The 115,343-nt window shown below is 40.0% G+C and carries 104 protein-coding genes, 2 tRNA genes, 1 other RNA gene and 1 riboswitch (1 of these 108 running past the window's edge); of the genes, 61 read left to right on the forward strand and 46 right to left on the reverse strand.

Annotated features, from left to right (window positions below; all coding sequences use genetic code 11):
- Positions 1 to 134, forward strand: the 3' portion of a protein-coding gene (locus GPM24_RS16775) for a histone deacetylase family protein (RefSeq protein ID WP_158828260.1). Its footprint begins 769 nt before the window's first position; 134 of the gene's 903 nt are visible here — the last part of the coding sequence; its start codon lies off the left edge, out of view; the stop codon is at positions 132 to 134.
- On the opposite strand, the gene GPM24_RS16780 is transcribed toward GPM24_RS16775, so the two are convergent.
- The 3 genes from GPM24_RS16780 to GPM24_RS16790 are packed head-to-tail and all read right to left on the reverse strand — an operon-like array spanning position 131 to position 2,633.
- Complete coding sequence (locus tag GPM24_RS16780; protein ID WP_158828261.1) at positions 131 to 1,495, reverse strand: MATE family efflux transporter; 1,365 nt, start codon at positions 1,493 to 1,495, stop codon at positions 131 to 133. The two genes, GPM24_RS16775 and GPM24_RS16780, sit on opposite strands and share 4 nt — an antisense overlap.
- Before the next feature lie 53 nt (positions 1,496 to 1,548).
- Positions 1,549 to 2,181: an AlbA family DNA-binding domain-containing protein gene (locus GPM24_RS16785; RefSeq protein WP_233268885.1), complete on the reverse strand. Its 633-nt coding sequence runs from the start codon at positions 2,179 to 2,181 to the stop codon at positions 1,549 to 1,551.
- Positions 2,178 to 2,633, reverse strand: coding sequence for a GNAT family N-acetyltransferase (locus tag GPM24_RS16790; protein ID WP_158828263.1), 456 nt, complete (start codon positions 2,631 to 2,633; stop codon positions 2,178 to 2,180). The genes GPM24_RS16785 and GPM24_RS16790 overlap by 4 nt, the downstream gene beginning before the upstream one ends.
- Before the next feature lie 231 nt (positions 2,634 to 2,864).
- Here GPM24_RS16790 and GPM24_RS16795 point away from each other — a divergent pair, with 231 nt between their 5' ends.
- The gene (locus GPM24_RS16795; RefSeq protein ID WP_158828264.1) at positions 2,865 to 3,071 is read left to right on the forward strand and encodes a hypothetical protein; all 207 of its coding nucleotides are present in this window, start codon (positions 2,865 to 2,867) and stop codon (positions 3,069 to 3,071) included.
- A gap of 43 nt (positions 3,072 to 3,114) precedes the next feature.
- Here the strand turns inward: GPM24_RS16795 and GPM24_RS16800 are convergent, their stop codons facing one another.
- The 5 genes from GPM24_RS16800 to GPM24_RS16820 all read right to left on the reverse strand — a co-directional run bounded on the left by GPM24_RS16800 (position 3,115) and on the right by GPM24_RS16820 (position 7,448).
- Positions 3,115 to 4,716, reverse strand: a complete 1,602-nt coding sequence (locus GPM24_RS16800) for an ArnT family glycosyltransferase (RefSeq protein WP_158828265.1) — start codon at positions 4,714 to 4,716, stop codon at positions 3,115 to 3,117.
- A gap of 19 nt (positions 4,717 to 4,735) precedes the next feature.
- Positions 4,736 to 5,701 carry a glycosyltransferase family 2 protein gene (locus GPM24_RS16805; RefSeq protein ID WP_158828266.1) on the reverse strand — a complete coding sequence of 322 codons (966 nt, stop codon included), beginning with the start codon at positions 5,699 to 5,701 and terminating at the stop codon, positions 4,736 to 4,738.
- Positions 5,702 to 5,751: 50 nt separating this feature from the next.
- Complete coding sequence (locus GPM24_RS16810) at positions 5,752 to 6,546, reverse strand: SDR family NAD(P)-dependent oxidoreductase (RefSeq protein ID WP_158828267.1); 795 nt, start codon at positions 6,544 to 6,546, stop codon at positions 5,752 to 5,754.
- 5 nt (positions 6,547 to 6,551) lie between these two features.
- Positions 6,552 to 6,893 carry a DUF4174 domain-containing protein gene (locus tag GPM24_RS16815; RefSeq protein ID WP_158828268.1) on the reverse strand — a complete coding sequence of 114 codons (342 nt, stop codon included), beginning with the start codon at positions 6,891 to 6,893 and terminating at the stop codon, positions 6,552 to 6,554.
- Between the two features lie 93 nt (positions 6,894 to 6,986).
- Positions 6,987 to 7,448: a DUF4268 domain-containing protein gene (locus GPM24_RS16820; protein ID WP_158828269.1), complete on the reverse strand. Its 462-nt coding sequence runs from the start codon at positions 7,446 to 7,448 to the stop codon at positions 6,987 to 6,989.
- Between the two features lie 73 nt (positions 7,449 to 7,521).
- Here GPM24_RS16820 and GPM24_RS16825 point away from each other — a divergent pair, with 73 nt between their 5' ends.
- Positions 7,522 to 8,490 (forward strand): SMP-30/gluconolactonase/LRE family protein, encoded by a 969-nt coding sequence (locus GPM24_RS16825; protein ID WP_158828270.1) that lies wholly within the window; start codon positions 7,522 to 7,524, stop codon positions 8,488 to 8,490.
- A 185-nt stretch (positions 8,491 to 8,675) separates the two neighbouring features.
- Here GPM24_RS16825 and GPM24_RS16830 read toward each other — a convergent pair whose 3' ends face one another.
- Together GPM24_RS16830 and GPM24_RS16835 are read right to left on the reverse strand one after the other, a co-directional pair.
- Positions 8,676 to 11,111 (reverse strand): S9 family peptidase, encoded by a 2,436-nt coding sequence (locus tag GPM24_RS16830; RefSeq protein ID WP_158828271.1) that lies wholly within the window; start codon positions 11,109 to 11,111, stop codon positions 8,676 to 8,678.
- A 117-nt stretch (positions 11,112 to 11,228) separates the two neighbouring features.
- On the reverse strand, positions 11,229 to 11,921 hold the full coding sequence (locus tag GPM24_RS16835) for a class I SAM-dependent methyltransferase (RefSeq protein ID WP_158828272.1): 693 nt from the start codon (positions 11,919 to 11,921) through the stop codon (positions 11,229 to 11,231).
- A gap of 79 nt (positions 11,922 to 12,000) precedes the next feature.
- Here GPM24_RS16835 and GPM24_RS16840 point away from each other — a divergent pair, with 79 nt between their 5' ends.
- The 6 genes from GPM24_RS16840 (at position 12,001) to GPM24_RS16865 (ending at position 18,096) form a co-directional block, all read left to right on the forward strand.
- The gene (locus tag GPM24_RS16840) at positions 12,001 to 12,714 is read left to right on the forward strand and encodes a DUF92 domain-containing protein (protein WP_158828273.1); all 714 of its coding nucleotides are present in this window, start codon (positions 12,001 to 12,003) and stop codon (positions 12,712 to 12,714) included.
- Between the two features lie 65 nt (positions 12,715 to 12,779).
- Positions 12,780 to 13,412: a hypothetical protein gene (locus GPM24_RS16845; protein ID WP_158828274.1), complete on the forward strand. Its 633-nt coding sequence runs from the start codon at positions 12,780 to 12,782 to the stop codon at positions 13,410 to 13,412.
- Positions 13,396 to 13,698: a winged helix-turn-helix domain-containing protein gene (locus GPM24_RS16850; protein WP_158828275.1), complete on the forward strand. Its 303-nt coding sequence runs from the start codon at positions 13,396 to 13,398 to the stop codon at positions 13,696 to 13,698. Before GPM24_RS16845 ends, GPM24_RS16850 begins: the two co-directional genes overlap by 17 nt.
- Positions 13,699 to 13,743: 45 nt before the next feature.
- Complete coding sequence (locus GPM24_RS16855; protein ID WP_158828276.1) at positions 13,744 to 16,257, forward strand: XrtN-dependent VIT domain-containing protein; 2,514 nt, start codon at positions 13,744 to 13,746, stop codon at positions 16,255 to 16,257.
- Positions 16,244 to 17,587, forward strand: a complete 1,344-nt coding sequence (xrtN, locus tag GPM24_RS16860; protein WP_158828277.1) for an exosortase N — start codon at positions 16,244 to 16,246, stop codon at positions 17,585 to 17,587. Before GPM24_RS16855 ends, xrtN begins: the two co-directional genes overlap by 14 nt.
- Positions 17,588 to 17,595: 8 nt before the next feature.
- The gene (locus tag GPM24_RS16865; RefSeq protein WP_158828278.1) at positions 17,596 to 18,096 is read left to right on the forward strand and encodes a hypothetical protein; all 501 of its coding nucleotides are present in this window, start codon (positions 17,596 to 17,598) and stop codon (positions 18,094 to 18,096) included.
- Between the two features lie 10 nt (positions 18,097 to 18,106).
- Here GPM24_RS16865 and GPM24_RS16870 read toward each other — a convergent pair whose 3' ends face one another.
- The 8 genes from GPM24_RS16870 to GPM24_RS16905 form a co-directional block, all read right to left on the reverse strand.
- The gene (locus tag GPM24_RS16870) at positions 18,107 to 20,098 is read right to left on the reverse strand and encodes a GAF domain-containing sensor histidine kinase (protein WP_158828279.1); all 1,992 of its coding nucleotides are present in this window, start codon (positions 20,096 to 20,098) and stop codon (positions 18,107 to 18,109) included.
- A 47-nt stretch (positions 20,099 to 20,145) separates the two neighbouring features.
- Positions 20,146 to 20,976, reverse strand: coding sequence for an extracellular catalytic domain type 1 short-chain-length polyhydroxyalkanoate depolymerase (locus GPM24_RS16875; RefSeq protein WP_158828280.1), 831 nt, complete (start codon positions 20,974 to 20,976; stop codon positions 20,146 to 20,148).
- 158 nt (positions 20,977 to 21,134) lie between these two features.
- A tRNA-Ser gene (locus GPM24_RS16880) sits at positions 21,135 to 21,222 on the reverse strand.
- Positions 21,223 to 21,326: 104 nt separating this feature from the next.
- Positions 21,327 to 22,304, reverse strand: coding sequence for a YihY/virulence factor BrkB family protein (locus GPM24_RS16885; RefSeq protein WP_158828281.1), 978 nt, complete (start codon positions 22,302 to 22,304; stop codon positions 21,327 to 21,329).
- Between the two features lie 9 nt (positions 22,305 to 22,313).
- A complete protein-coding gene (locus GPM24_RS16890) occupies positions 22,314 to 22,721 on the reverse strand; it encodes an acyl-CoA thioesterase (protein WP_158828282.1) in 408 nt (135 codons plus the stop codon).
- Positions 22,721 to 23,776 carry an endolytic transglycosylase MltG gene (mltG, locus tag GPM24_RS16895; RefSeq protein WP_158828283.1) on the reverse strand — a complete coding sequence of 352 codons (1,056 nt, stop codon included), beginning with the start codon at positions 23,774 to 23,776 and terminating at the stop codon, positions 22,721 to 22,723. The genes GPM24_RS16890 and mltG overlap by 1 nt, the downstream gene beginning before the upstream one ends.
- Before the next feature lie 17 nt (positions 23,777 to 23,793).
- Positions 23,794 to 24,120 carry a rhodanese-like domain-containing protein gene (locus tag GPM24_RS16900; protein WP_158828284.1) on the reverse strand — a complete coding sequence of 109 codons (327 nt, stop codon included), beginning with the start codon at positions 24,118 to 24,120 and terminating at the stop codon, positions 23,794 to 23,796.
- Positions 24,089 to 24,892, reverse strand: a complete 804-nt coding sequence (locus GPM24_RS16905; RefSeq protein ID WP_158828285.1) for a PASTA domain-containing protein — start codon at positions 24,890 to 24,892, stop codon at positions 24,089 to 24,091. Before GPM24_RS16905 ends, GPM24_RS16900 begins: the two co-directional genes overlap by 32 nt.
- A 229-nt stretch (positions 24,893 to 25,121) precedes the next feature.
- Between GPM24_RS16905 and GPM24_RS16910 the strand changes: the two genes are divergently transcribed.
- Positions 25,122 to 27,014, forward strand: coding sequence for a RecQ family ATP-dependent DNA helicase (locus GPM24_RS16910; RefSeq protein WP_158828286.1), 1,893 nt, complete (start codon positions 25,122 to 25,124; stop codon positions 27,012 to 27,014).
- On the opposite strand, the gene GPM24_RS16915 is transcribed toward GPM24_RS16910, so the two are convergent.
- The 4 genes from GPM24_RS16915 to GPM24_RS16930 are packed head-to-tail and all read right to left on the reverse strand — an operon-like array spanning position 27,015 to position 30,383.
- On the reverse strand, positions 27,015 to 27,782 hold the full coding sequence (locus GPM24_RS16915; RefSeq protein WP_158828287.1) for an SDR family NAD(P)-dependent oxidoreductase: 768 nt from the start codon (positions 27,780 to 27,782) through the stop codon (positions 27,015 to 27,017).
- An 11-nt stretch (positions 27,783 to 27,793) separates the two neighbouring features.
- Entirely contained in the window at positions 27,794 to 28,786 is a 993-nt protein-coding gene (locus GPM24_RS16920; protein WP_158828288.1) for an MlaD family protein, read from the reverse strand.
- Positions 28,787 to 28,789: 3 nt separating this feature from the next.
- Complete coding sequence (locus tag GPM24_RS16925) at positions 28,790 to 29,563, reverse strand: ABC transporter ATP-binding protein (protein WP_158828289.1); 774 nt, start codon at positions 29,561 to 29,563, stop codon at positions 28,790 to 28,792.
- 10 nt (positions 29,564 to 29,573) lie between these two features.
- Positions 29,574 to 30,383 carry an MlaE family ABC transporter permease gene (locus GPM24_RS16930; RefSeq protein ID WP_158828290.1) on the reverse strand — a complete coding sequence of 270 codons (810 nt, stop codon included), beginning with the start codon at positions 30,381 to 30,383 and terminating at the stop codon, positions 29,574 to 29,576.
- Positions 30,384 to 30,644: 261 nt separating this feature from the next.
- On the opposite strand from GPM24_RS16930, the gene GPM24_RS16935 reads away from it, so the two are divergent.
- Together GPM24_RS16935 and GPM24_RS16940 are read left to right on the forward strand one after the other, a co-directional pair.
- Positions 30,645 to 31,823, forward strand: coding sequence for an aldose epimerase family protein (locus GPM24_RS16935; RefSeq protein ID WP_233268886.1), 1,179 nt, complete (start codon positions 30,645 to 30,647; stop codon positions 31,821 to 31,823).
- A 166-nt stretch (positions 31,824 to 31,989) separates the two neighbouring features.
- The gene (locus GPM24_RS16940) at positions 31,990 to 32,262 is read left to right on the forward strand and encodes a hypothetical protein (protein ID WP_158828291.1); all 273 of its coding nucleotides are present in this window, start codon (positions 31,990 to 31,992) and stop codon (positions 32,260 to 32,262) included.
- A gap of 5 nt (positions 32,263 to 32,267) precedes the next feature.
- On the opposite strand, the gene GPM24_RS16945 is transcribed toward GPM24_RS16940, so the two are convergent.
- The 3 genes from GPM24_RS16945 to GPM24_RS16955 are packed head-to-tail and all read right to left on the reverse strand — an operon-like array spanning position 32,268 to position 36,590.
- Positions 32,268 to 33,419, reverse strand: a complete 1,152-nt coding sequence (locus tag GPM24_RS16945; protein WP_158828292.1) for an MFS transporter — start codon at positions 33,417 to 33,419, stop codon at positions 32,268 to 32,270.
- Between the two features lie 26 nt (positions 33,420 to 33,445).
- Complete coding sequence (locus GPM24_RS16950) at positions 33,446 to 34,261, reverse strand: DUF4249 domain-containing protein (RefSeq protein WP_158828293.1); 816 nt, start codon at positions 34,259 to 34,261, stop codon at positions 33,446 to 33,448.
- 4 nt (positions 34,262 to 34,265) lie between these two features.
- Positions 34,266 to 36,590: a TonB-dependent receptor gene (locus tag GPM24_RS16955; protein ID WP_158828294.1), complete on the reverse strand. Its 2,325-nt coding sequence runs from the start codon at positions 36,588 to 36,590 to the stop codon at positions 34,266 to 34,268.
- Between the two features lie 159 nt (positions 36,591 to 36,749).
- Here GPM24_RS16955 and GPM24_RS16960 point away from each other — a divergent pair, with 159 nt between their 5' ends.
- The 6 genes from GPM24_RS16960 to GPM24_RS16985 all read left to right on the forward strand — a co-directional run bounded on the left by GPM24_RS16960 (position 36,750) and on the right by GPM24_RS16985 (position 42,283).
- A complete protein-coding gene (locus GPM24_RS16960; RefSeq protein WP_158828295.1) occupies positions 36,750 to 37,604 on the forward strand; it encodes a pirin family protein in 855 nt (284 codons plus the stop codon).
- 221 nt (positions 37,605 to 37,825) lie between these two features.
- Complete coding sequence (locus GPM24_RS16965; protein WP_199269777.1) at positions 37,826 to 39,259, forward strand: aldehyde dehydrogenase family protein; 1,434 nt, start codon at positions 37,826 to 37,828, stop codon at positions 39,257 to 39,259.
- A 144-nt stretch (positions 39,260 to 39,403) separates the two neighbouring features.
- Positions 39,404 to 40,399 (forward strand): SDR family oxidoreductase, encoded by a 996-nt coding sequence (locus tag GPM24_RS16970; RefSeq protein WP_158828297.1) that lies wholly within the window; start codon positions 39,404 to 39,406, stop codon positions 40,397 to 40,399.
- A gap of 99 nt (positions 40,400 to 40,498) precedes the next feature.
- A complete protein-coding gene (locus tag GPM24_RS16975) occupies positions 40,499 to 41,305 on the forward strand; it encodes an alpha/beta hydrolase (protein WP_158828298.1) in 807 nt (268 codons plus the stop codon).
- Between the two features lie 253 nt (positions 41,306 to 41,558).
- Positions 41,559 to 41,756, forward strand: coding sequence for a hypothetical protein (locus GPM24_RS16980; RefSeq protein ID WP_158828299.1), 198 nt, complete (start codon positions 41,559 to 41,561; stop codon positions 41,754 to 41,756).
- A gap of 23 nt (positions 41,757 to 41,779) precedes the next feature.
- Positions 41,780 to 42,283 carry a GIN domain-containing protein gene (locus GPM24_RS16985; RefSeq protein WP_158828300.1) on the forward strand — a complete coding sequence of 168 codons (504 nt, stop codon included), beginning with the start codon at positions 41,780 to 41,782 and terminating at the stop codon, positions 42,281 to 42,283.
- A gap of 9 nt (positions 42,284 to 42,292) precedes the next feature.
- Here the strand turns inward: GPM24_RS16985 and GPM24_RS16990 are convergent, their stop codons facing one another.
- On the reverse strand, positions 42,293 to 42,538 hold the full coding sequence (locus tag GPM24_RS16990; protein WP_158828301.1) for a hypothetical protein: 246 nt from the start codon (positions 42,536 to 42,538) through the stop codon (positions 42,293 to 42,295).
- A 218-nt stretch (positions 42,539 to 42,756) separates the two neighbouring features.
- On the opposite strand from GPM24_RS16990, the gene tig reads away from it, so the two are divergent.
- The 6 genes from tig to aroC all read left to right on the forward strand — a co-directional run bounded on the left by tig (position 42,757) and on the right by aroC (position 50,495).
- Positions 42,757 to 44,109 (forward strand): trigger factor, encoded by a 1,353-nt coding sequence (tig, locus tag GPM24_RS16995; RefSeq protein ID WP_158828302.1) that lies wholly within the window; start codon positions 42,757 to 42,759, stop codon positions 44,107 to 44,109.
- A gap of 241 nt (positions 44,110 to 44,350) precedes the next feature.
- Positions 44,351 to 45,070, forward strand: a complete 720-nt coding sequence (gene clpP / locus GPM24_RS17000; RefSeq protein ID WP_158828303.1) for an ATP-dependent Clp endopeptidase proteolytic subunit ClpP — start codon at positions 44,351 to 44,353, stop codon at positions 45,068 to 45,070.
- A gap of 98 nt (positions 45,071 to 45,168) precedes the next feature.
- On the forward strand, positions 45,169 to 46,407 hold the full coding sequence (clpX, locus tag GPM24_RS17005) for an ATP-dependent Clp protease ATP-binding subunit ClpX (RefSeq protein WP_158828304.1): 1,239 nt from the start codon (positions 45,169 to 45,171) through the stop codon (positions 46,405 to 46,407).
- 262 nt (positions 46,408 to 46,669) lie between these two features.
- The gene (locus GPM24_RS17010; protein WP_158828645.1) at positions 46,670 to 47,533 is read left to right on the forward strand and encodes an AMP nucleosidase; all 864 of its coding nucleotides are present in this window, start codon (positions 46,670 to 46,672) and stop codon (positions 47,531 to 47,533) included.
- 364 nt (positions 47,534 to 47,897) lie between these two features.
- Entirely contained in the window at positions 47,898 to 49,259 is a 1,362-nt protein-coding gene (locus tag GPM24_RS17015) for a pyridoxal-phosphate dependent enzyme (RefSeq protein ID WP_158828305.1), read from the forward strand.
- A 138-nt stretch (positions 49,260 to 49,397) separates the two neighbouring features.
- Positions 49,398 to 50,495 (forward strand): chorismate synthase, encoded by a 1,098-nt coding sequence (gene aroC, locus GPM24_RS17020; RefSeq protein ID WP_158828306.1) that lies wholly within the window; start codon positions 49,398 to 49,400, stop codon positions 50,493 to 50,495.
- Positions 50,496 to 50,605: 110 nt separating this feature from the next.
- On the opposite strand, the gene GPM24_RS17025 is transcribed toward aroC, so the two are convergent.
- Both GPM24_RS17025 and GPM24_RS17030 read right to left on the reverse strand, forming a co-directional pair.
- Positions 50,606 to 51,352, reverse strand: coding sequence for a heavy-metal-associated domain-containing protein (locus GPM24_RS17025; RefSeq protein WP_158828307.1), 747 nt, complete (start codon positions 51,350 to 51,352; stop codon positions 50,606 to 50,608).
- 78 nt (positions 51,353 to 51,430) lie between these two features.
- A complete protein-coding gene (locus GPM24_RS17030) occupies positions 51,431 to 51,991 on the reverse strand; it encodes a helix-turn-helix domain-containing protein (protein WP_158828308.1) in 561 nt (186 codons plus the stop codon).
- A gap of 56 nt (positions 51,992 to 52,047) precedes the next feature.
- On the opposite strand from GPM24_RS17030, the gene GPM24_RS17035 reads away from it, so the two are divergent.
- Together GPM24_RS17035 and GPM24_RS17040 are read left to right on the forward strand one after the other, a co-directional pair.
- Positions 52,048 to 53,604, forward strand: coding sequence for an ArnT family glycosyltransferase (locus GPM24_RS17035; RefSeq protein WP_158828309.1), 1,557 nt, complete (start codon positions 52,048 to 52,050; stop codon positions 53,602 to 53,604).
- 9 nt (positions 53,605 to 53,613) lie between these two features.
- Complete coding sequence (locus GPM24_RS17040; RefSeq protein WP_158828310.1) at positions 53,614 to 54,090, forward strand: SRPBCC family protein; 477 nt, start codon at positions 53,614 to 53,616, stop codon at positions 54,088 to 54,090.
- Positions 54,091 to 54,141: 51 nt separating this feature from the next.
- Here the strand turns inward: GPM24_RS17040 and aroA are convergent, their stop codons facing one another.
- The 5 genes from aroA to GPM24_RS17065 all read right to left on the reverse strand — a co-directional run bounded on the left by aroA (position 54,142) and on the right by GPM24_RS17065 (position 59,059).
- Positions 54,142 to 55,443 (reverse strand): 3-phosphoshikimate 1-carboxyvinyltransferase, encoded by a 1,302-nt coding sequence (gene aroA, locus GPM24_RS17045; RefSeq protein WP_158828311.1) that lies wholly within the window; start codon positions 55,441 to 55,443, stop codon positions 54,142 to 54,144.
- A gap of 8 nt (positions 55,444 to 55,451) precedes the next feature.
- Positions 55,452 to 56,582 carry a chorismate mutase gene (locus GPM24_RS17050; RefSeq protein WP_158828312.1) on the reverse strand — a complete coding sequence of 377 codons (1,131 nt, stop codon included), beginning with the start codon at positions 56,580 to 56,582 and terminating at the stop codon, positions 55,452 to 55,454.
- A 58-nt stretch (positions 56,583 to 56,640) separates the two neighbouring features.
- On the reverse strand, positions 56,641 to 57,477 hold the full coding sequence (locus GPM24_RS17055; RefSeq protein WP_158828313.1) for a prephenate dehydratase: 837 nt from the start codon (positions 57,475 to 57,477) through the stop codon (positions 56,641 to 56,643).
- A gap of 286 nt (positions 57,478 to 57,763) precedes the next feature.
- A complete protein-coding gene (aroB, locus tag GPM24_RS17060) occupies positions 57,764 to 58,849 on the reverse strand; it encodes a 3-dehydroquinate synthase (RefSeq protein WP_158828314.1) in 1,086 nt (361 codons plus the stop codon).
- 3 nt (positions 58,850 to 58,852) lie between these two features.
- A complete protein-coding gene (locus tag GPM24_RS17065; protein ID WP_158828315.1) occupies positions 58,853 to 59,059 on the reverse strand; it encodes an RNA-binding S4 domain-containing protein in 207 nt (68 codons plus the stop codon).
- Between the two features lie 68 nt (positions 59,060 to 59,127).
- Between GPM24_RS17065 and GPM24_RS17070 the strand changes: the two genes are divergently transcribed.
- The 3 genes from GPM24_RS17070 (at position 59,128) to GPM24_RS17080 (ending at position 61,596) form a co-directional block, all read left to right on the forward strand.
- On the forward strand, positions 59,128 to 60,333 hold the full coding sequence (locus tag GPM24_RS17070) for a proline dehydrogenase family protein (RefSeq protein WP_158828316.1): 1,206 nt from the start codon (positions 59,128 to 59,130) through the stop codon (positions 60,331 to 60,333).
- Positions 60,334 to 60,577: 244 nt separating this feature from the next.
- Positions 60,578 to 60,976 (forward strand): hypothetical protein, encoded by a 399-nt coding sequence (locus GPM24_RS17075; RefSeq protein WP_158828317.1) that lies wholly within the window; start codon positions 60,578 to 60,580, stop codon positions 60,974 to 60,976.
- Positions 60,977 to 61,158: 182 nt separating this feature from the next.
- Positions 61,159 to 61,596: a MarR family winged helix-turn-helix transcriptional regulator gene (locus GPM24_RS17080; RefSeq protein ID WP_158828318.1), complete on the forward strand. Its 438-nt coding sequence runs from the start codon at positions 61,159 to 61,161 to the stop codon at positions 61,594 to 61,596.
- A 100-nt stretch (positions 61,597 to 61,696) separates the two neighbouring features.
- Here GPM24_RS17080 and GPM24_RS17085 read toward each other — a convergent pair whose 3' ends face one another.
- Both GPM24_RS17085 and GPM24_RS17090 read right to left on the reverse strand, forming a co-directional pair.
- Entirely contained in the window at positions 61,697 to 62,224 is a 528-nt protein-coding gene (locus GPM24_RS17085) for a 2'-5' RNA ligase family protein (RefSeq protein ID WP_158828319.1), read from the reverse strand.
- Positions 62,225 to 62,317: 93 nt separating this feature from the next.
- A complete protein-coding gene (locus GPM24_RS17090; protein ID WP_158828320.1) occupies positions 62,318 to 63,304 on the reverse strand; it encodes a LuxE/PaaK family acyltransferase in 987 nt (328 codons plus the stop codon).
- A gap of 162 nt (positions 63,305 to 63,466) precedes the next feature.
- Here GPM24_RS17090 and GPM24_RS17095 point away from each other — a divergent pair, with 162 nt between their 5' ends.
- On the forward strand, positions 63,467 to 64,141 hold the full coding sequence (locus GPM24_RS17095; RefSeq protein WP_158828321.1) for a lipid-binding SYLF domain-containing protein: 675 nt from the start codon (positions 63,467 to 63,469) through the stop codon (positions 64,139 to 64,141).
- Positions 64,142 to 64,185: 44 nt separating this feature from the next.
- Here GPM24_RS17095 and GPM24_RS17100 read toward each other — a convergent pair whose 3' ends face one another.
- Complete coding sequence (locus GPM24_RS17100; protein WP_158828322.1) at positions 64,186 to 64,542, reverse strand: hypothetical protein; 357 nt, start codon at positions 64,540 to 64,542, stop codon at positions 64,186 to 64,188.
- A 3-nt stretch (positions 64,543 to 64,545) separates the two neighbouring features.
- Positions 64,546 to 66,987 (reverse strand): penicillin acylase family protein, encoded by a 2,442-nt coding sequence (locus GPM24_RS17105; protein ID WP_158828323.1) that lies wholly within the window; start codon positions 66,985 to 66,987, stop codon positions 64,546 to 64,548.
- Between the two features lie 187 nt (positions 66,988 to 67,174).
- Here GPM24_RS17105 and GPM24_RS17110 point away from each other — a divergent pair, with 187 nt between their 5' ends.
- From GPM24_RS17110 to glgB, 3 genes are all read left to right on the forward strand, one after another.
- Positions 67,175 to 68,893, forward strand: a complete 1,719-nt coding sequence (locus tag GPM24_RS17110) for an alpha-amylase family glycosyl hydrolase (RefSeq protein WP_158828324.1) — start codon at positions 67,175 to 67,177, stop codon at positions 68,891 to 68,893.
- A gap of 313 nt (positions 68,894 to 69,206) precedes the next feature.
- Entirely contained in the window at positions 69,207 to 71,684 is a 2,478-nt protein-coding gene (locus GPM24_RS17115; RefSeq protein ID WP_158828325.1) for a glycoside hydrolase family 31 protein, read from the forward strand.
- A gap of 210 nt (positions 71,685 to 71,894) precedes the next feature.
- Complete coding sequence (glgB, locus tag GPM24_RS17120; protein WP_158828326.1) at positions 71,895 to 74,210, forward strand: 1,4-alpha-glucan branching protein GlgB; 2,316 nt, start codon at positions 71,895 to 71,897, stop codon at positions 74,208 to 74,210.
- A gap of 88 nt (positions 74,211 to 74,298) precedes the next feature.
- Here the strand turns inward: glgB and GPM24_RS17125 are convergent, their stop codons facing one another.
- From GPM24_RS17125 to GPM24_RS17135, 3 genes are all read right to left on the reverse strand, one after another.
- Positions 74,299 to 74,781, reverse strand: coding sequence for a tetratricopeptide repeat protein (locus GPM24_RS17125; RefSeq protein WP_158828327.1), 483 nt, complete (start codon positions 74,779 to 74,781; stop codon positions 74,299 to 74,301).
- Positions 74,782 to 74,917: 136 nt separating this feature from the next.
- Positions 74,918 to 75,913: a type I glyceraldehyde-3-phosphate dehydrogenase gene (gene gap, locus GPM24_RS17130; protein WP_158828328.1), complete on the reverse strand. Its 996-nt coding sequence runs from the start codon at positions 75,911 to 75,913 to the stop codon at positions 74,918 to 74,920.
- A 7-nt stretch (positions 75,914 to 75,920) separates the two neighbouring features.
- Complete coding sequence (locus GPM24_RS17135) at positions 75,921 to 76,769, reverse strand: hypothetical protein (protein WP_158828329.1); 849 nt, start codon at positions 76,767 to 76,769, stop codon at positions 75,921 to 75,923.
- 279 nt (positions 76,770 to 77,048) lie between these two features.
- Between GPM24_RS17135 and GPM24_RS17140 the strand changes: the two genes are divergently transcribed.
- On the forward strand, positions 77,049 to 77,729 hold the full coding sequence (locus GPM24_RS17140) for an NUDIX hydrolase (RefSeq protein ID WP_199269778.1): 681 nt from the start codon (positions 77,049 to 77,051) through the stop codon (positions 77,727 to 77,729).
- 67 nt (positions 77,730 to 77,796) lie between these two features.
- On the opposite strand, the gene GPM24_RS17145 is transcribed toward GPM24_RS17140, so the two are convergent.
- The gene (locus GPM24_RS17145; protein WP_158828331.1) at positions 77,797 to 78,657 is read right to left on the reverse strand and encodes an N-acetylglucosamine kinase; all 861 of its coding nucleotides are present in this window, start codon (positions 78,655 to 78,657) and stop codon (positions 77,797 to 77,799) included.
- Positions 78,658 to 79,874: 1,217 nt separating this feature from the next.
- Here GPM24_RS17145 and GPM24_RS17150 point away from each other — a divergent pair.
- From GPM24_RS17150 to rplT, 23 genes are all read left to right on the forward strand, one after another.
- Entirely contained in the window at positions 79,875 to 82,334 is a 2,460-nt protein-coding gene (locus GPM24_RS17150) for an SLBB domain-containing protein (RefSeq protein ID WP_158828332.1), read from the forward strand.
- Positions 82,335 to 83,402, forward strand: coding sequence for a Wzz/FepE/Etk N-terminal domain-containing protein (locus GPM24_RS17155; RefSeq protein WP_158828333.1), 1,068 nt, complete (start codon positions 82,335 to 82,337; stop codon positions 83,400 to 83,402).
- Positions 83,403 to 83,558: 156 nt separating this feature from the next.
- Complete coding sequence (locus tag GPM24_RS17160) at positions 83,559 to 85,019, forward strand: flippase (RefSeq protein WP_158828334.1); 1,461 nt, start codon at positions 83,559 to 83,561, stop codon at positions 85,017 to 85,019.
- Positions 85,020 to 85,105: 86 nt separating this feature from the next.
- Positions 85,106 to 86,011 (forward strand): glycosyltransferase, encoded by a 906-nt coding sequence (locus GPM24_RS17165; RefSeq protein WP_158828335.1) that lies wholly within the window; start codon positions 85,106 to 85,108, stop codon positions 86,009 to 86,011.
- A gap of 15 nt (positions 86,012 to 86,026) precedes the next feature.
- Entirely contained in the window at positions 86,027 to 86,953 is a 927-nt protein-coding gene (locus GPM24_RS17170) for a hypothetical protein (RefSeq protein WP_158828336.1), read from the forward strand.
- A 52-nt stretch (positions 86,954 to 87,005) separates the two neighbouring features.
- Positions 87,006 to 88,466, forward strand: a complete 1,461-nt coding sequence (locus tag GPM24_RS17175) for a glycosyltransferase (RefSeq protein WP_158828337.1) — start codon at positions 87,006 to 87,008, stop codon at positions 88,464 to 88,466.
- Positions 88,467 to 88,493: 27 nt separating this feature from the next.
- Positions 88,494 to 89,603 (forward strand): UDP-galactopyranose mutase, encoded by a 1,110-nt coding sequence (glf, locus tag GPM24_RS17180; protein WP_158828338.1) that lies wholly within the window; start codon positions 88,494 to 88,496, stop codon positions 89,601 to 89,603.
- Positions 89,603 to 90,466, forward strand: a complete 864-nt coding sequence (locus GPM24_RS17185; protein WP_158828339.1) for a glycosyltransferase family 2 protein — start codon at positions 89,603 to 89,605, stop codon at positions 90,464 to 90,466. The genes glf (GPM24_RS17180) and GPM24_RS17185 overlap by 1 nt, the downstream gene beginning before the upstream one ends.
- A 24-nt stretch (positions 90,467 to 90,490) precedes the next feature.
- On the forward strand, positions 90,491 to 91,603 hold the full coding sequence (glf, locus tag GPM24_RS17190) for a UDP-galactopyranose mutase (RefSeq protein WP_158828340.1): 1,113 nt from the start codon (positions 90,491 to 90,493) through the stop codon (positions 91,601 to 91,603).
- A gap of 15 nt (positions 91,604 to 91,618) precedes the next feature.
- Entirely contained in the window at positions 91,619 to 92,662 is a 1,044-nt protein-coding gene (locus GPM24_RS17195; protein WP_158828341.1) for a glycosyltransferase, read from the forward strand.
- 114 nt (positions 92,663 to 92,776) lie between these two features.
- Positions 92,777 to 93,967 carry a glycosyltransferase family 4 protein gene (locus GPM24_RS17200; RefSeq protein WP_158828342.1) on the forward strand — a complete coding sequence of 397 codons (1,191 nt, stop codon included), beginning with the start codon at positions 92,777 to 92,779 and terminating at the stop codon, positions 93,965 to 93,967.
- A gap of 17 nt (positions 93,968 to 93,984) precedes the next feature.
- Positions 93,985 to 95,355 carry an oligosaccharide repeat unit polymerase gene (locus GPM24_RS17205; protein ID WP_158828343.1) on the forward strand — a complete coding sequence of 457 codons (1,371 nt, stop codon included), beginning with the start codon at positions 93,985 to 93,987 and terminating at the stop codon, positions 95,353 to 95,355.
- A gap of 68 nt (positions 95,356 to 95,423) precedes the next feature.
- Positions 95,424 to 96,524 carry a glycosyltransferase family 4 protein gene (locus GPM24_RS17210; RefSeq protein WP_199269779.1) on the forward strand — a complete coding sequence of 367 codons (1,101 nt, stop codon included), beginning with the start codon at positions 95,424 to 95,426 and terminating at the stop codon, positions 96,522 to 96,524.
- 27 nt (positions 96,525 to 96,551) lie between these two features.
- Positions 96,552 to 97,664 (forward strand): glycosyltransferase family 4 protein, encoded by a 1,113-nt coding sequence (locus GPM24_RS17215; protein WP_158828344.1) that lies wholly within the window; start codon positions 96,552 to 96,554, stop codon positions 97,662 to 97,664.
- 103 nt (positions 97,665 to 97,767) lie between these two features.
- Complete coding sequence (locus GPM24_RS17220) at positions 97,768 to 99,114, forward strand: sugar transferase (RefSeq protein WP_158828345.1); 1,347 nt, start codon at positions 97,768 to 97,770, stop codon at positions 99,112 to 99,114.
- 188 nt (positions 99,115 to 99,302) lie between these two features.
- Positions 99,303 to 100,703 carry an undecaprenyl-phosphate glucose phosphotransferase gene (locus GPM24_RS17225; RefSeq protein WP_158828346.1) on the forward strand — a complete coding sequence of 467 codons (1,401 nt, stop codon included), beginning with the start codon at positions 99,303 to 99,305 and terminating at the stop codon, positions 100,701 to 100,703.
- A 110-nt stretch (positions 100,704 to 100,813) separates the two neighbouring features.
- Positions 100,814 to 100,895 (forward strand) — tRNA-Leu (locus GPM24_RS17230).
- Between the two features lie 131 nt (positions 100,896 to 101,026).
- On the forward strand, positions 101,027 to 102,349 hold the full coding sequence (locus GPM24_RS17235; protein ID WP_158828347.1) for an MFS transporter: 1,323 nt from the start codon (positions 101,027 to 101,029) through the stop codon (positions 102,347 to 102,349).
- 16 nt (positions 102,350 to 102,365) lie between these two features.
- The gene (locus tag GPM24_RS17240) at positions 102,366 to 103,094 is read left to right on the forward strand and encodes a (Fe-S)-binding protein (RefSeq protein WP_158828348.1); all 729 of its coding nucleotides are present in this window, start codon (positions 102,366 to 102,368) and stop codon (positions 103,092 to 103,094) included.
- Positions 103,095 to 103,521: 427 nt separating this feature from the next.
- The gene (thrS, locus tag GPM24_RS17245; RefSeq protein WP_158828349.1) at positions 103,522 to 105,447 is read left to right on the forward strand and encodes a threonine--tRNA ligase; all 1,926 of its coding nucleotides are present in this window, start codon (positions 103,522 to 103,524) and stop codon (positions 105,445 to 105,447) included.
- Between the two features lies 1 nt (position 105,448).
- The gene (gene infC, locus GPM24_RS17250; RefSeq protein ID WP_158828350.1) at positions 105,449 to 106,018 is read left to right on the forward strand and encodes a translation initiation factor IF-3; all 570 of its coding nucleotides are present in this window, start codon (positions 105,449 to 105,451) and stop codon (positions 106,016 to 106,018) included.
- A gap of 74 nt (positions 106,019 to 106,092) precedes the next feature.
- Entirely contained in the window at positions 106,093 to 106,293 is a 201-nt protein-coding gene (rpmI, locus tag GPM24_RS17255; RefSeq protein ID WP_095704381.1) for a 50S ribosomal protein L35, read from the forward strand.
- A gap of 81 nt (positions 106,294 to 106,374) precedes the next feature.
- Positions 106,375 to 106,719 (forward strand): 50S ribosomal protein L20, encoded by a 345-nt coding sequence (gene rplT, locus GPM24_RS17260; RefSeq protein WP_158828351.1) that lies wholly within the window; start codon positions 106,375 to 106,377, stop codon positions 106,717 to 106,719.
- 144 nt (positions 106,720 to 106,863) lie between these two features.
- Here the strand turns inward: rplT and GPM24_RS17265 are convergent, their stop codons facing one another.
- Positions 106,864 to 107,622 (reverse strand): SRPBCC family protein, encoded by a 759-nt coding sequence (locus GPM24_RS17265; protein ID WP_158828352.1) that lies wholly within the window; start codon positions 107,620 to 107,622, stop codon positions 106,864 to 106,866.
- 144 nt (positions 107,623 to 107,766) lie between these two features.
- A riboswitch (cobalamin riboswitch) is annotated at positions 107,767 to 108,030 on the forward strand.
- Positions 108,031 to 108,141: 111 nt separating this feature from the next.
- Between GPM24_RS17265 and GPM24_RS17270 the strand changes: the two genes are divergently transcribed.
- Positions 108,142 to 110,052, forward strand: coding sequence for a TonB-dependent receptor plug domain-containing protein (locus GPM24_RS17270; protein ID WP_158828353.1), 1,911 nt, complete (start codon positions 108,142 to 108,144; stop codon positions 110,050 to 110,052).
- A gap of 37 nt (positions 110,053 to 110,089) precedes the next feature.
- Positions 110,090 to 110,677 (forward strand): DUF6580 family putative transport protein, encoded by a 588-nt coding sequence (locus GPM24_RS17275; RefSeq protein WP_158828354.1) that lies wholly within the window; start codon positions 110,090 to 110,092, stop codon positions 110,675 to 110,677.
- 56 nt (positions 110,678 to 110,733) lie between these two features.
- On the opposite strand, the gene GPM24_RS17280 is transcribed toward GPM24_RS17275, so the two are convergent.
- From GPM24_RS17280 to GPM24_RS17295, 4 genes are all read right to left on the reverse strand, one after another.
- Positions 110,734 to 111,699: a YpdA family putative bacillithiol disulfide reductase gene (locus tag GPM24_RS17280; protein ID WP_158828355.1), complete on the reverse strand. Its 966-nt coding sequence runs from the start codon at positions 111,697 to 111,699 to the stop codon at positions 110,734 to 110,736.
- A 14-nt stretch (positions 111,700 to 111,713) separates the two neighbouring features.
- Positions 111,714 to 111,995: a GNAT family N-acetyltransferase gene (locus GPM24_RS17285; RefSeq protein ID WP_158828356.1), complete on the reverse strand. Its 282-nt coding sequence runs from the start codon at positions 111,993 to 111,995 to the stop codon at positions 111,714 to 111,716.
- Between the two features lie 171 nt (positions 111,996 to 112,166).
- Positions 112,167 to 112,265, reverse strand: an RNA gene (gene ffs / locus GPM24_RS17290) — signal recognition particle sRNA small type.
- A 120-nt stretch (positions 112,266 to 112,385) separates the two neighbouring features.
- Positions 112,386 to 112,928, reverse strand: a complete 543-nt coding sequence (locus GPM24_RS17295; RefSeq protein ID WP_158828357.1) for a 2'-5' RNA ligase family protein — start codon at positions 112,926 to 112,928, stop codon at positions 112,386 to 112,388.
- A 77-nt stretch (positions 112,929 to 113,005) separates the two neighbouring features.
- Here GPM24_RS17295 and dinB point away from each other — a divergent pair, with 77 nt between their 5' ends.
- Together dinB and GPM24_RS17305 are read left to right on the forward strand one after the other, a co-directional pair.
- Entirely contained in the window at positions 113,006 to 114,187 is a 1,182-nt protein-coding gene (gene dinB / locus GPM24_RS17300) for a DNA polymerase IV (RefSeq protein WP_158828358.1), read from the forward strand.
- A 225-nt stretch (positions 114,188 to 114,412) separates the two neighbouring features.
- Positions 114,413 to 115,294, forward strand: a complete 882-nt coding sequence (locus tag GPM24_RS17305; RefSeq protein ID WP_158828359.1) for a manganese catalase family protein — start codon at positions 114,413 to 114,415, stop codon at positions 115,292 to 115,294.
- Positions 115,295 to 115,343: the final 49 nt, after the last annotated feature.

The raw sequence follows: 115,343 nt of genomic DNA on the forward strand, positions 1-115,343 counted from the left end.
TTGTGCTGGAGCAGTGTAAGCAAGCCAGGATACCGGTGCAGGTGAGCATGGGAGGCGGTTACTCGCCACATATTCGTGATATTGTGGAAGCGCATTGCAATACATACCGGGTGGCTAACGATTTATATTTCTAGTCAGTTAAAGCTTTTTGGTGCCGCTCAGTAATCTTTCTAAAACGAAGGTAAAGTAGTACAGATGCTGCTGCCAAACCTGCCACTAAACCAAACCAAACGCCCTTAGCGCCCATTTGCAAATGTATGCCCAGTAAATAACCTATAGGTAAACCTACCACCCAATAAGCTAAAAAAGTAATCAAGGTAGGTACGTTGACATCGCCAATGCCACGCAGTACACCCAAGCCAATAACTTGCGTACCGTCAAATAATTGAAACACGGCAGCTATGATGAGCAGTTGTGATGCTACTGTTATTACTTGCCTATCCGATGTAACAATCCATGGCAACCAGGGGCTGCCCACCACAAACACCAAGGCTGTAAACATCATAAATAAGATAACAATATGATAGCTGGCTAGTGCCGAATGTTTTAGATCAGTATAGCTTTTTGCACCAAAATAATTGCCTGATTTGATGGCCGCTGCTGCCGAGATACCGCTGGCCATCATATACGTAAGCGACGCCATATTAATAGCTACCTGGTGGGCAGCCTGCGGAACTGGTCCGAATGTGCCGATTAATACCGCGGCAGCGCTAAAAGCACCCACTTCAAAAATGTATTGCAGCGCCACCGGCGTACCAATTCGCAGTATTTGCACGCAACGTTTTACGTCTATGGCGAATAAAGAAAAGCCGTGCAGGTATTGTTTAAAATTTTTAGAGCGGAACACATAGAAACCCATCACCATGGCCATCAACATGCGATCTATAAGTGTGGCATACCCAACGCCCCGAATACCCATTGGTGCAATACCAAATAAGCCTTTTACAAAAATAACTCCCAAACATACATTAAGCACATTACCCCATATCGAAATCATCATGGCCTGTTTGGTGAAACCTAATCCCTCGGTAAATTGCTTAAAAGTGTTAAACAGCAACATAGGAATGATGGAAAGGGACAGTAGTAGCATAAAAGGCTTAGCTTCTGCAACTACAGCTGGCGATTGATCCAAATGCCCTAAAAGTAAGGTGAGGCCAAAGTAGATTACCACAAAGAGCAAAACGCTGTTCAGTATATTGATGATTAAACTATTAGAAAGCAGCTTACCGCATTCCTGATAATTGTGTTGTCCGTTATATTGAGCTATCAAAGGCGTTATGCCATAGCTAATACCCAATCCAAACAGCATAGCCACTACAAAAATGCTATTTACCAATGACACCGCTGCCAGTGAAACCGTACCGGCAAAGTGGCCTACAATAATACTGTCGGATAACTGAACCAAGGTGTGTCCCAGCTGAGAAATAACAACCGGTATGGCCAGTGTTAAGTTGGCCCGGTAATATGGTTTAAACTTTTGATATAGCTGGTGCATAGTAATCCCTTTTGTAAAAAGGGAGCAAAGGTAACTTATTTGTGACGAATTAACTAGCTAGCAGTATAAAACTCCTCTTTCTCGGTGGTGTGTACTCTTATTACGCCCGATAATACGAGGTTTACCAGTATGCGTTGCGCGCGTCGTCGGCTCATGTTTAACAGATCGCAATACTGTTTCACGGTAATACGTTCGTGCTGATCCAAGTATTCCAAAAGTGCTTTTTCCTTTGATGAATATTCAATGAGCACGCCTTCATTTTTGTCAGAACGTTTCAGAACATCAACCACAATTTTACTGGCCAGCACGCTTTTATCCTGTACGCGTATATACACCCACCATTTGCCGTCGTCGCCTAAAGCATAGTGCGGCTTTGTATCGCTTTCTTCTATCTCGGCTACCAGCACCAGCTTATCATCTATATATATTTCTTCAAAAGCGGGTTCTAATGCCGGGCGTGCAAAAAAATGCGCCGCACGGGTAACCATGTAGCGTTCTTCATCTTCCGATTTAACGCCTTTTATAGTGCCATCGTCGGCCACACCAATTAATAACCGGCCACCTTTGTTATTGGCAAAGGATACCATGGTTTTAGCTATTTTTTCGCAGCTGGTAATGCGATTTTTAAAATCAAGCGAAACACCTTCACCCTCTAAAATAAGCTTTTTAATATTGCTTCTGTTCAAGTAGTTTCTGTTGTTTTGGCGTAAGGGGTGAAAATTTCCATCCATCTCTCGGGTTTGCTAAGTGTTGTAAATCCAAACTGCTGGTATAAACCATGTGCATCTGCTGTGGCTAACGACCAACGCCTTAATCCATTTAACTCCGGATATTCTCGAATAGTTTGTATTAACCATTTAGATAATCCTGCGCCACGATAAGGCACCAGTACAAAAACGTCACAAATGTAGGCAAACGTAGCTTTGTCTGTCACCACTCGTGCAAAGCCACATTGTGTGTTATTCTTATAAATGCCGAAACATAACGAGTTGTTTATCGCCTTACAAAATGTTTCATAAGGCAATCCGTTAGACCAATACGATTCATTGATTAGAAAATTGTATATCGTATCCAGGTCAAGCAGTTGGTTGTTTGTTGATATATAGAAGCCTTTATCTAAAAAAGCTTTGTCGTTCATTATTGTTCTCAAGTCCGTAAAGTTTAAGGCCAGGATGCTAATATAAGTTTATAGCGTATAAAATGCCTGTCAATCTAAACTTCACCTATTTAACGAAGCGCAAAGCCATAAGGTATAATTAAAATCTTATAAATTTACGGGTGATACAACATAGTTACATTTTGTAAAATAGCAATGCGAACAAAATCAATGAGTTGAATGTTATACCCAAAACAATTAAAATCAGATACCATGAAAAAGACCATTTTAAGCGTTGCATTTGCAACGGCAATCATAGCAACAATTGCTACTGGCTGCAGCACATCAGAAAAAGCGGCTGGTAACAGCGACAGCACGGCCGTGACCGATTCATCGTCTACCACACCGGCCAGAGTTGATTCAACTACCAGAACAGACACTGCCAGCAGGGACACCACAAGAACTAACCCGCCAATGTAGTAATAGTAAAAAGGGCTTAACCAATTGGTTAAGCCCTTTTTACTTATGGTTTGTAACGAAGCACATAATTGGTATGTGCTTCAAAAATATCTTTATAAGCACCTCTCACGCTAAACGGCAAGCTATCAAGTTCGTGAAGATATTTTTCGCGCGTTACTATTTGTGCTTTGGGGTGTGCATTTAAGTATTGTATCAGGCTGTCTGGAGATTCAATGCGTACCACTGGCTGGTTAAGTTGAAAATTGAATGCCGCATTGTACATTCGGTATGATACCAATTGTTGGGGCCTTTGCTGTAATTGCAAAATTCTATTTACAGGATTTTGGTTGTATACTTTAGGATAGGCATAGGCATGCAATATCCAGCCGGTTACTATAAACGATGCAAGTACCAAAAATATGCTTGCGCGTGTTTTATACCTCTTTGCAGTAAGCTGGTAATATAATGCCACAACGATGCCCAAAGGCAAAAGCAAAAAAGGAATCCAAAGCGTGGGGAGCGTTTTCAATGTTGGGTCCGTTTTTGTAAGTATAAATAACGCTACAGGTACTGCCAGGCCAATTACTAAAATAACTATTGTTTGCCATTTGATAGCCTGATTAGCATTGATGATTTGTTGTAGGTAATAACCTAGCAGAATACTCAAAAACGGATAACAGGGCATTGGATAGTTCGGTAGCTTAGTTCTGGACACCACGAAGAATACGGCAATGACCAACACGCTGATTGACAAAAAGCGTATGAATGTATTCGTTTTTGCTTTGTGATAAATCTGCCGGCATGCCTGAACGATAAAAACCGACGTTGGCAGCATTCCAATTAAAACGAACAGTAAAGGAACAAAGAAAAAACCTCCGTGCCCTTCTTTGGGGTGTACAAACCGACGTAGGTTCTGGGTAAAAAAGAATTCGCGAGTCCACTCGCCATGTGTTTGTTGATGCACAAGAAAATACCAGGGTAAGCTTATTGCGGCTATTATTAATAACCCATAACCAAATTTAAATTGAGCAAACGTCTTAATGTTAAGCTGCTTTTGTGCCGCTAAAAATATTAGGATAATTAATAAGGGCAGCAGTATGGCTACGGGCCCTTTACTGAGCATCCCCAGTCCTAGGCAAATGTAAAAGATAATAATGCGGCTGGTTTTGGTGTACGATGAATTATAAAAGTCATACGCCTTGTAAAGCGCCAGCATCATTAATAAGATAAGATAGGGGTCGGGTACGGCCATGCGCATTTCCAAGCCGGTTTGCCATGAACCCAGCAGTATGAGTGCGCTTATGAAACCAACTTGCTTATTGATATGTTTAGCCGCAAAACGGTAGGTGAGCACAACGATTAACAAACCACATATTGCCGAAAAAAAGCGGGCCGCAAATGGATTTACACCAAATATTGTGTAAGCCGCCGACATAAAGAAGTAATGCAACGGCGGTTTATCGGTCCGTAATGTTTGATTAAAAGTAGGAACCACCCAATTATGCTTTTGCAGCATTTCGCGTGCACATTGGGCATTCTTAGCTTCATCAAGAATGTAAATGGGTGCCTTGCCTAGATTTAAAAAGAAGGTGATGGCGCACAGTACAATTACAATGAGCAACCGACGATCAGCCGCCACAAACAGTTTAGGTAAGTAATTGCCCATGAAGCTATCTAAACACTAATCAACTATTAATGTTTTCGGGTTTAACCACCAACTTGCCTGCATATAATTTTCTTACCTGATACGTTTTTTTGTTTTGCGACTCAAAATAAGTACGCACGTTAACCTCAGCTAATATGCCTAAAGTAATAAGCTGTATACCGCCTAATAAAAAGATTAATCCCAAGATTAACAATGGTTTACCGCCAATATCATGACCTAACACTTTAAGTATAAGTAAGTAAAAGTTAATTAGTATACCCAAAAAGAAAGCCACAAAGCCTACACTACCAAATAAGTGCATTGGCTTTTGAATATACTTTCTGAAAAACACCATCAAAATCAAATCACTGATTACCTTGAAAGTACGATTGATGCCATATTTTGATTTACCGAATTTACGTGCATGGTGGGTCACATCTACTTGTGTAATGCGGGCACCTTGCAACTTTGCCAATACCGGAATAAAGCGGTGAAGTTCGCCATACAAACCTAAGTTCTCGGCAATCTCCCGGCGAAAAATTTTGAGGGTACAGCCATAATCTTTAATGTATACGCCTGTCATGCGGCGGATAAGTGCATTGGCAATTTTGCTTGGTATTTTGCGTAAAAATACACCATCCTGACGATTTTTACGGTTACCTGCAACTACATCCCAGTCTTCATCCTTCAATTTTTGAAGCATAGACGGAATATCATTTGGGTCGTTTTGCAGGTCGCCGTCAAGCAGCGCTATATATTCACCGGTAGTGTGGTCAATTCCAGCAGTCATGGCTGTACTTTGGCCGTAATTTTTGCGGAGTTCAACCAGCTTAATGCGATCGTCGGCATTGCGGATGATTTCCTGTTGCGTACCATCGTCCGAGCCGTCGTCTACAAATACTACTTCGTAATCAATGAGTGATAGTGCCTTCCTGATCTCTGCGATTAAAGGCTGAATGTTATCTTTTTCGTTCAGTACAGTTATAACAACTGATAATTCGGGCATATCTTTTTCTAATTACGAAGCAGCAAAGATAGATATTTTAACGATTTTTACTAAAAGGCACTTTTAACCAAGCCACCGTCAACTCGTATAGCCGAGCCATTGGTTGCAGCCGCCAAAGGACTGGACAGGTAAGTAACCATATTTGCAATTTCATCAGGTGTAATAAATCGTTGCAATACAGAGGTTGGGCGCATGTGCTGAAAAAATTCTTTTTCCATAGCTTCAGTGCTCATATTGCGTTCGGTGGCCAGGCTTTCTACAAAAGTGCCAACACCTTCCGAAAAGGTGGGACCAGGTAAAACTGTATTTACGGTAACAGCAGTACCCTTTGTTAATTCTGCCAACCCACGAGCTACCGCCACCTGAGCAGTTTTGGTCATACCGTAATGAATCATCTCTTCCGGTATTTGTAAAGCCGACTCGCTCGAAATAAAAATAATGCGTCCCCAATTTTGCTTTAACATCTTATCGAAATAAGCACGCGCCAAGCGTACGCCGCTCATTACGTTTACTTCGTAAAACTTAAACCAGTCTGCATCGCTGATCTCAGCAAAGGCTTTTGGTTCAAATATGCCAACATTATTTATTAAAATATCCAGTTCAGGTATTTGGTTAATTAAGTGTTGAACTTGTTCGGCGTTGGCAAAATCAGCTGCATAGCCAAAAACGTTATCGTTGCCGGTTTCAGCCTTTAGTTTGGTAATTGCCTCATTTACCCGTTCTGGTGTGCGGCCGTTTACAAATACGTTTGCGCCTTCCATTGCCAAATTTTTAGCAATAGCATATCCAATGCCCGCTGTAGAACCGGTAATCAGCGCTTTTTTGTTTTTCAATTGCAAATCCATAAAAGTTATTCAGTTTTGGGTTGATGTTTCATTTCTTGTTGCCGCATAGGCATTGCATCAATGGTTGCGTACAGCTTTTTAACAGTAAAAGGCTGAGTGCTTCTTAATTTTTCGCCGCCATCTTTTCCTATCAATACTACAGTAAACTTTGTTTTAATCTTGTGTATGCGAAACCTGTCGGCGTTTTTATCCGCGTAATAGATATGTACGTCAATATCCCGTTCCTTTAAACCTGTCACGTCAGCATTCAATATTTGCTGCTGCCTTATTAGCTGCGCGTTATCGACAGAGTCGGCAAAAATCAGCAACATACGTTTTTCTTGTCGAGTTGGAAATATCGTAAACATTAACATAAGTATTAAGCCGGGCAACTTTAACATATTCATATAACAGTTGGCCGAGTAACTTGTTGCAATGTATATGCTTATGACGGTGTGGTGTTACTTAAGCGCATCAAAGCTGTATTTAGCCGTGCTCCAGAATTCGTCAAGTGCAATAATGCGGGGCTTAAAAAAAGAAACTAGTTTTGGCCAGTCATCCCGGTTAAAAATGCTAGCTTGAGGCAGATCTTTATAAATGCGGCTAATTGTTTTGCCATATTCGTCCGTGCCATGCAGCTCCCATTCCCACTCTTCCTGCAAGGTGTCATGCAGCACGGCTTTAAGTTCTTTAAACTGTTCGTAGAATAACTCCTGTATACCCAAGTCGGGATGCGAAATTTCGATGGCTATTGATGCCGAGCGATTTGCAGCCTGCATACGAAAACTAACATGCTTGATTCCGGTTTTATAATTAACCCAATTAATCTTTAAACCATCGGCCGATAGCTGAGGGGCAATGTACTGGCCAAAGGCTGTCCAAAAAGCCTGTCTAATTTGTGAAGCTTGATCTTTTGAATACATTACACTACAAAAGCGAATTAAGCTATTGCTTGTTTCAAGCAAATTATGTTCACTTTTGCGCAAAACTAAAAACATGTTACCTATAAACAAATTCCTTGTTGCCGCATTGTTAATTCCGCTCGGTGCTATTTCATTTTCAGAACGCGAATTGGTAGTTGCTAAAAGCAATAGAACACAACTGCTAAGCGTTGCCGACACCACTTACGGCCCTGCTGCGTTATTTGCTTCGGGTACACAACCACAACTCGTCAGCAAGCAATTTGATTTTACCGAAGGGCCGGCACCAGATAAAAACGGCAATGTGTATTTTACCGATCAGCCAAACGACGCAATATGGAAGTATGATACTAACGGCAAGCTGTCTTCATTTGGCAAGCACATGGGCCGATCAAACGGAATGTTTTTTGACCAGAAAGGAAATTTAATTACTTGTGCTGATGACAAGGGAGAGTTGTGGTCTATTAGTCCAGATAAAAAAATTCAAGTGCTCGTGAAAAATTTTGAAGGTCACCGTTTTAACGGACCCAATGATTTGTGGATTGATGCAAAAGGCGGCATTTACTTTACCGATCCGCTTTACGAGCGCGATTATTGGAAAGGTGCCAAACCCGATATAAGCGGAGAAAAGGTTTATTTTTTGCCAGCAGGAAAAAGTAGAGCTGTAGTGGTAGCCCAAGATGTAAAAAAGCCAAATGGCATTATTGGTACACCCGATGGTAAACATTTATTAATAGCCGACATCGGCGCGGGTAAAACTTATAAATATGATATTGGTAAAGATGGTATGTTGAGTAATCAGCAGTTTTTTACCGGTAATGGATCGGATGGCATGACGCTGGATAGCCAAGGCAATGTATACCTGACAGGTGGAAAGGGTGTTTATATTTACAACTTTAAAGGACAGCAGATAGGCCTTGTAGCAATTCCTGAGCCATGGACGGGCAACGTCTGCTTCGGAGGGAAGAATAAAGACGTTTTGTTCATCACTGCATCAAAAGCCATTTATACTTTTCAGATGAAAGTTAAAGGCGCACAGAAGTAAACTCTTTAAACCTCTTAACGAATGAACGGCTTTTAAGTTAAGTAATCTTAAAATCAAATGTCATTTCGACGAAGGAGAAATCTTTTGAAAGCGATAGGATTAACCGTTTACTTTTAAAAGATCTCTCACTATCGTTCGAGATGACATCATTTTTTATTAGACGCCTTTATAAGGGTCTGGATTTTCTAGTTAGCTTGGGCCGTTTGTTGTGGCTTGGCGTTTTTCACATATTTTTCAAGCCATTGGTTTTGTTCCCAAAGTTTGTGCAACAGGTTTTCTTTGCCCCGATAACCATGTGCTTCATATGGCAAGTACACAAAACGAATGGTGCCACCTAAACCTTTTACTGCTGCAAATAAGCGCTCGCTATTGATAGGGTAGGTGCCTGTGTTATCATCAGCATCACCGTGCGTTAACAATAATGGCGTTTTAATTTTGTCAGCATAGCTAAACGGGCTCATTTCATAATAAAGCTTTGGGGCTTCCCAGTAAGTGCGCTCTTCGTTCTGAAAACCGAAAGGGGTGAGTGTACGGTTATAAGCACCGCTTTCAGCCAAACCAGCTTTAAACAGGTTGGTATGTGCCAATAAGTTTACAGTCATAAAAGCGCCATAGCTGTGTCCGCCAACAGCTACACGGTTACGGTCACCTACACCTAAGTCAGCCAGCTTATCAATGGCGGCTTTGGCGTTCATTTCTAATTGCTCTACAAACGTATCGTTAGGTTTTTTGCCATCTCTGGCTACAATCGGCATCGATGCATTATCTAACACAGCATAACCTTGGGTCACAAAAAATACTGGTCCACCGGGATTAATGGTAATAAATCGATCTTTAGAACCGCGAATTTGCGCCGCATCATCAGCAGAGTTAAACTCAGCAGGATAAGCCCAAATTAATACCGGTAGCGGGCCGTCTTTGTCTTTATTGTAACCTTTGGGCAGATACAGATCGCCGGTCATATCTACACCATCCGAGCGTTTGTATTGTATTTTAGTTTTGGTAACGCCTTCCATTTGAGGATAGGGATTTTTGAAGTCAGTCAGCTGTATGTCGGCCATTCTGGCTATTAAATTCTTCAGGTAATAATTTGGTACCTGTGTTTGCGTTTCGCGGCGGGTTACCAAAACAAGTCTGGACGGATTTAAAACATCGGTGACATATTCATACTGTCCCGGTTGGCAGCGCCATATGATGTCGCTCTTTTTAGTGTTTAAATCAAACTTCGCCAAAAAAGGCAAGTCGCCTTGTGGAGACGAACCTATAACGTTGTTCATCAATAGCTTACTACCGTTATCTACTGTTAAAATTACGTTGCGGCCATACTGGTTGCGTTCAGTAACAGGTTCGCCTAAATTACCATACACATCGGTTTGATTTCGCTCCCAAAGTTTTTCTAGTTTCCCGGTAGATGGAGAATAGCGGCTTACCTTAGTTGTTTGTTTAGAACGCAGGCCTTCGCTTACCAAAGCTAAATCAGCATTGCCCCATTGTACATTACGAAAACGGGTTTCTGTTTTAAACAATTCTTTAGGCTGTCCGGTAAATGGTGCGCTTAGGGCGTAAACCGCATCATGGAACTCTACTTTTTTACGAATCAATCCACTGTCTAGCGGCACGGCGTAAGTAACGGTAGCTGCTTCGTCATCGCGCCAGTCAAAGCCGCGGGGTACGTTTTGCAAGTTATCATAGCCAGACGGTTTTACTTCGCCCGAAGGCAGGCTAGCCAGCGTTTTAACAGTTTTACCGGTTAAGTCGGTGATGGTTACGGTTGACGGAAAGCTCTGAGCAGGCACTAGGTAAGAAAACGGTTTATGCAGCGTACGCACCAGCATGTATTTTTTATCGGGAGATAATTGCGCAGATGCATAAATAGCCGGTTTGCCTATAGGCGTTTCTACACCGTTTTTGTTCATCACTAATTGGGCAGTAGCATAAAATTCATACAGCTTTTCGTCATACGGCGTTTTAATCATATCCTGATAAGTAACGCTGGGTGCCGATTTGCCTAAGTTTTGCTGAACTACCGGGCCGGTAGGTGTTAATGGTTTAACCGGAGCTAGATTTGCCGGTTTAGCAATTACTTTATATAACAAGGTGCTATTATCAACCCACGTAATACCACCACTCATTACGTTATTTAGGGGTAGTTTGTTGGTTTTAACAGCTTTTTGAGTGAGCACATTGATAACATACAAATCAACGCTTTTAGCATTTGTTTGGGTAAAAGCTATCTTAGTTTGATCGGGGCTCCAGCTGATACCAGTGGCATTAACGGATGCCGGTAAGCCGGTAACTGGATAAGATTTTCCGGTTTTAATATTTTTTAAAGTAAAGCCGCTAAACGTTAGCACCTGACGGCTGGGCCCAAAATTGTTGGGATTAATCCGCATACCGGCAATTCGCATTTCCGGCCGGGCCAGTTCTTCTACAGACGGCAGTGTATTGCGTTCGCTCAGCAGCATCCAGTCGCCTTTAGCGTCAATATTTACGGTTGGGGTAGGTTTCGCCAAGAGCAAATCGGCCATGGTTTTGGGCGGCATTTGATAGCCTACGGCATCTTGCGCCTTAACCCAAACGTTGGTGGCCAGTAGCAGGGCGCACAGTAAGGTTCTTTTCATACACAAAAGAAATTAGTTATAGAATTGTGTACGGAAAGTTAATTAAAAATCAGGCAAAGGCACTATTTAGCTGCAATTGCCATAGCTTTTTTACAATAAATGTTCAGACTAATCTTGTTAGGCAAAAGTTAAACGTGTCAGGTATTGTCCATGCTCATCCTCCAACAGTACCTCCATTGCCCAGCCTTCATTTTGGGCAATCGCTGCTAATTTTTGCTCGTCAATGTACAGCCACTTAAACCATTCAGTTTTCAGACCTTTATATTCATACTGATAGCTAATTTCTCCGTAATAGGACAATTCACCTTCAGAAACTTTTCCTTCGTACAGATAAGCTACATCCGACGAATCAAATAATAACTGCCCGCCTGGAGCCAATAAGGTTTTAAGATGACGTAACAGGTTAATTAAACCGTCAATGGTTCCAGCTAAGCCAATGCCGTTCATCAGTAAAAGAATTGTATCAAACGGCTCACCTGTAAAGCCAAATATATCTGCCTGAACAGCATTCTTTACACCGCGCGTTTTCATCACTTCAACAGATTTATGTGAAATATCCAAAGCCGTAACATCAAATCCGCGTTCTTGCAAAAGCAGCGCATGACTGCCAGCACCTGCGCCCACGTCCAACACACGGCCACGGCACTCATTTAGTGCCAGCCATTCATGGTCGGGCATGTCGTCTTCTTCTCTAAAATATGCTTCAACAGGCATCTCCTCTTTTGGGCCATAGGTATTATGAATCCAAAGTTTACCCGGTTGGTTATTAAATTGAAAATCGTCCACGGCTTCGCCCAAAATATCTTTCATGCTGCAAAGCTAATAATCCGAAATGTATCACCCTCGTATTTTTACGTTTACGAGTATCTTTGCAAAGCAAATATTTTATATGTCGGTTAACGATTACCTGATTACGTTTACATTGATAATTGGTGCTGTACTGAGCGTTTGGCTTAAAAAGTTGACTGTTCCTGCTGCGGTTACCGGCGCGTTATGCGGCTGGTTGGTTTATGCCGGTGCTGGCAATAGCGGGATTTTAATAATGGCGGTATTTTTTGTGCTCGGTACCGTCGCAACGTCATGGAATTTGAAAGTTAAACAGCAGCTAAAAGTGGCAGAATACAACAGTGGTCGCCGCAAAGCCAGCCAGGTACTTGCAAATGCTGGTGTGGCAGCGCTAGCAGGATTATTAATAATATTAATTCCTAGCATCAAACCTGGTTTACAATTACTTATTGCAGCTAGTTTCACATCGGCAACTGCCGATACGTTGTCATCTGAACTGGGAACGGTATACGGGCGCAACTTTTATAATGTACTAACGCTACGCAAAGACACGCGCGGATTAGATGGCGTAGTAAGTTTAGAAGGTACCTTGATTGGTAATGCCGGTAGTGCGTTTATAGCATCTATCTACAGTTTAAGTTATGGATGGGGGTGGTTTGGATGGCTTACGCTTTGCGGAACCTTAGGCAACTTAGCCGATTCATTACTGGGCGCAGCTTTAGAGCGCCGTAATATACTTAAAAATGATATGGTGAATTTTTTAAATACACTAATTGCTGGTTTACTGGCTTATGCCATTTATGCAGTTATAAATTAAGTAAAATAAAAAATTTTTTGGCGGCGTGATTTAAATTGCGTTACTTTGAATAACAAAGTACTTTTATGAAAGAGCACGACATTTATGCCGATATCAGTTCCATAAAAAATATGATGGAACGTTCTACCAGGTTTATATCGCTCAGCGGATTATCGGGCGTTATGGCTGGCATATATGCATTGGTAGGGGCGGGGTTAGGCTATAAATTGCTTTATTTAAATACCGACTATAGCGAGTATACAAGTTACCGGACGTACAATAAATATCTGTCAGTCGAAATATTGGCCATTGCGGTAGGAGTACTTATATTATCTATAACCACTGGTTTAATTTTAACTATACGCAAGGCACGTCGCCGTGGCCAAACCGTGTGGAACCCCAGCAGCAGAGCTATGCTGGTAAGTGGTGGCTTGCCGTTGCTTACCGGGGGGGCTTTTGGCTTGATTTTACTACAGCAAGGACATTATGGCGTTATAGCTTCTATTTGCCTAATTTTTTATGGTTTGGCGGTAGCCGCAGCAAGTCAGCATACTTTTAGTGATGTAAAATGGTTGGGCGTGTGCGAAATTGTGTTAGGTTTGATGGCCGCTGCGATGCCAGGCTACGGTTTAGTTTTTTGGGCTTTAGGTTTTGGTGTGCTGCATATTATTTACGGCGCGGTGATGCATTTTAAATACGATCGTGAAAATAACGCTTAATAATTTTGATAAGGCTTTTGAAAACCGCATACGCCTGCAAATTATGAGTGTGCTGGTAGCTAACGAAAGTTATGATTTTAACTCGCTTAAAGACTTACTAGAAGTGACCGACGGTAACCTGGCGTCACATTTAAAAGCACTGGAAAAAGAAGAATACATTACCATAAGCAAAACCTTTTTAGGCCGCAAACCTAATACGCGATATTTGGCATCGGCCAAAGGGGTTTCTGCGTTCAAAAAGCACTTAGAAGCACTCGAAAATTTAATCAAACAGCAAAAGCTGTAAATTTTTTTGCTTTTAAACTTTGAAATACAAAGTACTTTTAAAAATATGAAAACTTTACTTAACAACATTTTTCAAGACAAGCTTACGGGAGCAGGGCTTGTCTTGTCTATCATCTCGGGTGGCGTATTTGCTGTATCCTTATATGCCGGAAGGCAAGCTGCAACAGGAATATTTTTTATAAATTATATTTTGTCTGTCGGGTACTTGCTCGCTGTATTAATAGAAACCTTTTCCCATCACAAATGGAAGTTATCTCATGGTAAACTACAGCATACAGCCTTCTTACTTACATTATGGTTAATAAGTGCTTATGCACTTAACAGGGATATGAATGTGTTTGAAAATTCAGTCAGCTGGTTATGTGTATGGATCGTTACATCAGCGGTAATATTTGTTTTGGCAGTATATTATCAAATATTACCGAATTGGATTAGGCCGATTATCTTCTTTTTGCTGGGTGCCGCTTTCTTGCTCTTTATCTATTATTCCTTTTACCTATTTCCGCTTTATATTATCAGCGTTATCGGCCTCATTGCCATTGGTATTTCTATGCACAGTTATATACCCTTGTTTATGGCCATATTTACCTTTACGATTTTAATAAAGGCGGGTCGCAACAACAAAAAATTATATTATGCTTTTGTTGCCGGAATAATACTTCCATTAATTGTGCTCTCGGTTTATTTGTTTAAGTGGAATAGCAACAGCAAGAAAATTGATTTGTTGCTTAACCAAACAACCTTGAACCAAGGTAAGTTGCCCGATTGGATAGCCGTTAGTCAGGGTATTGAGCATGCAGGTTTAGCCGAAGATATGATGAAAGCTGGCCTGGTTTACCAGGCTGCTGATTTATCCGGAAATATATTGTTTGGTGACATGCCCAGCCGCAATTTTGATGAGCCTCGCCGTCATGATCCGTTAATAGTGATGGCTACCCTGCTTTTTGGCAAGCCAAACCTCGATGAACGCGACAGGATCAATATACTTAAATCCATGTATGATGCACGGCATCATGCGCAAGAACGACTTTGGGATGGCGATCATTTAAAAACTGCTACGGTGGTTAGCAACGTAAAGCTTTATCCCGAATACCGAATGGCTTATACAGAAAAAACTTTAACGGTACACAACACCATGAACAGCAGTTGGAGTAGGCAAGAAGCCATCTACACTTTTCATTTACCTGAAGGATCGGTAGTAAGTTCATTGTCTTTATGGATAAACGGTCAGGAAGAAAAATCAAGGTTAACTACCAAAGCCAAGGCCGATTCTGCTTATAAAACCATCGTTGGTGTAGAACAGCATGATCCATCTGTGGTGCACTGGCAGGAAGGTAATTTAGTAAGCGTTCGGATATTTCCATGCACACCAGATGAAAACCGAAAGTTTCGTATAGGTGTAACCAGTCCGCTGCATATACAAGGCGACCAATTGATTTATGAAAATATATACTTTGAAGGGCCCGAAGCAACGCAGGCACTGGAAACAGTACAGGTAACTTTTTCCGGTGATAAACCATCTGCCTTGCAGCTACCCGCGGAAATGAAGCAGGTAAGCATTGGCGTATACCAAGCCAATCATTCATACGTGCCTTACTGGGAAATTTCTTGTAAAGCCCCACAATTAGCCACTGCCGGATTTTTATTTGGTGATACCACCTATCAGGTTAAAGACTATAAGCCTAATGTAACTACTTTCAATCCGCAACGTGTGTACCTTGATATTAACAGTGCCTGGACGCAAAGCGAATTTAATCAGGTAGTACACCAATTAAAAGACAAGTCTGTATACGCATATGCTGGTAAGTTAGTAAAGCTTACTGATACAAATTCTGACGAAGTGTTTGAACTCACCCACAAACAAAATTTCAGTTTGTTCCCGGTGTTTGAAATTAATCATCCCGATAGTTCTTTAGTTATAACCAAAAGCAACGGTATTTCGCCAGGCTTACAGGATTTGGAAGGATCCGAATTTGCTAAAACCTTAACAATCTATTTAACGCAACCCAAACAGATAAGAATATTCAATCTAAGCAGCCAAACTACACCCTATATAAAAGCATTAAAAGAGTTGCGTGTGTTCAATTATCAGGAAGGAAGTATAACAGATTTATCTAAAATGTTGCAAAAGCACCAGTTTGCTGGTGTGCAGGAAAATGATTCGACTGTAGTGATTGAGCACGCTGGTTTAGTTATTCAGACAGCGGCAAACGTACCGGTTAAAAGTGCACCCGACCATCTGCTGCGTTTATTTGCGTACAATGATATCATGAAAAAGGCAGGTGCTAATTATTTTAATAAAGCTTATATCCGCCCTGATCTGATAGCAGAAGCTGAAAAAGGATATATCGTTTCACCAGTATCGAGCATGATTGTGTTGGAAACGCAAAAAGATTACGAGCGTTTTGGTATCGATGAAAATAAAAACAGCTTAAAAAATGCTTCCTTGAATTCATCCGGTGCGGTGCCTGAGCCCAAAGAATGGCTGCTGATTATTTTGACATTGGCGGTGATAACTTATACCATTTTCAAGCCTACAGTAAAGTATGATAAGCTATAATGTGGTTACTGTTAAACGCTACAAGCAGTATCAAAACTTGTGGCCTATAGGGCTTATAGCAATAGCCTATTTAAGCATAGGGCTTTGGCTTATTCCACAATATATGAATTGGGATGCTAATGCTTGTATGGGACTGCTGATGGCACCCTTTATAGGTAATATTAAAAAAGGACAATACTCGTTACGTTATTTTGCGCCGGCGCTCATTGCAGTAGCATTAGCCCTAATACTGCCTATAAGAACAGCATTGTTTGCAGCCATACTATTTGCCATAGTATTACTTTTTGAGAATTGCATTGGTAAACTTGACTTTGTATTTGTGCTGATATTGCTGCTGATCTCTCCGGTTTTTAAACATATCACCCGTTTGGTAGAACTACCCTTGCGGCTGTGGCTGAGTGAGGATGTAGCCGGTGTTCTAAGCTTTATAGGTTTGCAAGCATCGTCAGCCGGGAATCAAATTGCAATAGGAAAATATGAATTTTCAGTCGACCCAGCTTGTGCCGGATTAAATATGCTAATTACATCGCTGCTTATTTGCTTGTTTATAGTGGCCGCTAGCCAGCAAAAACTACAGAAACGTTTGCCTTTAAAATATCTATTGGCTTTGCTGGTAGGTGCCCTTGGCTTAAATATCGCTTGCAACTTTTTTCGTATCCTAACGCTGGTACTATTCAAATTCATGCCTGGCACCGTAATGCATGATTTTATCGGGTTGGTATGCTTGGCGCTTTATGTAATCATTCCTGTGTTGAAACTTGCTCCGCTTATAGTTGATAAATTAGGCATTCAACATCAATCTATACATGCGCCATCGCTAAATATTGGGTTGAGGCATTCTATATTGCATGTGTTAATATTGGTAGCTGTTTTACTATCCAGTTACAGGCGCATAAATTTGGATACCATTTACCAACCATCTAAAAAAGACATTAAGCTACCTGGCTACCGCCAAACCAATTTAACAGGTGGCATCATAAAATTACAAAGTGAAACAACACTTATTTATATAAAACCAACAGCCTACTATGCTCCTGAACATGATCCAACCGTTTGCTGGACAGGTAGCGGTTATCAGTTTGCTAAGGTCGGTAAGCAGACAATTAATGGCATACAGCTTTACACCGGCGTTCTAAAAAAAGGCAAAGACAAATTATATACCGCTTGGTGGTTTGACAACGGCCGGGAGCGGAGCATAAATCAGGTTGAATGGCGCTGGCACGCATTGAGAACTGAACAGCAATTTTATTTAGTTAATGTGAGTGCCAGCAACGCCGCCGATTTAAACCGGGCTTTAGGTCATCTTTTATCTCACAACATTCTTCAATAAAATTAAAAATGAACATTCAATATAACCGTCAGGTACTATATCGCATTCGCATTTACATTTGGATAATCATAATTGGTTTAGCGCTTAGCGGCATCACTGCTTTTCCAATTGAAACTGAGTTAAGTTATTGGTTGCCACATCTATCAAATAGTAAAGGCTTTTTGACTGAATGGGTTAATAGGGTGTATGTAGCCGTTCATCGTACGAACTTGCAATACCCATTTTTGAGTTATGGTACCGACTGGTTGGCGTTTGCACATTTAATGCTTGCCATTCTGTTTGTCGGACCGTTACGTGATCCGGTTAAAAACATATGGGTAATACAGTTTGGTATGATTGCCAGTGTGCTTATCATTCCGCTTGCTTTTATTGCCGGTCCAATCAGGCACATTCCGTTTTTCTGGCAGTTGATAGATTGCTCTTTCGGCGTAATATGTATGATACCGCTATATCTTAGTTATAAGGATATAAAAATATTGACGAAAAATTTGCAAAGAACCAATATTTAGTGTGCCTATACTAGTTGAATAGATTCTCATTTGCGCGAACAACCGGCAAACTGAACCAAAACGTGCTACCTTGACCTACCGTACTATTTACGCCAATTTTACCCTGATGTTGTTCAATAATTTCGGCGCATAGGTATAACCCAATGCCAAAGCCGGCAATTGTTTCAGTTTGCTTGTTTTCAACTCTATAAAAACGTTCAAACAATTTAGGAATATCCTTTGACTTAATACCTATACCTTCATCTATTACACTTACTTGCGCAGTATCATCCGTTGATGTACATCTTAAAATAATCTGTTTTCCTTTGGGTGAGTATTTTACAGCATTATTTAAAAAGTTGCTAAGTACTTGCCCAATTTTGTCTTTATCTGCGTTTACCCATGTAGGGTTGCTGTGTTCAAATATAATGTCGTGAGATTGTACTATGAGTTTCGCTTCGTCTATAACATCGGTAATAAGTTGATCTAACTGAAAATCCTGACGGTTAAGCTGAATTTTTCCAGACTCAAGTTTAGCGACATCCAAAAAACCTTTAATCAAACCCTGCATTTTATTTACTTGCAGCTCAACTTTTTTAAATGCTTCGCCAGTAAAATTATCACCTGCTTTATTCGCTTTTCCGCCGAGCATTTGTATATAGGCTTTTATTGATGTTAACGGCGTTTTCAATTCATGACTGGCCATTGAAATGAAATCGTTTTTGCGCTGTTCGCTCCGTTTACGTTCAGTAATATCTGCGAAAATCACTACCACCTGATTTGATGCTTTACCTACCGACGCCGCATAAACATTATACCAGCCATCAGTTGATTTATTATAATCTTCAAAATGCATTGGATTACCACTTTGCGCCACACTATGATATGCGTTAATCCAGTACTGTTCAACGTCTGGTAATATTTGTCGAACGGTTTTACCAAGGGTTGATTTAAGTCCGGTTTGTCGTTCAAAAGCCGGGTTCATATCAATCATGCGGTAGTCAACTGGCTTGCCTTCACTGTCATAAATTAACTCAATCAGCATAAAAGCCTGTTCTATTGAGTTGAATAATGTGCGATATCTTTCTTCAGACGCTCGAAGTGCAGCTTCTGCGTGTGCACGGCCAACTGCAGACCAAGTGCGTTCAGCCACTTCAGCAATCAATTCTACTTCTTCAGGCACCCACTTTCTTGGATTACGATCATGAATATAAAACGCAGCTACAAACCTGCCTTCTTTGATAAGACTTATAGTAACTGCAGATCTAAACTGTAATGCAGCGAAAGCTGCCTGCATATCGGGATGAGCCGTACGCGGATCATTCAGCATATCGTTGACAACCAGTTTTTCGCCCTTTTTAAAGGTTGTCATAATGCCGGGACCAAACGCTTCCAAATCATGCACGCCGTGGTATTGAGGCACGGTGCCATCTGTCCAATTGTGTTCTGTTCTAAACCAGCGCTGTTCAGTTACTTCGCCATATCCAACGCGCGATACACCAAGGTGTTCACCAATAATGCGCGCAGCTTCTGTTTGTATAATGGCCGCATCTGCCAATGGTCGTATATTATCACTTAATTTAAGTAAAAATGCCTGTCGTGCTTCATTGTGATGTATCGCCTTTGTTTGGTAAACACGTTCAGTGACATCAGTAGCCGAATGCAAAATGCAATAGGTTGAGCCGTCAGCGTTTTTAATAGCTCTATAAATAAAATCAAAATAATAGATATTTGATTCTTTGTTAACTGTCAATTGTGCTGGGCGCTCTTTAGCCGCGTATGTAACGCCGGTGCGCCAAACATTCTTAAGAATCTCAATAAATTCCTGACCCTTTAATTCAGGAACTGCTTCTTCTAAGGGCTTTCCAATTACACTACGGTCTTTACCCCAAAAAGCAATCATGGCATCATTAGCCATTTCAATAATAATGTTTTCGGTGGTGTAGATAGCAGTAGCGTCTGTAGATAATGCTAAAATACCAAGCACTTCGGCATCACTAAAATTTCTGAAATTTTGAATCATTTATAATTGAAAAGGAAATGTAAAAGTAAGATTTTTGCCTAAATCCACTATTTGGAATATGCTTTAAAGAAATCCCAAATTACCTGGCATGCATCCAAGTTTTGTGAAACCTGCCCCACAAAGTTTACCGGTGCATACTGCGGGCCACTTGGCCACGTATGGCCACCGTTAACTATAGTATATCCAATAACATTATTACCATTCACCGGATCGCTGAAAACTGTTCTAGTCACATGTGTGCCATCAGCGATCTCATCAGGCAAGGTTTCTACAACAGTATTATGAGTGCATTGGTTGACGTCTACCCAAAGGCTTAAAACTTCTTCGTGTCCATAAACATTGCCTCCTGCTGCTTTGGTTGGTCCTCCCACATACGGCACTATCCTGTCTTTGGTGCCATGTATGTACATTACGGGCATGGGTACTGTAGGACGTAGGGAGGATGCTTTATCCAGCGTAGCCGCTACAGCCGCTATTGCCGTTATACGGTCGGGAATTTCGCAAGCCAGGCGTGAAGCCATAAACCCACCATTAGACATGCCGGTTATATAAACTCTTTTGAAATCGATAGGGTAGTTGGCTAGCAGGTGTGTAATTAATTCATCTAAAAACTTAACGTCATCCACGCCGGCTTTATTGGCTTTTGTTGCACGGCCATCATTCCAGGTTTGGGTAATGCCTTCAGGGCAAACGATGATGAATTTCTCAGCGTCTGCCAACGGCCGGAAATCGGCAAAGTTCATCATTTGCTCGGCGCTACCCAAGGTGCCGTGTAAAGAAATAACAACTGGCAAAAGCTCTGATTGGGTATAATCTGAATGGTAAACGAGAAACTCACGATCCACGTGATCAACCGTTATTTGCTTCCGGTATAACATTGAGTGCAAAAGTACTGTACATGTGCTAACAAAGGTTCAGCAGCGCATGTTTAAATCATTAGAATAAAAATTGCCAACTGCACTTTATTAAGCTAGAATTTGCTGGAAAGAGATAAAACAAAAAAGCCTTCGAACATTAAGTTTGAAGGCTTTTTGCTTGGCGGAGAGTTAGGGATTCGAACCCCAGGACCTGTTACAGTCAACAGTTTTCAAGACTGCCGCAATCGACCACTCTGCCAACTCTCCGGGGACAAAAGTACAAATCCGAACCGAATTGGCAAATTGAAATTATAATTTTTTTAATGAGTTGGTGTAGTTGTTGTAATTCCCTGAAAGACAGCTATATATTTTTAATAATGCTGTCGTTTATGGGCCGTACGGAAGGTGTTTACGCGTGGTTTTACAATTTTGATACTCCTTTTAGACAAGTCTACACTCGCATTTAGCTCAAATCCGATCAATATAATAAGCGAGTTTAGATATAGCCAAATCATCATTACAATTAAAGTGCCTATCGAGCCATAAATTTTATTGTACGACGAAAAGTTGTTTATATAGTAAGAAAATCCCAACGAAGTAAGCACTGCCAGGGTTGTGGCCAACATGGATCCGGGACTGATAAATTTCCAGCGGCGCTTGTGCGCCGGGCCATAGCGGTATAAGGTAGATACCACCACAAAAAATATCAGCACCACGATGATCCACCTGGAAAAGGCCAACAGGTAAAGCCAGAAGTGCCAGGTAGAAAGCATATGTTTTTGCAGGAAATTTATAACAGCCTGGCCAGCAATTAAAACCCCTATAGCTAACAGCAAAGAAAAGCTGATAACGATAGTTAAGGTAACTGATATCAAACGCCGCTTAATCCAACTGCGACTTTCCATCATCAACGATGATTTATTAAAGGCCTGCATCAGATTATAAACACCATTTGAGGCAAAGTATAGCGCAGAAGCAAAACCTACAGACAATAACTTGCCATTTTGATTTTTGACAATATCTACCATAGTGCCTTTTAACGCAGTAAACGCAGTATGAGGAAGTATAACGGCAAGTAATTCCAGCAGTCTATCCTGAAAATTTGAGATAGGCACAAACGGAATAAGCGTAAAAAGGAAGATCGTTGCCGGGAACAGCGCCAGCATAAAGTTATAAGCCAAAGACGATGCTCTGTTTACCAGTGAGCTTTTTTTTAGTTCACCAAAAAAGAAAGCGGCCACGGTATATAAGGGCAGTGGCCTGAAGCCTGGTAGTATCACCGACTTAGTCCACTCAATAAACTCCCTGTAAAATCCAAACTTCAGCAGTAGCCGGTGCAGCCATTCCATCCACCAAATTTACTCAAAATACGGCTTCAGTTTATCTAAAAATTCTTGCGGTGGCAAACTAGGGCGGTTATTTTTCATATTGATGAAAGCCAGCAGCGTTTCACCAACATGTATCAGTTCGCTTTTCTCGTTAAATAATTCGTACTTGAAATGAATTTTTACACCTGGCATCTTTTCCATCGATACCTGTATGCTTATTTCTTCATCATACAATGCCGGCTTCAGGTACTTACACTTCATCTCCAAAACCGGCATCATAATACCGGTTTCTTCCATCCAGCGATAGGTAAGGCCAAGGCTGCGCAGCATTTCTACACGGCCCACCTCGAAAAACTCGGCATAGTTGCCGTAATACATGTAGCCCATCTGGTCGGTTTCGCCGTAGCGCACACGTAGTTTGGTAGTATGTGTAAACATTATCTTTTAATACCCCTTTCGTCCAGTGCTTGCTGGAAACGACGTGCATTAGCCTGATGCTCGGCAACATTGCTCGCAAAGTTGTGATAGCCCGAAAAATCTTCTTTAGCGCACATATAAATATAATTGTGGCTTTTTGGATTCAGCACGGCATCGATAGCGTTAACAGACGGCATCATAATAGGGCCCGGCGGCAGGCCGGTTACCTGGTAAGTGTTATAGGGCGACGGTGTACTCAGGTATTTGCGTAACACGCGTTTAATGGTAAAATCTCCAGTAGCGTAAATGACGGTTGGATCGGCTTCCAGTTTGATGCCGCGTTTTAGTCGGTTAAGATACAAGCCGGCAATCATAGGCATTTCATCATCATGCAAAGCTTCTGCATCTACAATGGAGGCTAATATTGAAATTTGAATAGGCGTTAAATTCAGAGCTGACGCTTTTTGTTTTCTATCTGCATTCCAAAACTTGGTATACTCATCATGCATGCGGTTGATGAATTTAACACCGGTAGTGTTCCAATACATTTGATAGGTGTTTGGAATGAACATAGCATATACGTTCTCAGTATTAAATCCGTATTGCTCAACAAACTTGGATGAATCAAGCAAGCCGATAATTACCACAGAATCGGGTTCCAACTGCTTAGACACAAAGGCTGCAAACTGAGATTTTAACCGCAGATTATGAAATTTTAGTTCAACAGGTTCTTGCGTGCCTGACTTCAACATATTAATCAGAGCACGGTTACTCATGCCCGATTTTAATTTGTATTTACCCGGCTTTACACGGTTAACATAGTTCATGTTATGCGCGGCCCAGTTAAATGTCGTGGTATCTTTAACCATGCCATCATGCCGAATAGTTGCATATACATCAGCATAAGTAGCGTCTGTATGTATGTAAAGATATTCTTGCTTGTCCGTTACGTTCGGACCGAAATAGCGTAAATAATACAAAACTCCGGTGATACCCAGTGCCAGTATAATGATGGCAACCAGTGCAATGATAAACTTTTTAAGCGTACCACCAGATGATTGAGTTTGTTGATTCATGACAGGTAAATGTATATTTAATCTCTTATTCTACGTAAGGCCAGCAAGCCGCCGTTTAAATTTCTTACATTCTCATAACCATTTTGCTGCAAAATAGATTGCGCAGTTTCGCTTCGTAATCCAGCCTGGCAAATTACTATGATCTCTTTATTCTGGGGCCAGGGTAAACTGTCCAACTTTGCGGCTAGCTGCGACACTGGTAAATTTACGCCGCCAATATTATGGGTATGGAACTCTATAGGTTCACGTACGTCCAATATTGCTAACTCCTCCTGACTTTGTAGCCGTTTGAGCAGTTCACCGGCATTAATATCAGGGCTGCTGTTCGGGCTGTGGCTGTTCATCTAATTTTTTGCCTTGCGATACGGTTAAATTTATACGCGTGCCGATGCTGGTTTTACTGGTAGAGTCGGTAAGCATAGGCGATTGTGCAACCACAACTACGTTGCTTGAATCGGTAATTGCACCTTGGTACGTTACTGTACCAATGGTTAAACCAGCCCCGCGAATTGCAAATCTTGCAGCATCCAAATCCTGATTAATCAGGTCTGGTATATCTACTTCATTAGCGCCGGCCCCATCGCCAAGTACTAAATCCACTTTAGAACCTTTGGGCAACTTATAACCACTTTTAATCACCTGTCCGCCAAAGCTTACTTCCAAAATTCGATCGCGTGCAATGTCCGAACGATAGGTGGTGTCACCAACTTTTAATCCGCTGTTTGACAGTATAGCTGCCGCTTCGCGATAGGTGCTTTGTTCCAAATCGGGCAGCGCTACTTCGGGAGCCAGGGTAGTAACCATGGTTAAATATATGGTACGGCCTTCTTTTACGTTGGTGCCGGCGTCTGGGTCTTGTTCAATGATGGTACCTGGTGCCTTGTCCTGCACAAATACAGAATCGACTTGGTAACGGAAACCTTGTTGATCGAGTATCGACCTGGCCTGGTCTATTGAAAGTCCTTTTAATTTAGGAACGGGTATGCCCGAGCCATGTCGGGTGTAATAGCCTAAACTCAGGTAAGCAATCAATACTACGGCCAGTACCGTGCCAATAGCTGCTAAAAAGTTATTACGAAAATCTTTGGTTTTTAAATAAGTCCAGAATTTGCTCATTTATGCGGGCTATCAAAAGTTAATGGCTTAATCCGTTATCAAACATAAATTATAATTCCGACATAATTAAACGTCGGTTAATTAATAAAATATATAATAACAGCCGGCAAAAGTAACAAATACCAGCAACAATTGACAAGGGTATTGCAACAGGTTTAATGCTATTTGGTTACACCATCATGGCAGTCATCGCCATAAACTGCAAAATCCGTATAATTGCTATTGATATATGACTATTCAGCAAATCCTTAAACACTACTGGAAGCACGAGACCTTTCGTCCGCTACAGCAAGAGATTATTGAATCGGTGCTGGAGGGGCGCGATACGTTAGCCTTGCTGCCAACCGGAGGTGGAAAGTCTGTTTGTTACCAAGTACCAGCTTTGGCTAAAGAGGGAATTTGCTTGGTTATATCGCCGCTGATAGCCTTAATGAAAGATCAGGTTGATAATCTGAAAAGCAAAGGCATCGATGCGATGTCCATAGTATCGGGCATGGGCAAGCGGGAGGTAGATATAGCTTTGGATAACTGCATTTACGGACCTGTGAAATTTTTATATCTATCGCCAGAAAGATTACAATCTGAATTGGTGCGCGAACGAATTAAGTACATGAAGGTGAACCTAATTGCAGTTGATGAGGCGCATTGTATATCTCAATGGGGTTATGATTTTCGTCCGCCATACCTGCATATTGCCGATTTGCGCGAACTGCATCCCAAGGTTCCTGTACTGGCGCTTACCGCTACGGCCACCGTTGACGTAAAAGGAGACATTCAGCAAAAGCTTCAATTCAAAACGCCTAACATATTTCAGCAAAGCTTCGAGCGGCGCAATATCAGTTATTTGGTTCAGCACGAAGAAAATAAGCTACGCAAGATGCTCGATATTGTACGTGGCGTAAAAGGTACCGGAATTGTATACGTACGCAGCCGCAAAGAAACAGTGGAGCTCGCCCGATATTTTACCGATCATGGCATGACAGCCGATTATTACCATGCCGGTTTAACAGGAGATTTGCGTTCGGCTAAGCAAGAACAGTGGAAAAGTAACCATACCCGCGTTATGGTAGCCACTAATGCATTTGGAATGGGCATTGATAAGGCCGACGTACGTTTCGTAATTCATAAAGATATTCCCGAAAGCCTCGAAGCTTATTACCAAGAGGCTGGCCGTAGCGGACGAGACGAACAAAAGGCCTATGCAGTACTGCTGTATAATGAAGCAGACCGTATTAAGCAAGAAAAAAAGTTTGAAGCGAGCTTTCCAAGTCTGGACGAAATTAAGCAGGTATACCATTACCTGGCAAATTACTATCAGCTGGCTTACGGAGCAGGTGAGGGGTTGAGCTTCGATTTAGATTTAGCCGACTTTTGTAGCCGCTTTAAGTTAGATGCACTGAAAACCTTAAATGCCCTTAAATTTTTAGAACAAGGTGAATATTTAAGTTTCAACGAAAGTGTGTTTCTGCCGTCCCGCTTTCGGTTTGAGGTTTACAATGATGAGTTATACAATTTTCAGATACAAAATGCCGCTTGGGACCCTTTTATTAAAACCCTATTACGGTCGTACGGCGGCGCATTTGATAACTATGTAAGGCTGCGTGAATTTGACTTGGCTCGGCGTACGAACTTGAGCGTACAGCAGGTAACCGATGCTTTATTACAACTCCATCAAGCAGCTATACTCAGCTATCATCCTCAAACTGACAAGCCGCAGGTCACTTATTTAAAGGAACGGCTTACGGCTGGCCATTTGCTGTTAGATAAACAGTATTTTGACCAGCGGAAAGCGGTCTATCAACAAAAAATGGAAGCCATGCTTGCCTATGCCAGTCAGCAGCAGTGCCGCAGCCAACAGTTGCTGGCTTACTTTGGCGAAATCAACGCGCCTAAGTGTGGTGTGTGTGATGTTTGTTTACAAGAGAAACGTCAAAAGAACGCCGTACAATTAAATGAAATGATTACCGAAGAAATAATAGAATTATTGAACGCTGCCCCCTTGAATTTGGAACAACTCATTACATCGCTTAAGCACGGTCAAAAACCGGAACGTCTCAAAGTAGTAAGAATGCTGTTGGATAGCGGCAGGATAAAAACTAGTGGCGAAAAGTTTTATGTCTGATTAACTTCTTAGATAGGAGGCACCATTTAAGTCAATAATGCCGCCCGTGGTAAACTCAAATCCCTGCGAGGCGTACATAACGGCCAAGCGGGAAATCTCTTCTGGCTTAGCCACTCGATTAAATGGACTTTGCGCTTTAATGGCCTGACCAGCTGCACTATTTAATAAATCCGCCGTCATATCCGTCCCTACAAAACCAGGAGCAATAATATGCACGCTAATATTGTGCGGAGCTAAAGCGATGGCTAGTGACTGGCTCATGGCATTTAATCCAGCCTTGCTGGCACCATAAGCCGGATGATCAGGTTCTCCGCGGAATGCGCCTCTTGATGAGATGTTAATGATTTTGCCACCGCCTTGCTTAATCATTTGCCTGGAGGCGAAATAGCAAAGATTGGCCACTCCGGTTAAATTGGTGTTCAGTGTTTCAGTCCAGCTTTGCTGCCATTCGTTATAATTTACTTCGGCAACTTTGTGTTCCAGGTAAACCCCCGCGTTGTTAACCAGCACATCCAGATGGCCATACTGTTGCATCAGTTCGGTAAATAAATGCTCAATGGCTTTCGGTTTCGATTGATCTGATTGAAATGCTGCATGCTTTTGCTGCGGATTAAGCAGGGCAAGCGTGCGTTCGGCTTCAGCTAGGTTGCTCTTGTATGTTATAATTACGTTTGCATTTAACTCAGCAAAAAGCAATGCGCATGCCTTGCCTATGCCACGCGAGCCGCCGGTAATCAAGACATTTTTGCCGGTGAAATCAATCAGCATAATTATATTAATTACTGCTTTGGTGCCTGCTGAGCTTTTTGCTGTTCTTTTTCGCGCTTTTTGAAAAAACCGCGTAACAAAAAGTTATGCTGTGCCGCCTCCAAATCATCATTCAATTTAATTGAACTTTGATTTAAGTAATCTAAAGTGCTTTTTAGTTGCGTAGCGGTAGGTTGGTCATTTAGCAACACGCCAATCGCATTGTCGGTTGTATTTAACTTGCTACTGGCGCGGTTCAAGTTATCTGTTAAAGTACTTGCTTTAGCGGTAGCGTCTTGCAATTGATTGGCCGACTGTTGCAATTTTGCAAATACGGCAGTATCAGTCAGCATTTTATCAGCCAAACCACCTTTGGTATTCATTTTACGACCAAAGCGATTCAGTTCAATAGCCATTTGATTGGTGCTGGATGTGGTGGTTTGCAAGTTTGCCACTACTGCTCTAAAGCGCATAGCCAAGCTAGAGTCAGATAATAATGCACCGGCTAAACCTTTGCCCTGCACCATATCTTTGCTTAAGGTTTTAAAATCACTAGTGATAGACAGCAGATTTTCATTGTTTTTCTGTAAAGTCTTCATGATATCATCGGTAGATAACATGCCCTTCGAATTCAGCATCGTGCCATCCTTAATGACAGGTGCGTCTGGTGTACCTCCTTCAATATTGATGGTTTTGTTGCCTATGAAACCTTCGGAACCAATAGTAGCTAAGGCATTTTGGTGAATGAACTGTTGAACATTCGGGTCAACGTTAAATTCTACATCAACCTGGTTTATGCCGGTAAAAGCAATATTTTTTACTGTTCCTACCTTAACGCCAGAAAACCAAACATTGTTGCCTTTAATTAAACCAGAAACATTGCTGAAACGGGCTTTCAAATGCAGTCCTTTCACGAAGCTTTTTTGCTGATTGCCCAAAGTGAAAATGGCTATAATTAAGATGACCACACCTATGCTGATGAAAAGGCCTACCCATACTGCACGTTTATTTTCTCCTGAATCCATTATTTAATGTATAAAGTTGTAGTTGTAAAATTGTTTAACCCGTTCGTCATCGGTATCAAATACTTCATCAAAGGTGCCTTGACGTTGAAACTGCCCGTCAAGTAGCATCGCAACACGGTTACCGGTTGTTTTAGCACAGGTTAAATCGTGTGTAATAATGATAGATGACGTGTTAAAGTTTTCCTGAACACGGTTAATCAAATTGTTTATTTCAATAGATGTTATAGGGTCCAAGCCTGCTGTCGGCTCATCGTATAACATAATTTCCGGCCTCAATATAAGTGTGCGGGCTATACCAATACGTTTACGTTGTCCGCCAGATAATTCGGCAGGCATTTGATTGATAGTTTGCTTTAAACCAACAGCATCTAACACCCGTTCTACCAGCTCGTTAATCTCTTTTCGGCGCAAATTTTTGCGGTTACGAACCAATGGAAATTCCAGGTTTTTGCGAACCGTCATACTATCATATAGCGCACTGTTTTGGAAAGAGAAACCGATCCGGCGGCGTAATTCCTGCAATTCAAGCGGCGTAATATTAATTACATCTTGTCCAAGTACGTTAACCTGACCAGCATCCGCGTTAAGTAAACCCGATATAATTTTAATTAATACAGATTTACCAGTGCCTGAACGGCCAAGTACTACCAGGTTTTCTCCTTTATATAGATCTAGATCAATGCCGCGAAGTACGTGATAATCGCCAAAAGACTTTTGCAGGCCTTGTATGCTAATTACCTTCGTGTTATAATCTATTTCGTGTTTTTTTTGCTCCATAATCAGTTAACTAGCGGAACCAGCCGGTGATCTGCACGATAATTACTTCTTCTATAAATACCAAAAACATGGCCGTTACCACAGCAGAGTTAGCTGCTTTACCAACACCGGCTGTACCACTTGAAGAGTTCCAGCCTTTGTAAGTACCCACAATACCTATCGTAAATCCAAACACCATAGATTTTATGATAGACGATTCAAAATCTATAAATGCCAGCGGTTGAAAAAATTGCTGAACATATGTACTAAAACTGGTTCCTTCATTCACGGCAACATTTAAGTAACCGCCCAGCATAGATACCAAACCGTTGAAGATGGCCAGAACCGGAATAGCTATAGTAGTAGCCAATACGCGAATACATACGAGATACTTAAAAGGTTTAGTGCCCGATACTTCCATCGCATCAATCTGCTCGGTTACCCGCATAGAGCCCAGTTCCGCACCAATGCTTGAACCGACGCGTCCGGCGCTGATGAGCGCTGTAACCAACGGTGCCAATGCACGCATAATAGCGATAGATACCAGCGACGGAATCCATGAGGTAGCCCCAAACTGCAACAATGACGGGCGCGATTGCTTAGTAAAAATCAAACCCACAATAAAACCGGTAACGCTTATCAGTAGCAATGAGCGAACGCCAACTTCATAACACTGCTTTAAGAGTTCCTGAAATTCGTATGGTGGAACGAATGCTTCTTTGAAGAAACGGACAATGAAGCGGTAAACATCATAAACATCAGAAAAAAAGTTTGCTAAGCTGCTTTTAAGCGACGATTTAGATTTTACGGTTGCGGTTGATGTGCTATTTTGTGTGTCCATTAATTGAGCCGGTAAAATTACGGCATAAATTTTACTAATGGCTATTTAACTTAAAAACTTATCCGTGTGTTTGTAAACGCTTTGTAAAAACTGCGCAATGGGGCAAATGTTTTATTTAAAAGTTAAGTAACGTATTGATGCATTTAGCTGGCATCTTAAAAGTTGATCAATTTGTATTACAATATTGTTGTTACTTGTGATAGTAAGTTTTTTTATACATTTTAGGCGACAATTAACAACCTGTGAACCAACCAACCGATTATGAAAAATATTAAAAACAAAACCTTTTACGCAGCAATGCTGGCTGCCGGCATGTTATCTGTAACGGCCTGCAACCAGTCATCAAACAAAAACACCTCTACCATGACAGATAGTACCAAACAAGCCGGCCTGCTGTCTGCGGCTAATTTTGAAAAAACCATAGACGGCAAACAAACGCAACTATATACGTTAAAAAACGGCAAAGGAGCACAATTGGCCGTTACAAACTTTGGCGGCCGACTGGTGAGCTTGATGGTGCCAGATAAGAATGGCAAAATGACTGATGTGTTAGGTGGATTTGACAACGTTGAAGGTTTTATAGACGGCAAAAGCAATTATTACAATGCGTTGATTGGTCGTTATGGAAACCGTATTGGCAATGCTAAATTTACTTTGGATGGTAAAGAATATAAATTGCCTGCTAATAACGGACCTAACACTTTGCATGGTGGTAAAGATGGCTTTGATTTTAAGGTTTGGGACGCCAAGCAGATCGATGACCATACACTTGAACTAAACTGCGTATCGGAAGACGGCGACCAGGGATTTCCGGGCAAGCTGAACGTAAAAGTGACTTACACTTTAACCGATGATAACAGTTTAAAAATTGATTACAATGCTACAACTGATAAAAACACCGTAGTTAATTTAACCAACCACGCATACTTTAACCTGAATGGTTGCGGTTCTGGCGAAATATTAAAGCATACTTTGCAGATAGATGCCGACTCATACACACCAGTTGACAATACCTTAATACCTACCGGTAAAATTGCACCAGTTGAAGGTACGCCGTTTGATTTCCGGAAGGCTACTGAGATTGGTGCACGCATCAACGAAGGCGATCCGCAATTATTAAGCGGAAAGGGGTATGATCATAATTTTGTACTCAACAAACATACACTGGAAACCCCTGTAGTAACCGCCCAAGGTAATATGAGTGGCATTGTGCTGGAAGTATTTACCGAAGAACCTGGTGTACAATTTTACAGTGGTAACTTCATGAAAGGTGATTACACATTTAAAGGCGGTGTGAAAGATAATAAGCGCACTGCATTCTGTCTGGAAACGCAGCATTTTCCAGATTCGCCAAACAAACCGTCTTTCCCTTCAACAGAGTTGAAACCTGGACAGACTTATAAAACCACTACTATTTACAAGTTCTCTGTTAAAAAGTAAGTTTAGTTTTAATATATAAAAAGGGCTGCTTCATATTTAAGAAGCAGCCCTTTTTTGTTGAGGTAATTCAATTTAAATGCCTGACTGTACGTCATAAAGCCTTCTATAATGAAAGCCTGTTAAGCGCTATCGCAAACTTTTAAACAGATTAATCCTTTGTATTGGCATGAATGCCTATCAACAAAAATGGATTGATGTGTTGAACAACGCACAAATTAAAGACTGGAAAATAAGCGCTAAGGGTGATGATATTTTGATTGACCTGCCTCTAAGCACGCATGTAAGCACCATTATGGAAAACCTGCCGGATGTAGTGGCAACATTATCTTTAGATATAACCTTACCAAAAGAAAGATTGAAGTTTATATTACGTAACGGTGCCGAAACGCACGAGTATCTTTTAAACCCAACTGATACCGATTTGAATACTGCAAAGTAAGGGTATTAGTTAATACGCACTTTGCTTGAAATCGCAGTAACGCATAATCCCATGAAGGCCACCAGTAAAAACGATATTTTTAGGCTGAATGCTCCTGCCAGAAAGCCAATAACTGGTGGTCCTACTGAAAAGCCTGCAAAACCTATGGTTGACACAGCAGCCAAAGCCATGCTAGGCTGCATCGTTTTAGATTTACCGGCCAAGCTATAAACAATAGGCACTACCGACGATACACCGGCACCTACCAGTAAAAAGCCAGCCATTGCTGTAAAACGGTTAGGTAGTGCAATTGCTATTAATAATCCGGAAGCCATCAAGATACCGCTTAGCTGCAACGTTGCTTTAGGTCCAAAGCGTTCGGTAAAGCGGTCGGATACAAAACGGCCCAGGGCCATAGTGCACATAAAGCAGGTGTAGCCTGCAGCCATCCAGGCACCTTGGGCCATTACCACTTTTTTAAAGTAAATAACGCTCCAATCAAACATAGCACCTTCGCAGATCAGCGAACAAAAGGCAACAATGCCTAAGTTAACCAAAGTTTTGTCGGGAAGTACAAATGCCGGACCTTTGCTGCTCGACCTGTCGTCGGGCAAAAAATTGTAAGTTATAAGAATGCCAATAATGGTTACCACAGCAATAATTACAAAATGATACAGCGGAGCAATATTTTGTCCTATCATGTAAGTGCCAATACCAGCACCGGCAAAACCGGCCAAACTCCACATACCATGAAATGATGCCATAATGGGCTTATGATATACTTTCTCAACAGAAATGGCTTGCGTATTTACGGCTATGTTAGCGGTGTTGCTGGCAAAACCGTAAATCAAGAGGCAGCCGATTAAAATGGTAACATTAGGAGCAGCGCCCAAGCCTATAAGCGCAGTGCTATAGAGTAATAGTGCCGCTACAGCCATAATGCGACCGCCAAAGCGCGAACTCATCCAGCCTGCAAACGGAATAGATACAATTAATCCAACCGGAATGGCAAATAATACGCCGCCTAACTGCGCCTCAGATAAATTTAAAGTTTGCTGTATGGTGGCAATGCGCGATGCCCAGCTGGCAAATATCAAGCCCGGTAAAAAAAACACAGCACTTACAGCACGGCGTAAAATATGTTTTGGATAGGATGAAAGCTCTGACCTATTATCCATAAATAGAAATAGTTTATGTGGTAACGTTATTTTAAAACTACTATCTTTCTGGTTTGTGTAGTATGGGCGCTAAAATAGCCCAACGCGTTGTTGCTGATGTTAGACGGCGGGTTACCCGGCGTTGTGCCGCCGCCTGGGCCGCCACGATATTGTTGCCTTAACGTAAACCAGTAATTAAAAACATTTTTGTCAATGCACTGCATCTCCACTTCAATAGCGTCGCCGGGGTTTATATCTAAAAAGTCGTTATTATCGTCTTGCGGATAAAGGTTTTCTTGTATAGCGTTACCGTTGGTAAGCCTGTCATCATCTGTGTAAACAGATTTGCTTATTACGCCATTGATGCGCATCACATACCGATATTGATTAGCCACCTGTGGAGGGTCGTTGTAATAAGCCACCACTACTTTACGCGGCTCGCTGCCAAAAGTAATCTCTCTGGTATGAATAGAGTCTAACAAAACCTTAGCAGGCATGGTTGAAACCGCCGTATAAGTTTGCTGCCCCGTGTTCACCGTCATGGTGTAGGTGCGGCCGGATACGCCTCTTAAGTTGCTGAAGGTGTAGGTGCCAGGTCGTGTTTCAGTAAACTTCCAGCTGTTGCCTAAATTATCAGCTATTCTAACATCAGCTGCAGTTACAGCTGGATACTCATTGTTGTTGGTATAAGCTACTGACTGTGATATTTTGATGGTTTGTAATCCTCTTATATCTGTTAGTACGCCTTCTATTACTATTTGAGAAGGTGAGGTGTTTACATCAATATCAATTACTTTTTGACACGCGGCGAGCGAAAATATTGTCACTGATAAAAGAAGTATATTGTAGAAATAACGCTTCATGTTGTTAAAACTTAAAGTTCCAGGTAACCGATGGAATAATGCCAAATAACGATGTTTGCACCGCTTGCGTACGTGTTGCATCACCAGGCACGTCTTGAAAGTCAATGGAGTAAGGATTCTTGCGGTTTAAGGCATTGTACAAACCGAACGACCAGCTGGAGTGAAAGCGTTTGTTAATGTTCTTGCCTTCCAGTGTTGCACTTAAATCCAGTCGGCTGGTGTAAGGCATACGGTTGGCGTTACGCTCGTTGTAATAAAAAGTGGTTAGTCCTCCTACTTGATATTTCCCGACAGGGTAAGTTACTGCATTGCCCGTGTTGTAAATATAATTTGCTGATAAGGTCCATCTGGTGCTGAGTTTGTAAATGCCAACCAATGCCACATCGTGCGTACGGTCATAGCGCGCAGGGAAATAGTTGCCATTGTTTAGCCCGGCAAATTTGCGTTCGGTACGTGAAAGGGTATAGCTAATCCAGCCGCTTAATCTGCCTGAGTTCTTTTTAGCATAAAGTTCCAAACCATATGCCCGGCCCGAGCCAAAAAGCAATTGTGATTCTACCGTAGGATTGGCTATTAAGCGCGCACCATTTTTGTATTCAATTTGATTTTGCAGCCATTTGTAATACACTTCGCCTGAAAACTCAAACAAGTTGTTGCTTTGATTACGGAAATAACCTAACGCCACCTGATCGGCAATTTCCGGTTTGATATTGTTACTGCTCATTACATACTGGTCGGTAGGAGAGCCGGAGTTGAAGTTGGAAAGGATGTGAATATTTTGCGTATTGCGGTTATACGATGCTTTTACCGAGTTTTGCTCGTTGAGCGTATAACTTGCCGAAAAGCGCGGTTCGGGAATGAAGTAATTTTTAACCGTTTTGCCGCTGCCGTAGGTTTGCGAGTTTGCTACATCGCCGTTGGTATTGTATGTATCAAAAGTTCCTGGACCTAATAAAGAGAATGCACTTAATCTTACCCCATAAAGCAAACTTAAACGTGAACTAACCGCCCACTCGTCAGACACGTACGCGGCCAATTCCACTCCATAGCGGTTCTCAATCGATTGGTCGTTGTAACTGGACCCGGCGTCGGCCGAAATTTCTGAAGGTGCAATACGATGATGTGTGCCTTGTACGCCAAAACGAATGGTATGCTTATTATTAAAGTACTGTAAATCTTCTTTAATATTAAAATCTCTGATCAATGAAGTAATTGCAAAATCACCGGCGTCTTGCAAAAGCTTAATGGTAAAGTTGTATTTATTATAAATGAGTGAAGTGTTAGAGAACAGGCGACTGTTAAATACGTGATTTAAACGCAACGTAGCCGTAGTATTGCCCCAGTCGTTATCAAAAAGGTTTTTGATACCAATGTTATCCTGTCCAAAATAACCCGAAGCGTAAAGTGTGTTGCGGTCATCAAACTTGTAATTAAATTTAGCGTTCAAATCATAAAAGTTTAGCGTATTGCCTTTAATGGCAGTATCGGGCGATGCTTTCAACAAAAAGTCGATATAGGTTCGCCGGGCACTAATCATAAACGAGCTTTTGTCTTTAATAAGCGGCCCTTCCACCTTTATGCGTGATGCAATCAGGCCTAATCCGCCCTGTACGGAAACTTTCTTATAATTACCATCATCCATTGTTACGTCCAATACCGAAGATAGCCTGCCGCCGTATTGCGCCGGCATGCCACCTTTATACAGGTTTACATCTTTAATAGCATCAGCATTAAAGGTGGAAAAAAAGCCTAGTAGGTGAGAGGAGTTATAAACAGTTGCCTCATCCAGCAAAATCAGGTTCTGATCGGATGCGCCACCACGAACAAAGAACCCCGTGGTACCTTCACCACCCGACTTTACACCGGGTAGTAATTGGATAGTTTTTAACACATCTTTCTCGCCAAACAGAACGGGTACATTATTTAGCACCTTCATATCCAGCCGGTTTACACCCATTTGTGGGCTGCGCACGTTTTCATCCTTACGGTCTGATGCTCTTATCACAACTTCGTTTAACTCAGCGCCTGGTTTCAATTCCAAATTAAGCTTGGTATCTGCCAATAAGTTAACCACCTTGTTTTCTGTTTGGTAATTAACGTAAGTAACCGATAAAGTATATTCACCGGCAAGGCCGTTTAGTGAATAAAAACCGTAAGTGTTTGTGGCTGTTCCGGCTTGGCCTGCTGGTCCTTTTATTCTTACCGAAGCACCAATTAAGGTTTCGCCGGTGGCTGCGTCACGTATAGTACCGCTAATAGTGAATCGCTTTTGAGCGTATGCCGAGTAAATACAAGACAGGAGTAGTAGAAAGAATAATTTAAACTTCATTCAGCGTAATAAATGCGCGTCTAAGTTAGCCATTTAATGTAACTACTATGTTATGATAGCATTTTCAGTTATAACTAAATTGTTGTTTAAACACTTATTGCTTCAGGCAAACATAATCTTACCTTTTCCTATTTACTTTTGTGAAATCACAACGTTATTATGAGAACGATAAAAAAAGTATATCCGGCGGTGTATTCGCCTATTGCCGATCTGGTAACTTACCGCGCGTTGCCCACACAGCATGTCGATTATATTGATCCTTTCTTGTTTCTAAACCATCATGGTCCGCAGGTTTACCGGCCCAACAATCAAGGGTTGCCGTTTGGTCCGCATCCGCATAGGGGAATGGAAACAGTAACTTTTATTTTGGAAGGAGATATTGCACATAAAGACAGCAGCGGGCATGAGAGCGTAATCAAAGCAGGCGGTATACAATGGATGCGTGCGGGCCGTGGTTTAATCCATGCCGAGGTTTCGTCGGATGAGTTTATGAAAAGTGGCGGCGACTTGGAAATTTTACAGCTTTGGGTGAATTTGCCCGCTAAGCTGAAAATGGCTGAGCCGTATTATGTAGGCAAACAAAAAGATGAGATTCCAAGCCTTACCTTTAACGAAGGCAAAGTTACTTTAAATCTCATTTCGGGCGAACTGGAAGGCACGAAAGGCGCGTTTGAATCATCAACTGGTATATTTTTGAGCACCGTTTATTTCAAAGCAGAAGCCAAACTCAGTGTAAACATACCACAAGACTATAACGTGTTCTTTTATGTTATCAAAGGCGAACTTAATGTAAATGGTACGTCTGTAAAAGCACTTCATTTGGCCGAGTTTGATAACGATGGCAGTGCATTAACCATCGCTTCTGGCGTAGACAGTATTTTGCTGTTAGGCCATGCCAAGCCGTTTAATGAACCGGTGGTATCGCAGGGTCCGTTTGTAATGAATACCCAGCAAGAAATTATGGAGGCCTACCAGGATTACCGGATGGGCAAGTTTGGAACTTGGGAAGAATAAGAAATTTACAACAAAAAGGCGACTGATTATAAGTCGCCTTTTTTGTTATATACACTTTGACATATTTATCATCTTAAAGTCACTATAAGTACAACCTAGCATTTATCAAAACTCAAATTTTTCCTTATTGTTAAAAAGTTTAAACATTAAATAAACACGATTGGGCCAGTTTAAATGTGGTCAACAAAAATCTATTTATGGAAAACTACAACAATTTAAACATGCAATTCATAAATAGTGAATGGCGTGAGGGGAGCGATGAGGGCCAGATTGAGAATCTGAATCCATTTGATAACAATTTGATTAACACTTTTAAAGCAGCTGGTAAGGATGATGTGGATGCCGCTTACGATTGTGCTAAGGAAGCGTCAAAAACCTGGAGTAAAACAAACCCCTTAATTAGGCGCGACCTAATGTTGCGTGCAGCAGATATCATCATGAAACGTAAAGATGAAATTGCAGATTGGCTAATTAAAGAAGCAGGTGGCACAGCACTAAAAGCACAGGTAGAAATTAAACAAAGCTACGATATGCTTATTGAGGCATCAGGCTATCCAACCCGTATGCACGGTTTCACTATTCCATCTTTTACCGACGGAAAAGAAACTTATGTATATCGTAAAGCCTTAGGTGTAGTGAGTATGATTAGTCCATGGAACTTTCCGCTTTATTTATCCATGCGTACTATTGCACCTGCTATCGCTGTAGGCAATGCAATTGTAATTAAACCCGCTTCTCAATCGCCGGTTACTGGGGGGACTATCATTGCCAAAATATTTGAAGAAGCAGGTATCCCTAAAGGTGTCATCAATTGCGTAGTGGGTAAGTCGGCCGTTATTGGCGATTATTTCACCGGTCATCCTGCTTCCCGCCTGATTTCATTTACCGGTAGTACGCCGGTAGGTAAAGGGATAGGCCGTATTGGAGGTGAGGCTTTGAAAAAACTGGCGCTAGAACTTGGTGGCAATAATGCCTTTATTATCCTGGATGATGCCGATGTGGACCGGGCGGTAGACTCTGCCATTTTCGGTCGTTTTATGCACCAGGGGCAAATTTGTATGTCAACCAATCGAATTTTAGTGCATGATAGTATTTATGATGAGTTTCGCGATAAGTTTGTAGCTAAAGCTAAAACACTGGCTTATGGTGACCCGGCTAAGCAAGAAACGATCATCGGTCCGTTGATTGACAATAAAGCTGTACAGCACGTGTTAAATCTGATTGAAAAATCAGTTGGCGCAGGCGCAAAGCTGGAAACTGGCGGCAAGGCCGAAGGCAATGTTGTACAGCCAACCGTGTTGTCAGAAGTGACTAAAGATATGGCCATTTTTCAGGAAGAAGTATTTGGTCCGGCTGTAGGTTTGGTGCGTTTTAAAACCGACGAAGAAGCTATTGAACTGGCCAACGGAACCGAGTATGGTTTGAGCGGTGCATTGCATACGCGCAATTTGCAGAGAGGAATAGAAATTGCCAAGCAGGTTGAAACCGGAATGATTCACATTAACGACCAATCGGTAAACGACGAAATGAACACTCCGTTTGGTGGTGAGAAGAATTCTGGAGTAGGGCGTTTTGGTAACGATTTTATTGTAGACGAACTAACCACCGTGCAATGGGTAAGCGTGCAAATGCAGCCGCGGAAATATCCTTTTTAGATGATTAATGTAGTTAAGTTTCAAAGCAGGGTTGTGGCTAACACCCCTGCTTTGTTATTTTAAGCGCTTTAACAAAATGCTAACTTTTGTAAACTTTTAATTAAATGCACGGTTCTATATCTCTGAAACACTGCATTTAATAACATGACCGCATCAAAAAACTCTTTGTCTTCTCCGTTACACAGAAAAACCATCGTAATTGCTGGCGCTACCAGCGGTATAGGCCGGGCAACGGCACTTGAATTTGCCCGTCAAGGCGCTAAATTGGTACTGGCCGCACGTCAAAAAGATGTTTTGGACGAAATGGTGGATCTATGTGACCGGTTAGGCGGCAAGGCAATTGCGGTGCCAACCGATGTAACTGACGCCGAAGCCGTAAAAAAGCTGGCTAAAGACGCTTGCATTTTTGGTGGCAGCCTGGATGTTTGGGTAAACATAGCCGGCATAGGTGCTTTAGGTGAGTTTGAAACTATTCCAATTGAAGTTCATGAGCAGATAATTCGTACTAATTTAATGGGACACATCAATGGTGCACATGCGGCTATCCCTCACTTTAAAAAGCAGAAAAAAGGTACAATTATCAATATGAATTCTGTTGGTGGATGGGTGGCTTTTCCGTATGGTGTGTCGTATACGGCGAGCAAATTTGGGTTGCGTGGCTTTTCTGAAGCTTTGCGTGCTGAATTAATCGACTGCCCGGATATTCATATTTGCGATGTATTTCCATCGTTTGTAGATACGCCGGGGCCTAGCCATGCAGCTAATTATACAGGCAAGTTGTTAAAGCCTGCACCGCCTGTTGTGCCTACATACAAAGTGGCACGCACTATTGTATCACTGGCACAAAATCCCAAAGGGTCAGTAATTTTGGGTAGCGCTGCTTATCTGGCTAAATTTGGTCAGTGGGTATCGCCTAAACTCACTCGTTGGGCCACTACCAAATTTATGCGCCTTTATTTAAAAAATGCAGAGCCAGCACCGGTAACCAACGGAAGTATATTTGAACCAACAGGAACTTACAACCAAATTTCGGGCGGCTACACTAACAAAAAGGTGACGAACAAAAAAGTTACGCGTGTGGCTGGTGTTTTGGGCGTTATTGCCGGTACGGTTTTGATAGCCAGAAAATTAATGCAATAGAATTGTTGTTATACAACCGTCTGGGGTAAGTAGTTGTTTAACAATAGGCTGTATGGATTGTAGTTAATGTTAGTTATCTATCAATTACAGTCTGTTCCTATGAAAACAAAAATCATTTTTATACACGGCATGTTCCAGAATGGAAAAAGCTGGGACAAGTGGATGAGCTATTTTACTTCTAAAGGTTACGAATGCGTGGCACCATCATGGCCATTACATGAAGGAGAACCTGCTACTTTGCGCCAAGATCCGCCTGCCGGATTAGGTGAATTGTCTTTAGCAACTGTAATTAATAAATTTAGACAGTTAGTAGCTTCTGAACCTGAAAAGCCAATCGTTATCGGCCACTCTGTTGGTGGATTGATTGTGCAGATACTGGCCAATGAAGGTTTGGTAAAGCTGGGTGTGCCTATTGCATCAGTTGCACCAAACGATATGATTTCGTTCGACTGGGGCTTTATTAAAAACAGTGCGCTCATCACCAATCCCTTCAAAGGCGACGATCCTTTTATGATGGATTTGGAAAGTTTTCACCAGTCTTTTTGCAATACCATGAGCATGGAAGAAACACAAGTGGCTTATGAAGCAACGGCTACGCATGACAGCCGCAACGTGTTGCGCGATTGCTTGGGCAGTGATGGCCGTATAGATTTAGATTTACCGCACGTGCCATTGTTATTCATCGCTGGTGAAGAAGACCAAATTATCCCAGCAGACCTAGATGACAAAAATGCCAAAGCCTATACATATGAGTCCAGTGTTACTGACTATCGCAAGTTTGCAGGTCGCGGTCACTGGATTTGCGGACAAAACGGTTGGGAGGAAGTAGCCGGCGTGGTAGCCGATTGGATTGCTGCCTATGAGAATAGCCCGGCCTTCGTTAATAGTTCATCACCATTGAACTAATAACAATGTTTCTCGAAGAAAGTCTGACAAGTCCCTCTGTATTAATGTGCAGGGGGATTATTTTGTATATAAGCCATCTATACTCTGGTTAAAGAACCTAGTACAGAATACAAATTATAAAGGTAAATGACTTACTGATACCTAGGCAATAAGTACATGAATTTGTTAAACTGCCTTATATAGGGCAGGTTTTTATATTTTTGGTGTAACCCGATTTATTTAATGTCAGTCTTACATTAAAATTCAACCATAAATGAAAAAGAACTACGCACAATTTTTAAGTCTGCTTTTAGCTGCTTTAGGTATCAGTATCTTATCCTCATGCCATTTCGGCGAGGTGAAAGGGTCGGGGCATCGTATAACAGAAACACGAAAGGTTGATGATTTTACTAAGATAGAGCTGTCTGGCGGTTACAATGTCAAGTTAAAGCAGGATAATTCTTATCTGTAAGTGTAACTGCCGATGATAACTTGATGAAATATATCCGCACTGATGTATCAGGCAATAAATTACGCATATACAGCAAAAAAGGTGTCAAATGCAGTGGTCCGCTTGAGGTTGTAGTTGTGGTCAAAAATCTGAACGAAATCAAAGTGTCAGGTGCAGTAAATATTACCAGCGAAGGCCGAATCAATACTGGTGATTTTAAGTTTGATTTTTCGGGAGCAAGCAAGGTTGATATGGACTTGAGCGCAGCAAATGTTATAACCGAAGCAAAAGGTGCCACCGAGTTGCATTTGAAAGGCCAGGCAGCTGCCCATAGGGTAAATCTTTCGGGCGTTGGTAAGTTATATGCGCTTGATTTTGTTGTAGCCGATTACCGCATTAAAACCTCTGGCGCATCTCATTGCGAAATCAATGTGTTAAAAAATCTGGAAGTGAATAGCAAAGGGGCGTCTGAGGTAACTTATCGCGGCAATCCGTCTAGCGTTGTTAATCACAAATCGGGTGCATCATCCATCAAAAAAATAGATTAACCACTATTATTACATTGGCGGATTTGGAGGAACTGGATTTGGTGTTGGATTAGGCCTAACGTTAGGTACTGGTGCGGGCGTAAGCTTAACGCTAGGAGTAGTACCCGTTGAGTCGGTATTGGAAGTATTGGATGGTGAAGGCATATCTTTGGTCCGAACGTTTTTGCTGCCCGAATTTTTTTGAGTATGACAGGCAACAAGTGTGCTAGCGGCAAGTAACAAAGCAGCGCAGGTATATGTAACTGATTTTTTCATGAATGAATTTAGGTACATAACACACAACTGCTGCATTGGTTTATACATCTGAACAAATGTTGTTGCACTGTTTAAGTTCAATTCAAGCCAGTTATGCAAAACTCCTGTTGGTATATAGCTAAAATAAAAAAATAATTACTTACTTTTGCGCCTCAAAAAACTGATGAGTTGTATTGTGCTCATTACGTTTAAGTTAACGACTATATAAGGTATAAACGATGAATATATCACAGGAAAAAACAGATAAACTGAATGCAGTTATCAAAATAAACATTGATGCTGTAGATTACCAGGCACGTGTTGATAAGGCTATTAAAGAACAAGCTAAAAAAGCGCAATTACCAGGTTTCCGTAAAGGTATGGTTCCGGCTGCGCACATCAAAAGAATGTATGGTAAAAGCATTTTGGTTGATGAGATCAACAACTTGTTATCTGATACCCTGAATAACTATTTAAATGAGCAGCAACTGGAAGTATTAGGTCAGCCGCTACCTAAAGTAGATGATACTAAAGAATATAACTGGGATTTTGCTGATAATTTTGAGTTTAACTACGAAGTTGGTTTGGCTCCGGAATTTGATGTTAATTTTTCGGCTGATGATAAGCTGACCAGCTACAAAATTAAAGTAGATGACGAAACGTTAGCTTCTCGCATTAAAAACCTGCGTCGCAGCTACGGAAAGATGACAAACCCTGACGTATCGGCAGATGATGACGTGTTGTTTGGCGAATTAGTACAGCTTTCGGCAGATGGTTCTGTTTTTGAAGGTGGTATTACCAACACAACTACTTTACGTTTAGATCAGGTTCAAGATGAAGAAATTAAAAAGTCTTTAATCGGTTTAAAGAAAGATGACGTAGTTGAACTGGACATCCAAAAAGCATTTAACAATGAAGCGCCACGTGTAGCTGCTTTGTTAAAAGTTGATGAAGCAACTGCAGCTGAATTACAGTCAAAATTCCGCTTTACAGTTAAAAACATCAATCGCTTAGAAGATAGCGATTTGGACCAGGCGTTCTTTGACAAAATTTTAGGCGAAGGTACTGTAACTACCGAAGAGGAGTTTAAAGCTAAAATTACCGAGGAGCTGGAAAATATGATGGTTCAAGATTCAAACAGCAAATTACAGGCTGACATCTACAACCAAGCACTTGAAAAAATTAACTTTGAGTTGCCTGATGAGTTCCTGAAACGTTGGTTAAAAGCAACTAACGAAAAACTAAGTGACGAAGAATTAGCTGGCGGCTATGATGATTTTGCAAAAAATCTGAAATGGACTTTGATCGGCAATAAAATCGTTAAAGAACAAAACCTGGAAATTAAATACGAAGATGTGCTTGATTTAGCTAAACAACGTATTGATGCCCAGTTTAGAATGTATAGCCCACAACCTATCAGCGAAGAGCAATTGAGCCAGTACGCTGTTCAGTTTTTACAGGACAAAGAAAACGCCAACCGAATTTTTGAGGAAGCGAAATCACAAAAAGTATTTGATTATCTGAAAAGCGTAGTAACCCTGAACGAACAGGAAATTGCCTTCGACGAATTCAGCAAATTAGTACAAGCTTAATTAAGTACTGATATACAATTTTGAAAAGCAACCCAAACTTTGGGTTGCTTTTTTATTTTATCAAACCTTGCCAACAAATAATTGTTAGGTAATCGATTTTGCATTTTATGCTTAATAATAACCCGTTAACAAAGGCATGATTACCTATCACTATATTTTTTCACATCGTTATTAATACATCCAACTAAAAACTATATTTACCGCGGCAGACCGCCGCTTTTAACTTAGAAATCTTAATACAATGAATAACATCGATAAAAACGAATTTAGAAAGTATGCTGTTAAACACCACCGTATTAACAGTATTCACGTTGACAAATTTATTTCAAGCGTTGAGCATAAAATGATGCCAACCGGTATTGCATATCCGGTTGGCATGACACCTTATATTATTGAAGAGCGTCAGCTGAACGTGGCACAAATGGACGTGTTTTCACGTTTAATGATGGACCGTATCATCTTTTTAGGTGATGCTATTTATGAAAATATTGCCAACATTATTCAGGCGCAGTTATTGTTTTTGCAATCTGCTGATGCTAAACGTGATATCCAAATATACATCAACTCACCAGGTGGTTCCGTTTATGCCGGTTTAGGTATTTATGATACCATGCAGTTTGTAAGCAATGACGTAGCCACAATCTGTACCGGTATGGCTGCATCTATGGCTGCCGTATTGCTTTGTGCAGGTGCCGAAGGCAAACGTGCTGCCTTGCCACACTCACGTGTAATGATTCACCAACCGCTGGGTGGTGCACAAGGACAGGCATCTGATATTGAAATTACTGCGCGTGAAATTATGAAGCTGAAAAAAGAGCTTTATGAAATTATTTCAAAACACAGTGGTACACCTTACGAGAAAGTTTGGGAAGCTTCAGACCGCGACCATTGGATGATTGCTGATGAAGCTAAGGAATTTGGCATGGTTGATGAGGTATTAGGTAGAAACAGCGATAAATAATTTCTGTTGTGTACTCTTACGTTACAGAATTAGTTTTAATTTATTAAAACTAATTCTGTAATTAACTATTAATTTTAAGATATTAAATCTTTGATCAGATGAACAAGAACAGCAAGGAGATCAGGTGTTCGTTTTGTGGTGCCGGTAAACAGGATTCCCTGATGCTAATTGCAGGACTAGACGCTCATATTTGCGATAAATGCGTTAACCAGGCCAACGAAATTTTAGCCGAAGAACTAAAGGTTAGGAAAGTAAAAACATCACCTTCTGCACCTACTGTACTTAAGCCGTCTGAAATTAAATCGCATCTAGATCAGTACGTCATTGGTCAAGACGATGCCAAAAAAGTACTGGCTGTAGCAGTATACAATCACTACAAGCGCCTTAACCAACGAGTTGATAAAGACGAGGTAGAGATTGAAAAATCGAACATCATGATGGTAGGCGAAACTGGTACAGGTAAAACCTTGCTGGCTAAAACCATAGCTAAAATATTAAATGTTCCTTTCTGTATTTCTGACGCTACTGTGTTAACAGAAGCTGGTTATGTAGGGGAGGATGTTGAAAGTATTTTGACCCGTTTGCTACAAGCCGCCGATTATGATGTTGCTGCTGCCGAAAAAGGAATTGTGTACATTGATGAGGTTGATAAAATTGCCCGTAAAAGTGACAATGCCTCTATAACCCGCGATGTTTCCGGCGAAGGCGTACAACAGGCGTTGCTGAAAATTTTGGAAGGTACTATTGTGAACGTTCCGCCACAAGGTGGCCGTAAGCACCCCGACCAAAAGATGATCAGTGTTAATACCAGCAATATCTTATTCATTTGTGGTGGCGCATTCGATGGCATCGACAGAAAGATTGCCAGCCGCTTGCGTACACAAACAGTAGGTTATAAAATGAACCGCGATGAAGTTGAAGTGGATATGAAAAACTTGTATAAGTACATTACTCCACAGGATTTAAAATCATTTGGCTTGATTCCTGAGTTGATTGGACGTTTACCGGTGCTTACACACTTGAACCCGTTAGATCGTGAGGCATTGCAAAACATTTTAGTTGAGCCCAAAAACTCATTGCTTAAACAATACAAAAAGTTGTTTGATTATGAAGGCGTAAAGCTGGAGTTTGACGATGAAGTACTTGATTTTATTGTTGATAAAGCCATGGAGTTTAAGCTGGGTGCACGTGGCTTGCGTTCTATCTGCGAAGCTATCATGATTGATGCAATGTTTGAGTTCCCATCTAAAAAAGATGTAAAACGCCTGACAGTAACATTGGATTATGCCCGCGAGAAATTCGATAAATCGGATTTGAAAAAGTTAAAGGTGGCTTAATCTTAACAGAATCTTAATGCAAATAAGCAAAAAAATGCTTAAATTTGTTTTTATACAAAAAGCAAACCCTGGTGAAACGCCGGGGTTTGTTGTATAAGTAACTTTGATAATTTACAGTATTGTCACCCGGAGCCTGCCGAAGGGAAGCGTAATTCTAAAGTGTTTGCCAAAAACACGGTAATTGTGCAGAGACAAGATAGGCTTAACGGTGTTAATGCTTAAAACATCCGCCGACTCAACAGCGGATAAAAAAGGAGAAAATATGAACGAAGAAATAGAAATAAAAAAAGATGCCGGCATAGTGGAAAATGCCAAAAAAGTAAAAGAAGTACAATCTCCTATTAAAAGTGGTTTAAAAACTAAGGAAGCTATTGTAGCCAATTGGCTGCCTCGTTACACAGGCCGTACGCTTGATGCGTTTGGAAGCTACATTATACTTACCAATTTTTCAAAGTATCTGCAGTTGTTTTCTAAATGGCATAATGATGCGCCCATTATGGGTTTAGACAAACCGATGCAAAGTGTCACAGCGGATGGTATCACTATCATTAACTTTGGTATGGGTAGCTCAGTAGCTGCAACCGTGATGGATTTGTTAACCGCTATTCAGCCCAAAGCAGTTATATTTTTGGGTAAGTGCGGCGGTTTAAAAAAGAAAAACAATGTAGGTGACCTGATATTACCTATAGCTGCTATACGTGGTGAAGGTACATCAAATGACTACTTACCGCCAGAAGTACCAGCATTGCCATCTTTTTCGTTGCAAAAAGCAATATCAACTACCATACGCGATTTTTCTCGCGATTATTGGACCGGTACATGTTACACCACTAACCGTCGGGTATGGGAACACGATAAAGAGTTCAAAAAATATTTGAAAACACTGCGTGCTATGGCGGTTGATATGGAAACGGCGACCATTTTCACAACTGGTTTTGCCAATAAAATTCCAACTGGTGCACTGTTACTGGTATCTGACCAGCCGATGGTTCCGGAGGGTGTAAAAACTGCTGAAAGCGACTCCAAAGTAACTGAACACTATGTGGAAACGCACCTTAAGGTTGGTATAGAATCGTTGAAACAGTTAGTCAACAATGGCTTAACGGTAAAACACCTTAAGTTCTAATGTTTGCTAAAAGCTATATGTTGTTTTATACATTAGTGAGAGATCTTATACGCCAAATCCTATTCGGAGGCGTAAAGGATTTCTCCTAACGTTGATACAATATCTTGCCTTTATCTATACCATATCATCATCATCTTTTGAGATAGTAACTACTATCTGTATTCCTTTAGTTTTTTCTCGACCTGTGTTTTAGTCACACAGTTTGCCTGTACCTTCTCTTGCCTTGCTCATTTTGAGCGCAATCATTATTGATTATTTTGCCAACCATATTTTTATAAAAGTTGTATTATAAAAATATCAACTAACGAATTATATTTATTAAGACTACCTTTGCAGTAGACTATAAGTTAGCATAGCTTTTATTATGTGGTACAATAACATACTCGAAACTATTGGCAATACGCCGATGGTGAAACTTAACAAAGTTACCAAAGACATCAAAGCCACAGTTCTGGCTAAAATTGAAACAACCAATCCGGGTAACTCTATCAAAGATCGCATGGCTCTGAAAATGATTGAAGATGCCGAGCGCGATGGTCGCCTTAAACCAGGTGGTACTATCATTGAAGGTACTTCCGGCAATACGGGTACAGGCTTGGCTATCGCCGCAATTATTAAAGGTTACAAATGTATTTTTACCACTACGGATAAACAGTCTAAAGAAAAATTCGACGTATTACGTGCCTTTGGCGCCGAGGTTATTGTGTGCCCTACAAATGTAGATCCGGAGGATCCACGTTCTTATTACTCGGTTTCTTCGCGTTTAGAAAGGGAAGTGCCTAACTCCTGGAAGCCAAATCAATACGATAACCTCTCTAACTCGCAAGCTAACTATGAGCAGACCGGGCCAGAGATATGGGAACAAACCGAAGGTAAAGTTACGCATGTTGTGGTCGGTGTGGGTACAGGCGGCACTATATCCGGCACGGCGCGTTACTTGAAAGAGAAAAATCCGAACATTCAAATATTAGGTATTGATACATACGGTTCCGTATTTAAAAAATACAAAGAGACCGGTATTTTCGATAAAAACGAAATTTATCCATACATAACCGAGGGGATAGGTGAAGACTTTTTGCCGCAGAATGTTGACTTTAGTTTGATTGATTATTTTGAAAAGGTTACTGATAAAGATGCAGCGTTGATGACCCGTGAGGTTGCTTTGAAAGAAGGAATTTTTGCCGGTAACTCTACAGGCTCTGCCGTAGCAGGTGCTTTGCAGATGAAAGACCGCTTTAAAGAAGGTGATGTGGTGGTTATCATTTTCCCTGACCATGGCTCGCGGTACCTGGGCAAAATGTATAATGAAGACTGGTTGCGCGACCGCGGTTTCCTAAAAGATGAAAAGCTTACCGCCCGCGATATAATCCGCAAAAAAGAGAATCCTGAAATCATTACCATTGATAGCGAGAAAACTGTTTTGGAGGCTATCAACACCATCAAAACACTAAACATTTCGCAAATACCGGTTACACAAAAAGGCATGGTGGTAGGCAAGATTACGGAAAGCGATATTTTGGATGCACTGCTGGAAAATCCGTCGCTAAAATCGCAGCCCGTTCAAACTATCACGACAGTGCCATTTCCATTTGTAGATTTAAATACATCTATTGACAAAATATCTTCGATGATCAACAAAGACAACATTGCGGTATTGATTGAAGACGAACAGGGCAAAATTGAGATTATCACGCAGTACGATATTATAAATGCTATATCTGCATAGTATATTAAAATCAATAAGAGATTAAGATAAACGGGCCACTACGCAAGTAGATGGCCCGTTTGTTTTTAGGGTAGGTGATTAGCCTAAAAAATCACATATTTGCTGCATTGTATTATCTTAATTCTTTAATCTTAAAATATGGCGGGTAACTCATTTGGACAGCTTTTCCGGATCACAACGTTTGGCGAATCGCACGGCGAAGCAATTGGCGTTATCATTGATGGTTGCCCAGCACAATTGCCTGTTGATTTAGATTACATACAAGCTGAGTTAGACAAGAGAAAACCTGGTCAATCTAAAATTACCACTCAACGTAAAGAGAGTGACACGGTAAAGATACTATCGGGTGTATTTAATGGTAGAACTACCGGTACGCCTATAGCTATGCTGATTCCGAATGAAGATCAGCGGTCCAAAGATTATAGTCACAATACCGATGTGTTCCGTCCCTCGCATGCCGATTATACATACTTTTCCAAATATGGTATCCGCGATCACCGGGGTGGTGGACGTTCATCTGCCCGTGAAACCGCCGCGCGAGTAGCTGCTGGTGCTTTAGCTAAGCTTCTACTTAAATCGCAAGGTATTGAGGTGTTGGCACACGTAAGTAGTGTAGGCGTTATAAATGCACCTAATGTTAGCATCAGCAATGCCGAAGACTTTATCGCTACCCGCGAGGCCAATATTGTTCGCTGTGCTGATCCGGCTACGGCCGAAGAAATGATTGCTCGTATAGATGAGGTGCGTAAACAAGGTAATACTATAGGCGGCAAAATTAGCTGCACCATTACTAACTGTCCGGTTGGTTTAGGTGAGCCTGTTTTTGACAAACTACATGCTGACTTGGGCAAGGCGATGCTAAGTATTAATGCAGTACATGGATTTGAATATGGCTCTGGTTTTACTGGAAGCGAAATGTTGGGTTCAGAACACAACGATATTTTTATAAAAACGGAAGGCGATGAGGTTAAAACCCTCACCAATTTTTCGGGAGGTATACAGGGCGGTATCAGTAATGGTATGCCTATTGAATTTAAAGTAGCCTTTAAGCCAGTAGCTACTATCATGCAAAACCAAAATACAGTTGATGCTGAGGGTAACGCAGCACAGATACAAGGTAAAGGTCGGCATGACCCGTGCGTAGTACCACGTGCCGTGCCCATAGTAGAAGCCATGGCGGCGTTAGTAATAGCCGACTATTGGTTAAGAAATAAAACGGTTACCTTAGGTCACTGATGTGTAGCAGGTACTATAATTTAATAAAAATAAAAGAAGCCGGATAAAATCCGGCTTCTTTTATTTTTAGGGTCAACTTTTTTCAAGACATCATTATACAATGGTGATTCTTACATCGCTGTCAGCATTGCAGCGCTCATTGCAATCATTAATCCATCCTCTACAATGGTTACGGTGCTCATCGGTAAATTAAAAACTGCTCCCAGGCAAGCACAACGAATGACTTTCTTGTTCAGCACAGTTTGCAATACGCCGATAATGCTTACCGTCATCACAACCAAGGTAACAACATTAGTAAGCACCGGATTGAAATTAGTTGCAAAGGCAATTCCTAAAGCCAATTCCAATAAAGCGTATATATATCCCCAGCTTTTGAAACGGCGGGCAATTACATCATACATGGCATAGCTATCGGCAAAGCCATCCAGATTAAGCATTTTAAAAAAAGAAAATGTCAAAAAGAAGCCAGCCATAAAAACCCTCATAGCAACCAGGCTATCAACGCCCATTACTGTAGATCCGGCAATTACTGATACCGTTAAGATGTAAGTAAATATGAGCACAATGGGTTTATAGGTTTCAAACCAACTACGCGGCGTCTCAAAGTCATTTGTAAGGGTATGTCCGCTAATTGCGCTAGGTACTGCAGGTGCATCGGTAAGCTGATATTTAGGGTAATCTTTTAACGCACTTTGCAGCTTAGCAGTTGGGATATGCTCATCCATCTCCACGCTTACCTGGCCTTTATCTAAATCAACGTTTGCTGCCTTTACATGGTCAACTTCGGATAAAAGGTGCTCTACTTTATATTGACATCCGGCACACGTCATGCCGGTTACTGAATAGGTATGTTTCATAACAATTAAATTTCCAACACAAATGTACAGTACTGTTACACCAATGCTTTACACTATTGCCTGCTAACGTTATGAAATTTACAGTTCTTCGATATTACGGCGCTTATTGGCTTTAATGGTTTTAAAATGCGTAGGGGTAAGTCCGGTTTCTTTTTTGAATTGGCTTGATAAATAAGCCACGCTGCTATAACCCATTTGGTAGGCAATTTGGCTAAGTGTTAACTCATCGTAAATCAGCAGCTCTTTTACCTTCTCAACCTTTTGGCTAATGTAATACTTCTCGATGGTTGTGCCCTCAGTTTCCGAAAACAGGTTGCTTAAGTAATTATATTCGTAATGTAGCTGGTTAGATAAGTAACTGGATAAATTGATGTGAAGTGGCTCGTTTTGATGATGGACTAGTTCGACGATTAAATTTTTGATTTTTTCTACCAAGCGGCTCTTGCGGTCATCTATCAATTCAAAGCCCAAATGTTTCAATTGTATATTCAATGCTTCTAATTGTTCAGCCGTTAATTCCTCTTTTACGGTGGCTTCACCAAGTTCTATGTTCTGCAGGGTGTAACTACTAGCTTTAAGTTCTGCCTCAACTGCCAGTTTGCAACGGTGGCAAACCATATTTTTAATGTGAATTTTCATAGGTATATTGGGCAACCAAACATTCGGATGGTTTGCAAAACTATAAAAACCTTTTCATGTATCCGTCACAACAAAAAGCTGCTGCTAATTATCGCATTTTGATTTTGCTGTTTGTGGCATTAAAGTTATTACTAAACTCACTTGCGGGTGGTCGATACGGCTTTCATCGTGATGAAATGCTGCATTTGACACTGGGCGATCATTTGGCTTGGGGTTATAAAGAAGTGCCTCCTTTTATAGCCTTGCTTGCAAAACTTGCATTAATGCTTTTCGGTTCCACATCTGTAATAGGTGCTCGAGTATTTACAGCCATTGCCAGCGCTTTAATAGTGTTGTTCACAGGACTGTTACCGGTTGAGTTCGGTGGACGTAAATTTGCAATTACCATCGCTTGTTTAAGTGTGGTTGTGTCACCGGCCATGGCGGCCAGTGGCTATTTATTTCAACCGGTAGTATTTGATCAGTTGTGGTGGTTGATAGCAGCCTGGCTAACTGTTAAGTATGCCAATACGGAAGAACGCAAATACATGTATTGGCTAGGCATGGTAATTGGATGCGGCATGCTTACCAAATATACCATGGCATTTTTTACAGGCGCTTTGCTGGTAGGAATATTGTTTACACCAAGCCGTAAATGGCTGTTGCGAAAAGAAGTTGGTATAGCTGTTATATTGGCGTTATTCATATTTCTACCTAACGTATTATGGCAATATGTGCACCATTGGCCTGTAGTAACTCATATGCATAAGCTTAAAAGCCAGCAATTGGATTATGTAAAGCCAACTGATTTCATTTTGCAGCAATTGTTATTGCATGGTATTTTGGTAATAGTTTGGTTTACCGGCTTGCTGTTTCTACTTTTCCATAAAAGTATGCGCTTGTATCGTTTTGTGGGGATAGCTTACTTGCTCGTCTTTATATTTCTGTTAAAGATGAATGGTAAACCGTACTATTTGCTGGCGGCTTACCCAATGCTGTTTGCAGCTGGCGGATATGGCATAGCCTTGATTTTACAGGACTATAAAGCACGTACTATGGCTGCGGTTGCACTATTGGCACCTAACCTAATTATGTTGCCTATTGTACTGCCAATTCTCAATATAACTCAAGTGCGACGTTTTTTTGAGTATACTCACCAACACATGCCTGTGTTAGATTTTGCCGTAACTTGGGAAGATCACAAAAGACATCCCATTACACAAGATTACGCTGATATGTTTGGTTGGGAGGAAATGGTGCAAAAAGTAGCAAGCACCTATCACAATTTGCCTCTGGAGGCTCAAAAGCACACTGTTATATTTGCAGATAATTACGGCGAGGCTGGGGCTTTGCATTTGTACCGGCACAGATATAAATTACCCGATGTAGTATGCCTAAACAGCAGCTTTGCAATTTGGGCACCTGAAAGCCTGAGAACCGATTATATCATTTACGTAAGTGATGACAATGATGTAAGTGACCTGCAGCCCGTGGTAGAAGGTTACAAACGCGTAGGAGGTATTGACAACCAGCTGGCTCGCGAGTATGGCACCGGTATCTTTTTAGTAATGCGCCCTAAGGCAGCATTGGGTAAGATCTACCAACAACATTTGGAACAAACCCGAAACGAATAAAACCTAGCAATGCCTATCATCAGACTACAAACAATAATAAATGCGCCGGTTGAACGATGCTTTGATCTTTCCCGAAGCATCGATTTACACACCATTTCTACTAAGCATACAGGCGAGCAAGCCGTTCGCGGCCGCACAAGTGGCCTTATTGAACTGGGCGAATCCGTAACTTGGCGAGCGCGGCATTTTGGCATCTGGCAATACCTGACTTCAAAAATTACTGCCATGCAACCACCTTATTTTTTTGTAGATGAAATGGTGAGCGGCACTTTTCGATCTTTTAGGCATGAGCACCAGTTTACCAGCGTTGAGGGTAAAACAGTAATGGTAGATAAGTTTAATTACACATCGCCTTTTAGAATATTAGGTCGTTTAGCAGACTACTTGTTCTTAGAAACTTATATGACCAAGCTGCTTGAGCAGCGAAATGCGGTAATTAAGGCGTTTGCCGAATCTGACCGGTGGCAACAAGTGCTCAAAAAGTAAATAAGCCGACTGTAATAAGAGTCGGCTTATTTATTAAAAGTAGTATTATGTTTAAGCGCTTACGGTAAAGCCAGCCTTTTCAAAATCACTCCAAAAAGCAGGATATGATTTTTCTACAACCTGTGCATCTTCAATTTCAACTTCCGGTATCAATAAAGCCAGCGGTGCAAAGGCCATCGCCATTCGATGATCTTCATATGTGGCAACGGTTATTTTCTCGGGGATGAAGCGTTTACTGCAATCCAATTTGTAAACCAAGCCTTTTTCAATCAGCTTAACACCCATTTTACCAAGTTCGTTCTGTAAAGCTTTGATGCGGTCTGTTTCCTTAATTTTTAAAGTTTCCAGCCCTGTAAAAGTGGCTTCATGACCTAAAGCAGCACAAACTACAATAATGGTTTGGGCTAAATCAGGGCAAGCTTTCAAATCGAATATTTTGCGAATAACAGGTTTAGGTTCTTTTTTTAAATGCACGCCGCCGTCTTTAAACTGTGAGGTGATTCCAAAATTAGCCATCAGCTCGGTAATAACACTATCTCCTTGCAAGCTATATGGCGTTAATCCGGGTAAAAAAAGTTCGGCTTCATCGGCTAATGCCGCAACAGAATACCAGTAGGAAGCTGCGCTCCAATCTGGCTCTACCCAAATGCTGGTTTCCTTAAAGCCTTGCGATTCGATACTTATAATGTTTTCTTCCCAAGTGTGCTTTATGCCGGCCTGGTGCAACATACTCAACGTCATTTCCACATACGGGCGTGAAGTTAAGTCGCCTTCAATTTGCAGATTTAAACCTTTGGGTAAACGTGCCGCGATTAATAACAGCGCTGTAATGTACTGGCTACTGATGTCGCCTTTGATGCTAATAGTATCAGTTAACTGTTCAAAGCCACCTTTTATTTGCAGAGGGGGATAGCCGTCTTTTTCTACATAATTAATATGAGCACCAAGCTGACGCAATGCATCCACCAAAATACCAATTGGACGTTGTTTCATACGCTCGGTACCGGTAAGTACAATCTCACCATCCTGCAAGGTAAAATACGCTGTTAAGAAACGCATTGCAGTACCTGCCGGACCAATATTTATTTCAGGAGTAGAAGCCGACGGAGCCACAAACGGGGAATTGGTAGTAGCTGATAGTAGAGCGGCATTTGGCTCTTGTTCAGCATTACCTCGTAGTATACTCGCCAGTTTTACAGCGTCGGCAGCGTCCGAAACGTTTTGCACTTTTACCTTACCCTGGCTAAGTGCCTCTATTACCAATGCACGGTTACACTCGCTTTTAGAGCCGGTAAGTTGTATGGTGCCATTTACAACCTTACCGGCTCTTTTTATCTTAATATTTCCTGACATAGCTTAATTTAAGCGTGAGTCAATTTTTCCTGAACAGGCGCTTCGTTTTGGCCTTTGTTCATAATTTCAGTTTGCTTACGGATAGATTCGCCGTGGATAAGCTCCAGTAGCTTTTCTGTAAACTCGGGACTTAAATTTAATGCTTTAGCGTAATTAGTACGTTTCTGCAAAATTTCGTCCCAGCGGTTTACTTGTAAAATGGTGATGCCGTTATCTTTTTTATAATTACCAATCTGTTCCACGATTTTCATACGCTCAGCTAGCTTTTGGATAACCAAATCATCTAATTTGTCAATCTGAGAACGAAGGTCGGCCAGCTTATCTTTTACCTCAACGTTTACTACATTAGCTTTACGTAAAGTTAGGCGATCAATTAAATCTGATAATGCTGATGGTGTTAATTGTTGTTTAGCATCAGTCCACGCCACAGATGGGTCAATATGCGATTCGATCATCAAACCTTGCATATCCAAGTCCATCGCTTTTTGTGATACATATGGAATTAGCTCGCGGTTGCCCGAAATGTGGCTTGGGTCGCAAATGATTGGTAATTCAGGTGCGTGAGTTTTTAAGTTGATGGCTAAATCCCACATTGGTTCGTTACGGAACGCTGTTTTTTCGAATGATGAAAAACCACGGTGAATAGCAGCCAGTTTAGTAATACCAGCACGGTTAATACGCTCTAAAGCGCCAATCCACAATGATAAATCAGGATTTACCGGATTTTTGACCATTACAGGAATATCAACGCCTTGCAAAGCATCAGCAATTTCCTGAACGGTAAATGGGTTAACGGTTGAACGGGCACCTACCCAAAAAATATCAACACCAGCTTTTAAAGCTTCTTCAACGTGTTTGCCGGTAGCTACTTCTACAGCAGTAGGTAAGCCGGTTTCTGCTTTCGCACGTTTAAGCCATTCCAAACCAATGCTGCCTATGCCTTCAAATTCACCCGGGCGGGTACGCGGTTTCCAGATACCTGCACGCAAAGCTGATACACGACCAGTGTTAGCAAGTAAGTGCGCGGTGGCTACTAATTGTTCTTCTGTTTCGGCGCTGCACGGGCCGGCAATTAACAATGGTTCTTGTTTGGCGGTAATCCAAGAACTAAGCGGTTGTATTTTTAAATCCAGTTTCATATCGTGTTAGTTTTAGTTTAGTTTCATTTATTATTGTTTAAGTTGATTTGTTAAATTTTTATTCTTCAACATACCTTTCGTATTCGCCCAGTATGTTGAAATTTTGCGTATGGTTGAGTATCTGCCGTATTGCCTTGTCATACTGTTGCGTGTTGTTCCACTCAATGTCTACATAAAAGTTGTATTCGTTACGCTTACCCAGTACCGGCATAGATTGTATTTTGCTCATATTAACTTCCTGTTCGGCAAGGATATTAAGCACTTTGGCTAACGAGCCCACCTCATTACTTACTTGAAAGCAAAGTGAAGCTTTGTTAGTACTTTCGTTTTTAGCATTTTCATGATGGGTGAAAATCAAAAAGCGAGTGAAATTCTTTTTGTTCGATTCTATACGACGTTCCATCACATCTAATTCATAAAGCTTTGCAGCCAATGAATTCGCAATAGCAGCGGTATCAGTCAGTTGTTCTTCACGAATACGTTTGGCACAGGCGGCAGTATCGCTACTTTCAATCACCTTAAGTTGCGGATATTCGTCAATAAAATCAACGCACTGACGCAGGGCAATAGGGTGGGATATGACATACTTCACGTCTTCGAACTTTACGCCAGGCAGAGTCAAAAAATGCAGCTGAATAGGCAGGTACACCTCGCCAACAATTGGAAAGTTGTAACTCATTAACAGGGAGTAATTAGGCAAAATGCTGCCGGCAATGCTGTTTTCTATAGCCATCACCACATAGTCGGCCTGTTTGTTTTTCAGCGCCTCAAAAGTTTGCTTAAATGAATTGCACTCAACAGTTTGAATGTCCGTTCCGAAATATTTGAAGGCCGCTTCTTCGTGAAACGATGCGCGGACACCCTGTATAGCAACTCTTGGCTTTTGATTTTCCATAACCCTGTTAAAGCAAAAAGTCCCGGCTGTTGGGCCGGGACTTTTTGTTGTTTTGTATGTCTTGTTTAAAGCATATCAGTCCCGGCTCTTACTGCTAAAGTAAAAGTAATAGAAACCAAAACCATATGCGTTGTTTAAATTCATTTGTTGTATTGTTCGGTGGTAAATCTACGAGTTATAAGTTATTTGTCAAGAGCTAATTTAAACTTTTATGAAAATAATAATTTCATCATCTTAATTAAACCAAACCAGGTTAAATGCTCTACTCGATTTATCATTTCCTAAATTACACAGATGCCAAACCTGGTAATCGGCTGTAAAAGCTCAAACTATCGCACAGTTCTTCTTCCGTACAGATATGGTCGATGCTGCATTCGCCGATTTTATGAAGCAGTGTGCAGTTTACATTATCTCCCTGGTTCTTTTTGTCTGTCTTCATTAAACTGTGCAATAAGCTATGGCACGAATCGTCTAAATCATATTTAGGATATAAGCTGGTAAGCACGGTGGTAATTTCGTCCAATTCTTCGGCACTTAAGCCGGCCTTTTTGTGAGACAGCCAAGCTTCGCAAATCATGCCTATAGCTATTGCCTCACCGTGGGTTAAATGGTTTTCGTCATTTTGCAGTGAATAGGTTTCTACAGCATGACCTACCGTATGACCGAAATTGAGGCATTTGCGATAGCCTTTTTCAAAAGGGTCTGATACGACAACCTCGTTTTTAATGGCAACCGAACGATAAACTAACTCTGCCGAAGGTAGCCTTAAATCCTCACCCTGGTTTTTCAATTCATTCCAGTAAGCCGCATCAGCAATTAAACCGTGTTTTAGCATTTCTGCCAAGCCAGATAAGATTTGACGTTGGGGCAGTGTGGTTAAAAAGCCGTGCTCAATAAATACTGCTTTTGGTGATGTAAACGTACCGATGATGTTTTTAAGATTATCAAAATCAATTCCGGTTTTACCACCTATAGAAGCATCAACTTGCGAAAGCAGGGTAGTGGGTACTTGTACAAAATCGATTCCGCGTTTAAAGGTTGACGCCGCAAAGCCGCCCATATCGCCAATAACACCGCCACCCAAATTTATCATCAGGCTGTGGCGGTCGGCTCCAAAATCAATCAGCATCTTCCAGATACCGCAGCAAAAATCAATATTCTTGTTTGCTTCACCTGCGTTTACTTCAATAATGTCGTACTTGCCTTCCAAATGAATTAACCGCAGTTGCAAATGCGGCAGGCAGTGCACGCTGGTGTGCTCATCGGTTAAAATAAAAAAGCGGGAGTAATTTCCGTTTTCAATAAAACCCACTAGTGAGGAAAGCGTATCGGTAAAATATACGGGATAGTCAATACTGTTAATTGTTTCCATAATTTAAATCACCATAATGTTTTTACCTCTAAATTCTACCTTATCGCCTTTTTTAACTTTAAGGCGTTTACGATAATCTACCTGGCCATTATATTTTACTTCTCCTTCAGATACTACTATTTGAGCCTCGCCACCGGTTTGCACCAGGTTAGTAGCTTTTAGTAGTTGTATAAGCGGTATAAAATCGCCTTCGAGCTTAAATTCAATCATGGTGTGGGCAAAAATAAACTATTACGTTAAAAATGATGTATATGGTTTGCATTTTATAATTTTGCAGCATGCTAACAAATGAAAATTCTGTACCTGCGCCCGAAAGGGTAACCCTATCATTTGAAAATACTGAAATTGCTTTTCGCCATGCTTCTAACGCTGACTTGCAGCGAGCGTACTGGTTGTTCAAAGCTATCAACAATAATTTCTTAGTAAAAGTAGGCCCGGGCATGACCAACTTTGCTATAAAGATGGGTTTGCCAATTAAAGGTTTAATTAAGGCTACTATTTTTAAACAGTTTTGTGGCGGCGAAACCATTGCCGAATGCGATAACACTATTAAAAATTTGCATTCTGGTGGAGTAGGTACCATATTGGATTATTCGGTAGAGGGTGAGGAAGACGAAAAGGTGTTCGACCACACCCGTGATGAAATTATACGCACTATTGAACGTGCAACCGGCGACCCAGCTGTGCCCATCACAGTATTTAAAGTAACCGGCGTAGGCCGTTTCGGCTTGTTAGAAAAATTAGATACCGGTGCTTCGTTAACTGCTGCCGAGATTGAGGAATGGCAAAAAGTACAAGCGCGTGTATTAGACATTTGTCAAAAGGCATTTCAGGTTGGGGTTCCTGTGATGATTGATGCTGAAGAGAGCTGGATTCAAATAACACTAGATAAGTTGGCGTTGGACATGATGCAGCGCTTTAATCAATATAAATGCATCGTATACAACACTTATCAGATATACCGCCACGATAAACTGGCCGATTTAAAGCAGGATTTTGAAAAAGCCACAGCTAAGGGTTTTATATTAGGTGCCAAACTGGTGCGCGGTGCCTATATGGAAAAAGAACGCAAGCGCGCTCAAGAAATGGGCTATCCATCGCCTATACAGCCAGATAAACAGTCGGCTGATCGTGATTATAACGAGGCGACGCGTTTTTGTGTGCGGAACATAGAACGTATAGCTATTGTAGCAGGTACCCATAATGAAGATAGCTGCCGCTTCTTAGCCGATTTGATGAATGAGCTTAATGTACCGCACAACCATCCCCATGTTTACTTCTCACAATTGCTGGGCATGAGCGATAATTTAAGTTTTAATTTAGCTAATGCAGGTTATAATGTGGTTAAGTATGTGCCTTATGGACCTGTAAAAGCTGTGTTGCCATATCTGTTTCGCCGGGCACAAGAAAATACCGCTATTGCGGGGCAAATGAGCCGTGAATTAGGATTAATTATTAAAGAAAAGCAACGGAGAAAAATATAAGTTAGATTAAAAGGCTGCTTTAAGTAGCCTTTTTTAATATAGAAACAGCACGTAACAACGGACAACGAATTGATATTAAAGCGCTAATTTAAAATTCCATCAGTTACTGCTTAAGTGGTTAATTCATCAAAACTAGTTTAACAATATGGTAGTTGTAAACAAATTGCGAAATGTACTTTACTTTAAACTACGTGTTGCCTATTTTTGCCCGTAGACCATAGCATTTCTATAAATGGATTGCTGTATGACAAGCATGGAATTAGCAAATATCAGAACATACTTTTTAGCTAAAAAATGGCCCTCGCTGTTTTTGTCGGCTTTGTATTTTCTGTTTTCGCTGCTGTTAATTTTCTTACTTCCTAGCGCAAATGCCCACAAACCGGCAAGTAAAGATCAAGTTTACGCTAAAACCGTCAAGTCGACGCTTAAAAGAATTGGAAGTACTTTACGCCGTGACCGGGTGGCATCAGCGAGTCGTAAAGAAGTTGATTTGTGTGTTGGTCTAGTTGCTATGATCAGCACATGGTTTTTGATATATCTCAATGTATCAGCCGAAACACAAGCTGAATCTCTATTCGCTTTTAAAAATCCTCCGCTGTGGTCACAGTGCAGCTACGTACTCAATTGTAGCTGGCTTATTTGATTTTATTTTCTGGCAGTTAAGCTCGTAATTCATAGGCGGTTTGCTTTAAAACAGGCCTTGAACTAGCTTAACTTGTATCAACTTTTATTCTTAGCTGCTGGCTAGAATAAGGTCATTATGAGAAAAATCATTTTTCTAAAAAGCAAATACAATTCATAACAATTGAATCAAAACAGGTTATTATGATTCAGAATGAACCCATATCTAACAAACTAAAGCTCATTACTAATTTATATACGAAAGTAATTGAAAGGGAGCACTATCAATCCGAAATGAGCTATCACTTTGATGTACTGTTGGCTATTTATCAAAACGAAGGAACCATGTCGCAGCAAAAGCTGGCCGACTTGCTGCTGATAGATAAGCCGCATCTCTTATCTATCGTTTATCATTTAAGTGCCGAAGGCTTAATTGACGTTGAAAATAATATTACCGATAGAAGCGATAACTTCCTTTTTTTAACACAAAAAGGGATGAACAATATAAGGTCGATAAATCAGGCGGCTGTTATCTTAAACGAGCGCATTACAGCCGGTATTGAGGCCAGCAAACTTAGTGCATTCTTTGAAGTTCTCAGTGCACTTGAATGTAACCTGAAAGAGGAATACAAAGTAGCGTAAGCTTGCTTTGTTGTTGTTTAATTAGTGTTGTTTGAAAGTGGCTGGCAATTTGCCGGCCGCTTTTTTTATGTATACCGCAAGCGTAACGTTAGAACAACAATTAAATGGTAAGAAATGGTGCATCTCGGAAAGCTTGCCAGCGGCCCTGATGTTCGGGCTTTTGATAAATGCGGATGTGTGTTGCTTTAAAACTAATATTTTTTCCAATCAAGTATTCGTTGGCAAGTTGTTGCATGTTTTCAAAATTGTCTGTAGTAAACCCGCACCATTTGCGGCCGAGCGTAAGGTGCGGATGAAAGTGATGGGTATCAGCATCATTTTCTTCATTTTCAAAGGGAGCCAACGCTGTTATAAGTTCTTTGTGCAATGCTATTAACGCATCGGCCAGTACACTTGCAAATAATACTCCGTTTCCAAAATAATCGGTATTTGGCAGGGTAACGGTAAATGGTTTGGTTGTAGCCGCAATTTTAGTGACAATTTGCAGCCATTTTTCTTCATCGTGTGGTTTTACAGGCGGCCTTAAGGTAATGTGTGGTTCTACACGGTTATCACCAAACTGCTTTTGGATACGCAAAAAAGTTTCATAAACAGGCGAAGGTGGTACTATGCCAGCGAAGTATTTCATGATATGTATGAACTATTAATATTTTACCAAGTTTAAAAATACTACGATGAAAACATTGGGCTTAATCCGACACTTAAAGTGTAATGCTTACTCTTAAGCAATTAATAAATTGCAACCGCGGATGTCGGAAAAATCGAACCGACCTAAAATTTCAAAAGAACCATCACTGTAAACCTTGCCCAAATCCTGTGTGGCAATAAAAGAGCAGGAGTTAATATTTGCCAGGTCGATAATGTTCACACCGCCGGTTTTGCCTTGCTCAACTAAACTTACAGGGTCGTTAGTGTCGCGTGTCAAAACACGCATCCAAGGCGGACAATCAAAAATGCCATTGCCTTTAGAGTAAGCCTGCGAAAGCAGTTCGGTCATGCCATACTCAGAATGAATGGCGCTTACGCCAAACCCCCGGCAAAGAATATCGTGCAATTCTTCCCGAATCATTTCTTTGCGCCGGCCCTTCATGCCGCCCGTTTCCATTACAATTAGTTCGGGAAACTGGATGGGATAGCGCTCAACAAAATCCAGCAGCGCAAATGTAACGCCGATAAGCAAAGTAGGCTTTTTGGCTGCTTGTTGCTTTTGGAGCTGCCGATACAGGTCGTTGTGATTGTACAAGTAAAAGCCGCTGTCGTGATTGTGAGATTGCTGAATCAGGTCATCAGCCATATAAACCAGCGACGAGCCTTCTCTTTCCAAATAGGAAGGTAATAACGCTAAGATACAAAACTGGTCAACCGGGCCATAAAACAGCTCAAAAGCCTGCCGGAAACTTTTCACATACCAGCTAACATCAGTTACTAAATGTCTGCTGGTAATCATGCCGGTGGTACCCGAACTGGTAAAAATTATTTCCGGTTGTTTTGCATCACTCAAAATTTCGTGTTGTTTAAAAAATTCAATCGGTAAAAACGGAATATCAGAAATGCTAAAAACACTTTCCGGATCAACATTTAGCCCTTCTATAAACTTACTATATATCGGATTATGAAATGCTTGATAACGAAAAGTTTGTAAGGCTGCTTCGGTGAACTGCTGCTCTGTGTTTACAGAAAATATTTGCTGCTGTTGCGGCTTTTCCATGAGGCAAAGATACGCACATTCAAACGTAGGTAGTGTCATCCTAAAACATTGATTACACATTGCCAACAATCAAAACCTACATTTGCGCGTTAATTCATCAAACTTAAAGGCCTTGCTTATGCAATAGCTAATAGTGTTGACTATTTAATAAAGAAAAGTATTATGAAGATTTTAAGATTATTATCCTTACCCGCGTTATTAAGCATGGTGCTGGTGTTAACCTCGGCGCAAAATGCTGGAGACAAAGAAACGGAACGAATTGAATTAGCATCAAAAGTGCTGCAAGCATTTTCAACATCAGATGAAAGCATACCGCAAGAACTGCTGAAAGAAACTGAGGGAATGGTGATTATACCCAAAATGATCAACGCCGGATTTGGCATTGGCGGCAAGCGTGGCAAAGGTGTAGCTGTTGTTAAACTGCCTGGTGGCGGCTGGAGCAATCCGGTATTTATTACGCTAACCGGCGGAAGCTTCGGTTTTCAAATTGGCGTTCAGTCGGTAGACTTGGTATTGGTGTTCCGTCATAAAGGTGTGCTAACCGAAGTTAAAAAAGGTGATTTTACTATTGGTGGCGATATTTCAGCCGCTGCTGGTCCGGTGGGCCGTAGCTCAACTGCCAGTACCGATCATAAGCTGGAAGCCGAAGTATATTCATATTCCCGTAGCCGCGGACTGTTTGCAGGCATAAGTGTAAATGGCACCAACTTGTCTATCGATAAATCCGCCAACGCTAATTTTTATGGAGCAGATGTAACATCACAACAGATATTCGAAAACGGAAAAAGCACTAAAGCATCAATTGTTGCTTTAAAAGCTGCTTTGAAAGGTATGTAATAGTAATTTCCTAGAAGCGCATCTTCTTTGTAAGATGCGCTTTTTTATTTCAAACTCAACGTCGGTTTTTCAAAAACACGCTTTACTAATAAGCCAGAATATGCCGCAAATCCGCCTACCAATCCGCCAATTAAGCCCATAATTATAAGCAGTAACGTCCAGTGCGGAAGATGAAACAAAGCGGCTACACGGGTAGCAAGCAAATTATCATTGGGTAAGCTCTTCATCAGTGCAACAATTATCCAACCTATAGATACGCCGCCAAAACCCGACCATATAGACTGTCCGGCTCGCTTGGCTGATACAAAAGCTACTACAAATGCAATGATGGCTACTGTCCACCAGGCCAAATGCATAATGCCGGCTAAAGCGGTTAAAACAAGTATCAATATAAAAGGCATAGCTTATTTTTTTTGTAGGGTAAGGGTGTTTTTTATTTTCTCTGATTTTTCAGTAGCCGATTGTAGGTAAAGAAGCTCGTTCAGCTTGCCATCCTTCCAGGATTGCAACATGTTGGTATAGTAAAAGCTTCCAGGATTGCCTGACTCTCCACCCGGAAAGATGCCAAAGCCCTTCACCTTGGGTCCTAACTGCACCACCATGCGCCAGGATGGCCCATTGCCACCGCTGATGGCGTTGATAACCCCTGCCGTACCACCCGATTCAAATTTGCCCGACCCAAACCCAGGCAGGCTGGCTAGGTGATCAATTTCAGTAGGGCGAATCTTGCCCCATTGCCAAGCTGCGCCCAGCTTGCCGTGGGCATGTATCAATTCATTGATGGTGTTGTTGAAGGCCTGACTTACAATATCTGCAATGGTTTCGCGGCCTGCTGTATGGATATTGTCAAACCATTTACTTTGAGGCTCGGTTAACAGCATTTTTATTGTTCGGTCTTTTGATGGCCATCGCAGGTCGGCATTCAGTGTTTCAAAATCATCTCTCCAGGTTGTGTTATAAACATTAAGCCACCAACTGTTAAAAATAGTAGCCCCAATGGCATCAGCATCAAAACGTTTGTTCCAGGATTTTAGCACTTTATAAGCTTCCAATTGACTGGCATCCAGTTCAGACGGATCAATGTATTTAAGCAGCGTTGGTAAAATGTCATAAGCCGTGATGCTGTAATTGTCGGTTTGCAGCAATCGCATACTATCAGCCGTAATGTGATTCATTGCAGACAGCCGGTCATTAATGCGTTTACCACGTTGGTAAGCACCAAACTGCCAGTTAATATAATAGGGATAGGTAGCATCTGTAGATTGCTGATTAGCAGAACTAACGAACCCTCTCGGTGGATTCTTGACCGTTGGATTTTGTTCATAAGGTATAAAGCCCTGCCAGTTGTTGGCAGCATCGGTACCATCCAATATGAATTTACCTTGATCTTTAAACTTCAGCGGCAATTTGCCGTTTGGCGTAATGGCAATATCATTATCAGCACTGGCAAATATAAAATTCTGTGCAGGTGCAGAATAGAATGCCAGTGCTTTCCGGTAATCGGCATAGTTATTACCACGATTAAGCAAATAAAACGTTCTCAATTCGTTTGACTCGTCATGTGCAACCCAGCGCAGTGCTGTGCCTGCTGGGACGTTGGCAGGCGCTTTTTTATACTTTTGAATACTATCTTCATAAACTACCGGTCCAAAATGGGTATAAATCACATTTTCGGTAACCGCGGCCTGACCGCGTACCTTTATGGTTTCTATACGTCGTGTTGTTTTGCGCCATTGATTGTTATACCAATATTCGTTTTTGTCGGCATCCTTAAATTTTATTTGATACCAGTCCAGCACGTCGGCATCAACATTAGTCACCCCCCAGCTTATGTTTTGATTATAGCCTATTATAATGTTAGGAGCGCCGGGTAATGATACACCGTACACATTTACACCCGGCCCGTGCAGTTGTATTTGATACCAGATAGACGGAAAGGTTAAATGCAAATGCGGGTCATTAGCCAATATAGGATAGCCCGTTGCAGTTTTGCTGCCTGATACAGCCCAGTTGTTACTACCAATACCTTCAATTTTAGAAGCAGGTTTGTGGTTATTACTTAGCATCTGAGCTTTAAAGGTAGGGGAGAATTTGGGTATAGTCAGTGGCTTAAAGTTCCATTTGGTACCTGCTGGAATTATAGGCTCCTGCTGAAAGCTTTCATCAGGAAAAAGGTCTTGCGTCACTTTCCATCCAAACTTATTTAATACGTTCGTCATCTCCAATTCATCCGAGCCACCGGCCAGTGTTTCGGACATCAACTTGAGTAATAGCGCACAGTTGATAGGTTTCCATTCTTCTGGCTTATAATTTAAAAGCTTAAATTCAATAGGGTATTGTGCTGGTGTAAGACTATGTATGTAAGTATTAATGCCTTTCGTATAGGCTTCTACTACCAATTTGGTTTGCGGATCTTTCATCATGCCTCGCAATGAATTTTCGGCACCGTAAACCATGCCCATACGGCGGTGGTAACGGTCAATTTCCAAAGCGTTAGCGCCAACTACTTTGGCCAGTCGGCCAGATGCGCTGCGGGTTTGAATGTCCATTTGCCAAAGGCGGTCGGCTGCAGTCACATAGCCCTGTGCGTAATACAAGTCATGGTCGTTTTTGGCAAAAATGTGTGGAACGTGATTGTCGTCGTATTTAACAATCACTTCGTCATGCAAACCTTCTAAATTTAGTTTGTTTGCAGGCGAATCGTATTTGCTTTCTGCATTTTGCCAAAATCCGGTTGATGGATTGATGAAGTTTCCAACTGGCGGCACCGGGCCAAACTTAGTATGCAGTGCCCAAATCAATACAACTGTACTTAAGATACAAATAATTGCTTTGAATATTTTCATGAAAATAATTGCAGGTGATGCATTATACAAAAACGTTTGCATTATTGGATGCTAGTTGTTTTAAAAGGCTCAGGTAGTTACTCAACCAATATACACATCATATGTTAGCGTATTTGATTAAAAAAACTACTTTAGGTGTTTTAAGTTAAAACAGATAAGCATTAGCATAAAATAGAAATCACTGTGTATGTCGTCTTCTACAAATCACAAACTCCTTATATATCAATTGTTGCCACGTTTGTTCGGCAACACTAATACTACCAACAAGTACTACGGCTCAATCACCGAAAACGGTTGTGGTAAGTTTAATGACATCACAGAAACAGCACTTGCTGAAATAAAGCGAATGGGCTTTACCCACATATGGTACACTGGCGTTATAGAACATGCTACCATGACTGATTATTCTTCATTTGGGATTAAACCGGATGACCCCGATGTGGTGAAAGGCCGAGCCGGATCGCCTTATGCTATTAAAGACTATTATGACGTTGATCCCGACCTGGCAGTAGATGTAACTAACCGAATGGCTGAATTTCAAGCCTTAATTCAGCGTACGCATCAGCAAGGGCTAAAAGTAATAATAGATTTTGTGCCAAATCATGTAGCACGTACTTATCAATCGGATGCCAAGCCTGCCGGTGTTCGCGATTTTGGAGAAGACGATGATACCAGTCAGGCATTCAGCCCCCAAAACGATTATTATTATTTTCCTGGTCAGCCCTTTGTTGTGCCCAACGGATACAATCCGGGTGGAGATGAATATCAAAGCCCACTTAAGGACGGGCAATTTGACGAGTATCCGGCCAAAGGAACGGGAGACGATGTACATACGCCCAGGCCGTCTATCAACAATTGGTTCGAAACAGTTAAACTGAACTATGGGGTCGACTTTCGTAACGGCTATCAAACACATTTTAATCCTATACCGCCACTATGGACTAAAATGCAGGATATATTAAGTTTTTGGGCTGAGCAAGGTATCGACGCTTTTAGATGTGATATGGTAGAGCTGGTTCCTATCGAGTTTTGGAACTGGATTACTACGCAGTTAAAAAACAATTATCCACACTTACTCTTCATCGGCGAAGCTTACAATCCGCATGAATACAGCAATTACCTGTTTAAAGGTAATTTTGATTACTTGTATGATAAAGTGGGTTTATATGATGCCATCAAAAGGCTTACTCGGAATGAGTACGGTTCCAGTACCTGGGAAATAAATGCTGTCTGGAACTATCAAACCCGTGGCTTTGATGAACGGATGTTGCGTTTTATAGAAAATCATGACGAGCAACGCATCGCATCTCCCGATTTTGCAGGTGACGCATGGTTAGCCGTACCAGGTATGATTTTGACCGCTACCTTGGCTACCGGGCCTGTGATGATTTATTTTGGACAAGAGGTAGGAGAGCCGGCCGCTGGTGCTTCCGGATTTAGTGGTGATGATGGACGTACAACCATTTTTGATTACTGGGGCGTGCCAGAGCATCAAAAGTGGGTAAATAATGGGACGTTTAATGGAGAAAATTTATCCGCAGATCAGCGCAGATTAAGGGAGTTTTACACACGGCTCTTAAATCTTACTGGTGCTAACGAAGCCATCACTCATGGAAAATTTTATGAATTAATGGTAGCCAATCAGCATAATGAGGGTTTTAACGAAAAGGTATATATATATCTTCGTTATACATCAAACCAACGCCTACTTATGTTAGTGAACTTTAATCGGCATGAACACAAAATACAAGTTAACCTTCCCCTTGATTTATTACAGGAACTGCAGGTTGAAGGGGCGATAACTTTCATTGATCTGCTTTCAGATACTGAATTTAGTACACCAAATATCGCTGATGGCGTGCTACTGACACTTAAAGAAATGAGTGGAATACTTTTAAAATTTTAACAAAATATGCTAAAGCTTTCCATCTAATAAGATATTCACAAATCAATAAATCTGATTGAGATGCCAATTTAGATATGGTAGATTATGTCGATGTTAGGTTAGGGCTGGTTTGCATTGTACGCTGGCCTTAACCTAAAAATCATTTTGGTAATCTGTCTAATTTCTATATTTTTCCCAGAATTTAAAGCAATGTAACTATCGGTTTAAAATACCGAGTACAATGGCTTGATTGTTGGTAACATTTAACCGGTAAACTTCGTTAACATCATGTAAAGGCCTCATATTAGCCAATACGCAAGACTAATTAATTTAAATGGAAGAAAATATACTTAAACCAGATACTGATTTCCCAGAAGTACCTGCGAATACTGCTAAACTAATTGAAGAAGAAGAGGAAATTTTCCATCACGTCAATAACCCCGTTGCCAGTTTAAAACCTATTGTAAAAAAATACCTCGGTCCGCCGGTAGGTGTAGAACAAAAAGGCAACCGCTTTTATTTTACCGATGGCGAAGCCAAGGTAGAAGTTGTGGTGGTTACAGATGAAGTTATTCGTGTGCGTATGGCACCGCACGGCGTGTTTTTAGAAGAGTTTTCATATGCGGTACCAAAATTGGATGCCAAGGTATCCATGTTTCATATGCATGATGATGAAAATGAATACCGGGTGTCGACCAATACGGTAAACTGCCACATCAGCAAAAAAGATTTTTTTATTTCATTTTCCGATAGCCAGAATCATGTTACCAGCGCTGATGCGGTGCAGATGCATTGGGAAGAAAATGTACAGTTTGGGGGATATTACGTATTTGGTACCAAAGTATGCCACTCTGACGAGGCTATTTACGGTTTGGGCGATAAGCCCACTGACTTGAATTTGCGCGGCAAACGACTGGTAAATTGGAATACTGATGCTTACTCATTTAACTGGCATCAGGATCCTATTTATCGGAGTATACCATTTTACATTAGCTTAAACGAAGGTATAGCGCACGGCATATTTTTCGACAATACCTTCAAAAGTTACTTTGACTTCGGTAAGGAAGATCATACCAAAACCAGCTTTTGGGCAGATGGGGGTGAGTTGCAATACTATTATATCCACGGTCCGCATATGATGGATGTGGTAAAACGCTACCACTTACTAACCGGTACCCATCCAATGCCGCCGCTTTGGGCTTTAGGCTACCATCAGTGCCGCTGGAGCTACTACCCTGAATCAAAAGTAAGAAAGGTAGCTAATGGCTTCCGCGAAAATAAGATCCCGTGCGACGGTTTGTACCTGGACATTGACTATATGGACGGCTACCGTTGTTTTACCTGGAACCGTAAGTATTTCCCTGATCCTAAAAAAATGATCAAGGAACTGGCTGCTGATGGTTTTAAAACAGTAGTTATTATCGATCCGGGCATTCGTGTTGATGACAATTACTGGGTGTTTAAAGAGGGTAAAGAAAAACGCTATTTCTGCCGCCGTTCGGACGACTATTTTATGGAAGGGCACGTGTGGCCGGGCCGTTGCCAGTTTCCTGACTTTACTAACCCTGAAGTGCGTGAATGGTGGGGAACGTTGTTTGACGAATTGATACAGATGGGTGTGGCGGGTGTATGGAACGATATGAATGAGCCAGCTGTATTCGGTAACGGCACTTTCCCTGATGATGTTCGTCACCAATATGATGGTTTCCGCGGTTCGCACCGTAAAGCACATAACGTTTATGGTATGCAAATGGTGCGTGCTACTTACGAGGGTATGCGCAAAATCATGAAAAATAAACGTCCGTTTACCATCACCCGTGCAGGTTATTCAGGTGTTCAACGGTATGCATCTGTATGGACTGGTGACAACGTGGCTTCGTGGGATCATTTGCGTTTGGGTAACGTGCAATGTCAGCGTTTGTCTATGTCGGGCATACCATTTTGTGGTACCGATATTGGTGGCTTTAGCGGCGAGCCCGATGGCGAGTTGTTTACCCGTTGGATACAGATGGGAACATTTTCACCGTTTATGCGTGCACACTCAGCCGGTGATACTAAAGAACGCGAACCATGGAGTTTTGGTGAACCATATACTTCCATTAATCGTAAATTTATCGAATTAAGATATAAGCTTTTGCCTTACATGTATTCAACCTTTTGGGAGCATCACCGTTATGGCTTCCCGATATTAAGGCCGGTTGTAATGCAGGAGCAAAATGAGATAAATAATCAGGCACGCCAGGATGAGTTTACGTATGGCGACAAAATATTGGTTTGCCCGGTAATGGATCCAGGTCAAAAAAGTCGGCGTGTATATTTGCCTGCTGGTAAATGGTATTATTACTGGGATAATGCTTATGTTGATGGCGGACAAGAAATAGAGGTGGCTACGCCTTTAGAAGTTATGCCACTGTTTGTAAAAGCAGGTTCAGTAGTTCCTGAGTATCCGGTAATGCAGTATGTAGGCGAAAAAGAAATTGAAGAAGTAAGATTGAACGTATACTACAGTGATCACATTGCCAACTCTTTCTTTTTTGAAGACTACGGCGAAACTTTTGCCTACGAGCAGGATATTTATTCTGAAAAGAAATTTGTTGTAAGTGGTAAAGAAACCGTTTTAACTATACAGCAAAGTATGGAAGGCTTGTACACGCCGCGTTATGAATATTACCGTTTCAATGTGGTAGGTTTGCCGTTTAAACCATCAAAAATTATTATAGATGGTACCGAGGTTACTGACTTTGTTATGAATGCCGACAAGTGCCTGGAATTTAGATATACTAAAAACTTTAAATTGATTGAAATTTTATAATTAGAGCTTATAAAATTCTATAGCGTCATTGTTTAAAAGCAATGGCGCTTTTTTATTTTATATGGTGTTATGCTGTAAGTTTATTAGTATTGCAGTAAGTAAAACAACCGCAAGGTTAGGGTGTTCAGCAATGTGTATCTTGTCTTGTATTGAGTTGCGTCAATCTATCTACTGTAATTACGAAATAAGGCCTGCATAGGCTATCTAGCTATGGCAAAAAGAACCATTAAATCAAATCCTGAGTCAACCGAGAACGTAAGTCCAGAAACAAGCGCTCCAGAAAAAGTTATAACGCCGTTTCCAGAATCGGAACCCGTGAAGACAGCGAAATCTTCGGCATCCAGAAAAAAGCTTAAAGAAGATACTTCTGAACCTGGTTTTCCAGAATCGGAACCCGTGAAAACAATTAAAACACGCAAGCCTAAAGCTAATGCAAATCAAGCTGAAACGCCGGCTGATGAAGTTTCGATTAAAACGCTGCTGACTGAAATTCCGAAAAAAAAAGCACGTGCAGCTAAAGCAAAAAAAGCAAATGCAGAAGATACCAGTGCTGCGCCGGTAAGCAATTTACCAGTTATACCGGATACATCGGCAGAGCCAGAGCCGCACCCTGTTGACGTTAATAAAATAGAGGCATATAGCCGCTTTACAGATTTTGATATTAGCCTGTTTAAATCGGGGCGACACTACCGTTTGTACGAAAAAATGGGTTCGCATGTAGTGACTCATAATGGTGTGGTAGGTACATATTTTGCAGTGTGGGCACCAAACGCCCAATTTGTATCAGTAATTGGTAATTTCAATTACTGGGATCGTGGGTCACATCCGCTTTACCACCGTTGGGACTCTTCGGGCATATGGGAAGGATTTATACCGCATGTTGGCGATGGCGAAGTATACAAATATTACGTCCGGTCGTCTGAAGGAGAAGACCTGGAAAAAGGAGACCCTTACGCCTTGCGCTGGGAAGAACCGCCACAAACAGCTTCAATTGTAGCACATACATACTACGAATGGAAAGACGGCGATTGGATGACCAACCGCTATCAGCATAACGCATTAGATAAACCATATTCAGTTTATGAAATGCACATAGGTTCTTGGGCCCGTAGTGATGAAAGTCCCAATGAGTTCTATACTTACGATCAGGTAGCCGAGCGCCTGGTACCTTACATTAAGGATATGGGCTTTACACATGTGGAGTTTATGCCCGTAATGGAACACCCTTATTATCCTAGCTGGGGATACCAGTTGAGTGGTTATTACGCAGCTGCATCACGCTGGGGCACGCCACAGCAATTAATGTATTTGATAGAACAGTTGCACTTAGCTGGCATAGGGGTAATATTAGATTGGGTGCCATCACATTTTCCGGGAGATGCTAATGCCCTTTATAAGTTTGATGGTACGCACTTGTATGAGCATGCCGATGTACGTCAGGGTTATCATCCCGACTGGACATCTTATATATTCAATTACGGCCGTAACGAAGTCAAATCGTTTTTGATAAGCAATGCTTTCTTTTGGCTAGACCGCTACCATGCCGACGGCTTACGGGTTGATGGTGTCGCGTCTATGCTATATTTAGACTATTCGCGAAAAGAAGGGGAGTGGATACCTAATCAATATGGTGGTAATGAAAATTTGGAAGCAATTGAGTTTTTAAAAGAATTCAATTCAGCAGTTTATAGCACATTCCCTGATGTGCAAACCATTGCCGAAGAATCTACCTCATTTAAAGGCGTAAGTAGGCCGGTGCATCACGGCGGTTTAGGCTTTGGTATGAAATGGATGATGGGGTGGATGCACGATACTATCAACTATTTTGGCAAAGATTCGGTTTACCGTAAACATCACCATGATCAAATTACATTTAGTTTGATCTATGCCTTTACCGAAAACTTTATGTTGCCGTTTTCGCATGATGAAGTAGTTTATGGAAAGGGATCCATGATCAACAAAATGCCGGGGGACGAATGGCAGCGTTATGCAAATTTGCGCCTGGTATACAGTTATATGTTCACTCACCCCGGAGCAAAATTGCTATTTATGGGGGCTGAGTTTGCACAAGTTTCTGAGTGGAACTTTGGGCAATCACTTGATTGGTGGATAACACAATTCGATTGCCATCAGGGCATTAAAGAATCTGTAAAAGCGCTCAACCACCTTTACCGTAGTGAACCGGCCTTGTATCAAAAAAGCTTTGAAGAAGGTGGGTTTGAATGGGTTGATGGTGGTAATAGCAACGATTCTATTTTAGTTTATTTACGTAAAGGACATGAGCCAAATGATGATGTGCTGATCATTTTAAACATGACGCCAAGTGTGCACTACAACTATCGTATCGGCGTACCGCAAGAAGGCCAATGGAAGGAAATTTATAACTCGGATGCCAAAGTATATTGGGGATCTGGTGTAGACAATCCTTATCCGATTACTGCCGGGGCTGAAAGCTGGCATGGCCGTAGTCATTCTATTAGCGTTACGCTGCCACCATTAGGAGCAGTAGTATTTAAGAAATTATAAATGATAGATTACTAGCACAACTTAATTCGAACTAAAATAGGCCGAGCAATTGCTCGGCCTATTTTAGTTTAAATCACTTTCTATTCGTTTACAAGCTCGCCTTGTATTCGCAATTGGCGATAGCCCGTTTATAATCTTCAATTGAATCAAAATTCAGGCACAGCTTAATTGCTTTTTTGTAATAACTTATGGCTTCATCAAAATTTTGAGCATATTCTTCAATGATACCCAGCCGGTAATTAATAAGTGCTTTATCAACCAATGGGCGGGCGATTGCTTTCTCGGCAATGGCTTTAGCTTTATCCCACTGTTCTAAATTAGTGTACAACACAATTAGATTAATATAAGCGTGCGGGTATTGCGGATTGCTTTTGATAGCAGCTCTATAATGATTTTCAGCCCGGCTGTAGTCATCAAACTGTGTGCGGTAAAGCCAACCTAGTGAATTATGTGCTTGTGCAGTAGCAGGCTCTTCTAAAATAATATTTTCGAGTAGTTGTTTAGCTTGTAAATAATTGGCGTTTCGGATGGCTTCTTCGGCCTCAAGATATATATCTTCCCAGTTATGCATGTTCGTATCGTTTATGATAACAGGCAATATACGAAATTTTGACGACTATTTAGGTAGTCAAATCATGCCTTGACACAACGTAAACAAAAAAAGCCGGACTAAGCAGTCCGGCTTTTTATAAATGATATATGGTTAATTACAGTTTACCAACTTCTTCAACTAAGTCGATCAGTTTGTTTGAGTAACCCCACTCGTTATCGTACCAAGATACTACTTTAATGAAGTTGTCATTTAAAGCGATACCGGCTTTAGCGTCAAATATTGAAGTACGAGAATCACCTTTGAAATCTTCTGAAACAACCTCGTCTTCAGTGTACCCTAAAATTCCTTTCAGTTCACCTTCAGATGCTTCTTTCATAGCAGCTTTAACTTGCTCATAAGATGTGCTGTTTTTTAAACGCACGGTTAAATCTACTACAGATACGTCGGCAACAGGTACGCGGAAAGACATACCGGTTAATTTACCTTTTAAGGCAGGGATAACCAATGATACTGCTTTAGCCGCACCAGTTGATGAAGGGATGATGTTTTGGTAAGCACCACGGCCACCTCTCCAATCTTTAGCCGAAGGGCCGTCAACTGTTTTTTGAGTAGCAGTAACTGCGTGTATAGTACTCATTAAACCTTCTTCAATACCAAATTTATCATTCAGTACTTTAGCGATTGGAGCCAGACAGTTAGTGGTACATGAAGCGTTAGATACGATGGTATGCTCAGCGTTCAGTTCTTTGTGGTTTACACCCATTACAAAAGTAGGAGTGTCATCTTTAGCAGGAGCAGACATCACTACTTTTTTAGCGCCAGCGTCAATGTGTTTTTGAGCTGTTTCTTGTGTTAAGAACAAGCCGGTTGACTCGATAATTACTTCGGCACCAACTTCATTCCATTTCAGGTTAGCCGGATCTTTCTCAGCAGTTACACGGATAGTTTGACCGTTTACAACCAAGTTACCGTCTTTAACTTCGATGGTACCTTCAAATTTACCATGAGTTGAGTCGTATTTCAACATGTAAGCCATATAATCAGGCTCAACCAAATCGTTAATACCAACCACTTCAACACCTGGTCTTTGAATGGCAGCTCTGAAAGCTAAACGACCGATACGGCCGAATCCGTTAATTCCTATTTTCATGTTTTTATTAGTTTTTATTTGAATAGTATGTTAATAAATTGTTTATAGGTTCTTTTAAAATGAAAGCAATTTCAAACCCTGCATTATTAGCGGCCTGTTGTAAATAAGGCTTAAACCCTGCTGCAATAGAACCGGCAAAGTGAACTTTAGCCTCTGGATATTGCTTTCTTAAGGGTAGAACGTAGGTGTCAATCAATTTGTTAAAGCCGTTCATTAGTACCGATTGCAGGTAATGGTCGTCAGGGTTGTCAATAAAGAAGTCGGCTAGCGAACTTAGGTACAAAGCAGGTTGCTTTTGTCTGTAAACTTTATCTAACAAAACTTTACGATCAGCATCATACTTTTTGGCAAACTTGCGTCGCAAATGATCTGGCAAAGACTCGTTGATATACGCTTTAACCAGTTGTTTGCCCAGCCAATTACCAGACCCTTCATCTGCTAAAACATAGCCTAAGCCGTAATTGTTCGGTTTAATTTTTTTTCCGTCAAACCATGCAGCGTTTGATCCGCTTCCGCAAATGCTTACAATGCCGGGTTCAGTTTTACAACAGGCAATGGCCGCACCTAGTATATCGTGCTCAACAGAAATCTTTGCAAACTTAAAAAATAGCGAAAAGCCGTTTATAACCGTGTTTTTTAACTCAGTGCTTAAAACTCCAGCACCAAAAAAATAAATACGTTTAATTTCTTCGGCATGGTGTATTAAGTTAATGTTTTTGTTGAGCAGTTGGAGGATATACTTTTCGTCGCTAAAAAACGGGTTTATACTGCTTGTTTTGAAGGATGCAATTGTACGGCCTTTAGCGGCAAGCCGCCAGTCTGCATAATTAGACCCGCTGTAAATAATTGCAACCATAGACATCCGTAAGTTTTACGGCGAGCAAATATAGCAACTTTAATCAGTTATAGATAAAAGCGAAATTAAGTAGTCGCTTTAAATTTTTTATATTGTTATTTTTTGTCATTGATTAATATCGATATTTTAACGATGTGAATAATTGATTGTCAAATTTTTACTTAAACTATTGTGTTATTGTATAAATTACACTTAGTTAATTTTATGTAAATTTATCTCGTTAAAAAATTAGCTCTATCTTTAAAAACGTAATAAATATTTTAAACCTTGGAAGTAGATATGCCTAAGTTCGAATCGGCTATTTCAATAGACTGTGTAATATTTGGTTTTGAAGCCGGCGAACTAAAAATATTATTGATTGAAAGAAGTAATGATCCGTTTAAAGACTGGTTAGCATTACCTGGAAACCTAGTTAAACAGGACGAAGGTATAGATGAAGCGGCAGGCCGTATATTACACGAGCTGACTGGCTTGAACGATCTGCACATGGAGCAATTTCATACTTTTGGCGAAGTAAACCGACATCCAAGCGGCCGCGTTATTACTATTGCCTATTATGCGTTGATACGCATTAATAGCCAAAAAGAACTGAAGCCATTAATTCAATTTGCAAAGAAAGCTTTTTGGCATCCGGTAAGTGATTTGCCTAAACTGGCGTTTGATCATAGCGAAATTTTTAAAACTGGTTTTAATAAATTGCGTCGCAGGCTTAATTACCAACCTATTGCCTACGAGTTGTTGCCCGAAAAGTTTACGCTTACTCAATTACAGCAACTTTATGAAGCTATATTGAATAAGAAGTTAGATAAACGTAATTTTCGGAAAAAAATGCTGAGCTACGGCTTTTTAAAAGAGCTAGACGAAAAACAGAAGAACGTATCGTTCAGGGCAGCAAAGCTATATAAATTTGATAGAAGAAAATATGGCAAGATATTTCAGAACGAGTTAAATATCGAGTAACATAATATCATATAAGCAAAAAGGGCCGTCTAAAACAGACGGCCCTTTTTGCTTCAAATTAGTTTTATTATAATTGACTTGGTTCCATATCCAAATGGAATTTAACCAAATTATCTATAGGTGAGCGGATGATAGTGCCCATCTTCATGCCGTTCTCCGTAACAACCTCTTCCAAAACGTTTCTAAAATTGTAGCCAACTGAGCCAATACAATTGAAGGTGTAGTTTTGATAGTTAGGGTAATGCGTTACCAAATTACGGAAAAAGTCTTCAAAAGAAGTTTTTACCAAATTGCGGGTATATTCAAGGTGTACATTATTGTCATAAACAAATTTACTAAAGCTAGCGCAAAAGCGGTTTGCTAACGGTTCTGAGTATACTTTTTGGTTAACGTCATCCGGTGTTAAATGATAGGTATCCCAAAAGTTTTTGCGAACAGCTTCAGGCATGTAACCTCTTAGGTAATCTACCAAAAGTTTTTTGCCGATATAACAGCCACTGCCTTCGTCACCTAAAATGTAAGCGCCCGAATCAATATTATGAACAACGTCTTTGCCATCATATAAACAAGTGTTGGTACCTGTTCCTAAGATTGCAGCAAAGCCTTCTGTACGGCCAAGCAATGCACGAGCGGCAGCTAACAAGTCATGACCTATATTCACTTTTGCTTTAGTAAATACCCGGCTCATGCCATCAGCAACTTGCTGACGCTTTTCGTCTGTAGAACAGCCAGCACCGTAATAATTAACTTCGGTAATGTTGTCTGTTTTTAAATCAGCCGGTAAATTGGTAGTAAGTGATTGTACTATATAGTCAGGTGTAACAAAATAAGGATTGTAACCTTCGGTATTAAAGTAAACTTTTTTACCTTCATCGGTAACCAAGCACCAGTTGGTTTTAGTTGAACCGCCGTCAGCAATTAATTTCATGGATATGTTGATTAAGTTGGGGTTAAAAGTATGATTAAAGTCGATTTAAAAAAAATTTATTTTGTTGTAAATCGTACACGAAGGGTAAAGTAAACTGCAATATACAATTGTACAAGTATGTTCCAGCGGCTTTTGAAACAATCAAATAAATTTTACTATAAGTTGTCTGTATGTTGAAGTCGATAAGACACCGTTTAGGCGACACATTATTATTTATATTGTCCATTACTTGTTTTGAATGTATCAGCTAATTCGCGGATTAGATTATTTACTGTCGTTTTTACAATACATTATAGAAGTATTATTAAGAGGCTCTTTTTATAATAACGAATTTTATTATAGCTTATGAAATCCATAGATAGTTATGAATTAACATATTAAGAACAGTAACTAGATATGCGAAAATTTAGCTAGACAAGTTGGATGTTTTTGTAGACACTTTGTGTAGCGCAATTATTGCATTATATCATGCGCTTGCTTTGCTTAATGGCAAAAAACTCCTTATTGATATAATATATGTCGAAGAATAACCAATTATTCTTTTTTATTTAAGTGTACGAAAAAGCATGAACAGTAACACATTATTACTATTGCCACTGCGAAATGTGCTGATAATAAGCAGTATTTTGAAATACAAAGATTTGTAATTTGAGGATCAATGCGACATTTGTTGATATTATATGAGAAATGTGTGCTGACTGGAAGGTGCTGTAATTAAAATAATTCGTTGATAAATGCGCAAACAATTATAAAGGCACGTATGTTGCTATGCACGTCACCGGATTAATTGTCAAAAATATTCTGTTCAATAATTCAAAAATATTTATACTTGGCATTTCTTTTAAGAAGAAACGCCTGAACTTATGTCACGCTTGTGTAGATGATATTTAAGAAACTTCGCATATCTTTGTACGTGAATACGGATTTTTATCTTTAACGACCCGGTTAAGGCGTTACATGAGTGCTGTTTTTCTATGAATAAGAGATATTGATGAATTAATACACGATACAGCAGTTTTATTTTGGCTAAGCACAACCGCATTTTATTATTTAACTATGCATCTTTACTAATAACGGGAGTTCGAAAATCAATTATGCCAAAAATTGTTCGAAATTAGCTTTAGTAAGCAAATCATAATATCACGAGAACTAAATGTTTACACACTTTGCAAGCACATATACAATAAAAACTGTTTTGCAAAAGACCATTCCAAAAAATGAAATATCGTTTATATCTACCCTTTCTAGTTCTTTTCTTAACTGTACTCTGTTTTCTTTCAACCCGCGCACAAACGCTAAATCAGCTAGATTTAGCAAACATCAATGTTGATCAGCTATCTGACGTTAAAATACGTCAATTAATGTCTGATGCAGCTGCACAAGGCTTGGATGATATAAGCCTGCCGCAACTATTACGTACCAAAGGAATGCAGCCTGCACAGATACAAAAACTGCAAAACAGAATTAAGTTGTTGGCCACCCGCAATTCAAGAGCCTCGCTTGACAGCACTGCAACGACGCGCAGAGTAACGGGAGATATTGATACCGCAAGCAATAAAAGGGATTCGTTGACCAAGACCACCATCAAGGTGTTTGGTTCTGATCTATTTAGAGGCAGTAGTACAACTTTCGAACCTAATTTACGGATTGCGACCCCGGTAAATTATATTCTAGGACCAGACGATCAGTTAAACATAAACGTATATGGAAATTCATTGGTTGATTGGCGACTTGTAGTTTCACCAGAGGGAACAATAAATATACCGGGAGTGGGGGTAGTAAATGTGGCTGGTCGTACCGTTGAGCAAGCTACCAGTATTATAAAAACCCGACTGGCAGCCAATAACTATGCTATTGGCAGAGGTACAAATGTCAATGTTTCATTAGGCAATATTCGTAGTATCAAAGTTACCGTAACGGGCGAGGCTCTAAAACCGGGTACTTACACGCTGCCTTCTTTAGCTACTGTATTTAATGCGCTGGTTGCCGCTGGTGGTCCGGGCGAGAATGGATCATTCAGACAAATTTATGTTATCCGTAATAACCGTATCATTAAAACATTGGATATATACGATTTCATTCTACGTTCAGATCAAAAAGATAACATCGCTTTAAGAGATCAGGATATTATCCGTATACCTACTTACAAAGTTCGCGTGCAGATGAACGGGCAAATTAAACACCCGGCTATTTTCGAAGTATTACCTGGTGAGCATTTAAAAGACGTTATCGGCTTCGCGGGCGGTTTTACAGATGAAGCTTATACCGCCAAGGTTACTGCCTTGCAAATCTCTAATCAAGAACGTCGAATAGTGGACGTTGAGGAGAGCGATTTTGACAACTACATTCCATTACGTGGAGATCGCTATACGGTTGATGCTATATTAAATCGGTATGAAAATCGTGTTGCAATTAACGGTGCTGTATTTCGCCCGGGCGATTATGAATTAGAAAAAGGACTTACGCTGTCCGGGCTAATTGCAAAAGCTGCTGGTTTGCGTGAAGACGCTTATTTACAACGCGGTTATTTAACTCGTTTGCGGCCGGATAATACTACCGAAAGTATAGCATTTGACGTGCAGGCTATACTTAATAAAACCGCTGCTGATATTCCGTTACAACGCGAAGACGTTGTGAACATATCCTCTATATTTGATTTGCGTGACCAATATAAAGTTAGCATAAAGGGCGAAGTGCGGCAGCCGGGAGATTTTGACTATGCCGAAGGATTAACTGTTGAAGGTTTAATTCAGCAAGCCGGTGGACTAGCTGAGGGTGCGAGCGCAAAGCGTATACAAGTGGCCCGCCGAATTAATTCAGCTGATCCAAAAGCTAAAAATTCACCTATTTCAGAAGTTTATAGTATTGATATAAGCGACAAGCTTAGCTTAGCTAGTAGCAATTTCGTATTGAAGCCTTTTGATATCGTTTCTGTATTTACGTTGCCAGGTTTCGAAACATTAAGAACCGTAACTTTAGAAGGCGAAGTTTTGTATCCCGGTCCTTACACGATCAAATCAAAAGATGAAAAAATTTCAGATCTGATCGCTCGTGCAGGTGGTTTAACAGCATCGGCTTATCCTTCAGGTGGAACGTTAAAGCGCACCAATTTAGCTATATTAGGTATTGACAAAAATAGAACTGACACAGTTGCATTAGAGCGCGAGCGTATACGACGGTTACGTAATCTGCAACAAAATGTGAATGGATCTTCTGTGGTTAACGAGGATCAGATTAGAAATGATTATGTAGGCATTGATCTGCAAAAGATCATAGACAAGCCCGGATCTAGAACTGACCTTTTGCTGGAAGACGGCGATATTATTAGGATACCCAAACAACAGCAGGTTGTTCGGGTTAATGGAGAGGTTTTATACCCAAGTATTGTAGTATTTGACAAAGGCAAATCATTTAAAGATTATGTTATTAATGCCGGTGGATTTTCATCAACGGCAATGAGACGCGGCGCTTATGTGGTGTATCCTAACGGAACGGTAAAAGGAACACGCAAATTCTTATTCTTCAACAATCGCCCTAACGTAAAACCTGGCAGTGAAATTTTTGTACCTCGCAGAGCCGAACGTCGTGGAATATCACTTGGGGACATCGTTGGTATAGGTGGAAGCTTGACATCATTAGTAGCTGTAGTTTTAGGTTTAATCAGTATAACAAAATAGATGCAACGCGAAGTACTACGGGACCAGGAAGAAATTACTTTAAAAGAGGTAATTCTAAAATCTAGAAGATTAATCTATGATTTACTCAGAAACTGGATATATATTGTAATTGCTATAATTATAGGCTGTGTAGCTGGTGTGTTCTACGCCTCTTTTAAACACTATATTTATACAGCCAAATGTACCTTTGTTTTAGAAGAGGGAGAATCACAAAGCAAGTTAAGGTCATACTCAGGCATCGCATCAATGATGGGTATAGACGCTGGCGGAAGCAGCGGTTTATTTCAAGGCGACAACATCATTGAGCTTTATAAATCCAGATCGATGATCGAAAAGACGTTACTTAGCCGTGCAACAATTAAAGGCAAGCCGCAGTTGCTTATTGACAGATACATTGAAGCAAACGGACTAAGAAAATTTTGGGCAGAGAAAGATCCAGCTGTTAAAAATATCCAGTTTGATACAGACAAAGCCCGTTTCACCATTAAACATGATAGCATCATTACCCAGGTAGTTAATGACATTAACAAAAACTACATGGAAGTAGAACGGCCCGATAAGAACTTGAATATCATAAATGTGACGGTGAAGGGAGGAGATGAACCATTTGTGAAAGAATTTAATGACAGGATTGTCACAAATGTAAATGCCTTTTATGTACAAACGAAAACAAAAAAGATATTGGACAATATAGCGTTATTGAAGAGGCAAACCGATAGCTTACGCAATGCAATGAGTTCGTCGATGCGTGGAGTTGCTGCGGCGGCTGATGCCAATCCTAATCCAAACCCTGCCTTACAATCTTTACGAGTACCATCGCAAAGACGTCAGGTAGATGTGCAGGCAAATCAAACCATTTACGCCGAGGCTGTTGCCAATTTAGAGGTTTCCAAAATGTCTTTACGAAATGAAAGCCCTTTAATTCAAATAATAGATAGCCCACTATATCCGCTTGAGAAAGCTAAGCTTAGTAAAACCAAAGCTGCGATTATGGGCGGTTTGTTGGCATTTATATTGACCACAGTCTTTTTGGTGACACGGCGGTTCTTTAATAATATTCTGTCTTAAATAGTGTAAGAGTGGATATGCAATAATGTGTTTAACACTAATATTAAAGCACATCAGTTAATGTTAATTCATAGTGCAATATGCGCTTAAGAAACTGAAAATCTTGTTCTTCTGAAGTAGCTGAAACTGCTAATTTGCCTTTACTTCCCATTAATAATGAGTTTAAGAAAAAACTACTTTTATAATCTTATTTTAACAATATTCAACATATTGTTTCCTATCCTTAGTTTTCCATATGCTTCTAGGGTTTTGGGACCTTTAGGAATAGGGAAGTTCCAATTCATCACATCGTTTGCGCAATACTTTATTCTGATAGCTAGCTTAGGTATCCCTACTTACGGAACAAGAGAAATTGCCAAATATAAAGGTAAAGCAGAAAAGCAGTCGGTCGTCTTTTCAGAGCTGCTAAGCATCTCATTTATCATGAGTGTACTTTTAACCGTAATATATTTAGTTACAGTTATTAGTTTTAATTATTTTTCTTATGATAAGCATTTATATCTAATAGCTTCTATAAGTATTTTAGTTGGTTTCACGAGCATTGATTGGCTTTACGTTGGGCTGGAAGAGTTTAAAATGATAGCAGTGAGATCGGTAATTATTAAGTTGGTATCTCTAATCTTGTTATACACCCTAGTTAAATCGCATGATGACTTAGAGATGTATCTCTATATTAGCATTTTTTCTGCAGTTGCCAATAATGCGTATAATTTATACACGGTACGAAAAAAGGTCAAAATTACCTTCAGCAATTTGGAGTTAAGGAAACATACCCGCCCGCTCTTACTAATTTTTAGTCTTTCCTTAGCAGTAAGTATGTATACCTTGCTCGATGTTGTTCTGTTAGGTTTTTTGTCTAATGCGCGATATGTTGGTTTATATTCAGCTGCTGTTAAACTTACTAAAATTGTAATTCCGTTTATTACGTCAGTGGGAACTGTAACTATGCCTCAGATTTCACACCAATTTGCGGAAGGAAATCTAGATCAAGTAAAATCTGTATTAGACAAATCTTTGCACTTTATATTATTTTTTGCCATTCCTTCTTTTGCGGGATTGATACTATTAGCACCAGAGTGTATTGTAATGTTTTCAGGCGCTAAGTTCTTGGAAGGAACAATTAGCATGCAGATACTTGCCCTATTACCCATAGCTATTGGATTAGGTTATTTTTGGGGGATACAAATTCTTATACCTGCAGGTAAAGATAAAGAAATGGTATATTCGGTGGTAGGGGGAATGTTGATTGCTGTTACATTAAATTTTGTGCTTGTACCAAGGCTAAAAGACGTAGGGGCTTCTATCGCTAACGTTGTTACTGAATTTGCTGTAACTGGCTTTTATATATACTTTGTCAAGAAAAACTTTTCCTTCTCCTTCGGTTGGGCCACTGCATTCAAGTCGGTTGCGGCCTCATTATTGTTTGTGCCCATTATCTTACTAACACGGTCGTTAAACTTAGGCGTTATATTAACATTGGGCATATCTGTAATTACATGTGGAGTAACATACGTAAGCATCCAATGGTTTGTGTTTAAAGATCATCTGATCAACGATTTGTATGTAAGGTTGCTTGAAAAGTTTAAAGGTAAGACAATGGTGCAAGGATTAGAATAATATGCACTTTGACAAAGAAATAAAACCGTCTCTTTATTACTTGTTTTTTAGTTGGTGCGCCCAAAATAAAACTATTAGCTATTATTATGATATCAATAATTATATGTTCTGTCAAGAAGAATTTAAGAGAAGCGATAGTAAAGAATATTGAAGATAGCATTGGCGTTGAACATGAAGTAATTGTTATCGAAAATGAAAAACACAAATACCCGATTGCAAAAGCATATAACATTGGTGCGCAGCAGGCTAAATATCCATATTTGTGCTTCAGCCACGAGGATATTAAGTTTCATACCAAAAACTGGGGACAGATATTAATCGATGATTTTACCAAATCAAAGGCACGGCTTATCGGAGTATTAGGATGTGCTGTCAAAGTCAGCAGTCCTAGTAGTGTTTATTTAGCTTGTTCCAACTTAAATTGTCAAAATCACTTGCAAAGTCATCCTAATCGTGCAACAACATTATCTTATGAAAACCCCTTTGAAGAAAAGTTAAGTAAGGTTTGCATTCTAGACGGATTATTTATTGCATCTACCCGACAAGCGTGGGCGGAAACGAAATTTTCGGAAGAGTATTTGACTGGCTTCCATGGTTATGACATTGATTTTTCAATAAAAAATTTTTTGTTAGGCGATGTTGTGGTGACATACAATTTTTTGCTTGAACATTTTTCCCATGGGTCTTTTAATAAAAGTTGGGTAAGCACGCATTTACGCCTTACCGATATTTGGGAGGAAAAGCTTCCTTTGAAAGCACCAAACGTAAGTGATGAGGCTTTGGCTAATGCCGAATTATTAAATTTGAAAGAATTTATGACTATCTTAATCAACACTGATTATAATTTTTTAACTCAGTTAAGGTATGCATTGAAGCATTTCAAGAAGGCACCATTCGAAAAGATAAATTTTTATTACCTAAGAAGAATGATTTTGCGCAATAAGTTAAACTCATCTTTGAAAGCCATATTTAAACCTAAATTAAATTTCTAATTGTAAAAAGTTAACATGTCTAATACAAATAGCGACCGAGCCACGAAGAACCTGGTTTTTTTGTCACATGGTGACAAGCTTGTGCATTATGAAATTGTTTTCTGCTTGCATACTTTATATTATCATTTAAAAGGAGATTTTACAGGACTGCAGATTACGATTTACACTGACGATATTTCTTCGTATAAAAAGTATTTAAGTAGTTTCCCAATTGTTTACGAGATTCTCACTAAACAGCAAATTGCTGAGTATCGCAAGCCTTACGGTTACATACATAGAGTAAAAGCATGTGTCATGAAGCTTTGTATGGAGAAATATCCAATAGATATGATGTTCTTAGACGGCGACACTTTCTTCACGAAATATCCTTGGCCTCTTTTTAACAAAATTTCACCCGAGGTTTGTGTTATGAATATAGATGAGTATGATTTGGTTGATGGTGGAGACCATGAAAACAGTTATTGGTTAGATTTACGACACAATGTTCGAAATAATACTTATCTGATAAAGGGAAAAGAAACCCGTATACCGCTGACAACAAGAATGTGGAATTCTGGTTTTACAGGCATAAGTTATCAAAATGCTTCATTACTTGACGATAATATTGAAGTGATAGACCAGGTTTACGGAAAAGGTGAAGTGTTTCATATAGAACAATTTGCGTTATCTTATGTGTTACAGAACGCAACAAGAATTGTGGACACGGAAGACTATATAGTTCATTATTATTATAAAATAACGGACAGAAAGTATTTTGACTATCACTTGGTTCGTTTTCTAAAAAAGTATAAGGGCAAACCAGTGCAAGAAATAGCGGAAAAGGCCATAGAATTAGCCAAGCACTACGAAACGGTAACAATACCAAAGTATGTCCACTTATACGATACAATTCTTTTAAGATATAAAAATATAAAGAAAGTAACGTTCAAAGGTCGTTTATAATGCAGTGCAATTATCTTATGTGTATATCTTATAGCAACACTACTAGTATATAATGAGAGTGTTACATGTTGGTTGGGGATATATTCCCTTTAGATCGGGAGGCTTAATTGAGTATGCCGAAGATTTAATGGAATTACAAGCTCAAAACGGATACCATGTATATTATTTTTGTACGGGCAGGTCAAACGTGTTTTTGCCAAACGCAATGCTAGTTAAGCGTAAGCATAAAAACAAAGGTTATACTATTTTCGAATTAGTTAATCCACCGATAATATCGGGTTTAGATAAGGGAATAGATGAACCACTTTTCGATATCGCAGAACCTATCACTCAAAAGAAATTGTTCGACGTAATTAATGCGGTAAAACCTGACATTATACACTTCCAAGAATTTATTGGTATTCCTACCAGTGTTGTGGCTAAAATAAAAGGTTTGGGAATCAAAACAATTTTTACCGTTCATGATTACTTCACTTTGTGTCCGACATTAAAATTGCTTTTGCCCAATGGTAATGTTTGTAAGCTTAAAGGGGACGACTTAGGTAAGCAATGCTCCGTATGCTGTACTGATGCTCCGGTAAATGGATTATTTTACCAATTGAAAGTTACCTTCCGTGATCTTTTTTCGGAAAAAAATCGTAAAAGATTTATGGAAGTTATAAAGCCAAAACTTGCTTCTGAGCGTCAAGAAAAAAAAATTCAGACGGACAATTTAATTTACATTGCAAAACAAGCTGAAAGCTACCCGAAAGCAGAAGATTACCAGAATAGAAGAAACAGCAACATGTCTTTTCTTAAAGACTTAGATTTGATATTAACCGTTTCAAACAAGGTTGCCAGCATATTAAATAGTTACGAGAAGTTTGACAATGTTTCAGCGCTACATATAACTGTTAACCATATCGCAATGATGCAGCCGTTGCAACAAGAGACATCAGAAATTATCAATTTTGGGTTAATCAATGTAATGGGAAGTTTGCCGAAAGGTAGACAGCTTATGCTTGAGATTTTTGACAATTTAAAGAACTGCGCCTATTCTAGCAAAATCAAATTTACAGTGCTCGGTACACTTAGCGATGATGACATAGCAGTTCTTTCTGAATATCCATTTATTCAGTATGCAGGTAAATACAATCCTGCGGATTTAAACCAGCTGTTAGATAAATTGAAAATAAACGTAGGAATAGTACCATCATTGTGGGAGGAAGCGTATGGGTTAGTAGGTATTGAGTTTTTAGCCAAGGGCATTCCTGTTATAGGCAATAACATTGGCGGAATTCCGGATTATGTTATTGATAACGAGACTGGCTGGTTAAATAATTCTTGTACCGCTACCGAACTGCTGAGCATAATTGAAAGCATAACGTCCCAGCCTATACAAATTGGTAATTTAAACGACAATCTCATTAACAACCGCAGTAAGTACATCCAAAGTTTAACTGACCATTTTAAAAAGCTCGACTCTATATACAAACAATTAACTACTGGAGAAGTGGTTAATTCAATTAATTAATATATACTACACATTGAAATAACATTTATGTTCGATTATTTAATAGTTGGAGCAGGATACTCCGGAAGTGTACTTGCCGAAAGAATAGCCACGCAGCTAAATAAAAAGGTTTTAGTTGTTGACCGGCGCAGTCATATAGCCGGTAACGCTTACGATTATTATAACGAAGACGGCATACTTGTGCATAAATACGGTCCGCATTGGTTTCATACAAATGATAAAAACGTATTTGACTATTTGTCGAGGTTTACAGAATGGCGTTTCCATTATCACCGTGTAAAAAGCTATGTTGATGGCATGCTCTTACCAATACCCATCAATCATGATACCTTGAATACCTTATATGGACTCAAATTAACGTCGCCTAAAGAAGTACAGGCTTATTATGATAGTGTAAAAGTGTCAATTGCTAATCCTAAAAATTCCGAGGAAATGGTAATTAGCCAAGTGGGGGAAGATTTATATCAAAAATTTTTTAAAGGGTACACTTTAAAGCAGTGGGATCTGAATCCGAAAGATTTGGCAGCAAGTGTAACAGCACGAATTCCTACACGGACTAATCGCGATGACCGGTATTTTACCGACACTTATCAGGGAGTGCCTAAGCATGGGTATACAGAAATGTTCGTTAAAATGCTTTCGCATCCTAACATTTCTATCATGCTGCAAACGGATTATAAAAACATTATCAACGATATAAAGTTTAACAAACTGATTTATACCGGTCCAATTGATTCTTTTTTTGATTATAAATTTGGTAAGCTGCCTTACCGCTCATTGCGTTTCGAACACGAAACATTTAATCAAGAAAATTATCAAGGGTACCAGCAAATAAACTATCCTAATGACTATGATTTTACCAGGATAGTAGAGTGGAAACACGCTACCGGGCAAAAGAGTCCAGTGACTACTATAACGCGCGAATATTCATTACTCGCCGAAGGTGATATGGAAAAATATTACCCAATTCCTAAAGAAGACAACCATGAACTTTATAAAAAGTATAAAGCTGAAGTTGATAAATTGGAGAATGTTTTCTTTTGTGGGCGTTTAGCCGATTATAAATACTACAATATGGACCAGGTTGTAGCACGTGCTCTAAGTATCTTTGAAAAAAACATCGCAAACACTATCTAATGAAAATATCATTTGTAATTCTTAATTACAACCGTGAAGCAGAAGTACTGCAAACTATTGAAAAAACGCACCAGTTAATGCAGGGGCGAACAGATTATGAAATCATTATAGTTGATAACGCATCAACAGATAATAGCGTAGCGTCGCTTAAGGCATTAAGTAATAAAATAAAACTTGTAACACGGCCTTCAAATAACGGTATAGCTGGTTGGAATGATGGATTTGCCGAGGCTTCCGGAAAGTATATGGTTGTATTGGATGATGATAGCAATGTTGAGAGCGGTATAGACGAAGCTATAAATTATCTGGATGTCCATTCGGAAGTTGGTGTGCTATCTCTAAACATCACGGGGGGGGCTTTTCAAACAGATGATAGGGTAGATTTACAGGATTGCACCGATTTTATCGGTTGCGGAGCTGTAATCAGAAAAGAGGTTTATAATAAAATAGGAGGTTTTGCTGAATGGCTTTTCATTTACACGCATGAGTGGGAGTATGGCCTTAGAGTTTTGAATGCCGGCTATAAGATTAAATACTTTGAAAAGTGCAAGGTGTTACATCGTACCAGCGCGCTAAACAGAACGCCTAAACGTTTAAAAATATTTTCAGTTCGAAATGAATTGGTTATAGTGTATAAATACTTTTCAACCGAAACGAGAAATAAGTACTTAACTCGCATTATGCTCAACAATGTTAAGGGAGTATATAAATATGGGTTGCACACTATACCTTGGTTTTATGAGGCATATAGTGAGTTCAAAAAAATGAAGGGGCAAATTGTCCATACTCCGGTTTCAAAAGAAATTGAAGATTTTTCAGGAAAAAACATTGGTTCAACTAAACCGTTCTTGAATATCTATTAAAATATCTATCAATAAAAAACACATATGTCATCTAAAAAGTACGATTACTTAATTGTTGGTGCCGGTTTGTTTGGAAGTGTATTTGCACACGAAGCCAAAAAACGCGGTAAAACTTGTCTTATCATCGATAAACGCCCACATGCAGGCGGTAATGTTCACTGCGAAAAAGTTGAAGATATCAATGTGCACATGTACGGCGCGCACATATTTCATACAAACGATAAGTTTATATGGGATTATGTAAATTCATTTGTTGAATTCAATCGGTATACAAACAGCCCGGTGGCTGTTTATAAAGATGAGTTGTATAACTTACCTTTCAACATGAATACCTTTTACCAGCTTTGGAAGGTACGCACGCCTGAAGAAGCCAAGAAAAAAATTCAGTCGCAGATTGATCAGTTAGATATCAAAGAACCATCAAACCTGGAAGAACAAGCATTGTCTTTGGTTGGAACTGATATTTACGAAAAACTGATTAAAGGATATACTGAAAAGCAGTGGGGGCGTCCGGCTACAGAGTTACCTGCATTCATTATTAAACGGTTGCCTGTAAGATTTACTTACGACAATAACTATTTCAACGATAAATACCAGGGTATCCCAATTGGGGGTTATAACAAACTAACTGAGGCACTAACAGAAGGTGTTGAAATCAAATTAAATACCGACTTTTTCGAAAATCGTGCTGAGTGGGAAGCTATGGCTGATAATATTGTATTTACCGGCAAAATTGATCAGTATTATGATTTCCAATTTGGACAATTGCAGTACAGAAGTTTACGCTTTGAACATCAAACTCTGGATACAGAAAATTATCAAGGTAACGCGGTAGTAAATTACAACGAGCGTGAAGTGCCTTACACCCGGATTATTGAGCATAAGCATTTTGAGTTTGGCACCCAACCCAAAACTGTTGTTACAAAAGAATATCCTCAGGAATGGACTGCTGAGAAAGAACCGTATTATCCTATCAATGATACGCGGAACAACGAGATGTTTAAGAAATACAAAGACTTGGCCGACAAAGAAACTACTGTCATCTTTGGCGGGCGCCTAGCCGAATATAAGTATTATGATATGCACCAAATCATCGGCTCGGCTTTAAAAACGGTCAAAGACGTGTTTAACAGCTAAAACTTAACAGCTGTTATGTCACAACACAAATACCAGTTTACAATTTTTGAATACAGCGATAAAATTAACAATTCGGCCGCAACGAAAGCTGTGGCCGATTGTAATAAAATTTTCTCGTTGCGCGGTTATAAAGATTTTACTTTAACGGTAGATAATACTGCCGGACGAACTACAAAGTTCTATTTAAATGCTTTTATTGCTATCTGCAAATTCATCCTCAAAGTAGAGAGGGGAGCTCTTATTGGAATTCAGTATCCAATGCTGAATAATGTGTTTAAGTATTTTATTAAAGCCGCAAAACTTAAACAAATTAAGTTTTTTTGCATCATTCATGATGTCGAGTCGTTGAGACTTGGTGGTAATGATATAAACTTGGTAGCACGTGAAACCAGCAATTTAAATTATTACGATTTTTTGATCGTGCATAATGACAGTATGATGAAATGGCTTAAAGAGCATGGTGTAACTTCTAAAATGCATAGCCTGCAACTTTTTGACTATCTGGCGCCGGCACGACCAATGGCAAACAATAGTGATTTGTCAACCAAAACCATTGTTTATGCCGGAAACCTAAGTAAGAGTACATTTATTTACAAGTTGGGAGCAATTGATGGTTGGATATTTAACGTATATGGCCCTCATTTTTTGTCAGACCTAGCAAAAGATACCCCTAATTTAAATTGGAAAGGTGTGTTCAATCCGGACGAAGTGGTTTATAACTTACAAGGCCGTTTTGGCTTAATTTGGGATGGAGAGGATGTAGAAAAGCTGGACAGTGTATGGGGAAATTACATCAAATATAATAACCCACATAAGGCATCTCTGTATCTAGCCGCCGGATTGCCGGTTATTGCACCTCGAAATTCGGCAATCGGCAAGTTGGTTGACCAATGGGAAGTTGGTGTATTGATAGATAATTTAACTGATTTGAATAATATCAACATCCAGGAACAAGACTATTTGAAGCTAAAAAACAATTGTATAAGTGTCCAGAAGAAATTAATAAACGGATATTTTTTTGCAGATGCATTAGCTGCTTTGGAAAAAGAATTGAGTTAGAAGATAAAAGCATTTTTGAACTAGGGTGGTAATAAATTGGAGTGGCTAAAGTACTTGGGTCATAGCATGCTCAACGATATATAAATTTTAATTGTAAAAATCAGATAAGGCTGTATGTACAGAGTGCTTTATGTATTTGGGGGTGAAAAAGCGTCAGGAGCTGAAATTGTGATAGATAGATTGATGCAGTACAATTGCAAAGAAGTTTGCCCACATCTTTTTGTAGCGCCGGGCCAATTTGCTGAAAAAGTGATAAAAATCAATAATTATCCTGTTACAACGTCTGGTCTTCTAAAAAAACTTAATAGATCCAATACTAGTATTTTCAAATTTATATTACAGGCAATACGAAGTTATATCTTTTTGTCTGTGAAGGTATTAGTATATATTAATCGAAATAAGATTGATATTGTACATGCTAACACAGTTGTGCCGGCATCTTACATTGTGCCTGCACTATTGTTAAGTAAAATATTTTATCCAAAAGTGAAATGGGTATGGAGTGACCATGATTTAAATTATTTTTCCAAAAAAGATAATTTTTTTGCCAGCTCAAACGCAAGGCTATATGATCAGACGTTAGCTGTATCCGAGGCTGTGAAGAAAAAGTATTGGGGCAACCAAGCTTATAGTAAAGTGCATGTTTTATATAATGGTTTGGATTGCGATCAGTTTAAGTTGAATTTATTAGCTCGAAATAACTTTCGTTCTAAATACTCAATTGATGAAGATACAGTGCTATTAGGTATTGCCGGAAATTTGACTGTACGCAAAGGGCAATTAAGTTTATTGCAAACATTAAACGCCACTAGTATCGATAAAAAGGTATATTTGCTAATTGCTGGGAGTATTCCGCAAGAAGATCAAGTTTATGCGAATGAAGTGATTAATTTAACAAAACAAGAGAAAAGCGTTGCAACATATGTTGGCCCTATAGAGGATATGGTTGCGTTTTATAGTGGATGTGATATAATTATCAGCAATAGTAACATTGCTGGTAGTGAGCCCTTAGGAACAACAATATATGAAGCAATGGCTTGTGAGAAACTAGTAATTGCCGCAAATACCGGTGGCACGAGTGAAATTATTGATCACAATGTAAATGGGTTTTTGTTCGAGGCGGAAGAATATAAGGATTTGAAAGCTAGATTAGAACTGTGTGTGAAGAATTTCAATGAATTGAGTGAATTAAAAGTCATGGCTCGCAACAAGGTGTTAACTAAGTTCAATATTGTTGCTATGGCAAATTCCTATAATGATATACTAAACGCAAATGTTGATAGTAGCTTAAAAAGAGTTAACTAATTAGGTTTGCTTGTTAAATGAATAATTACGAGTACTTTTCTGGCGCTTTAAGATTTAATCCGGTTATATTAGCAATTGATATAATTCTGATCTTTCATTTTTTCATATCGTGGTATCTGTCTTATAAGAAGAGCGGATGGCTAATAGATCCTTGGAACTTAGGCTTACTTTTAACTTACTTCTTTCCGTTCCTGCTGCTCTATCCTTTTTCATCTTCTATTTTTAACGTAGTTTCTGTTGGAACCCACGTGCGTCAAATCCAAGGCTCAATAAATATAGTCTATTTTATCACTTTAACAGGATACTTGTCGTATTTTTTGGGAAGCCGAATTTTTAAAATTTCAGGATTTGCTACACCTATTTATTGGTTTTGTATTGTTCCGTTCAGGTCTACTTTAGGTATGATGTATAAAAATGTTTTGGTGAGCAGAGATACATTTAAAACAGTTTATTTTTTGTATTGCAGCGTATTCATCATAATGATCCTAATGGCTTACAAAGCAGGCAGTATAAATAATCCGAGAGCGTATTTTTACGCAAATGACAAAATTAGGGTTATTTACAATTTTACCGCATCATTAAGTGGCTTTGTGAATGGGTTATTAATGGCAAGGATATTTATATTTAACAAACGCATCGACAAAATATACTTTATAACGTTTTTGTTGCTAACATTATTTGTTGGATCTAGAAGTGCTGCACTGGGTCCTCTAATTTATTATTTTACCTTGACCTTGTTTTTAAAATGGAAAGGCCGCGTTAAAATGAAACAATTCATAGGAGGGGGAGCGCTTATTATGGCCTTGGTGGTTGGATTGAGTGCCCTGAGAGCGGGCAACAAAGCTGCATCTACTGAAGCACAAGGCAGTAGCGCAACCGGTCGATTTGCTACGGAAATTTTCTACGGAAATAGCTTTTCAGATTTGCGGGACTTTGCATGGGTATACTCAGCTTGGGACGGCACTTACTTTTATGGAAAAACGTATTTTTCTGCATTTATTTCGTTTATTCCATCGGCTTATTCTTCATTTAGAACAGAGAATGGAATAGGGAAAATTACAGCTACCTTAGGCGGATTTAAAACCAGCGAGCACCCGGGTTTGAGGCCAGGAATGTATGGTGAATCTTTTTTGAATTTTGGTATTTTAGGCGTGATAATCGTAGGTATAATATTAGGTTACACGGCCAGATTAATGGATCATAAAACAAAAGAGGCAGCGATGAAGAACGATAAGGTCAGGTATTTTGTTATGGGAACCAGCACCATATTCGTTGGTAACTTGGCAATTACTTCAGGTTTTTTCGGTATATATGTCACTCTCATCTTATTGTTATTATTGAGCATGATAAAGCTGGTGCTTAATTATGTTAAACAATTAAGCATTTAATTTAAATCAATATCAATATTCAGAATCGTAACAAATGATACAAATATTGAAATATCAAACGATGAAATATGCACATTGTAGTTGATGCTCGGATGATTGATGCATCTGGCATTGGTACTTATTTACAAAACGTATTAACTGGTATAAGCGCCTTATATCAAATCACATTGTTAGGGGATCCAAATAAGTTATCTGCTTTCAAAGCTTTCAAAATAATACCGTTTACAGACCCGATATATAGTATAAAGGAGCAATGGAAGCTTAAAAAGATTGTTCCTGAATGTGATGTATTCTGGTCTCCGCATTATAACGTTCCTTTGTTCAAAATTAAAGCTAAGAAAAGGCTGGTCACAATACATGATGTTTATCATTTGGCTTTTAGCAAACAGTTAAGCCTAGCGCAAAGGTTGTATGCAAAAATTGTGATTAATGCAGCAACAAAGCTTAGCAACGCCATCGTCACTGTTTCTGAGTTTTCAAAGTCAGAAATAATTAAATACACCAATGTTTCCCAAAATAAAATAAGAGTAATATATAACGGTGTTCATAGTCTGACCGCTGGAAATGTCGATATTTCAACCCTCTATAATAAATACCGCATACCAGAAAAGTATATACTATTTGTTGGAAATGTTAAGCCACATAAAAACTTAAAAGCATTACTCGCCGCTTATCTCAAATTAAACGATTTTTTTAAAAGCAGTTTTAAAATAGTTATTGTAGGAAAGAAAGAGGGCTTTATCACCGGCGATCCAAAATTGTTTGAATGGATAGAAAGCCAGGATGAACTTGTAAATAAGTTAGTATTTACCGGTTATGTGGCCAATGAAGATATGGATTCAATTTATCAACAAGCTTCTGTATTCGTATTTCCATCATTGTATGAAGGCTTTGGTTTGCCTCCATTGGAAGCAATGGCAAATAAATGCCCCGTAATTGTGTCTAATGGTAATTGCTTGCCGGAAGTTTGCGGAGACGCTGCATTGTATTTTGCCCCGGAAAACGATGGCGAAATTTCTGATACAATCACAACCGTATTAGGCAATAATGCTGTCAGACAACAGCTTATTGAGAAAGGTGAAAAGCATATTAAACATTTTACCTGGGAAAGGTCTGTACATATGCATAAGCAAGTGTTCGACATCCTTGCGGACAGTTATAATAATTAATCTATTTTTTTAGCAAATCTATCTACCTTGAAAGTAGCACTTGTACAGGAGTGGTTAACCATTATTGGTGGCTCCGAAAACGTTTTTAAAGAAATTGCATCTCTATTTCCCGAAGCAGATATATACACACTGGTTGCAGATCCGGAAACCATAAAAACTTTGGGCTTTCAAAATCGGAAGGTCACTACGTCGTTTATACAATCGTTACCATTCGCTAAAACGAAGTACCGTAGCTATCTTCCACTTTTTCCTATGGCTATCGAAAGTTTCGATTTATCAGAATACGATTTAATTATATCTTCATCGCACGCGGTTGCCAAGGGAGTGCTTACACACTCTGGTCAAATACATATTTGTTACTGTCATTCTCCCATGAGATATGCTTGGGACCTTTATCATCAATATCTTAATCAATCGGGCTTAAACAAGGGGCTGAAAGGCTTTTTAGCCAAATTTATCTTGCACCGGTTGCGTACTTGGGATATTATTAGTACCAACCGTGTCGATTACTTTATTGCCAATTCTGCTTACATAGCTAAACGAATAAAAAAAGTTTACAATCGTAGTAGCGTTGTGATTCATCCTAACGTATCTACAGATGAGTTTAACTTAGTTGCGCAAAAGGGCGAGTATTATTTTACCTGTTCGCGCTTTGTTCCTTACAAAAAAATTGATCTGATTGTACAGGCATTTGCAAAGATGCCAGATAAAAAATTGTATGTTATTGGAGACGGGCCTGATTTCAAAAAAGTGAGCAAGTTAGCGGCCTCAAATACCATTCTGTTGGGATACCAGCCGTTTAACGAATTAAAAAAGTATATGTCAGGTGCCAGAGCATTTGTATTTGCGGCCGAGGAAGATTTTGGGATATTGCCAGTTGAAGCGCAAGCGTGCGGAACGCCAGTAATAGCTTACAAAAAGGGAGGTGTGTTAGAAACGGTTATTGAAAACTATACAGGTGTTTACTTTAATGAACAAAGCGTGACTGCTATAACAGAAGCGGTAAATGAATTTGAGAAATTGAGCCAAATGTTTAAACCTGCCGATATTGCTACCCATGCTAGCAAATTTTCAACACAGCGGTTTAAAGCAGAATTTAGAGGGTTTGTTAATGATATAGTTAATAAACACAATAAATAATTGCAAAAATTATAGTTTGGTATTATATTTGATAAAAAATCGTTAATTATGAATCAGTATTTGATCGAATACTTAATAAATATCCAACTATAAATCTAATACTATGTCTGTACGCTATTCGAAGTATTTATCTGGGCTAGTATTTATATCAGACGTTTTAATGCTAAATATTGCTCTTTATCTAGCGCAGTATATAACATCAGGATCTCTATATACACATAACACAAGCAATTACTTTTTGTTGACCAATGTAGTTTGGATAGCTCTTTCCGCTTTGTCTAAAACGTACAAAATTGTACGTCCATTAGTTTTACGGGATAATGTCAACCGTTTACTCATCACTTTTTTTAACCATCTACTAATTGTTTTTGGAGCGATATTCTTCTTAAAAATTGAGGATATATCACGTGGGAGTAATTTGGTTGGGTACGGACTATTCTTTTCTTTCATACTAGCATCCCGTTCAGCTTTATTTTTCTTTTTAGACTACATTCGTAAAAAAGGATATAATCACCGTCAAATTATTATTGTTGGTGATGAAAACATAGCTGCCCGTTTGGTTACCTCTTTTTCTCATCATCCTGAATATGGTTATGATTTGGCTGACTTTATATCAGAAGACCAGATTCTAAAAATGCCTGAGGATAAGCTCATTGAAATCTTGCTAAGCAAAAAGCCTGATGAGATTTTTATTTGCTACAAGCAGTTGGATAGCGAGTTGTTAAAAAGATTGATTTGCGTGGGTGATGAAAACTTTATAAAAATTAAAGTAGTTTCTGACCTGATTTTAAGTAATAATTATGCTCAACTGGTTAATTATCATGATGTACCGGTGCTCCATATTACTTCGCATCCAGAAATTAGCTTAAAAATCAGATTACTTAAACGCAGTTTTGACATCTGTTTTTCGGGTTTGGTTATGCTTTTCGGAGCGCCGTTTTTTGCGATGCTTTTGCTAATTACAAAACTAACCTCAAAAGGACCGGTATTTTACAAACAAGAACGTGTTGGCCGTAATAACAAGCCGTTTTATATCTACAAGTTTCGTAGTATGTATACAGATGCTGAAAAAGCCGGTCCGCAGTTATCAAGAGATAATGATCCTCGTATAACCAAATGGGGACGTGTAATACGTAAAACTCGGTTAGACGAATTACCTCAGTTTTGGAATGTGTTAAGAGGTGATATGTCCGTTGTTGGGCCGCGTCCTGAAAGACAGCATTTCATAGAAAAGATAGTTGAACGGACACCTGACTATAAAAAACTTCTACGTGTTAAACCAGGACTGACATCTATTGGCCAAGTACATTACGGATATGCAGAGAGTGTTGATCAGATGTGTGATCGCATGCGGTTTGATTTAGTGTATCTTCAAAATATGAGCCTTAATTCTGATTTAAACATCATATTTAGAACCGTTAAGGTAATGATGCAAGGTAAGGGCAAATAACTATTCAAGCCACCTAAACAGGTGGCTAACTGCATTATTGCAATATTTTTAACATTCAATATTTAAATCTTTAAATTTGATATTCATCGTTGCTTAAAATTTTCATGTTTACATTTTGAAAATTTATCCGTTAATTTAGCTTATATTTTCATCTATCCTAATCAATAATTGAAACAGCTAATTAACGCATGAGTCACAGGTACGCTACTTTTATAAAGGCAATAAACTTATCTGTTGATTATGTCATACTTAATTTGAGTATGATTATTGCTTACCTCATTGTCGACCGGTCCTACATTGTTTGGATAAACAACAAAAATTATTTGCCCATAGTATTGGTTTTTAATTTAATATGGCTTTTATCTGCCAATGTTACACGCATTTATGAACATGTATTAAACAAAGATTCGATAAAAACTTACCGGGGATTATTCAACACATATATGTTGTTTGTGAGCCTTATTTGTTTTACGGTACTCATTATTATTGGCACCAAGGCCTATTCAATAACTCGTCAATACTTATTTTACTCGCTGGTTTTATTCGGTTTTTTATTAGGATTTTGGAAGCTTATTTTCCTAACAATTCGTAAAGGTGACCGTGCCTTGCTTGCAGATTTTAGGAATGCGATCATTGTTGGTGGTGGAAGAATAGGGCATGAGCTTTACAATTTTGTCAATTACAACCCCGAACGTGGCTATAAGATTTTAGGTATTTTTGATGATGATAAGGAGCGGGTGGTAAACCAAGAATTATATTTGGGACCTACAGATGCATGTATTCAATACATGATTGATAACCGTATTGATGAAATATTCTGCACTTTGCCCAATACAGAGTCTGATAAGATCGAACGCTTAATGCTTGACGCTGATAAAAATCTGATTCGCTTTAAATTAGTCCCCGAGTTTTTTTACGTACACAAGCCAACGTTTATACAAAATTTTGGCCATATTCCGGTTATATCAATCAGGCCCGAGCCGTTGGAAAATATGCTCAATCGCTTTTTCAAAAGGCTGTTTGATATTGTATTCTCATTGTTTGTCATCATTTTCATCTTCAGTTGGTTGTTTCCAATACTGGCTATATTGATTAAGCGCGAGTCGCGTGGGCCAGTTTTCTTTGTACAAACGCGATCTGGTCGGGAAAATAAACCATTCAATTGCTACAAGTTTCGTAGTATGAAGGTGAATTTAGACTCAGACAAAAAGCAGGCTACCCGCAATGATAGCCGTATTACAAAAATTGGCGCTTTCATGCGTCGCACAAATTTAGACGAGTTACCTCAGTTTTTTAACGTGTTAGTTGGGGATATGACCGTTGTTGGCCCTAGGCCGCATATGCTTAGCCATACCGAGCAATATTCTAAACTGATAGACCGGTTTATGGTAAGGCACTTCTTAAAGCCAGGTATAACCGGTTGGGCACAGGTAAATGGGCACCGCGGAGAAACCCGCACTACCGATGCCATGATGCAGCGCGTAGAGGCCGATGTATGGTATTTGGAAAATTGGTCGTTTTTACTAGACTTAAAAATTATTTTCCTTACTTTTTGGAAAACAGTTAATGGTGATGAAAAGGCATTTTAGAAAAATTATCTCGTTGTATAACAATGTCTTATTGGCAAAACGCGCTAAAAGCACAAAATAATTTTAAAGTTTATGATTTTAGCCTATCTTTGCCACCTGTAAATCCTAATGCGGAAGTGGCGTAATTGGTAGCCGCACCAGACTTAGGATCTGGCGCCGCGAGGCGTGGGGGTTCGAGTCCCTTCTTCCGCACAAATGTTTAAACCCATGGTACTATGCCGTGGGTTTTTTTATTAATTTAATTTTATCTTTCGAATATCTCGTATAGCATCATATCGCTGTGATTTTCCATTCCTAAACAATTTAATTACTTTAGCACATACATGGATAGCAAAAACAACCCGAAAACCATCCGTGCCTGGGCTATGTTCGACTGGGCAAATTCAGCGTATAACTTAGTCATCACCTCGACCATATTCCCGGCGTATTATACAGCCATTACTACTACTAAAGAACACGGAGATGTGGTAACTTTTTTAGGTTATCGGTTTGTCAACACAGCTTTGTCCGACTATGTGCTGGCAATGGCTTATATGATAGTAGTGTTGCTGTTACCTATCCTGACTTCAATAGCAGATTACAAAGGCAATAAAAAAAGCTACATGCAATTGTTTACGTGGCTGGGCTCATTAGCTTGTTGTGGCTTGTATTTTTTCAAGCTGGATACATTAGAGATAAGCATGCTGTTTTTTGCGTTAGCTGCAATCGGCTATTGTAGTGGTGCTGTATTTTATAATTCTTATCTTCCTCAAATAGCTTCGCTTGAAAACCAGGACGCCGTGAGTGCCAAGGGCTTTACCTATGGGTATATAGGTAGTGTACTCTTACAAATCATCTGCTTTGTGTTTGTGTTAAAACCGGAACTGTTTGGCATAACTGACGGTACGCTTCCTGCCCGTATGTCATTTTTATTGGTAGGATTATGGTGGCTTGGATTTGCCCAAATACCATTTATAAAATTACCTAAAGGCGTACCAAACAACACAAAAGTACACCAGAATATGATTAGCGGAGGCTTTAAAGAACTAGGACATGTTTGGCGTAATTTAAAAGCCAGGCCGGTTTTGCAAAGGTACCTGTCTGCATTCTTTTTTTATTCTATGGGGGTGCAAACGGTTATGTTGGTGGCAACAGGATTTGCAGCTAAAGAACTTAAATTGCCACAGGCAAGTCTTATTGCAACTATTCTTATTATTCAGTTAGTTGCTATAGCCGGTGCCTCTCTTATGTCTAAGCTATCCTCTATTTACGGTAATATAAAAGTGCTTATTGGTGTAGTGTTCATTTGGATAGGCGTATGTATTGCCGCTTATTTTACGACAAATGCTACACAGTTTTATATACTTGCTGTGGTGGTGGGTTTGGTAATGGGCGGTATTCAATCTCTGTCGAGGTCTACTTACTCAAAATTTTTACCGCAAGATATTACCGATACAGCGGCATACTTTAGTTTTTATGATGTTACAGAAAAACTGGCTATTGTAATTGGCTTGTTTACGTTTGGTTTTGTGGAGTCGTTAACGCATAGTATGCGTAATTCGGCACTTACACTTTCTATCTTTTTCATAGCCGGACTCATTTTATTATTCACTTTACTAAGAAAACAGAAAAAGCACAGCGAAATTTCAGAACTTAGCGCCGTTTAATTTTGTAGAGGAAAGCATGAAGATAGAGTTATTTGTTCCGTGTTTTGTAGATCAGTTGTTTCCAGACACCGCCTTTAATACCGTTAAAGTGCTGCAACGGGCCGGTTGCCAGGTTAACTTCAATCCGGGGCAAACCTGTTGTGGGCAACCAGCTTTCAATGCCGGTTTTTGGGACGATGCTAAGGCGGTAGGAAGCAAATTTTTGAACGACTTTTCGGAAGAAGATGTTATTGTTACGCCTTCGGCCTCATGCACAGGAATGGTTCGGAATTATTATAATGATTTATTCACCAATACCATGTCGCACAACAAGTGCAGGTCTATTCAATCTAATATCTACGAGCTTTCAGATTTTTTGGTAAACATTATGCAGTTTGATCATTTCGGCGCCGAGTTGGAAGGCAGGGCTGTATATCACGATAGTTGCAGTGGTTTACGGGAATGCAAAATTAAAGAGGAGCCCCGTCAGCTTCTTTCAAAAGTATACGGATTAGAAATGGTAGAACTTAAAGATAACGAAACCTGTTGTGGCTTTGGAGGTACTTTTGCCGTTAAGTTTGATGCCATATCTAGTGCAATGGCTCAACAAAAAGTAGATAACGCTTTGGCAGCCGGGGCAGACTATATAATTTCCACAGACGCTTCTTGCTTATTGCATCTGCAAAACTACATAGACAAACAACAGTTGCCAATCAATACAATGCACATCGCTGATGTACTAGCACAAGGGTGGGGGAATGTTTAATATGCTGTGCGTCGATGTTAAATTTCTGTTAAATATGAATAAATAGTATAGTTTATTTTGCTACTATAATTTTAGTTATATATTTGTAGTAACAAACACCAACACATGATACATCAAAAAATTTATCGCTTGATTGTTTATTATTTGTTAGGTATTAAGTAGTTATACTGCAATTACGATTTCTGTACATGGTCTGTGCGTTTTCGTTATTTGTTAGAAATATTACTATTCAAATTACCGAAACCATATCATATTAAAAACGCGTTACGTATTATGTAAGGCGTTTTTTTATTTTTAAATATTTCAATATGGTTATCGTGCTTGTATGATAACTGTTTAATTATATTTTTGCAGCATCAAATAAATCACTTTCGTAGGTGATTGCTGTTTTAATTTATTTTTTAAAAACTTAAAATCATAGTTGTAGATGATTAACATTACACTCCCTGATGGTTCCGTTCGTCAGTACGAACAGGGAACTACCTCCATGCAAATTGCCCAGTCGATATCCGAGGGTTTAGCACGAAACGTATTAGCCGCCGAAGTTGACGGCCAGGTTTGGGATGCCAACCGTTCAATCAATCAAGATGCAACCGTAAAGTTGCTTACTTGGAACGATGTGCAAGGTAAATCTACCTTTTGGCACTCATCTGCCCATTTAATGGCCGAAGCATTGGAAGCTTTGTATCCCGGTACCAAATTTGGTATTGGGCCGGCTATTGAAACCGGATTTTATTACGATGTAGATTTTGGTGACCGTGTTTTTTCTTCAGACGACTTTAAACAGATTGAAGACAAGATGCTGGAACTGGCTAAAGCCAAGCAAGACTATGTGCGCAAGCCGGTAAGTAAGGCCGAGGCTATTGATTACTTTACCGATAAAGGCGATGAGTATAAGCTGGATTTGATTAAAGATTTGCCAGATGGTTCAATTACTTTTTATTCCCAAGGTAATTTTACCGATTTATGTCGTGGTCCGCACATACCTAACACGGGCTTTGTAAAGGCAGTTAAACTGATGAGCGTTGCCGGTGCTTATTGGCGGGGTGATGAAACCCGTAAGCAGCTGACACGTATTTATGGTGTTACTTTTCCTAAAGCAAGTGAGTTAACAGAATACTTACGTATAATCGAAGAGGCTAAAAAGCGCGACCACCGGAAGCTAGGTAAAGAGTTGGAATTATTTGCCTTCTCTGAAAAAGTAGGGATGGGCCTGCCACTTTGGTTGCCAAAAGGTACCGCCTTACGCGAGCGTTTGGTTAATTTCCTGCAGCGTGCCCAAATGAAAGCTGGATATGAGCAAGTAATTACCCCACATATCGGTCATAAAAATTTATATGTAACGTCAGGCCATTATGAAAAATATGGCAAAGATAGTTTTCAGCCAATTCAAACACCGCAGGAAGGTGAGGAGTTTTTCCTGAAACCGATGAATTGTCCGCATCATTGCGAAATCTACAAAACAAAACCGCGTTCTTATAAAGATTTGCCGGTTCGATTTGCAGAATTTGGTACAGTATATCGTTATGAGCAAAGCGGTGAGCTGCACGGTTTAACACGGGTACGTGGCTTTACGCAAGATGACGCTCACTTATTTTGTCGGCCCGATCAGGTTAAGGAAGAGTTTAAAAAAGTAATTGACCTGGTGCTGTACGTTTTTTCGGCTTTAGGGTTTGAAGATTACACCGCTCAGATATCTCTGCGCGATCCGGAAAATAAGACAAAATACATAGGTACTGAAGAAAACTGGCAGTTAGCAGAACAAGCTATTATTGAAGCTGCTGCTGAAAAAAACTTGCCAACTATCATTGAACTCGGAGAAGCAGCATTCTACGGTCCCAAGCTTGATTTTATGGTAAAGGATGCCTTAGGTCGCAAGTGGCAACTAGGTACTATACAGGTTGATTATAACCTGCCCGAGCGTTTTGAGCTAGAATATACCGGTAGTGATAATTTAAAACACCGTCCGGTGATGATCCATCGTGCGCCTTTTGGTTCACTGGAACGCTTCGTAGCTGTGTTGATTGAGCACTGTGCCGGCAACTTCCCTTTATGGCTATCACCAGAGCAGTATGTAATTTTGCCTATCTCCGAGAAATACGAGGATTATGCAAAAAAACTTTCAAATGAGCTAAATAATTTCGATATTCGCGGGCTGATTGATTTTAGAGACGAGAAGATAGGGCGTAAGATACGTGACGCTGAAATCAAAAAAATCCCTTACATGCTTATCGTGGGCGAGAAAGAAGCTGCTGATGGCACGATTTCTGTTCGTAAACACGGCGTGGGTGATTTGGGAAGTATTAGCATAGAAGATTTTAAACAACAATTAGTTAAAGAAATAACCATATAACTTGGCATTAGGAAGACCGAATTTCAACAGAGGGCCCAGGCCTCCTTTCAAGAAAAAGGAAGCTGAGCACAATATTAATAATTTTATTAAAGCTCCTGAGGTTCGCCTGGTAGGCGATAACGTGGAGCAGGGTGTTTACCCAACCCGCGAAGCATTGGCAATAGCACAACAGCAGGAGCTGGATCTGGTTGAAATATCTCCGAACGCAGTTCCTCCTGTATGCCGTGTGATAGACTACAACAAGTTTATCTACGAGCAGAAGAAAAAGCTGAAAGAGATTAAAAATAACGCTAAGCAAACGGTAATCAAAGAAATACGCTTTGGACCGAATACTGATGATCATGACTTTAATTTCAAATTAAAGCATGCTATTAGCTTTTTGGAAGCCGGTGAGAAAGTAAGAGCGTATGTACACTTTAAAGGTCGTGCTATTGTCTACAAAGAGCAAGGCGAAATTCTGCTTCTTAAATTTGCGCAAGCATTAGAAGAAGTTGGTAAAGTGGAACAATTACCTAAATTAGAAGGTAAACGTATGTTCCTGATTGTTGGCCCTAAATCGGCTAAAAAGTAAGACAACATCACAGCTGTAAAAGCTGGATAAAGATAATACGCTGCGGAAGCGTAGAAATTAAACAAATAAGTGTTATGCCAAAAATGAAGACCAATTCCAGTGCTAAAAAGCGCTTTAAGCTTACTGGAACCGGTAAAATTGCCAGAAAAAACGCATACAAAAGCCACATCTTAACCAAGATGTCGACTAAACGTAAACGTGCCTTAGGTCAAACCAGCTTAGTGTCTGAAGCTGACATGGGTAACGTTAAACGTATGCTTTGTATCGGAAAGTAATTCATTAAAATTTTTAACCAGGTTTTAGAGTACCAAAGATTTCGTATTTAACGAAACACTCACTACCAAAAAAGCAAACAAATGCCACGTTCAGTTAACGCAGTTGCGTCGAGAAGACGCCGGAAAAAAATCATGAACCTTGCAAAAGGTTATTATGGTTCACGCAGCAAGGTTTACACCATTGCTAAAAACACAGTTGAAAAAGGTTTACAGTACGCATACCGCGACCGTAAAACCAAAAAAAGAGAATTCCGCGCTCTGTGGATTCAGCGTATCAATGCAGGCGCACGCCAGCATGGTATTTCTTACTCTCAATTAATGGGTAAATTAAATGCAAGCGAAATTGGTTTAAACCGTAAGGTTTTGGCCGACTTAGCCATGAATCACCCGGAAGCTTTTAAAGCTGTGGTTGATGCAGTAAAATAAGCTGTAATTCATAAAACATAAAAAAGCCCCATTGATTTTCAATGGGGCTTTTTTATTTAAGCAACTAGGATAAAATTTTATATATAAAAACTAAAAAGCCATGCATCTTTATATGCATGGCTTTTCTATTTAGTTGCAGTAGGTTTATAAAACCGCACTGTTATGATTGATCTTATCAGCGCCCGTACCTGCTAAAGTATTTTCAGATGCCTCAATATCCATATACTGTTTAAAGTTGCGAACATCCTCGTCAACCATTTTCTTAAACAGTGGGTTTAGAATATGTCCGGCAACAGTACCTACACCGCCTGCAGGAGGGGTATAGCTAATAACCACATCTATAATGGTGCCATCGCCGTCAATGCTGTCTTTAAAACGTACTTTACCAGCGTTGTCAATTGTTGAGCCTGGTAACGAACTCCAACCAATGGCGGCACCCGGTTCGTCGTTCACTATCTCAGCGTCCCAGCTTACGGTGGCTACATTTGCAGGTAATTTCAAAACCCAATGCGATCGTTTTTCATCAATCTCTTCTACACTTTCCAGGTGTTTCATGAACAGTGGTAGGTTGCTTAATTTTCTCCAAAAGTCATATACTTCCTGACGAGGGCGATTGATAGTAAAAGATGAACGGATGTTTACATTGACTGGTTCCGTACTGTTTTTACCCAAGCGTGTATAAAGCTCACAATGGCCAGTTAAACCTCTATTTAATAAATAACCACCCGCGCCAACTTTTAATATACTGGTAAACGGACTTGAAAATATATGAGTAAGTCCTGAAAGAGCAATTTTAACGCCTGCTGCTATTGATATATAGCGTTCGGGCCATTCTAAATTGGTAGAACCATGCTCTTCTGAACCTTTAAAAAAGGTAGTTTCTTCTAATGCTGTTGTTGCCATAGCGTTGTTTTTATAGGTTATGTACAGAACACTACGGTTGAGTATATGGTTTTCGCTTAATGTAAAATAATTTCTTTTAAAGCCTGGTTCCGTCTTTGTAATTTATAATAACGACCTAATAGTTGAATATAACGTTGCTTATTCTATTTTTGCAGCGCTTTTGGTTTTCGCGTTATAGTGATGTGAAATTAAAAGGGAATACCGGTGCGAATCCGGAGCTGTCCCGCAGCTGTAAGTTTTTTGGCGAGTAGTAGGGTTTGTAATGAAATTGGTAAGTTGTAATACCAACAGTTTAAACCTATCATCCGCCACTATTGAGCAATATGCCACTGCAGGTTTATGATGAACCTATGGGAAGGCGTTCAATAGTAAACAAGCCAGAATACCTGCCTTTAGCATTATAAATTCATAGCTTTCGGGGATTGAAGCTTGAATGTGAATGCCATCTTATTAGTGTATTTTCATTCCTGACGTACTTCATTTTCGGTATGCTGTGAGGAGTATATCTCTCACAACAACATGAAAAAAAACAAACTAACCGTTGTGGCAAGCCTGGGGCTTGCACAACTGGCGCTGCTTAGTGTAGCAGCGCATGCGCAAGACACTACACGTGTATTGCAAGACGTAGCCATCAGTGCTACCAAAATCAATCAAAAACAATCACAAACAGGCAAGGTGGTAACGGTAATCACCCGTCAACAAATTGAGCGAAGTGCTGGTAAAACACTGCCCGAATTGCTGAATGAGCAAGCCAACGTAATTGTAAACGGTGCAACCAGTAATCCGGGTTTAAACAAAGGTTTATATCTCCGGGGTGCAGACACTCGCTATACGCTTATATTACTTGATGGCGTATTAATTACCGACCCTACAGCCATTGGCGATGTGTATGATCTTCGTTTACTGCCAATTGATCAGATTGATCATGTTGAAATTATGAAAGGTGGACAATCAACTTTGTACGGATCTGATGCCGTTGCCGGGGTTATTAATATTGTTACACGTAAAGATGCGAATAAGGGTATTAATGCAAACGCCTTGGCTACTATAGGTAGTTACGGCACATATAAGGGATCGGTAAACCTTAACAGCCGTGTCGGCGCATTTACTTATAACGCAAGTTTCACACATTTCCGTACTGATGGTGTATCTGAAGCAGCACGGCCTGATAACGCAACAACCACGTTCGATAAAGACGGATTTATTCAGGACGCTGCAAACTTGCGCTTGGGGTATAATGCTACCAGCCGTTTAAGCATTAATCCGTTTTTTAGATATTTTTACAATACCGGCGAGTTTGATGAACAGGGATATGTAGATGGTACAGGTACCTTTTTTACCAGAAACCTAAATACGGGAACCAACGCCGTATATAAGTTGAATAAAGGTTCGGTAAACCTGAATTATAATTACGAAAACGTAAACCGCAATTATGCATTTTCATTTGGACCGCAAACTTATTTGGGTAAGCTGCATTTTGTAGACTTATATCTTAATCATCAATTCAGCGATAATGTTAAATTGTTATTTGGGGTTGATAACCGCTATTCTAAAGCTAATTCTAGTGGCAGTGCCGAAACTGACAAACATGCTGATTTGTTTGGTGCCTATGGTTCGTTATTCATTATGCACCCGCAGTCGGCTTATAATATAGAAGCAGGCGGCCGCTATTACCATCACAGTTTATTCGGTGGGGCTGGTACATACTCTGTTACCCAGTCGTTAAACTTGATTGATAATAATAGGCTACGTTTATTTGGAACGGTTTCATCTTCGTTTAAAGCTCCGGACCTTTCTGCCTTGTATGGCCCGTATGGAGCCAATCCTGATTTGAAACCCGAAAAATCACATGGATATGAAGCTGGTTTTAGTTCTGATAACGTTTTTGGCTCCATATTTAACTTCCGGGCCGATTATTATAACAGGAAAATTAACAATGAAATTGTATATGGACCAAACGGATATATCAACCGCGACCAGCAAAATGCCGAAGGTGTGGAGGTTGAGTCATCAGCCACTTTTGGTAAGCTTAACTTAAAAGGATATTATACCTACTTGCACGGTAACACAATAAAGGGAGTTGGTACTACGAGCATAACTACTGAAAACTATCTGATTCGTCGTCCTAAAAATACTATTGGTATGTTTGCCGGCTGGCAGGCTACATCAAACTTATTTGCCAGTTTAAATTACCGGTACTACAGCAAGCGCAACGATGTATACAGCGACCCCGTTACTTATGCCAGTTCATTGCAAACGCTAAAAAGTTATAACCTGGTTGATGCATACGCCGAATATGCATTGTTAAACCGCCGTCTGAAACTTTTTGCAGATGTTAAGAATATATTTAACGCTAAATACATGGAAGTTTATGGTTACAGCACTTTAGGTACAAATTTTAACGCTGGCATTAACTACGCTATACGCTAAAATTTGGTAAATTTGTAATTATAAGAATACCTTTTGTATGTCATCAACCAAAAAAATTAATATCGGTTATCCTGCACTATTGTTAGCTGTGTTAGCAGCTGTGGTATCAACAGGTGCAATGCGTTATGTAAGCTACAGCTATCCGGCCCTAAGTAATTTTACGCCGATGGGAGCATTCGCCATATTTGGTGGTGCTTATTTTGCGGACAAGTGGAAAGCTGCAGTTATACCTGTAGTTACCCTTTTTGTAACCAATATCTTTATTAATTACTTATACTTTTCTAAGTTGATTTGGTTCAACACAGAATCGTTATGGCTGTATGCCAGTTTAGTAATAATGGTTTGGATTGGTAGCTTTATTAAAACTGTAAATGTTGCCAACGTTTTGTTGGCCTCATTAACCAGCGTTGCGGTGCACTGGTTGCTAACTGATATTAGCCCTTGGTTAAATAGCAATTTGTATGACAAAGGCATAATTGGCTATGGCGAATCGTTGGTAATGGCTTTACCGTTTGAACGTAATATGTTGCTGGCTGATGCTGTGTTTGGCGGCTTATTGTTTGGTGGTTATGAATGGTTGAAAAACAGGTCGGCCGCTAAATCAAGTAAGCAATTATCAATCTAACAATAAGTATTTTCTAATTTATAAAAAAAGCCGGTGTTAATTAACACCGGCTTTTTTTATAACTGTTCTTTCTGTTGTATACTTTGTAGAATCATTTCGGCATGTATACGCGAATTTTCAATAAACCAAAGGTGCGTATCCATACCACCAACCACAACGCCAGCTAAGTAAACGCCAGGCAGATTTGTTTCCATGGTGTCCGGATGATAAGATGGAATAAATTTCCCGTCATCAGATAATTTAATGCCTATCTTTTTTAAAAAATCGAAGTTGGGCTTATAGCCTGTCATGGCCATTACATAATCATTCGGGATAGTGACGGTTCCGTCCGGTGTTTCTATATCTACCTCTGTTTCTCTTATGGCTTTTAGGCTCGAATTAAAGTAAGCTTTGATGCTGCCTTCTTTAATCCGATTTATAATGTCAGGTCGTACCCAGTATTTCACTCTCGAACCAATTTCGCTTCCACGAACCACCATAGTTACCTCGGCACCCTTACGGTAGGTTTCAAGCGCAACATCGACAGACGAATTGCTGGCGCCAACCACTACTACTTTTTGCAAAGTGTAAAAATGCGGATCCTGATAGTAGTGCCTAACCTTAGGCAAATCTTCACCCGGAATGTTTAGATTAACACATATGTCATAAAAGCCGGTGGCAACAATAATGTATTTAGCTTTGTAGACAGATTTTGTGGTCGACACGGTGTATAATTCATCAATCCGCTTTACATCAAGTACCTCTTCAAATAATTTTAATGGCAACTCTTTAGCTATCGCTATGCGGCGGTAATACTCCAGAGCATCGGCGCGGTTGGGTTTGGGATGAGTGGTGGTAAACGGATAGCCGCCTATTTCCAACTTTTCAGAAGTGGAAAAAAACGTCATGGTGGTAGGGTAGTTGTACAACGAGTTTACCAACGTGCCTTTTTCTAGTATAACAAAACTATATCCGGCTTTCTGAGCCTGTAATCCGCAAGCTAAGCCGATAGGGCCGCCTCCTATGATAATAATATCCAGCATTAATCAAATTTGAATTAGGCTAAAACGTCTTTGTAAGATTGATTTCTCGCAAAAATGGTTTTAGCAAAAGTGCACGATGGGGTAATTTTTAATTTGTTTTTACGTGCAAAGTTTACGCCCGCTTCAACTAACTTTTCACCTAAATGCTGTCCCTGAAACTCAGGATCAACTTCTGTATGGTAAATGTCCATTTCCTTATCCGACATAATTTCATAGCGCATCTCGCCCAATCGTTTACCATCCTGCTCTAAATAAAAAGAACCTTCGTCGCCTATATTTTCTTGTTGTACCTGCATAAGTAAAGCTAATATCAAAAAATAACACCAATAATGATATTTTGATTAAACGTGCGTAACATTTATTGCATTAACACAACACTTGTGCTTTAATTGAAATGTAAACATTAACGAATGTGCTGGATGAGAAAGGCAGGGAAGCGACCGATCCGAAAAAATAAAGGCATAAAAAATGGGTAAGCTACTCTTATCGCACCGCTCAACTCTCTACCCTTGCTGCGTTCCCACCCTGGGGGAGTTCAAGAGGAGCTGGTCGTAAAAGACTTACCCACCGCAAATATAGGAATGTTTTGAGGTTTTGAAAAAGAAATGTTAAGTTAATTGTTAAGATGCTGTTAATCAGTTTAAGAAAATTAAATTGATTATGACTTAAGCTACCTGTTGGCTAATTTATGCAGTTTTACGAAATGGAATTTCTTCAAACATCCCCCACTTTGCGTACTTATCATATGATGTGCGTTCCAATATGGTAAGCTTATCAGCAATAAAACTGTCTTGATAACGCGTATATTTGAAATGTGGCCATAAGGTCACAAAATAATCGACTGGAATAGCTTTGGTAACTGTAATATGTGGCGTTAATGGTTGTGCATTAATTTCCCGAATTAACTTATCAAACCAATTATCCGACTGGTAGCTTTTCTTAACTTGAGCATAAATGGTGGCAGATTCATTTTGATGGTTGAAAGTTTGAAAACCGTCTATTTGCAGATTAATTGCTGGCATATTCATGATTTTTGGCCTGATATTATCTAAAAAGCTTTTCATAAAATAATCCTTCTGCCTTACCTTTAAAGCAATTGATAAATGAGCAGTCGAACTAATTCCAGGGTATTGGCCAACAATATCTCCTGCTAAATTTTTGTAATAAGCAATCTGTTGCTTAACCACCTCCGATGGTTGAAGCAGAAAAAAGTAATCTTTATAACTCATAGCGATAAGTAATTGATAAAGCGAAATTGCTAAAATAATTAGCAATTATCAAAATCATTTTTCACATTTGTTACGCTATGTCCAAAAAATACATCGTTCATATTGACCTAGATTCGTTTTTTGTGTCGGTTGAGCGCAAGTTCAATCCATCATTAATGGGTAAGCCGGTCATCATCGGTGGTGCCGAAGGGCGAGGAGTGGTAGCTTCATGCAGTTATGAAGCACGCCAATTTGGTATACATTCGGCCATGCCTACACAACAAGCACTAAAGCTTTGCCCTCATGCCATTGTGCTGAGAGGGTCGCATGGGCGTTATTCAGAAGCTTCAAGAGAGGTAACAGAAATTATTCATGATTCGGTTCCGCTATATCAAAAAACGTCTGTTGATGAATTTTACATAGATTTAACAGGTATGGACCGGTATTACGATCCGTATATATTAGCCACCGAACTCCGACAGCGGATTATACGCCAAACAGGCTTACCTATATCATTTGGCATGGCATCGTGCAAAACCGTTGCTAAAATGGCTACCAACCAAGCCAAGCCTAACGGGCAATTATGGATAAAACATGGTGATGAGAAATCTTTTATGGCACCGCTTAATATCAGCAAGATTCCAATGCTGGGCGAAAAAACTTGTGAAAAGCTTTACCAATATGGCATCGAAAAAATCCGTGACCTGCAAAAGGTTGATATTCGTTTTTTAGAAACGGTGTTTGGAAAAGCCGGTCATTACATATGGGAAAAAGCCAACGGAATAGACGACAGCGAAATTGTGCCGCATAGTGAAAGAAAATCTATCTCAACCGAGCACACCTTTGGTAACAATACTACAGACCGGCGCACGCTGGAAACCATCCTGGTGTCGATGACAGAAGAGCTGGCCTTTAAACTGCGTAGCGAAAATAAACTAGCATCGTGCCTGGCTATTAAATTACGCTATGCAAATTTTGAAACGCATACGCTGCAAGAGAAAATTGCTTTTACTTCGGCCGAACATATTCTAATTCCTGGTATTAAAAATCTACTTAAGCGCGCCTGGAATCAGCATCGGCCTATACGATTGATTGGCGTAAAATTAAGCCAGCTATGTAGTGGCAGTTACCAGATTAATTTGTTCGAGGATAATGAAGAGCAAATAAAATTGTATAAAGCGATGGATACTATCAACTTTAAATATGGTAACAAAACCGTTTGCAGGGCTGCTGGTATGGAAATAGGTCAGCGTAATTTTAATCCCTTTTTATCAAAATGATACTTAAATATAATATTTATAATTATAGATTTTAACTATAAGTAAAACATTGCCTCGCTTAATGGGTTGGTTTATTTAGAAGCATAATAAATAAGTGCTTTTAAGAATATTTGATGATACACGAATAGGCGTTCTACGATGCGATTTCATAGAATGCTGTTTAATACTTGCCGATAAGAAAGAACATAAGTTAACAAGCATTTTAAATCAATTTAACCATTAAGTATGTTTTATCACGACAAGAAACTACAGTACCAGGTACGTGTAGAAAAACCAAATCCGGCGTTTGCTAAGTTATTACAACAAGCCATTGGGGGCATTGAAGGGGAAATAAGGGTATGTTTACAGTACTTATTTCAGGCTTGGGGTAGCCGCGGACCAAATAAATACCGTGATATGCTCCTGGACACTGGTACAGAAGAAATTTCGCACATTGAAATGCTTAGTACAGCGGTTGCATTAAACTTGGAAGGCGCCACTACAGAACTAAAAGACAAAATTGCGGGCGAAAACGCTATGGTAGGAAGTATTTTAGGTGGAATGGATCCTCGACACGTATTATCTTCAGGATTGGCGGCTATGGCTGTTGATGCGAATGGTGTTCCTTTTAACGGATCGTGGGTAGTAGGTAGCGGTAATATCGCTGCCGATATGTATGCAAACGTAATGGCCGAATCTACCGGTCGTGTATTGGCAACCCGCTTGTGGGAATTAACTGATGACCCAGGCATGAAAGATATGCTGGCCTTTTTGATTGCACGTGATACCATGCACCAAAATCAATGGTTAGCGGTATTAGAAGATTTAGGTGGTGTTAAAAATAACTTGCCAATCCCTAATACTTTCCCTGAAAGTGAGCAAGTGAATGAATTTGCTTACTCATTCGTTTCTACCAATATTGAGGGCTTACAGGTGCCTGACGCACGCTGGGCAAGCGGACCATCAATTGACGGTAAAGGTGAGTTTAAATATGTAAAAGCCGAGCCAATGGGACAGGAGCCGAAACTGGCACCGCCAGATCCGCAAGGCCATGCACAAGCCGAGCAAATGACAGGCGGCATGGATAAGGGTTTGCTAGATAATATTAAAGATACTTTGCTGCCGTAAAAGCATGAACAAATAAAAAAGGGTTAGCTACTTGTAGCTAACCCTTTTT

The organism is Mucilaginibacter lacusdianchii (assembly GCF_009770985.1).
GTDB classification, from domain to species: Bacteria; Bacteroidota; Bacteroidia; order Sphingobacteriales; family Sphingobacteriaceae; genus Mucilaginibacter; species Mucilaginibacter lacusdianchii.

Excerpts from the sequence above, each read along its gene's own strand:
- GPM24_RS16780 (WP_158828261.1), bottom strand. The coding sequence starts at position 1,495 with ATGCACCAGCTATATCAAAAGTTTAAACCATATTACCGGGCCAACTTA.
- GPM24_RS16790 (WP_158828263.1), bottom strand. The coding sequence starts at position 2,633 with ATGAACGACAAAGCTTTTTTAGATAAAGGCTTCTATATATCAACAAAC.
- GPM24_RS16795 (WP_158828264.1), top strand. The coding sequence starts at position 2,865 with ATGAAAAAGACCATTTTAAGCGTTGCATTTGCAACGGCAATCATAGCA.
- GPM24_RS16800 (WP_158828265.1), bottom strand. The coding sequence starts at position 4,716 with ATGGGCAATTACTTACCTAAACTGTTTGTGGCGGCTGATCGTCGGTTG.
- GPM24_RS16805 (WP_158828266.1), bottom strand. The coding sequence starts at position 5,701 with ATGCCCGAATTATCAGTTGTTATAACTGTACTGAACGAAAAAGATAAC.
- GPM24_RS16810 (WP_158828267.1), bottom strand. The coding sequence starts at position 6,546 with ATGGATTTGCAATTGAAAAACAAAAAAGCGCTGATTACCGGTTCTACA.
- GPM24_RS16815 (WP_158828268.1), bottom strand. The coding sequence starts at position 6,893 with ATGTTTACGATATTTCCAACTCGACAAGAAAAACGTATGTTGCTGATT.
- GPM24_RS16820 (WP_158828269.1), bottom strand. The coding sequence starts at position 7,448 with ATGTATTCAAAAGATCAAGCTTCACAAATTAGACAGGCTTTTTGGACA.
- GPM24_RS16825 (WP_158828270.1), top strand. The coding sequence starts at position 7,522 with ATGTTACCTATAAACAAATTCCTTGTTGCCGCATTGTTAATTCCGCTC.
- GPM24_RS16830 (WP_158828271.1), bottom strand. The coding sequence starts at position 11,111 with ATGAAAAGAACCTTACTGTGCGCCCTGCTACTGGCCACCAACGTTTGG.
- GPM24_RS16835 (WP_158828272.1), bottom strand. The coding sequence starts at position 11,921 with ATGAAAGATATTTTGGGCGAAGCCGTGGACGATTTTCAATTTAATAAC.
- GPM24_RS16840 (WP_158828273.1), top strand. The coding sequence starts at position 12,001 with ATGTCGGTTAACGATTACCTGATTACGTTTACATTGATAATTGGTGCT.
- GPM24_RS16845 (WP_158828274.1), top strand. The coding sequence starts at position 12,780 with ATGAAAGAGCACGACATTTATGCCGATATCAGTTCCATAAAAAATATG.
- GPM24_RS16855 (WP_158828276.1), top strand. The coding sequence starts at position 13,744 with ATGAAAACTTTACTTAACAACATTTTTCAAGACAAGCTTACGGGAGCA.
- xrtN (WP_158828277.1), top strand. The coding sequence starts at position 16,244 with ATGATAAGCTATAATGTGGTTACTGTTAAACGCTACAAGCAGTATCAA.
- GPM24_RS16865 (WP_158828278.1), top strand. The coding sequence starts at position 17,596 with ATGAACATTCAATATAACCGTCAGGTACTATATCGCATTCGCATTTAC.
- GPM24_RS16870 (WP_158828279.1), bottom strand. The coding sequence starts at position 20,098 with ATGATTCAAAATTTCAGAAATTTTAGTGATGCCGAAGTGCTTGGTATT.
- GPM24_RS16875 (WP_158828280.1), bottom strand. The coding sequence starts at position 20,976 with ATGTTATACCGGAAGCAAATAACGGTTGATCACGTGGATCGTGAGTTT.
- GPM24_RS16885 (WP_158828281.1), bottom strand. The coding sequence starts at position 22,304 with ATGGAATGGCTGCACCGGCTACTGCTGAAGTTTGGATTTTACAGGGAG.
- GPM24_RS16890 (WP_158828282.1), bottom strand. The coding sequence starts at position 22,721 with ATGTTTACACATACTACCAAACTACGTGTGCGCTACGGCGAAACCGAC.
- mltG (WP_158828283.1), bottom strand. The coding sequence starts at position 23,776 with ATGAATCAACAAACTCAATCATCTGGTGGTACGCTTAAAAAGTTTATC.
- GPM24_RS16900 (WP_158828284.1), bottom strand. The coding sequence starts at position 24,120 with ATGAACAGCCACAGCCCGAACAGCAGCCCTGATATTAATGCCGGTGAA.
- GPM24_RS16905 (WP_158828285.1), bottom strand. The coding sequence starts at position 24,892 with ATGAGCAAATTCTGGACTTATTTAAAAACCAAAGATTTTCGTAATAAC.
- GPM24_RS16910 (WP_158828286.1), top strand. The coding sequence starts at position 25,122 with ATGACTATTCAGCAAATCCTTAAACACTACTGGAAGCACGAGACCTTT.
- GPM24_RS16915 (WP_158828287.1), bottom strand. The coding sequence starts at position 27,782 with ATGCTGATTGATTTCACCGGCAAAAATGTCTTGATTACCGGCGGCTCG.
- GPM24_RS16920 (WP_158828288.1), bottom strand. The coding sequence starts at position 28,786 with ATGGATTCAGGAGAAAATAAACGTGCAGTATGGGTAGGCCTTTTCATC.
- GPM24_RS16925 (WP_158828289.1), bottom strand. The coding sequence starts at position 29,563 with ATGGAGCAAAAAAAACACGAAATAGATTATAACACGAAGGTAATTAGC.
- GPM24_RS16930 (WP_158828290.1), bottom strand. The coding sequence starts at position 30,383 with ATGGACACACAAAATAGCACATCAACCGCAACCGTAAAATCTAAATCG.
- GPM24_RS16935 (WP_233268886.1), top strand. The coding sequence starts at position 30,645 with ATGAAAAATATTAAAAACAAAACCTTTTACGCAGCAATGCTGGCTGCC.
- GPM24_RS16940 (WP_158828291.1), top strand. The coding sequence starts at position 31,990 with ATGAATGCCTATCAACAAAAATGGATTGATGTGTTGAACAACGCACAA.
- GPM24_RS16945 (WP_158828292.1), bottom strand. The coding sequence starts at position 33,419 with ATGGATAATAGGTCAGAGCTTTCATCCTATCCAAAACATATTTTACGC.
- GPM24_RS16950 (WP_158828293.1), bottom strand. The coding sequence starts at position 34,261 with ATGAAGCGTTATTTCTACAATATACTTCTTTTATCAGTGACAATATTT.
- GPM24_RS16955 (WP_158828294.1), bottom strand. The coding sequence starts at position 36,590 with ATGAAGTTTAAATTATTCTTTCTACTACTCCTGTCTTGTATTTACTCG.
- GPM24_RS16960 (WP_158828295.1), top strand. The coding sequence starts at position 36,750 with ATGAGAACGATAAAAAAAGTATATCCGGCGGTGTATTCGCCTATTGCC.
- GPM24_RS16965 (WP_199269777.1), top strand. The coding sequence starts at position 37,826 with ATGCAATTCATAAATAGTGAATGGCGTGAGGGGAGCGATGAGGGCCAG.
- GPM24_RS16970 (WP_158828297.1), top strand. The coding sequence starts at position 39,404 with ATGACCGCATCAAAAAACTCTTTGTCTTCTCCGTTACACAGAAAAACC.
- GPM24_RS16975 (WP_158828298.1), top strand. The coding sequence starts at position 40,499 with ATGAAAACAAAAATCATTTTTATACACGGCATGTTCCAGAATGGAAAA.
- GPM24_RS16980 (WP_158828299.1), top strand. The coding sequence starts at position 41,559 with ATGAAAAAGAACTACGCACAATTTTTAAGTCTGCTTTTAGCTGCTTTA.
- GPM24_RS16985 (WP_158828300.1), top strand. The coding sequence starts at position 41,780 with ATGAAATATATCCGCACTGATGTATCAGGCAATAAATTACGCATATAC.
- GPM24_RS16990 (WP_158828301.1), bottom strand. The coding sequence starts at position 42,538 with ATGAAAAAATCAGTTACATATACCTGCGCTGCTTTGTTACTTGCCGCT.
- tig (WP_158828302.1), top strand. The coding sequence starts at position 42,757 with ATGAATATATCACAGGAAAAAACAGATAAACTGAATGCAGTTATCAAA.
- clpP (WP_158828303.1), top strand. The coding sequence starts at position 44,351 with ATGAATAACATCGATAAAAACGAATTTAGAAAGTATGCTGTTAAACAC.
- clpX (WP_158828304.1), top strand. The coding sequence starts at position 45,169 with ATGAACAAGAACAGCAAGGAGATCAGGTGTTCGTTTTGTGGTGCCGGT.
- GPM24_RS17010 (WP_158828645.1), top strand. The coding sequence starts at position 46,670 with ATGAACGAAGAAATAGAAATAAAAAAAGATGCCGGCATAGTGGAAAAT.
- GPM24_RS17015 (WP_158828305.1), top strand. The coding sequence starts at position 47,898 with ATGTGGTACAATAACATACTCGAAACTATTGGCAATACGCCGATGGTG.
- aroC (WP_158828306.1), top strand. The coding sequence starts at position 49,398 with ATGGCGGGTAACTCATTTGGACAGCTTTTCCGGATCACAACGTTTGGC.
- GPM24_RS17025 (WP_158828307.1), bottom strand. The coding sequence starts at position 51,352 with ATGAAACATACCTATTCAGTAACCGGCATGACGTGTGCCGGATGTCAA.
- GPM24_RS17030 (WP_158828308.1), bottom strand. The coding sequence starts at position 51,991 with ATGAAAATTCACATTAAAAATATGGTTTGCCACCGTTGCAAACTGGCA.
- GPM24_RS17035 (WP_158828309.1), top strand. The coding sequence starts at position 52,048 with ATGTATCCGTCACAACAAAAAGCTGCTGCTAATTATCGCATTTTGATT.
- GPM24_RS17040 (WP_158828310.1), top strand. The coding sequence starts at position 53,614 with ATGCCTATCATCAGACTACAAACAATAATAAATGCGCCGGTTGAACGA.
- aroA (WP_158828311.1), bottom strand. The coding sequence starts at position 55,443 with ATGTCAGGAAATATTAAGATAAAAAGAGCCGGTAAGGTTGTAAATGGC.
- GPM24_RS17050 (WP_158828312.1), bottom strand. The coding sequence starts at position 56,582 with ATGAAACTGGATTTAAAAATACAACCGCTTAGTTCTTGGATTACCGCC.
- GPM24_RS17055 (WP_158828313.1), bottom strand. The coding sequence starts at position 57,477 with ATGGAAAATCAAAAGCCAAGAGTTGCTATACAGGGTGTCCGCGCATCG.
- aroB (WP_158828314.1), bottom strand. The coding sequence starts at position 58,849 with ATGGAAACAATTAACAGTATTGACTATCCCGTATATTTTACCGATACG.
- GPM24_RS17065 (WP_158828315.1), bottom strand. The coding sequence starts at position 59,059 with ATGATTGAATTTAAGCTCGAAGGCGATTTTATACCGCTTATACAACTA.
- GPM24_RS17070 (WP_158828316.1), top strand. The coding sequence starts at position 59,128 with ATGCTAACAAATGAAAATTCTGTACCTGCGCCCGAAAGGGTAACCCTA.
- GPM24_RS17075 (WP_158828317.1), top strand. The coding sequence starts at position 60,578 with ATGACAAGCATGGAATTAGCAAATATCAGAACATACTTTTTAGCTAAA.
- GPM24_RS17080 (WP_158828318.1), top strand. The coding sequence starts at position 61,159 with ATGATTCAGAATGAACCCATATCTAACAAACTAAAGCTCATTACTAAT.
- GPM24_RS17085 (WP_158828319.1), bottom strand. The coding sequence starts at position 62,224 with ATGAAATACTTCGCTGGCATAGTACCACCTTCGCCTGTTTATGAAACT.
- GPM24_RS17090 (WP_158828320.1), bottom strand. The coding sequence starts at position 63,304 with ATGGAAAAGCCGCAACAGCAGCAAATATTTTCTGTAAACACAGAGCAG.
- GPM24_RS17095 (WP_158828321.1), top strand. The coding sequence starts at position 63,467 with ATGAAGATTTTAAGATTATTATCCTTACCCGCGTTATTAAGCATGGTG.
- GPM24_RS17100 (WP_158828322.1), bottom strand. The coding sequence starts at position 64,542 with ATGCCTTTTATATTGATACTTGTTTTAACCGCTTTAGCCGGCATTATG.
- GPM24_RS17105 (WP_158828323.1), bottom strand. The coding sequence starts at position 66,987 with ATGAAAATATTCAAAGCAATTATTTGTATCTTAAGTACAGTTGTATTG.
- GPM24_RS17110 (WP_158828324.1), top strand. The coding sequence starts at position 67,175 with ATGTCGTCTTCTACAAATCACAAACTCCTTATATATCAATTGTTGCCA.
- GPM24_RS17115 (WP_158828325.1), top strand. The coding sequence starts at position 69,207 with ATGGAAGAAAATATACTTAAACCAGATACTGATTTCCCAGAAGTACCT.
- glgB (WP_158828326.1), top strand. The coding sequence starts at position 71,895 with ATGGCAAAAAGAACCATTAAATCAAATCCTGAGTCAACCGAGAACGTA.
- GPM24_RS17125 (WP_158828327.1), bottom strand. The coding sequence starts at position 74,781 with ATGCATAACTGGGAAGATATATATCTTGAGGCCGAAGAAGCCATCCGA.
- gap (WP_158828328.1), bottom strand. The coding sequence starts at position 75,913 with ATGAAAATAGGAATTAACGGATTCGGCCGTATCGGTCGTTTAGCTTTC.
- GPM24_RS17135 (WP_158828329.1), bottom strand. The coding sequence starts at position 76,769 with ATGGTTGCAATTATTTACAGCGGGTCTAATTATGCAGACTGGCGGCTT.
- GPM24_RS17140 (WP_199269778.1), top strand. The coding sequence starts at position 77,049 with ATGCCTAAGTTCGAATCGGCTATTTCAATAGACTGTGTAATATTTGGT.
- GPM24_RS17145 (WP_158828331.1), bottom strand. The coding sequence starts at position 78,657 with ATGAAATTAATTGCTGACGGCGGTTCAACTAAAACCAACTGGTGCTTG.
- GPM24_RS17150 (WP_158828332.1), top strand. The coding sequence starts at position 79,875 with ATGAAATATCGTTTATATCTACCCTTTCTAGTTCTTTTCTTAACTGTA.
- GPM24_RS17155 (WP_158828333.1), top strand. The coding sequence starts at position 82,335 with ATGCAACGCGAAGTACTACGGGACCAGGAAGAAATTACTTTAAAAGAG.
- GPM24_RS17160 (WP_158828334.1), top strand. The coding sequence starts at position 83,559 with ATGAGTTTAAGAAAAAACTACTTTTATAATCTTATTTTAACAATATTC.
- GPM24_RS17165 (WP_158828335.1), top strand. The coding sequence starts at position 85,106 with ATGATATCAATAATTATATGTTCTGTCAAGAAGAATTTAAGAGAAGCG.
- GPM24_RS17170 (WP_158828336.1), top strand. The coding sequence starts at position 86,027 with ATGTCTAATACAAATAGCGACCGAGCCACGAAGAACCTGGTTTTTTTG.
- GPM24_RS17175 (WP_158828337.1), top strand. The coding sequence starts at position 87,006 with ATGAGAGTGTTACATGTTGGTTGGGGATATATTCCCTTTAGATCGGGA.
- glf (WP_158828338.1), top strand. The coding sequence starts at position 88,494 with ATGTTCGATTATTTAATAGTTGGAGCAGGATACTCCGGAAGTGTACTT.
- GPM24_RS17185 (WP_158828339.1), top strand. The coding sequence starts at position 89,603 with ATGAAAATATCATTTGTAATTCTTAATTACAACCGTGAAGCAGAAGTA.
- glf (WP_158828340.1), top strand. The coding sequence starts at position 90,491 with ATGTCATCTAAAAAGTACGATTACTTAATTGTTGGTGCCGGTTTGTTT.
- GPM24_RS17195 (WP_158828341.1), top strand. The coding sequence starts at position 91,619 with ATGTCACAACACAAATACCAGTTTACAATTTTTGAATACAGCGATAAA.
- GPM24_RS17200 (WP_158828342.1), top strand. The coding sequence starts at position 92,777 with ATGTACAGAGTGCTTTATGTATTTGGGGGTGAAAAAGCGTCAGGAGCT.
- GPM24_RS17205 (WP_158828343.1), top strand. The coding sequence starts at position 93,985 with ATGAATAATTACGAGTACTTTTCTGGCGCTTTAAGATTTAATCCGGTT.
- GPM24_RS17210 (WP_199269779.1), top strand. The coding sequence starts at position 95,424 with ATGCACATTGTAGTTGATGCTCGGATGATTGATGCATCTGGCATTGGT.
- GPM24_RS17220 (WP_158828345.1), top strand. The coding sequence starts at position 97,768 with ATGTCTGTACGCTATTCGAAGTATTTATCTGGGCTAGTATTTATATCA.
- GPM24_RS17225 (WP_158828346.1), top strand. The coding sequence starts at position 99,303 with ATGAGTCACAGGTACGCTACTTTTATAAAGGCAATAAACTTATCTGTT.
- GPM24_RS17235 (WP_158828347.1), top strand. The coding sequence starts at position 101,027 with ATGGATAGCAAAAACAACCCGAAAACCATCCGTGCCTGGGCTATGTTC.
- GPM24_RS17240 (WP_158828348.1), top strand. The coding sequence starts at position 102,366 with ATGAAGATAGAGTTATTTGTTCCGTGTTTTGTAGATCAGTTGTTTCCA.
- thrS (WP_158828349.1), top strand. The coding sequence starts at position 103,522 with ATGATTAACATTACACTCCCTGATGGTTCCGTTCGTCAGTACGAACAG.
- rpmI (WP_095704381.1), top strand. The coding sequence starts at position 106,093 with ATGCCAAAAATGAAGACCAATTCCAGTGCTAAAAAGCGCTTTAAGCTT.
- rplT (WP_158828351.1), top strand. The coding sequence starts at position 106,375 with ATGCCACGTTCAGTTAACGCAGTTGCGTCGAGAAGACGCCGGAAAAAA.
- GPM24_RS17265 (WP_158828352.1), bottom strand. The coding sequence starts at position 107,622 with ATGGCAACAACAGCATTAGAAGAAACTACCTTTTTTAAAGGTTCAGAA.
- GPM24_RS17270 (WP_158828353.1), top strand. The coding sequence starts at position 108,142 with ATGAAAAAAAACAAACTAACCGTTGTGGCAAGCCTGGGGCTTGCACAA.
- GPM24_RS17275 (WP_158828354.1), top strand. The coding sequence starts at position 110,090 with ATGTCATCAACCAAAAAAATTAATATCGGTTATCCTGCACTATTGTTA.
- GPM24_RS17280 (WP_158828355.1), bottom strand. The coding sequence starts at position 111,699 with ATGCTGGATATTATTATCATAGGAGGCGGCCCTATCGGCTTAGCTTGC.
- GPM24_RS17285 (WP_158828356.1), bottom strand. The coding sequence starts at position 111,995 with ATGCAGGTACAACAAGAAAATATAGGCGACGAAGGTTCTTTTTATTTA.
- GPM24_RS17295 (WP_158828357.1), bottom strand. The coding sequence starts at position 112,928 with ATGAGTTATAAAGATTACTTTTTTCTGCTTCAACCATCGGAGGTGGTT.
- dinB (WP_158828358.1), top strand. The coding sequence starts at position 113,006 with ATGTCCAAAAAATACATCGTTCATATTGACCTAGATTCGTTTTTTGTG.
- GPM24_RS17305 (WP_158828359.1), top strand. The coding sequence starts at position 114,413 with ATGTTTTATCACGACAAGAAACTACAGTACCAGGTACGTGTAGAAAAA.